The sequence below is a fragment of the Photobacterium kagoshimensis genome (assembly GCF_050337045.1).
Lineage (GTDB): Bacteria > Pseudomonadota > Gammaproteobacteria > Enterobacterales > Vibrionaceae > Photobacterium > Photobacterium kagoshimensis.
Map to the genome: position 1 here is coordinate 1 of NZ_JAKJSO010000015.1, position 115343 is coordinate 115343.

Annotated in this window: 101 protein-coding genes, 1 pseudogene and 1 riboswitch (1 of these 103 running past the window's edge); of the genes and pseudogenes, 50 read left to right on the plus strand and 52 right to left on the minus strand. The window is 42.3% G+C overall.

The genetic code is table 11. The features are described from left to right. The 5 genes and pseudogenes from L4C35_RS13495 to gcvH all read right to left on the minus strand — a co-directional run. Positions 1 to 402: pseudogene (locus L4C35_RS13495) on the minus strand (hypothetical protein); the annotation flags it as partial. A gap of 8 nt (positions 403 to 410) precedes the next feature. Further along, on the minus strand, positions 411 to 1316 hold the full coding sequence (locus tag L4C35_RS13500; protein ID WP_428463368.1) for a hypothetical protein: 906 nt from the start codon (positions 1314 to 1316) through the stop codon (positions 411 to 413). A gap of 23 nt (positions 1317 to 1339) precedes the next feature. Continuing rightward, the gene (locus tag L4C35_RS13505) at positions 1340 to 2245 is read right to left on the minus strand and encodes a hypothetical protein (protein ID WP_428463369.1); all 906 of its coding nucleotides are present in this window, start codon (positions 2243 to 2245) and stop codon (positions 1340 to 1342) included. 320 nt (positions 2246 to 2565) lie between these two features. After that, entirely contained in the window at positions 2566 to 5445 is a 2880-nt protein-coding gene (gene gcvP / locus L4C35_RS13510; protein ID WP_428463370.1) for an aminomethyl-transferring glycine dehydrogenase, read from the minus strand. 167 nt (positions 5446 to 5612) lie between these two features. Continuing rightward, a complete protein-coding gene (gene gcvH / locus L4C35_RS13515) occupies positions 5613 to 5990 on the minus strand; it encodes a glycine cleavage system protein GcvH (protein ID WP_428463371.1) in 378 nt (125 codons plus the stop codon). 532 nt (positions 5991 to 6522) lie between these two features. Here gcvH and L4C35_RS13520 point away from each other — a divergent pair. Further along, positions 6523 to 7149, plus strand: a complete 627-nt coding sequence (locus tag L4C35_RS13520) for a helix-turn-helix domain-containing protein (RefSeq protein ID WP_428463372.1) — start codon at positions 6523 to 6525, stop codon at positions 7147 to 7149. A 298-nt stretch (positions 7150 to 7447) separates the two neighbouring features. Here L4C35_RS13520 and L4C35_RS13525 read toward each other — a convergent pair whose 3' ends face one another. Further along, on the minus strand, positions 7448 to 7678 hold the full coding sequence (locus L4C35_RS13525; RefSeq protein ID WP_428463373.1) for a hypothetical protein: 231 nt from the start codon (positions 7676 to 7678) through the stop codon (positions 7448 to 7450). Between L4C35_RS13525 and gcvT the strand changes: the two genes are divergently transcribed. Beyond that, the gene (gene gcvT / locus L4C35_RS13530) at positions 7670 to 8788 is read left to right on the plus strand and encodes a glycine cleavage system aminomethyltransferase GcvT (protein WP_428463374.1); all 1119 of its coding nucleotides are present in this window, start codon (positions 7670 to 7672) and stop codon (positions 8786 to 8788) included. The two genes, L4C35_RS13525 and gcvT, sit on opposite strands and share 9 nt — an antisense overlap. 288 nt (positions 8789 to 9076) lie before the next feature. On the opposite strand, the gene L4C35_RS13535 is transcribed toward gcvT, so the two are convergent. After that, complete coding sequence (locus tag L4C35_RS13535) at positions 9077 to 9238, minus strand: hypothetical protein (RefSeq protein ID WP_428463375.1); 162 nt, start codon at positions 9236 to 9238, stop codon at positions 9077 to 9079. Between the two features lie 685 nt (positions 9239 to 9923). Next, positions 9924 to 10229, minus strand: coding sequence for a hypothetical protein (locus tag L4C35_RS13540; RefSeq protein WP_428463376.1), 306 nt, complete (start codon positions 10227 to 10229; stop codon positions 9924 to 9926). 293 nt (positions 10230 to 10522) lie between these two features. On the opposite strand from L4C35_RS13540, the gene L4C35_RS13545 reads away from it, so the two are divergent. After that, a complete protein-coding gene (locus L4C35_RS13545; RefSeq protein ID WP_428463377.1) occupies positions 10523 to 12028 on the plus strand; it encodes an META domain-containing protein in 1506 nt (501 codons plus the stop codon). A gap of 176 nt (positions 12029 to 12204) precedes the next feature. Here the strand turns inward: L4C35_RS13545 and L4C35_RS13550 are convergent, their stop codons facing one another. Next, entirely contained in the window at positions 12205 to 12540 is a 336-nt protein-coding gene (locus tag L4C35_RS13550; RefSeq protein ID WP_428463378.1) for a hypothetical protein, read from the minus strand. A gap of 223 nt (positions 12541 to 12763) precedes the next feature. Here L4C35_RS13550 and L4C35_RS13555 point away from each other — a divergent pair, with 223 nt between their 5' ends. Beyond that, positions 12764 to 14851 carry a TonB-dependent siderophore receptor gene (locus L4C35_RS13555; protein WP_428463379.1) on the plus strand — a complete coding sequence of 696 codons (2088 nt, stop codon included), beginning with the start codon at positions 12764 to 12766 and terminating at the stop codon, positions 14849 to 14851. Between the two features lie 121 nt (positions 14852 to 14972). Here the strand turns inward: L4C35_RS13555 and L4C35_RS13560 are convergent, their stop codons facing one another. Beyond that, positions 14973 to 15818, minus strand: coding sequence for an enoyl-CoA hydratase/isomerase family protein (locus L4C35_RS13560; protein WP_428463380.1), 846 nt, complete (start codon positions 15816 to 15818; stop codon positions 14973 to 14975). Positions 15819 to 16047: 229 nt separating this feature from the next. Further along, entirely contained in the window at positions 16048 to 16770 is a 723-nt protein-coding gene (locus L4C35_RS13565) for an SDR family oxidoreductase (RefSeq protein WP_428463381.1), read from the minus strand. Between the two features lie 229 nt (positions 16771 to 16999). Here L4C35_RS13565 and L4C35_RS13570 point away from each other — a divergent pair, with 229 nt between their 5' ends. Next, positions 17000 to 17827, plus strand: coding sequence for a LysR family transcriptional regulator (locus L4C35_RS13570; RefSeq protein WP_428463382.1), 828 nt, complete (start codon positions 17000 to 17002; stop codon positions 17825 to 17827). Between the two features lie 397 nt (positions 17828 to 18224). Here the strand turns inward: L4C35_RS13570 and L4C35_RS13575 are convergent, their stop codons facing one another. After that, positions 18225 to 18485, minus strand: coding sequence for a Rho-binding antiterminator (locus L4C35_RS13575; RefSeq protein WP_048897676.1), 261 nt, complete (start codon positions 18483 to 18485; stop codon positions 18225 to 18227). Between the two features lie 237 nt (positions 18486 to 18722). Next, complete coding sequence (locus L4C35_RS13580; protein WP_428463383.1) at positions 18723 to 19505, minus strand: nucleotidyltransferase family protein; 783 nt, start codon at positions 19503 to 19505, stop codon at positions 18723 to 18725. A gap of 432 nt (positions 19506 to 19937) precedes the next feature. Between L4C35_RS13580 and L4C35_RS13585 the strand changes: the two genes are divergently transcribed. Continuing rightward, positions 19938 to 20270 carry a hypothetical protein gene (locus L4C35_RS13585; protein WP_428463384.1) on the plus strand — a complete coding sequence of 111 codons (333 nt, stop codon included), beginning with the start codon at positions 19938 to 19940 and terminating at the stop codon, positions 20268 to 20270. Positions 20271 to 20323: 53 nt separating this feature from the next. Here the strand turns inward: L4C35_RS13585 and L4C35_RS13590 are convergent, their stop codons facing one another. Then, positions 20324 to 20716: a DUF2750 domain-containing protein gene (locus tag L4C35_RS13590; protein WP_428463385.1), complete on the minus strand. Its 393-nt coding sequence runs from the start codon at positions 20714 to 20716 to the stop codon at positions 20324 to 20326. Between the two features lie 166 nt (positions 20717 to 20882). Next, a complete protein-coding gene (locus L4C35_RS13595; protein WP_428463386.1) occupies positions 20883 to 21902 on the minus strand; it encodes a transporter in 1020 nt (339 codons plus the stop codon). A 371-nt stretch (positions 21903 to 22273) separates the two neighbouring features. Between L4C35_RS13595 and L4C35_RS13600 the strand changes: the two genes are divergently transcribed. From L4C35_RS13600 to L4C35_RS13625, 6 genes are all read left to right on the plus strand, one after another. Beyond that, complete coding sequence (locus L4C35_RS13600) at positions 22274 to 23044, plus strand: hypothetical protein (protein ID WP_428463387.1); 771 nt, start codon at positions 22274 to 22276, stop codon at positions 23042 to 23044. Positions 23045 to 23119: 75 nt separating this feature from the next. After that, the gene (locus L4C35_RS13605; protein ID WP_048897681.1) at positions 23120 to 23452 is read left to right on the plus strand and encodes a hypothetical protein; all 333 of its coding nucleotides are present in this window, start codon (positions 23120 to 23122) and stop codon (positions 23450 to 23452) included. Between the two features lie 200 nt (positions 23453 to 23652). Then, positions 23653 to 24327 (plus strand): hypothetical protein, encoded by a 675-nt coding sequence (locus L4C35_RS13610; RefSeq protein ID WP_428463388.1) that lies wholly within the window; start codon positions 23653 to 23655, stop codon positions 24325 to 24327. Between the two features lie 86 nt (positions 24328 to 24413). Further along, on the plus strand, positions 24414 to 25088 hold the full coding sequence (locus L4C35_RS13615) for a C39 family peptidase (RefSeq protein ID WP_428463389.1): 675 nt from the start codon (positions 24414 to 24416) through the stop codon (positions 25086 to 25088). An 8-nt stretch (positions 25089 to 25096) separates the two neighbouring features. Beyond that, entirely contained in the window at positions 25097 to 25621 is a 525-nt protein-coding gene (locus L4C35_RS13620) for a hypothetical protein (protein ID WP_428463390.1), read from the plus strand. A 291-nt stretch (positions 25622 to 25912) separates the two neighbouring features. Next, positions 25913 to 27265: a sigma-54-dependent transcriptional regulator gene (locus tag L4C35_RS13625; RefSeq protein WP_428463391.1), complete on the plus strand. Its 1353-nt coding sequence runs from the start codon at positions 25913 to 25915 to the stop codon at positions 27263 to 27265. Positions 27266 to 27332: 67 nt separating this feature from the next. Here the strand turns inward: L4C35_RS13625 and L4C35_RS13630 are convergent, their stop codons facing one another. Then, positions 27333 to 28472, minus strand: coding sequence for a trypsin-like serine protease (locus L4C35_RS13630; protein WP_428463392.1), 1140 nt, complete (start codon positions 28470 to 28472; stop codon positions 27333 to 27335). Positions 28473 to 28717: 245 nt separating this feature from the next. On the opposite strand from L4C35_RS13630, the gene L4C35_RS13635 reads away from it, so the two are divergent. Further along, positions 28718 to 29542 (plus strand): DUF5718 family protein, encoded by an 825-nt coding sequence (locus L4C35_RS13635; RefSeq protein WP_428463393.1) that lies wholly within the window; start codon positions 28718 to 28720, stop codon positions 29540 to 29542. Between the two features lie 117 nt (positions 29543 to 29659). On the opposite strand, the gene L4C35_RS13640 is transcribed toward L4C35_RS13635, so the two are convergent. Further along, positions 29660 to 30697, minus strand: a complete 1038-nt coding sequence (locus L4C35_RS13640; RefSeq protein ID WP_428463394.1) for a lipid A deacylase LpxR family protein — start codon at positions 30695 to 30697, stop codon at positions 29660 to 29662. A 185-nt stretch (positions 30698 to 30882) separates the two neighbouring features. On the opposite strand from L4C35_RS13640, the gene L4C35_RS13645 reads away from it, so the two are divergent. Next, the gene (locus L4C35_RS13645) at positions 30883 to 31734 is read left to right on the plus strand and encodes a sulfurtransferase (RefSeq protein WP_428463395.1); all 852 of its coding nucleotides are present in this window, start codon (positions 30883 to 30885) and stop codon (positions 31732 to 31734) included. Positions 31735 to 31873: 139 nt separating this feature from the next. Here L4C35_RS13645 and L4C35_RS13650 read toward each other — a convergent pair whose 3' ends face one another. After that, positions 31874 to 32701, minus strand: coding sequence for a phosphate ABC transporter substrate-binding protein (locus L4C35_RS13650; protein WP_428463396.1), 828 nt, complete (start codon positions 32699 to 32701; stop codon positions 31874 to 31876). A gap of 494 nt (positions 32702 to 33195) precedes the next feature. Between L4C35_RS13650 and L4C35_RS13655 the strand changes: the two genes are divergently transcribed. Next, positions 33196 to 33363 carry a hypothetical protein gene (locus L4C35_RS13655; protein ID WP_428463397.1) on the plus strand — a complete coding sequence of 56 codons (168 nt, stop codon included), beginning with the start codon at positions 33196 to 33198 and terminating at the stop codon, positions 33361 to 33363. 52 nt (positions 33364 to 33415) lie between these two features. On the opposite strand, the gene L4C35_RS13660 is transcribed toward L4C35_RS13655, so the two are convergent. Further along, entirely contained in the window at positions 33416 to 34297 is an 882-nt protein-coding gene (locus tag L4C35_RS13660; RefSeq protein WP_428463398.1) for a GGDEF domain-containing protein, read from the minus strand. A 425-nt stretch (positions 34298 to 34722) separates the two neighbouring features. Between L4C35_RS13660 and L4C35_RS13665 the strand changes: the two genes are divergently transcribed. Both L4C35_RS13665 and viaA read left to right on the plus strand, forming a co-directional pair. Next, positions 34723 to 36372: an ATPase RavA domain-containing protein gene (locus tag L4C35_RS13665; RefSeq protein WP_428463399.1), complete on the plus strand. Its 1650-nt coding sequence runs from the start codon at positions 34723 to 34725 to the stop codon at positions 36370 to 36372. A gap of 41 nt (positions 36373 to 36413) precedes the next feature. Further along, on the plus strand, positions 36414 to 37862 hold the full coding sequence (gene viaA / locus L4C35_RS13670) for an ATPase RavA stimulator ViaA (protein ID WP_428463400.1): 1449 nt from the start codon (positions 36414 to 36416) through the stop codon (positions 37860 to 37862). A gap of 66 nt (positions 37863 to 37928) precedes the next feature. Here viaA and L4C35_RS13675 read toward each other — a convergent pair whose 3' ends face one another. Beyond that, a complete protein-coding gene (locus L4C35_RS13675; protein ID WP_428463401.1) occupies positions 37929 to 39029 on the minus strand; it encodes a substrate-binding periplasmic protein in 1101 nt (366 codons plus the stop codon). A gap of 239 nt (positions 39030 to 39268) precedes the next feature. On the opposite strand from L4C35_RS13675, the gene L4C35_RS13680 reads away from it, so the two are divergent. Beyond that, the gene (locus tag L4C35_RS13680) at positions 39269 to 40765 is read left to right on the plus strand and encodes an NfeD family protein (protein ID WP_428463402.1); all 1497 of its coding nucleotides are present in this window, start codon (positions 39269 to 39271) and stop codon (positions 40763 to 40765) included. Positions 40766 to 40769: 4 nt separating this feature from the next. Next, positions 40770 to 41585 carry a slipin family protein gene (locus tag L4C35_RS13685; RefSeq protein ID WP_428463403.1) on the plus strand — a complete coding sequence of 272 codons (816 nt, stop codon included), beginning with the start codon at positions 40770 to 40772 and terminating at the stop codon, positions 41583 to 41585. A gap of 92 nt (positions 41586 to 41677) precedes the next feature. On the opposite strand, the gene pelG is transcribed toward L4C35_RS13685, so the two are convergent. Genes pelG through L4C35_RS13720 form a run of 7 tightly spaced genes read right to left on the minus strand, consistent with a single transcriptional unit; the run spans position 41678 to position 53707 of the window. Continuing rightward, positions 41678 to 43051 carry an exopolysaccharide Pel transporter PelG gene (pelG, locus tag L4C35_RS13690; protein WP_428463404.1) on the minus strand — a complete coding sequence of 458 codons (1374 nt, stop codon included), beginning with the start codon at positions 43049 to 43051 and terminating at the stop codon, positions 41678 to 41680. Then, positions 43032 to 44552, minus strand: a complete 1521-nt coding sequence (gene pelF, locus L4C35_RS13695; protein WP_428463405.1) for a GT4 family glycosyltransferase PelF — start codon at positions 44550 to 44552, stop codon at positions 43032 to 43034. The genes pelG and pelF overlap by 20 nt, the downstream gene beginning before the upstream one ends. Continuing rightward, positions 44549 to 45517: a tetratricopeptide repeat protein gene (locus tag L4C35_RS13700; RefSeq protein ID WP_428463406.1), complete on the minus strand. Its 969-nt coding sequence runs from the start codon at positions 45515 to 45517 to the stop codon at positions 44549 to 44551. The genes pelF and L4C35_RS13700 overlap by 4 nt, the downstream gene beginning before the upstream one ends. After that, positions 45480 to 46823, minus strand: a complete 1344-nt coding sequence (locus L4C35_RS13705) for a PelD GGDEF domain-containing protein (protein WP_428463407.1) — start codon at positions 46821 to 46823, stop codon at positions 45480 to 45482. The genes L4C35_RS13700 and L4C35_RS13705 overlap by 38 nt, the downstream gene beginning before the upstream one ends. Before the next feature lie 50 nt (positions 46824 to 46873). Beyond that, positions 46874 to 47395 carry a hypothetical protein gene (locus L4C35_RS13710; protein ID WP_428463408.1) on the minus strand — a complete coding sequence of 174 codons (522 nt, stop codon included), beginning with the start codon at positions 47393 to 47395 and terminating at the stop codon, positions 46874 to 46876. 14 nt (positions 47396 to 47409) lie between these two features. Further along, positions 47410 to 50934 carry a tetratricopeptide repeat protein gene (locus L4C35_RS13715; protein ID WP_428463409.1) on the minus strand — a complete coding sequence of 1175 codons (3525 nt, stop codon included), beginning with the start codon at positions 50932 to 50934 and terminating at the stop codon, positions 47410 to 47412. 46 nt (positions 50935 to 50980) lie between these two features. Beyond that, the gene (locus L4C35_RS13720) at positions 50981 to 53707 is read right to left on the minus strand and encodes a bifunctional glycoside hydrolase/polysaccharide deacetylase family protein (RefSeq protein ID WP_428463410.1); all 2727 of its coding nucleotides are present in this window, start codon (positions 53705 to 53707) and stop codon (positions 50981 to 50983) included. 268 nt (positions 53708 to 53975) lie between these two features. On the opposite strand from L4C35_RS13720, the gene rlmF reads away from it, so the two are divergent. Continuing rightward, the gene (gene rlmF, locus L4C35_RS13725; RefSeq protein ID WP_428463411.1) at positions 53976 to 54980 is read left to right on the plus strand and encodes a 23S rRNA (adenine(1618)-N(6))-methyltransferase RlmF; all 1005 of its coding nucleotides are present in this window, start codon (positions 53976 to 53978) and stop codon (positions 54978 to 54980) included. A gap of 93 nt (positions 54981 to 55073) precedes the next feature. Here the strand turns inward: rlmF and L4C35_RS13730 are convergent, their stop codons facing one another. Further along, a complete protein-coding gene (locus L4C35_RS13730; protein WP_428463412.1) occupies positions 55074 to 55520 on the minus strand; it encodes an exoribonuclease R in 447 nt (148 codons plus the stop codon). Between the two features lie 231 nt (positions 55521 to 55751). Between L4C35_RS13730 and mrcB the strand changes: the two genes are divergently transcribed. After that, positions 55752 to 58157, plus strand: a complete 2406-nt coding sequence (mrcB, locus tag L4C35_RS13735) for a penicillin-binding protein 1B (protein WP_428463413.1) — start codon at positions 55752 to 55754, stop codon at positions 58155 to 58157. 154 nt (positions 58158 to 58311) lie between these two features. Here the strand turns inward: mrcB and tenA are convergent, their stop codons facing one another. The 6 genes from tenA to L4C35_RS13765 all read right to left on the minus strand — a co-directional run bounded on the left by tenA (position 58312) and on the right by L4C35_RS13765 (position 63596). Beyond that, entirely contained in the window at positions 58312 to 58977 is a 666-nt protein-coding gene (gene tenA, locus L4C35_RS13740) for a thiaminase II (protein ID WP_428463414.1), read from the minus strand. Between the two features lie 102 nt (positions 58978 to 59079). Next, positions 59080 to 60060: an ABC transporter substrate-binding protein gene (locus L4C35_RS13745; protein ID WP_428463415.1), complete on the minus strand. Its 981-nt coding sequence runs from the start codon at positions 60058 to 60060 to the stop codon at positions 59080 to 59082. A 76-nt stretch (positions 60061 to 60136) separates the two neighbouring features. Beyond that, the gene (locus tag L4C35_RS13750) at positions 60137 to 60955 is read right to left on the minus strand and encodes an ABC transporter permease (protein ID WP_428463416.1); all 819 of its coding nucleotides are present in this window, start codon (positions 60953 to 60955) and stop codon (positions 60137 to 60139) included. Beyond that, positions 60948 to 61730, minus strand: a complete 783-nt coding sequence (locus L4C35_RS13755; protein ID WP_428463687.1) for an ABC transporter ATP-binding protein — start codon at positions 61728 to 61730, stop codon at positions 60948 to 60950. The genes L4C35_RS13750 and L4C35_RS13755 overlap by 8 nt, the downstream gene beginning before the upstream one ends. A gap of 26 nt (positions 61731 to 61756) precedes the next feature. Further along, positions 61757 to 62587 (minus strand): bifunctional hydroxymethylpyrimidine kinase/phosphomethylpyrimidine kinase, encoded by an 831-nt coding sequence (gene thiD / locus L4C35_RS13760; RefSeq protein ID WP_428463417.1) that lies wholly within the window; start codon positions 62585 to 62587, stop codon positions 61757 to 61759. A 68-nt stretch (positions 62588 to 62655) separates the two neighbouring features. Continuing rightward, a riboswitch (TPP riboswitch) is annotated at positions 62656 to 62767 on the minus strand. Between the two features lie 253 nt (positions 62768 to 63020). Further along, positions 63021 to 63596, minus strand: a complete 576-nt coding sequence (locus L4C35_RS13765) for a PhnA domain-containing protein (protein ID WP_048897709.1) — start codon at positions 63594 to 63596, stop codon at positions 63021 to 63023. 237 nt (positions 63597 to 63833) lie between these two features. Here L4C35_RS13765 and L4C35_RS13770 point away from each other — a divergent pair, with 237 nt between their 5' ends. Next, a complete protein-coding gene (locus L4C35_RS13770) occupies positions 63834 to 64301 on the plus strand; it encodes a hypothetical protein (protein WP_428463418.1) in 468 nt (155 codons plus the stop codon). Positions 64302 to 64515: 214 nt separating this feature from the next. Then, positions 64516 to 65745: a trypsin-like serine protease gene (locus L4C35_RS13775; protein WP_428463419.1), complete on the plus strand. Its 1230-nt coding sequence runs from the start codon at positions 64516 to 64518 to the stop codon at positions 65743 to 65745. A gap of 302 nt (positions 65746 to 66047) precedes the next feature. Here L4C35_RS13775 and L4C35_RS13780 read toward each other — a convergent pair whose 3' ends face one another. The 6 genes from L4C35_RS13780 to L4C35_RS13805 form a co-directional block, all read right to left on the minus strand. Beyond that, on the minus strand, positions 66048 to 67331 hold the full coding sequence (locus L4C35_RS13780) for a cytosine deaminase (RefSeq protein ID WP_428463420.1): 1284 nt from the start codon (positions 67329 to 67331) through the stop codon (positions 66048 to 66050). 11 nt (positions 67332 to 67342) lie between these two features. After that, positions 67343 to 68584 (minus strand): cytosine permease, encoded by a 1242-nt coding sequence (gene codB / locus L4C35_RS13785; protein WP_428463421.1) that lies wholly within the window; start codon positions 68582 to 68584, stop codon positions 67343 to 67345. Between the two features lie 996 nt (positions 68585 to 69580). Then, entirely contained in the window at positions 69581 to 71020 is a 1440-nt protein-coding gene (locus tag L4C35_RS13790; RefSeq protein WP_428463422.1) for an FUSC family protein, read from the minus strand. Between the two features lie 11 nt (positions 71021 to 71031). Continuing rightward, positions 71032 to 71907: an HlyD family secretion protein gene (locus L4C35_RS13795; protein ID WP_428463423.1), complete on the minus strand. Its 876-nt coding sequence runs from the start codon at positions 71905 to 71907 to the stop codon at positions 71032 to 71034. Positions 71908 to 71919: 12 nt separating this feature from the next. Continuing rightward, positions 71920 to 72126, minus strand: a complete 207-nt coding sequence (locus tag L4C35_RS13800; RefSeq protein ID WP_428463424.1) for a DUF1656 domain-containing protein — start codon at positions 72124 to 72126, stop codon at positions 71920 to 71922. A 121-nt stretch (positions 72127 to 72247) separates the two neighbouring features. After that, on the minus strand, positions 72248 to 73135 hold the full coding sequence (locus L4C35_RS13805; protein WP_428463425.1) for a LysR family transcriptional regulator: 888 nt from the start codon (positions 73133 to 73135) through the stop codon (positions 72248 to 72250). Between the two features lie 117 nt (positions 73136 to 73252). Between L4C35_RS13805 and L4C35_RS13810 the strand changes: the two genes are divergently transcribed. The 3 genes from L4C35_RS13810 (at position 73253) to L4C35_RS13820 (ending at position 75598) form a co-directional block, all read left to right on the plus strand. Next, on the plus strand, positions 73253 to 73720 hold the full coding sequence (locus tag L4C35_RS13810) for a GNAT family N-acetyltransferase (RefSeq protein WP_428463426.1): 468 nt from the start codon (positions 73253 to 73255) through the stop codon (positions 73718 to 73720). Positions 73721 to 74374: 654 nt separating this feature from the next. Beyond that, positions 74375 to 74905: a GNAT family N-acetyltransferase gene (locus L4C35_RS13815; RefSeq protein ID WP_428463427.1), complete on the plus strand. Its 531-nt coding sequence runs from the start codon at positions 74375 to 74377 to the stop codon at positions 74903 to 74905. A gap of 180 nt (positions 74906 to 75085) precedes the next feature. Continuing rightward, a complete protein-coding gene (locus L4C35_RS13820) occupies positions 75086 to 75598 on the plus strand; it encodes a 2TM domain-containing protein (RefSeq protein ID WP_428463428.1) in 513 nt (170 codons plus the stop codon). Positions 75599 to 75664: 66 nt separating this feature from the next. Here the strand turns inward: L4C35_RS13820 and L4C35_RS13825 are convergent, their stop codons facing one another. From L4C35_RS13825 to L4C35_RS13840, 4 genes are all read right to left on the minus strand, one after another. Continuing rightward, the gene (locus L4C35_RS13825) at positions 75665 to 76132 is read right to left on the minus strand and encodes an ASCH domain-containing protein (protein WP_428463429.1); all 468 of its coding nucleotides are present in this window, start codon (positions 76130 to 76132) and stop codon (positions 75665 to 75667) included. Positions 76133 to 76262: 130 nt separating this feature from the next. Next, entirely contained in the window at positions 76263 to 76520 is a 258-nt protein-coding gene (locus tag L4C35_RS13830; RefSeq protein ID WP_428463430.1) for a hypothetical protein, read from the minus strand. A 439-nt stretch (positions 76521 to 76959) separates the two neighbouring features. Next, on the minus strand, positions 76960 to 79668 hold the full coding sequence (gene ygjK, locus L4C35_RS13835; protein ID WP_428463431.1) for an alpha-glucosidase: 2709 nt from the start codon (positions 79666 to 79668) through the stop codon (positions 76960 to 76962). 131 nt (positions 79669 to 79799) lie between these two features. Continuing rightward, a complete protein-coding gene (locus L4C35_RS13840; protein ID WP_428463432.1) occupies positions 79800 to 80570 on the minus strand; it encodes a transcriptional regulator in 771 nt (256 codons plus the stop codon). Positions 80571 to 81274: 704 nt separating this feature from the next. Between L4C35_RS13840 and L4C35_RS13845 the strand changes: the two genes are divergently transcribed. Further along, positions 81275 to 81727: a DUF302 domain-containing protein gene (locus L4C35_RS13845; RefSeq protein ID WP_428463433.1), complete on the plus strand. Its 453-nt coding sequence runs from the start codon at positions 81275 to 81277 to the stop codon at positions 81725 to 81727. On the opposite strand, the gene melR is transcribed toward L4C35_RS13845, so the two are convergent. Further along, on the minus strand, positions 81728 to 82720 hold the full coding sequence (gene melR, locus L4C35_RS13850) for a transcriptional regulator MelR (RefSeq protein WP_428463434.1): 993 nt from the start codon (positions 82718 to 82720) through the stop codon (positions 81728 to 81730). Between the two features lie 330 nt (positions 82721 to 83050). Between melR and L4C35_RS13855 the strand changes: the two genes are divergently transcribed. Continuing rightward, positions 83051 to 84403 (plus strand): alpha-glucosidase/alpha-galactosidase, encoded by a 1353-nt coding sequence (locus L4C35_RS13855; RefSeq protein ID WP_428463435.1) that lies wholly within the window; start codon positions 83051 to 83053, stop codon positions 84401 to 84403. Between the two features lie 141 nt (positions 84404 to 84544). After that, on the plus strand, positions 84545 to 85966 hold the full coding sequence (gene melB, locus L4C35_RS13860) for a melibiose:sodium transporter MelB (protein WP_428463436.1): 1422 nt from the start codon (positions 84545 to 84547) through the stop codon (positions 85964 to 85966). Between the two features lie 8 nt (positions 85967 to 85974). Here melB and L4C35_RS13865 read toward each other — a convergent pair whose 3' ends face one another. Next, positions 85975 to 86886: a LysR family transcriptional regulator gene (locus L4C35_RS13865; protein ID WP_428463437.1), complete on the minus strand. Its 912-nt coding sequence runs from the start codon at positions 86884 to 86886 to the stop codon at positions 85975 to 85977. 158 nt (positions 86887 to 87044) lie between these two features. Here L4C35_RS13865 and L4C35_RS13870 point away from each other — a divergent pair, with 158 nt between their 5' ends. The 6 genes from L4C35_RS13870 to L4C35_RS13895 all read left to right on the plus strand — a co-directional run bounded on the left by L4C35_RS13870 (position 87045) and on the right by L4C35_RS13895 (position 94418). Then, a complete protein-coding gene (locus L4C35_RS13870; protein WP_428463438.1) occupies positions 87045 to 87446 on the plus strand; it encodes a RidA family protein in 402 nt (133 codons plus the stop codon). A gap of 89 nt (positions 87447 to 87535) precedes the next feature. Continuing rightward, the gene (locus L4C35_RS13875; protein WP_428463688.1) at positions 87536 to 88996 is read left to right on the plus strand and encodes an aldehyde dehydrogenase family protein; all 1461 of its coding nucleotides are present in this window, start codon (positions 87536 to 87538) and stop codon (positions 88994 to 88996) included. 104 nt (positions 88997 to 89100) lie between these two features. After that, on the plus strand, positions 89101 to 90090 hold the full coding sequence (locus L4C35_RS13880; protein ID WP_428463439.1) for a membrane dipeptidase: 990 nt from the start codon (positions 89101 to 89103) through the stop codon (positions 90088 to 90090). A gap of 132 nt (positions 90091 to 90222) precedes the next feature. Beyond that, positions 90223 to 91815, plus strand: coding sequence for a BCCT family transporter (locus tag L4C35_RS13885; protein ID WP_428463440.1), 1593 nt, complete (start codon positions 90223 to 90225; stop codon positions 91813 to 91815). A 135-nt stretch (positions 91816 to 91950) separates the two neighbouring features. Further along, positions 91951 to 93690, plus strand: coding sequence for a hypothetical protein (locus tag L4C35_RS13890; protein WP_428463441.1), 1740 nt, complete (start codon positions 91951 to 91953; stop codon positions 93688 to 93690). Further along, a complete protein-coding gene (locus tag L4C35_RS13895; protein ID WP_428463442.1) occupies positions 93690 to 94418 on the plus strand; it encodes a DUF3726 domain-containing protein in 729 nt (242 codons plus the stop codon). Before L4C35_RS13890 ends, L4C35_RS13895 begins: the two co-directional genes overlap by 1 nt. A 63-nt stretch (positions 94419 to 94481) precedes the next feature. On the opposite strand, the gene L4C35_RS13900 is transcribed toward L4C35_RS13895, so the two are convergent. From L4C35_RS13900 to L4C35_RS13910, 3 genes are all read right to left on the minus strand, one after another. Next, on the minus strand, positions 94482 to 94721 hold the full coding sequence (locus tag L4C35_RS13900; protein WP_428463443.1) for an RNA recognition motif domain-containing protein: 240 nt from the start codon (positions 94719 to 94721) through the stop codon (positions 94482 to 94484). A gap of 174 nt (positions 94722 to 94895) precedes the next feature. Continuing rightward, complete coding sequence (locus tag L4C35_RS13905; RefSeq protein WP_428463444.1) at positions 94896 to 95375, minus strand: hypothetical protein; 480 nt, start codon at positions 95373 to 95375, stop codon at positions 94896 to 94898. 225 nt (positions 95376 to 95600) lie between these two features. Beyond that, on the minus strand, positions 95601 to 96608 hold the full coding sequence (locus L4C35_RS13910; RefSeq protein WP_428463445.1) for a helix-turn-helix domain-containing protein: 1008 nt from the start codon (positions 96606 to 96608) through the stop codon (positions 95601 to 95603). Between the two features lie 251 nt (positions 96609 to 96859). Between L4C35_RS13910 and L4C35_RS13915 the strand changes: the two genes are divergently transcribed. Genes L4C35_RS13915 through L4C35_RS13930 form a run of 4 tightly spaced genes read left to right on the plus strand, consistent with a single transcriptional unit; the run spans position 96860 to position 100868 of the window. Continuing rightward, entirely contained in the window at positions 96860 to 98005 is a 1146-nt protein-coding gene (locus tag L4C35_RS13915) for an HlyD family secretion protein (protein WP_428463446.1), read from the plus strand. Then, positions 97995 to 99038, plus strand: coding sequence for a DUF2955 domain-containing protein (locus L4C35_RS13920; RefSeq protein WP_428463447.1), 1044 nt, complete (start codon positions 97995 to 97997; stop codon positions 99036 to 99038). Before L4C35_RS13915 ends, L4C35_RS13920 begins: the two co-directional genes overlap by 11 nt. Before the next feature lie 31 nt (positions 99039 to 99069). Beyond that, positions 99070 to 100179, plus strand: a complete 1110-nt coding sequence (locus tag L4C35_RS13925; RefSeq protein ID WP_428463448.1) for an AI-2E family transporter — start codon at positions 99070 to 99072, stop codon at positions 100177 to 100179. After that, positions 100179 to 100868: a potassium channel family protein gene (locus L4C35_RS13930; protein ID WP_428463689.1), complete on the plus strand. Its 690-nt coding sequence runs from the start codon at positions 100179 to 100181 to the stop codon at positions 100866 to 100868. The genes L4C35_RS13925 and L4C35_RS13930 overlap by 1 nt, the downstream gene beginning before the upstream one ends. 110 nt (positions 100869 to 100978) lie before the next feature. On the opposite strand, the gene L4C35_RS13935 is transcribed toward L4C35_RS13930, so the two are convergent. Next, positions 100979 to 102988, minus strand: coding sequence for an FAD-dependent oxidoreductase (locus L4C35_RS13935; protein WP_428463449.1), 2010 nt, complete (start codon positions 102986 to 102988; stop codon positions 100979 to 100981). Between the two features lie 453 nt (positions 102989 to 103441). On the opposite strand from L4C35_RS13935, the gene hypF reads away from it, so the two are divergent. The 10 genes from hypF to L4C35_RS13985 all read left to right on the plus strand — a co-directional run bounded on the left by hypF (position 103442) and on the right by L4C35_RS13985 (position 113936). Then, positions 103442 to 106012 carry a carbamoyltransferase HypF gene (gene hypF, locus L4C35_RS13940; protein ID WP_428463450.1) on the plus strand — a complete coding sequence of 857 codons (2571 nt, stop codon included), beginning with the start codon at positions 103442 to 103444 and terminating at the stop codon, positions 106010 to 106012. A 67-nt stretch (positions 106013 to 106079) separates the two neighbouring features. Continuing rightward, the gene (locus L4C35_RS13945) at positions 106080 to 106337 is read left to right on the plus strand and encodes a HypC/HybG/HupF family hydrogenase formation chaperone (RefSeq protein WP_428463451.1); all 258 of its coding nucleotides are present in this window, start codon (positions 106080 to 106082) and stop codon (positions 106335 to 106337) included. Further along, the gene (hypD, locus tag L4C35_RS13950) at positions 106334 to 107518 is read left to right on the plus strand and encodes a hydrogenase formation protein HypD (RefSeq protein ID WP_428463452.1); all 1185 of its coding nucleotides are present in this window, start codon (positions 106334 to 106336) and stop codon (positions 107516 to 107518) included. The genes L4C35_RS13945 and hypD overlap by 4 nt, the downstream gene beginning before the upstream one ends. Next, positions 107515 to 108507 (plus strand): hydrogenase expression/formation protein HypE, encoded by a 993-nt coding sequence (gene hypE / locus L4C35_RS13955; protein WP_428463453.1) that lies wholly within the window; start codon positions 107515 to 107517, stop codon positions 108505 to 108507. Before hypD ends, hypE begins: the two co-directional genes overlap by 4 nt. A gap of 232 nt (positions 108508 to 108739) precedes the next feature. Then, complete coding sequence (locus L4C35_RS13960) at positions 108740 to 109138, plus strand: TerB family tellurite resistance protein (RefSeq protein WP_062687735.1); 399 nt, start codon at positions 108740 to 108742, stop codon at positions 109136 to 109138. Then, on the plus strand, positions 109135 to 109431 hold the full coding sequence (locus L4C35_RS13965) for a YkgJ family cysteine cluster protein (RefSeq protein WP_428463454.1): 297 nt from the start codon (positions 109135 to 109137) through the stop codon (positions 109429 to 109431). Before L4C35_RS13960 ends, L4C35_RS13965 begins: the two co-directional genes overlap by 4 nt. Then, a complete protein-coding gene (locus L4C35_RS13970) occupies positions 109421 to 110233 on the plus strand; it encodes a GTPase (protein ID WP_428463455.1) in 813 nt (270 codons plus the stop codon). Before L4C35_RS13965 ends, L4C35_RS13970 begins: the two co-directional genes overlap by 11 nt. Before the next feature lie 31 nt (positions 110234 to 110264). Then, positions 110265 to 110690: a hypothetical protein gene (locus tag L4C35_RS13975; protein ID WP_428463456.1), complete on the plus strand. Its 426-nt coding sequence runs from the start codon at positions 110265 to 110267 to the stop codon at positions 110688 to 110690. Further along, positions 110690 to 112405, plus strand: coding sequence for a dynamin family protein (locus tag L4C35_RS13980; RefSeq protein ID WP_428463457.1), 1716 nt, complete (start codon positions 110690 to 110692; stop codon positions 112403 to 112405). Before L4C35_RS13975 ends, L4C35_RS13980 begins: the two co-directional genes overlap by 1 nt. Continuing rightward, complete coding sequence (locus L4C35_RS13985; RefSeq protein ID WP_428463458.1) at positions 112398 to 113936, plus strand: GTPase; 1539 nt, start codon at positions 112398 to 112400, stop codon at positions 113934 to 113936. The genes L4C35_RS13980 and L4C35_RS13985 overlap by 8 nt, the downstream gene beginning before the upstream one ends. A 251-nt stretch (positions 113937 to 114187) precedes the next feature. Here L4C35_RS13985 and L4C35_RS13990 read toward each other — a convergent pair whose 3' ends face one another. Next, positions 114188 to 114829: a hypothetical protein gene (locus tag L4C35_RS13990; RefSeq protein WP_428463459.1), complete on the minus strand. Its 642-nt coding sequence runs from the start codon at positions 114827 to 114829 to the stop codon at positions 114188 to 114190. Between the two features lie 80 nt (positions 114830 to 114909). On the opposite strand from L4C35_RS13990, the gene L4C35_RS13995 reads away from it, so the two are divergent. Further along, positions 114910 to 115053: a hypothetical protein gene (locus tag L4C35_RS13995; protein ID WP_189337969.1), complete on the plus strand. Its 144-nt coding sequence runs from the start codon at positions 114910 to 114912 to the stop codon at positions 115051 to 115053. Positions 115054 to 115132: 79 nt separating this feature from the next. Here the strand turns inward: L4C35_RS13995 and L4C35_RS14000 are convergent, their stop codons facing one another. After that, positions 115133 to 115343, minus strand: the final stretch of a protein-coding gene (locus L4C35_RS14000) for a TIR domain-containing protein (protein WP_094959021.1). 212 nt of this gene lie beyond the right edge of the window; 211 of the gene's 423 nt are visible here — the last part of the coding sequence; its start codon lies off the right edge, out of view; its stop codon occupies positions 115133 to 115135.

Below are 115343 nucleotides of genomic sequence, written 5' to 3' on the forward strand. Positions count from 1 at the left end.
GTAGTATTTTACTGCGATGTGATCGTTATTAAATCTATAAAAGTAAAGCAATTCAGCAAATGTTGACCAAGCAGTAAATCCTGCCATAAGGGAGAAAGTTAGCGATATAAAGAACTCAAAATCCCATGCAGGTATTATGTTCCCCCAGTTTTCTTTAAAAAAACCGCCCATTCCATACATTAATGTAAATATTATAAATCCAGCTATTTCACGTATATATTTATGTGGGCCATAGTATGGAGCATCCCAATTGAGCTTGTTATTTGAGGATGCTACTTCATTAAATTGTGAATCGAGTAATTCATCAATTACGTCAACTGTAGGGTTTGTTTTCACTGTTTCGATAAAGTCATCAGTGAGTTGATAGCTGAAAAAGTTAGGCTTCATAGTCTCTTTATTCACAATAGTTATCACACTTCTTCAGTAAATACATCGTGTGTCATTTCTAGGGTTTCTTTATTTATGGTGACACGGTTAAGCGGGGTGCCTAATTCTCTGGATTTTTTGTGTAGGTTTACGCTAGACTCATCATCTTCTGATTCATAGTATTCGACGTCATAGCCCACCTTTTTATTAATTAAGTTAATTATGTCGCTCATCTTTTCATGGTCATAGAGATATAAGCTAATACTTGATGTTTTTTCATACACATATATGTATTCGTTATCACACCTTGCTACTTGTTTTTTTATGAATAATTCAAGTTCATTCTCCTTATTTATTTTATGAATATAAAGAATTGAGTTGTATGGTATTATCTGGTAAATCTTCCTTCGTTTTATATTTGTTAGGTTAAAGCTTATTAATGCAAAACCACCTGCACCAATAAAAATAATCGGCCCGAAAAATAGCGCAAGAAAAATACAAGTAATTGACCCTAACCACCCAACTAGCCTCGCAGCTTTGAAAGAAAAATCGGGTTCGTTTTTATAACTTTTTACTGCAATAAAGTTATCATTAAACCGATAGAAGTAAAGGAATTCAGCAAATGTTGACCAAGCAACATATCCAGCCATAAGGGCAGGGATAAGAGATATAAAATACATTCCGTCCAATGATGGGATAACATTACCCCAATCTTCTTTTAAAAAACCACCTATTCCATACATAAATAAAAAACCAAATATTCCAGCCATTTCTCGCAAGTATCTGAAAGGACCATAGTTTGGAGCATCCCAATTGATCTTGTTATTTGAGGATGCAACCTCGTTAAATTGTGAATCGTATAATTCGTAAATTGCGTCAACTGTAGGGGTGGTTTTAACTGTTTCGATAAAGTCATCAGTGAGTTGATAGCTGAAAAAGTTAGGTTTCATGGTCTCTTTATTCACAATAATTATCACACTTCTTCAGTAAATACATCGTGTGTCATTTCTAGGGTTTCTTTATTTATGGTGACACGGTTAAGCGGGGTGCCTAATTCTCTGGATTTTTTGTGTAGGTTTACGCTAGACTCGTCATCTTCTGATTCATAGTATTCGACGTCATAACCCACCTTTTTATTAATTAAGTTAATTACTTCATCCATCTTTTCATGGTCATAGAGGTATAAGCTAACACTTGATGTTTTTTCATAAATATATATGTATTCGTTATCACATCTTGATACTTGTTCTTTTATTACTAATTCAAGTTCATTCTCCTTATTTATTTTTTGAATATAAAGAATTGAATTGTAGGGTATTATAAAATAATTATTTATTCGTTTTATATTTATCAAGTAAAAGCTCGTTAGTGCAAACCCGCCTGCACCAATAAAAATAGTAGGCCCGAAAAATAGCGCAAGAATAATGCAGGTGATTGATCCCACCCACCCAATTATTTTTGCGGCTTTGAAAACAAAGTCTGGTTCATTTCTATAGTATTTTACTGCGATGTRATCGTTATTAAATCTATAAAAGTAAAGCAATTCAGCAAATGTTGACCAAGCAGTAAATCCTGCCATAAGGGAGAAAGTTAGCGATAGAAAGAACTCAAAATCCCATGCCGGTATTATGTTCCCCCAATTTTCTTTAAAAAAACCGCCCATTCCATACATAAATCCAAAGATTAGAAGTCCAGCCATTTCTCGCAAGTATCTGAAAGGACCATAGTATGGAGCATCCCAATTGAGCTTGTTATTTGAGGATGCTACTTCATTAAATTGTGAATCGAGTAATTCATCAATTACGTCAACTGTCGGGTTTGTTTTTACTGTTTCGATAAAGTCATCAGTGAGTTGATAGCTGAAAAAATTTGGTTTCATTTGTTATCGTGCTTTATGGGTTTATTTATGAATCATCACTTTAATTTACTGTTTGTAAATAATTAAATAAATTTCTACTATGCTAGTGTGTGCTGTGGTTGTTTTCATCCGTTTTCTTAGACGACAGGGCAGACAACAATAAAATAGTTGTAACGATGTAATTGATAATTCTATTAAGTGGGTTTATTTGGGAGTTTGACTGATAAAGATTGAAGGTAATATTGATGGTGATGATATCAAAAAGAAAAAGGCGAATCATACGATTCGCCTTTTATTGTTGAGTTTAGTTAATGTCTAAGGTTTAACCTTAATATTGACTATTAATCCTCAATATAACTCTCGATACTTGGGCAAGAGCAAATTAGGTTACGGTCACCAAATACGTTATCAACACGGTTTACTGTCGGCCAGTATTTCGCATCTTTAGTTTGAGCTGATGGGTAACATGCTACTTCACGGCTGTATGGGTGTGCCCATTCTTGCTCTAGCAGATCCACTTGGGTATGAGGTGCATTTACCAGTGGATTATCTTCAAGTGGCCATTCACCTTCTTGTACACGAGCAATTTCTTGACGGATAGCAATCATCGCATCACAGAAGCGATCAAGTTCAGCTAAATCTTCTGATTCAGTTGGCTCAATCATCAAGGTTCCCGCAACAGGAAACGACATGGTTGGCGCGTGGAAACCAAAGTCCATCAGGCGTTTCGCCACATCTTCTTCAGAAATACCCGACGCTTCTTTGATTGGGCGAATATCGATAATACATTCGTGCGCGATTCGGCCTTCAGTACCACGGTAAAGAACAGGGTAGTGTGGGCGTAAACGCTCCATCACGTAGTTTGCGTTAAGGATAGCCAGCTTAGTGGCTTCAGTTAGCCCTTGTTCGCCCATCATTGCAATGTATGCGTAAGAAATTGGCAGGATGGATGCAGAGCCCATGTTGGCCGCAGAAACCGCATATTGCTGCTGATCATTTTCAGCATGCTCAACGTGACCCGGAATGAAAGGTGCTAGGTGAGATTTCACACCAATAGGACCCATACCAGGGCCGCCGCCACCGTGAGGAATACAGAAGGTTTTGTGCAGGTTAAGGTGCGATACATCTGAACCGATAAAGCCAGGATTCGTTAGACCAACCTGTGCATTCATGTTCGCCCCATCAAGGTAAACCTGACCGCCCGCTTCATGTACTAGGTCACACACTTCACGCACCGCTTCTTCGTACACGCCATGCGTAGAAGGGTAGGTGATCATGATGCAAGATAGGTTTTCGCGGTGTTTTTCAATCTTCGCTTTTAAGTCTTCAACATCGATGTTGCCTTGGTCGTCACAACCGACAACAACAATTTTCATTGAAACCATCGCCGCCGATGCTGGGTTAGTACCGTGCGCAGAGCTTGGGATCAAACAGATGTTACGGTGGCTGTCACCATTGGCTTGGTGGTAACGCTGGATCGCGATAAGGCCTGCGTACTCACCTTGTGCACCAGAGTTAGGCTGTAGCGAGAAGGCATCGTAGCCTGTTACTTCACACAGCATTTTAGACAAGTTAGTGGCGAGTTCATCGTAACCTTTGGTTTGGTCTGCTGGTGCGAATGGGTGTAGTGCACCAAATTCAGGCCAAGTCACAGGGATCATCTCGGCGGCTGCGTTGAGCTTCATGGTGCAGCTGCCTAGCGGGATCATACCGTGGGTCAGTGAGTAGTCTTTGTTTTCTAGTTTTTTCATGTAACGCATCATTTGCGTTTCACTGTGGTAGCTATTGAAAACAGGGTGCGTTAAGTATTCGCTAGTACGACGACAGCTTTCAGGAATAGCCGCATATTCGTCAGCTGCAATGTCAGCCGTGAACATGGATGCTTTTAATGCATTGCCTGTCAAAATGTGAAGTAGTTCTTCAACATCTGCCACTTTGGTGGTTTCATCAAGGCTAACACCTAGCTGAGCATCGGCTTTACGAAGGTTAATGCCTGCATCGAGTGCTTTTTGGTAAAGTTCGTTGGTTTTCTTGCCCGTGTTTAGCGTTAGGGTGTCGAAGAAGCTTTCGTGTGCGAGTTCGATGCCTGAATTACGTAAACCAGCAGCAAGAATTGCCGTTAAGTGGTGTACTCGACGGCCGATTTTACGTAGGCCTTCTGGTCCATGGTAAAGGGCATAGAAAGCCGCCATGTTAGCCAGTAGCGCTTGTGCTGTACAAATGTTTGATGTCGCTTTTTCACGGCGGATATGCTGCTCACGCGTTTGCATCGCCATACGCAGTGATTGGTTACCTTTGGCATCTTTTGATACGCCAATAACACGACCCGGCATCGTACGTTTGTGCTTGTCTTTAGTAGACATAAAGCCAGCATGCGGGCCACCAAAGCCCATAGGTACACCAAAACGTTGTGCGCTACCCACAACCACGTCAGCGCCCATTTCTCCTGGCGCTTTCAGAATGGTGAGGGATAGTAAATCAGCCGCTACAGTGACCAGTGTTTTCTTCGCGTGTGCTTTTTCAATGATGTCGGTAAGATCTGTGATTTCACCCGTTGTACCAGGGTATTGCAGCAGCGCACCAAATACATCGTGGTTATCAAGTTCTTCTGCGCTGCCTGTGATAATTTCAAAGCCAATGAATTCAGCACGCGTACGAACAACATCGACGGTTTGTGGGTGAATGTCATTTGAGACAAAGAAGGCTTGGCTTTTGTTTTTACCTGCACGCTGACAAAGGGTCATGGCCTCAGCGGCTGCGGTTGCTTCATCAAGTAACGAAGCATTGGCGAGTTCCATGCCTGTTAAGTCCATGATCATTTGTTGATAGTTCAACAGTGATTCAAGACGACCTTGAGAGATCTCTGGTTGGTAAGGCGTGTAAGCCGTATACCAACCTGGGTTTTCAAGCACATTTCGCAGAATAACGTTTGGCGTAAGTGTATTGTAATAACCCTGACCGATAAAACTCCTGTTGATGATGTTTTTACTTGCGATTTTTTTTAGTGAAGCAAGCATATCTGCTTCGCTTTGAGGCAAGTCAAGCTGCATTGGCTCTGGTAAACGAATGTCAGCTGGGACAGTTTGTTCGATCAGCTTTTCAACGCTTTCAACGCCAATGGTTTCAAGCATGATTTTTTGCTGTGCTGAGTCTGGGCCATTGTGACGACCAGCAAAATCGTTGTCGTCACTGAGTGCATGTAGCAGAGTCATATCGGTCATGGTTCTTTCCTGAACAGTTGCTACCAGTATCGTGAGCTGATACTGGCTGGATAATCTTAAATTAATACCTGAGTTACACCGCGGAAATACAGCTCAGTGTGTTATTTACGAGCAGTATTTGCTGTGTGTTGGTATAAAAACGGCTTTCCGAAGAAAGCCGATACGCATTAATCTTCGATAGTCTCTAGGTATTTCGCACCGTCGATAAGCTTAGCAAGCTCTTCAACGTCTTCAATTTTGATTTTTGCAATCCAACCGCCTTCGTACGGTTCTTCGTTGACGAGCTCTGGGCTGTCTTCTAGCTCTTCGTTGATCTCAACGATTTCGCCAGTCACTGGTGCGTAAATGTCAGAAGCCGCTTTTACAGATTCAACAAGCGAGAAGGTTTCACCTGCTTCTGTTGAGTCGCCAACGTCAGGAAGATCCACGAATACCACATCACCGAGTAGGCCTTGAGCATGGCTAGAAATCCCCATAGTAATCGTGCCATCACCGTTGTCGCGTACCCACTCATGGCTTTCAGTGAACTTCAGTGTATTTTCCATGTATAACTCCTTGCGCAATGTATCCGTTTTCAATGTTTGTATCAGCGTGATGGTACTCACGATGACATAATTTTTTTAGGGTGTTGAGAATAGCTTAAAAGCACCTAACAAGTGCGTAACATACAACGCTATAGAGAGGTTATCAAACGAAAATTTCCAATAGTGTATTATTGGCCACTTTAATCTTGGTTACAAATAGCAAACGTTTGCGCTTGTGGTGTGGTTTGATTATGATTTAGGCGATTAAAACAGGGTTATCGCCGAATTAAACGAGTAAGTATTTAGTGTTCAAATGGATGTGCAAGGCTGATTTACAAGGCTTAGCAGCTGATACCTTTTTTACTTAGTTGATAAGTATTGAGTGGGTGTATGAAAAGAAAAAGCATGTTAAGTCAATTTAATTGGGCGAGTTTCCAATAGGAAACTTTGTAGTAATTCTGTTAGTGAAGTCATAGTTTTTATTGCTTAAAGTGGTTTAGTTTTATGCTCACTGTGACAGAATAAAACCAGTTTACCGCCAAGGAGGGGCGTAATGAGTGAGGATACTCAGCAAGATATTTACCCATCAATGATGGTTGCCCGAGAGCGTGAATCGACCAAGATTGAGCCTTTACAGCTGGGTAAGCGATTAAAAGAAATTCGAATGTCGCACGGTTTGACATTAGAAGAAGCCAGTAAAAGAACGGGATTAGCGCGTTCAACACTTTCTAAAATTGAAAACGAACAAATTTCACCAACTTTTCAAGCGATGCAAAAGTTGGCAGGTGGCTTAAATGTTGATATGCCTCAGCTTTTTGCGCCTCCTCGTCAAACAAGAACAACGGGGCGACGTGACGTTACGCTGGCAGAACAAGGTAAACCACACCCAACGTCGACATACGAACATGAATTACTAGCAACCCAGTTAACCAATAAAAAAATGATGCCATTTAAGTCGCAAGTGCGTGCTCGGCATTTTAGTGATTACCCTGACTGGATTCGTCACGATGGGGAAGAGTTCTTGTTAGTTTTAAATGGTGAAATTACATTTTTCTCTGAATTTTATGAGCCAGTCAATTTAACCGAAGGTGATTCAGTCTATTACGATGCCAATATGGGGCATATGCTGATTTCAGTGAGTGAGAAGGATGCCAACATCTTATGGGTGACGGCATCCTAGTGATATTTATAGTTATCACTGAATGTAATTACAGAGATGATCATTACGCTTTATTTCATCAAAGAAAGATGAGAAATGCAGAAGCAGTAGGCCGATATTTCATTCGAGTTCAATCTTGATATTAATTTCGTTTATGCTTGTTTTTCTGCTTAATAATCCAATGTTTTTACTGATAACAGAACAGTAAAATGGTTATCAACTAGAGGCCATCGCTGAGTTGGTTGTTCTTAACAATTTCGCAAAGGTGGATGTTAAAATCTTGCTGTTGATCGGTGTTTGTGTGCTTAAGATCACGTCTTTATTTTCCTAAAGGTTGCGCCATACGAAAGACAAACTCAATTTCATCTGGTTTGAATGCAATATCTGGATTGGAATGAAGCAATATTAAAGGGTGCTTTTGTTTAGCCCCGTAACGCATGACCTTACGACGATAAAGTAAGGCGGTAGTGTGATGAGTGGCATAGTCACCTTCGCATAATGTAATGGATAACACGGCCGTACGGCCTACGGAGAAAGAAAAATGTCTCAAGATCTTCTGGTGACACCGCTACACGCTCTTCATATTGAAATGGGCGCAAAAATGGTACCGTTTGCAGGGTATGACATGCCTGTACAGTACGCTCTTGGTGTACGTAAAGAGCATTTACATTGCCGTGAGCATGCGGGGTTATTTGATGTATCGCACATGGGACAAGTTCGTCTTCATGGCGCTGATGCTGCGAAAGCTATCGAAGCATTAGTACCGGTAGATATTATTGACCTGCCTGAGGGTAAGCAACGCTATGCTTTCTTTACTAATGAACAAGGTGGCATCTTAGATGATTTGATGGTCACTAACTTTGGTGATCACTTGTTTGTTGTTGTTAATGCGGCGTGCAAAGAGCAAGATATCGCACACATTCAAGCGCATCTTCCAGCTGATGTTGAGTTGGAGATTATCGAAGATCGTGCATTACTTGCTTTGCAAGGGCCAAAAGCTGCCAATGTGTTGGCGCGTTTAAATCCAGCGGTGAGTGACATGGTATTCATGGATGCGACGAAGATCGATCTATTGGGTGTTGAGTGTTACGTAAGCCGCTCTGGCTATACTGGCGAAGACGGTTATGAAATTTCAGTGCCAAATGACAAAGCAGAAGCATTGGCTCGTGAGTTGCTTGCGTTTAGCGAGGTCGAGTGGATAGGCTTGGGTGCGCGTGATTCATTGCGTCTTGAGTGTGGTCTGTGTTTGTACGGTCACGATATTGATACAACCACTACACCTGTTGAAGCGAGCTTATTATGGGGCATTAGCAAAGCGCGTCGTGCAGACGGTGAGCGTGCGGGCGGTTTCCCTGGTGCAGATTTGGTTCTTGAGCAAATCAAAACCAAAGATGTTGCTCGTAAGCGCGTTGGTTTGTTAGGCCAGTCGAAAGCGCCGGTACGTGAAGGCAGCAAGCTATTTGATGCGGCCGATAACGAGATTGGTATTGTTACTAGTGGTACATTCGGCCCTTCAAAAGGAGCGCCTGTAGCAATGGCATATGTGAAAACAGATTGCGCTGTGATTGGTACTGAAATTTTTGCAGAAGTACGTGGCAAGAAACTGCCAATGACAGTTGAAAAAATGCCATTTGTACCACAACGTTATTACCGTGGCTAAATTATAGGTTCACTGAATATGAAGTAACTAAAAGGGGTGTTTATCACCTCTTTTTTTGTGTTCATTCGTAATGAAGACCTAGTAAGGTTATAACTATTTTTAGGCTAATTGAAAAACTAATTATTAGGGTTAAATATAACGAGCAAAGTAGCGTGAATAATGATGGAAGATTTAATGAAAGGATAAACAAATAGGCTATGTGACATTTAATTCGTTAGAATAGAGTGAATACGATAGTGATTAACGCGACGGTATGCACTCTATTAATAATGACACATAGCACTGAGTTTAATGTGAAGCATTTTTGTACGCCGACTTAAACATAAGTTGAAAACCATCTTGTGTTAAATCTTTCGCGCTGATCCCGGCTTCTTTTAGGCGACGGTAACATTCACCGAGCGCTGCAATCGTTGCTTCTTGCTGTTGTGCTTTTAGTTGTCTTCTGTTCATTTTATGATACCTAACTGTTATCTGTAATAAGTTAAAGTTACATTATGGGTCATAATTGACCTCTTTCCATGAATGAAAGCTGAATGAAGTACATTATTCATCCATGAGGACAAATTCATTTCAAAAGGCTATATGGCTCAGACATAGATTAGTTATTAAGTAAAAACTCAATGTCAACGAAGTGTCAGGTTTTTATCCACCCAAAGAATGAAAATGAAAATCAAAATAAATTGATGTCAAATCTTTTGTTCATGGATTTATTTTATTAGATACTTCTGAGTGTTACTTATTCTTGGCTTTGCTTATCTACATCATGTTTCAAAAGTAAAAATGCGTCACTATGCAAATAACAATTTTTATGCGTTATGGTGATTATGCTCTAAATAAAATAATGATTTAAAATGTCTTTTGTTTGATTATTGCGACTAAGTTACGATTAGTTGCGCTCGGAGAGTTTGCACTTCAAATGCATAAATATAGTGAATGGCAGTGCGCAAATTTTGGTTTTTGTTTGTTCAACATCAACCAATCTGCGTTGGTGCTCGAGAAAGTAATAGAAAAAAATATTTTTTATTTATGAAATTTACACGACGAAATCGCAGTTAGGATGAGTGGGACTTATCTTTGAATGTGTGGCTACTGTGGAATTATCCGCGCCTGACGTACAGACGCGGTTTTTTAAGTGTTATTTATCACGCTGTATGTAGGTGACCTTGCTGAGAGATTGGCCGCTAGTGTCGTCTGTAGCCGTGAATTTTACAGTTTGAGAACGTATTTGCGGAAGTGAAACAAATACGCGTCCATATTCATCTGTTTTGGTACTCCCTAAGCCATTAATATTGGTGGTAACTGTCGCTCCTTCGACTCCTTTACCATTTTCGCTGACCGTTATCCACGCGCCATCATTAACTGATGACACATTCATACGATATTCAGCTGCAGCGGCAAACGACATGGCTAACCCTGCCATAAGTAGACTAGCTCGGATCATTTTCATAGTTACCTCGTCTTCTCGTTATACACGGAATCTTATTAATTGTGGCAGTAAAATCCTCATATAGCAGGTCATAACTATTCAATTTTAGAATGTTTAATCTTAATTTTGTTTGTGGGGTCTATGCTTATGGTGCAACCCACCTATAAAGTTTTAATGAGTAGAGCTCTTTTGTATTAATTGACTCTAAGAGGCGCTAATATCGGGTTATTTCACTGTTTATACATATCAGATATGAATGATATTTGAATAAATGATTTATGTTGTTTTGCTTTGATTTAGGAGTGATCATGAAGCGCCTGACTTGTTTACCGTTAATACTGGTTACGAATATTGCTTTTGCTAGCGATGTAAAACCAAGCTTTGAATGCACTAAAGCTTCCGGAGAAGTCGAGAACTTAATTTGTCACGATCAGGCATTAGCAACGCTTGATCTGCAAATGGACGATTTATATAAGCAGGTTCTGCCTGTTATCTCTGAGCAGGCGTTGGCGACTTTTAAAGCCTCTCAGCGTGGCTGGATAAAAGGCCGTAACGACTGCTGGAAATCGGATGATGTTTATCAATGTGTGAAAAATAGCTATGCATTGCAAACTGAAACCTTGGCAGAGAAGGGAGGATTGCTCGTAAATGACACCCCGACTTATTACCAGTGTACTGGCGGAGTACACCCAGCGCTTTCCGTACGCTTCTACCAAGTCGACAATCAAGCAAAAGCGATACTCCACTATGGGCTAGATAATGAATTGTTAGATGCAACCGTAAGTGCCAGTGGCGCTAAGTACATCAATGATAGTGCTAGCTTTTGGTCACATAAACAAACCGCAAGTGTGCAAGTTGAACGGGATAACCTGAGTTGCAATTTAGTTACTGAAAAACCTAGTCCAATGATCTCTGCACTTGATATTTCGAATTTACAGCAGGCTGAAATTATAGGGGTGGGCGAGGGGAATGAACCTAAACGACTATGGCGTGGTATATGGGGAGAAGACTGGCAGAATTCAAGTACTTCAAATGTCGATGACGGTTATTACAAAGTGTCGCTAACCTTTGCAGGGGATCTCGTGGCTTATGGCAGTGTGATGAACAATCAAAAAGTTCAAGCTGCTGTGATCACCGACTTTCAAACAAGTGGGTCAGGACGTTTTTCGTACCTATCACTATTCGATGAGCACTTTGATGCGCAAGGCTATGGCGAAGCGAACAATGTTGCAACTGCGCTTATTGGCGATCGTGTTCAAGTTATCGATCTCTATGTTGAGCCACCATATATTGTTGTGAAATCTATTCAGGCGGGTGAACAAGATCCTATGTGTTGTGCTGGCGATCTTGTGACGCAATTTTGGCAATACCAGAACGGAAAGTTAGTACAGGATGACAGTAAGCTGCAACGTAGCCGCATTAGTCTGGATGTAATCGCAGGGAAAGCCTGGCATTTGGTGGAGAAAGGGCCATTACCTGCGTCTAAAACGACCCTTTCGGCGAGTACTTTGAAGTTTGAGGAGGGGCAGTTTGTTGGTTCGACAGGCTGTAACAACTACTCTAGTAAAGTACAAAGCTCAGAAGGCAAAACAGAGATAAAACTCGCCACCATTGCTACCACGCGTAAGGCATGCCGAAGTGACGAAAGTCGACAACAAGAAAAAAAGTTCCTTACTGCGTTAGCTAAGGTGGAACGCTATGGTTTTTATGCGGGTCAACTCCATTTGTTTTTGGATGATACTGAAGGAGCTGACGTCATGGTTTTTGATCTTATAGAAGATAAAACTGTAAGTGAAGATCTGGATAGACCATAACTTTGAATGGATAGCTATGAAGATAGCTTGGGTTCAATATGCTCTTGTCTAAAATCGCCTTAGTGTGCATTCACAATAGGGCGACTTTTTTGTTTTGGTAGTGACATAGCCTTAATACTTGAGGCTATAAAGTTACAGCTCAAAGCGCTGAATGTGTAATAACGAGAAGATAAGCACTAGGCTATTGGCGGACACTTACACTTGCATGGAATATTAATATCTTGCCCACTGATTGTTATTGCTGGCTGTTTTTCTTGTCTTAATACAACGTTGTAGTTCACTTCAGGCGGGGTGAATTCATACTCCATATAGCTATTGAGCTTACCGCCTTCAACACGTTCACCATCCCAGCTCACTACTTCCACCGTTATTTCCGCTGCAGTCTGTTCTGACAACACTTCACACAAAACCGTCTGATCGCAGGTGCCTGCGCAAGTAAAGTCGATACTGTTCGCGAATAATGGTGCTGATAATAAACCAGAAATAACCACGGGAAGGGTCAAATAGCGCATGTTAGTACCTTTTGTATATTGATGATGTAAATGTTTGTCTATTTAAGAAACTTATTGTGAATCATTACTTTGCAAAGAATGTAAATAAGTTGAATTCTGAATAACCTCAATGTGGTTTTACGTTACACCAAATGTTATAACGTAACAAGCTTTGACGTATTGCTAATTGTTTGCATTTACGTTCAGCAATAAAAACACAACGCTAAATGGATATTGGGAAAACATGTTTACGATTAAAACATCGGTAGTGTTAGTCGCTGCGGCACTCGCTCCTTTTTCTGCATACGCTCATCAAGGACAAGAATTTGAAGATAAAATGACTGTCTTTGGGACGCAACATGGTTATCAAGCTGACAATGTATCAGCAATGAAAATGGAAATGAGCCCACTTGATACGCCGGGAGCGATCTCCGTTTATGATGAAACGCTTATCGAAGAGCAGGGGGCAACATCGCTTGGTGATGTATTGAAAAATGATGCGAGTATCTCGGCGGGTAACACACGTCGTAATCGTGAGCGTTTTTATATGCGAGGTTTTGAACTAGAGCCAGATCAAAGCTACTTACGTGATGGGCAATTCCACTTAGCTAACTATGCTTTGCCGCTAGAGTTGTACGAGCGTGTTGAAGTACTAAAAGGTCCATCATCGCTGCTTTACGGCAAATCGACTCCAGCTGGAATGATCAACTTAGTAACGAAGCAAGCGCAGAGTGATTTTCATCTGAACTTTAGCCAAGAGCTTGGTGCTTATAACCATACTAAAACAACACTGGATGTTGGTGGGGCATTGAATAGTGATGAAACACTCCGTGCGCGTTTAATTGGCTCAACAGCGAAAAAAGAGAGTTACCGTCGTCATAAAGATGGTTCAGCACTTGAAAGTGAGCGTATGGTAGGTGCTTTGATCTTTGAAGCCGATCTTGGTGACCGCGGTACGGTTCGCCTGAACTACGACCGAACGAAAGATGATGGTCACATTGATATGGGATCAGCCTTTTTCGAGAATGGCGATATTATAGGTAGTAAAAGTCTTGTTTGGGATATGCCTTGGGCAAAGCGTCATAGTACGGTTGAAAATTACGGTGTGAATCTTGATTTTGAACTGTCGCAAGACTGGATGCTAAACACAGGATATAACCGTCAGAATGTTGATCGCCGTACTATTGAAAGTAATTGGGGTAAAATTTACAACGAAGGCTCTGCAAAAGCGAATTATGATCCGATCAGCCAAACATGGGATGTCATGGCGCGTGACACCTTTGATACTTATCGGGTTGATACGGCATATTTGGATTTTAAAGGCCATGTAGATTTGTCTGGCATGGCTCACCAACTCTTGATTGGAGCCAGCTATGTCGATTATAAAAAAACAGATCAGCAGCATAAGAAAGGTTCTATTGGCAAGTTAAGCAAAAACGATAACGTGATCATTAATAAGCCGAGTGATCTTGATTATCGAAAAGGTAGCAAAAAGTCGTTTGAGCGTGAAAGCTTAGGTGTCTACGTGCAAGATTTCGTTGAAATTAATGAACAATGGCATGCTCTGGTTGGGGTGCGGTTTGATCAAGAAAAGACCAAAGATGAAACGCACAATAATGTGTTGCCTAAATTTGCAGTGATTTACCACCCATCTGATGATTCTTCAGTGTATGCAACTTACTCGCAAAGCTTTGAGCCAAAAGATCCCGTTGCTGCTAAATATAAAAATGCAGGCGAAAAGCTGGATGCTGAACGAGGAGAATTGTACGAGTTAGGTGCAAAGAAAACGCTCTTTGAAGGTTTAATGCTGGTATCAGGCGCGTTATTTAATATAGAGAAGAACAACCTTGTTTACGATGATCGAAGCACGAATACCATGCATCAAGATGGTAAGGTTCGTCACCGTGGTATCGAACTAGCAACTGATGGCCAAGTGACAGATAGCCTATCGTTATCATCAAGCTTGATGTGGTTAGATGCCCGTTATCTTGATCATCCACGCTTTGAAGGCAAACGTGCGAAGGATGCACCGAAATTTGCGATGGGCGCTTGGGCAAATTACCAAATTGATGAGAAGAACAACTTTCACCTAGGTGCGCGTTACGAAGGGCAGAAGTACGGTGATCCGTATGAGAAGTTCTCTAAGCCCGCATATACACTTGTTGATCTTGGCTATACCCATCGCATAGCACTTAGTGATGATCTTGATGGTTTAGTACGAGTGAATGTCAATAACCTCTTCAATGAAGAGTATTTACGAGGCGGATGTAACCATAATGCGATGTATGGTGATGAGCGTACTGTAAAAGCAACATTCCAGATTAATTTATAACTATCATGACACAAATATGGCCTGCACAAGTAGGCCATATTTAAAGTTAACAACGACTGACTATAAGTGAATGCCAAGCGTTGGTTTAAAGGGATATCTGGTAATAAACATCTCTTTTCGATTAAATGAATCGCGCCCATAGCGGCCGTAACGCCCAAAGCATGCAGAAAGTGATTGAGGGTGCATATTTCTTCTTGTTGAAGAAGAAGCGAGCTTGAGCTTTTAAAAAAGCAGCGCTCATAAAAGCATCCGCAAGATCGATAGATTCTTGGATATTGGCTGCTTGAAGTGCTTTGAGTGAACTTCCTGCCAAGAACTGGCGAGCTTCTTTATTTATAACCCAATCTTGTGCAATACGGTTTGCTTCTTCCATTAACAGAGCTTGTGGCACAACCTTTTGTACTAACCCTACTGTTAGGGCTTCTTCTGCTGTTGGCTTCCAGCCTTCTTTACCTAACATACGTTGGCAATTCTCCTCACCGAGTAAACGAGGGAAGTGGTAGCTTGAACACCCTTCTGGCGTAATACCTAATGCTGAGAAAGGCGTTGAAAATGTTGCGTTATCAGCTGCCACAATACAGTTTGCTAGGGTAGCGGAGGTAACACTGGCTCCGATTGCTGGGCCATTAATGGCAACAAGTAAAGGCTTTTCACAGTTTAGAAACACTTCAAAAAGTCGTTGGTTATTCTTAACGATCAATTCATGTAATGCCTTAGGTGGCATGACTTTTAATGTGCCCGCTAAATTAACGCCTGCAGAATAGTACTTCCCCACACCTGTGAGAATAATCGCTTTTACATTCTCGTTGGTATTGGCCAGCGAGAAGGCTTCTTTGAGTGACTCCATCATATCCATTGTCCACCCGTTTAGCTTATTAGGGCGGTTCATCGTAATGGTGAGTATATTATTTTCTATACTCGTAAGAAGGTGATTAGCTGCGATATCTGAAAGCGTTAGGGTAGTCACTATGATACTTCCTGTTGAAAAATCACATTAAATAAGACTACGACAGGGTTTTTGTTATCACTAATAATCATGATTATATCGAAGAGAGGATCACATAAAATATCTTATCTTGGTTGGAAGTGTGATTAATATCTATCTCATTAATGTTTATTTTCTGAAGCAGAACAGAAAAAGCCACCTCACTATTCGTAAGGTGGCTTGGTCTATTGATAAGTTATCAGTCAGAAACTTAAGGCTGTTGACGAGTCGCAGCTAGTACGATTTCACGGATACATACGTTTTGTGGTTGGTTGTATGCATAGCTGATAGCATTCGCAATATCTTGTGGTGCCAGAATGCCGCCCATGTCTTGTTTCCAATCTTCGTAGCCCGCTTTGATTTCTTCGCTAGTTGTGTGGCTAAGTAGCTCAGTTTCAACAGCACCCGGTGCAATTGTGATCACGCGTACGTCTTCGCTTGCCACTTCTTCACGAATGTTTTCGCTCATAGCATGTACGGCAAATTTTGTTCCACAGTACGCGGCATGGCTTGGGAATGTTTTACGGCCAGCAACAGAACTGATGTTGATGATAGTGCCGCCTTTACGTGCCTTCATATCGGCAAGTACACAATGAATACCGTTCATTAAGCCTAGAATGTTGACGTTAACCATATTTTGCCATTCTAGTGGACTTTGCTCATGCACTAGACCAAGTAGCATGACGCCAGCATTGTTAATTAAGCAGTCTACTTTGCCAAATTGTGCTTCAGCTTCTTCGATAGCTGCTTTAAAGCTAGCCACATCAGTAACATCAACTTTGCGGCATAGGGTGTCTGGCAGATTCAAAGCTTCTAAGCGTTCAACGCGGCGTGCTAATAATAAAAGAGCGTATCCTTGCTCTGAAAGGTGACGTGCGGTTGCTTCACCAATACCTGAACTTGCACCTGTGATAACAACTAGTGGCTTAGACATAAGATACTCTCTCTAAAAATTATTTTATAACATGAGGTTACGCAACATAAATGGAATAGCTTGCTGCGTTCTGGTGGCTAATATAAGCCTAGGAGATGAAATTGAAAAATATCAATTACTAAGGGTTATGATAAGTAAAAACTATGGATAGATAATTTGAAGCGCGTAACCATAAGTGTTATTTATCATGCAGTGTATTTTTAAGATGAATGAATATTAGGAACTGGGTATGGATTTACGGTTATTGCGTTTTTTTGTTGCCGTGTATGAAGAGCAAAACATCACCGCAGCGGCAAACCGATGCTACGTTTCGCAACCTTCTATTTCAAATGCCGTAAAGCAGCTGGAAGAAGAGCTAGGAGTAACCTTATTTGAGCGCCATAAGAAAGGGGTAACACTGACTGAAGAGTCACATCATCTATATCCTAAAGCCGTACAGTTAATGAACGAGATTCATGCTTTACCTGATCTTTTTACTCAGCGTAAACAAACAACACCGATTAAAATAGCGAACTTTCCAGATTTAAGTCAGACCGAATTGGCTCGGGTAATGGCTAAGTTAAGCGAAAACTGCCCTGAATTACGTTTAGAGTTGGTTGATGCCAACGATCCATATGCTGATTGCGCGATTACGTTAGATATATTGAAGGCTGAAGATGAGATTTTCTTACCGCTTTGGGAAGAGGATTACGTGCTTTGTATGTTACCTGATCACCCTCTGGCACAGCTTGATGAAGTGAAACCGAGTGATTTGCATCAGTATGATTTTATTGAATGCCCACCGTGTGAAGCGCACCAGCAAACCATCAGCTTATTAGCCTGTGATGGTTTGTCATTAAATTTACTCGCTAGGGCTGAACATAAAATGCAAGTGATGCACTTGGTACAAGCAGGAATAGGTATTTCTTTTTTACCAACAGGGGTATTGGAGCAATCGAAGCAGTTGATAACTGTACCTTTGGTTGGGCCTAGAATGTTCCGCCGATTAGGATTGACGTACGCAGCAAGCAAGGCCAATAGCCAAGCATTAAATGCGGTGATAAGAGCATTACGATAAAGGCTATAAATATTTAGAGAATCGCGAGTAACCATTATTGTTTTTTGGGTTTGTCATTTTGATTCTATGGTTTTTTTAGCCAGTAGGATGAATATGTTTAAGAGGATAAAAATGAATAGCCAAAACACACCCGTAGTAATGAGACGTGCTGGGAAAAATAGGTAAGTGTCAGTCTTCCCAAAATAAGAAACGTAATTCAAGGGGAAACCGATAACCTTATGCGGTGTAAAGTATTGATAGAGTTGTGAATAGAGCATCGCAATAGCCATTATGACGTTAGTGGCGACTGTAAAAATTGAAGACATAGAAATCTGTTCGCTCATCAATTTGGTTTTATAGTGTACACACTTATGAGCGATAAACAAAAGCACGCAAATACGTGCTTTTGGCAACTAAATTAGAGGTTTACTTCACCAAAGATAGCATTGGCTGATTTTGAGTACATCTTACGTATCTGATCTAGCCTGATCTTTAGGTATTGGTATTGCGTTTTACATACTAGCCATTCTGATTTATCAGGGTGGGTTTCTGTTGTTATGCATTCACCTTCGATAATGCTTTGATCGCGTAGTTTAAGCGTCACTTGGTAGTGATATAAACAAGCAATTTCAAAACAATCATGTAATGCACAGTCGATAGGTTTATAAGTATGTGACATATTATTTCCTAACGCTGTTATCGCTATGTGTACATCACGAAAGGGTTTCTTATGTGATGACCATGCTATTTCCTGTTTCTAGCTAGGTATAACTAGAAATGACGGTACTAATAGGATAGTCAATAGATAAGGGGTTGTCTCAAAAATGGGAACGAAACGATGACTTAACGGGAGAGTAAGTTAATCAAAAGGCCGTCGAAACGGCCTTTAGTGGGAGGTGTCATTGTTGCTTTCAGTTTAGATAGCAATTGTTTCTGGCTGTAAATATTGCTGCCATGCATCTTGATACAGTTCTTGTGATTCAGAGCGAAGTTGCTTGATTTGTGCAAGTTCAAATTCTGATAATTCACGGTCTTGTTCTAGACCTTTACGCTCAATCTTCTGAATTTTCTCGTATATTTCATGTTCTGCACCATTTTTAATGTCTGAAATACCTTTCAGGTGCAATTGAACTTCTGCAATGATGTTGGTTTCTGGTAACTGCACCAACATTTTTAAATCACGGTAACCAGAAGCTGTAGGCTTTTTAAACCTGTTTTTTACTGCAACAACTGTTACTTCTTTATTCATTAATTCAAACGCTTGCACCAAGCTTGGAATATCGTCGGCAACGATAGAGCCACGGGCTAAGTCGGTAATGCGACTTACGTCACCCTGAAGTTCTGTCGCCACTTTTTGTTGAGCGCGAGCTTTTGATTTAACGCCAGGGATAATCGCCTGAGTTTGAGTGACTAAGCTAATTTCTTTGATTAGCGAGTCAAGTTCAGTTTGAGCATGGATAGCTGCATTGTAAAGCGTACCAAACTCAGAATAAGGTTGAGTGATTGCTGGCTCTTGCCAACTTTCAATGCTGTAAAGACCACTCAGGCTGCGCTGAAACGATTTTTTACTCTGAACCGTTTCTTTGGAAGAAGGCTCGAAGTCTGTGTCAGTAAAATGAGGCAGCGGTGCAGCAACAGAGCCACGGCCAACAACACATAAAAGAACACAACAAGCACGAATAACAGATTTAATATCCATTCAACAACTCCAGTGATAGCTTAGGTGACAGCAGCTAACTGTCACGTAAACAATCTACAACTTACATAAAACGGTGTTTCCAGCATCATCTTCACAATGATGAAGGGTAAAAGGCATAGTATGTTGTTAGGTTGTCTTCTTGTTTGTCTCTTTGTTTACGGTTGCTATCTTAGCAAAGCTAACTGAACTCAAAATGAATATTAGCCGCTCATACAGCATATATATGGGAGATTTGAGCCATTACAAGGGTGATTTAATGGCTTTCTTCGATAAATAAGCAGAAAGTGTGACATGCTCTACAAACTGGAGGTGTTGTGGTTAGATGAAAGCGAGTTCAAGCCATAAGGCGAGTCGTAATAGGGATTACTTCATCACTTCTGGATAAAATCGGTTACACTGCGTATGAAACACTTGTTCATAAGGTAGGGTATTTTGCAGCAAGAATTATTGATTATTTTAGTCGTGATTTGGTTAGGGCTTTCGGTAGGTAGCATGTTGCTTTTTCAGCGCGGAAAAGATGCAGCACGCAAACGTAAGCTATGGCCTAAATACACTATTTTTAGTAACACCGTTTTGGCTGTGTTCATTGTTTACATGCAACCGCCATTGCCGATGATGATTGGCTTGCTGGTTTTTATGGTGCCTTTAACATTGTTGACTATTCGCTCTACCAAGTTTTGCGATGCATGCGGTAACGCGAGCCGTTCTCCTTTTTTTATGAAGCCTCCCGTGTCGTGTAGTCATTGTAAGAAGCCATTACAATAAGTGATGCTACAAATCAGCTGATAGAAAAAGGGGCTCCAGAGCCCCTTTAACGATTATTTAGCTTTACGAGCTTGTTGTTTTAGCTCGAAATCAAACTCATCAGGGAAAATCACAAGCCCTTCTTCATCCTGATTTGGGAAAATAGCAACGGCAAGTTCATCATCTTCAAGGCCGTGGCTCCAACGACTGTGCCACTTATTTAATGAAATAGACTCAGCTTTACAGTGATCCCAGTCACCTGTTGCCCAAGATTCAGCAAATTCTTTATTTGGCCATACTGGCACACAGTCTTCATCTTCACTGTTTAGCATCACACAACCGTGTTCATCGGTTAGGATCCAAATTTCGCGGTTTGCAACGACTTCTTTGATCAGATACTGGTAGCGCTTCTCTGCATCATACTGGTTGATGTTGTCGATTTGAGTTTGATCTAATGGGGTTGCCATGAATATTCCTGATACGGGACAGATAATTGGCTATAGGATAGTGCAATTTCGTACCAGAGTTAAGCGAAACTCGGCATAAGGAAGAAGAGAGGATATGTTGATAGTACGTATTAGCTGAAAGGAGAGAAAGCAGCGCGCCTAAAATGGTGGATAGGCACGCTTGTCTCTATTTTAATGTAATTGGAATACGCAATGATAACTGGAAGTCAGGCGCATCGGCCGTTAACCCTGCGGTTGCACCGATGTTGATAGTCGTATCGCGGCTGATGGCGTAGTTAGCACCGAACGAGAGTGAATCTAATTGCAGTAATTTTGCATTGTCTGGTGTAGCACCATTGATTTTCGACTTCAAAATAGTTTTATGGCTAAGCCCCATACTGAATGAGAACTTGGGATTAACGGCAAAACCCATACCGGCACTAAATGAAATCGTGTCGCCTAAATCAATGGTTTGGGTACCGCTATCTGTATCAACATCGTCTTCTATATTCCAGATATAGCTGGTACTTGCATAAATTACAGCAGGGTCGATCGGTAAGATCATAGTGATCCCAGGCTCTATACTGGCAAACCCTGATCCTGTGGGTAAACTTTCAAATTCATTGGTTTTTGGATCGATGTTGACATCGTAAGGTGATTTCCCCGTTGTACTTTTAAAACGTAGGCTACCAATCCAATAAGGAGCGGTGTTCATGTTAAATTGATACTTAAAAGCTGCTTCAATGTCACCCAAACCACTACCATCAAGATCAATGAGCTCATTATTATTGGCTCCAGTTTGTGCTTTACGCTTTGAAATTGAATCGGCTCGATAAACTAGCGGTATACGTGTCTCTACTTCAAAACGGTTGGTGATACCGTAACGTCCCGTAAAACCAACAGTCAGCGTCGTTCTATCGACATCACTGGCTTCAATTAAGCCAACAATTAATGATGGAAGGACGGTATAGCCTACAACTGACACAGAGTTTGATGAGTTCTGTGTGTACGAAAATGACGTGTCTAAGACAAAAGAACCCCGTGGCGTTAATACACCTGGCTGCTCAAAAATATCAGCAACGGTTTGAACTCTTTTTGGCTTTTCTTCTTTATCGCCGGTTTGATCTGCTGAGGGTTCCTCGGCAAAAACAGCACTAGAACAAAGTGTTAGTAGCGCTACTAAGCTTTTATATTTGAATGTATTCAAAACTTCCTCACTTTAACGCAAATTAATCCCAAAAAGGTCGGAGAGTTATACGTCTTTGACCATAAAAAAAGAGTAGTAGAATGAGACATAACGTCTAATGAGACGTCTCATTTAATGTCTTAATCCTGAGATGCTTATAAGACCCTCTCAGAATTGATAATTTGCTTCGCAATTAATATTAATTAGCTATGTTGGAACTGAGAACTGTCAATTTAAATAAACGTAAAGTTAAGCCACTGTTTATTTAAGGGAAAATAAACTTATTAAAATTAATACAGTTCAAAACTTGGTGATGACTAGATTTAATGTATCTCGCAGAAATATTGCGAGTTAATAGAAAAATAACAAGACAACATATTTGGAGTAATACCATGCGTAAAACAAATCTCGCACTATTAGTAGCAGTACTTGTTAGTTCGCCGTTAGCTCTAGCGGATGGTCACCAAGGTGGATATGACGACAGTGGTAGCGATGGTGGTTATCAAGGTGGTGGTGATTATGATGACGGTTATGGTGGTGGCCCAGTAGCAGCTGGTGATGTCACAAATAAAAATGACGTAGGTAATGAAATTTACACTATCGATAACAGTGGTAATTACGATAAAACAGTAACGTACACTTCTTCGCATGATAAAGATCTTTCGGTGAATGATTCATTTAATTACGACGCACATTATGATGCAAAACATACTGTTGATCATTCTTACACAGTGAAAGATAGCTATAACCAAGACAACGATGCGTTATTAATGCACAACATTGATAACGACCGTAGTCACCGTTATACCGACAACAGCGATAACAGTAAGCACTGGGAAGATAATAGCACTCATGATTACAGCCAAGATTGGCATATCGATATGGATACCAATCACTTTGTATCTAAAGCTGAACTTGATGGTTCTGTGGCACAGAGCTCAGTGAAGTACGGCGGTGGTTGTTGTGACAGTGGTTACGGTGAACGCGGTGGTCGTTATGGCAGTGGTGGTAGCGGCGGTGGTATGAGTGAAGTTATGGTGACGCAATCAAACGAAATGAACAATTCATTTGCTGGCGCATCGGGTATAAACATGGCAGGTCAAAATGCGGGTAATAACTCGTTGGTTCAACAAAGTGCTAGTACCAATGCCATTTTATACTAGTTAACACTTAACTTCGGCCGGTAACAAACAAGCTGAGAGTTGCTGGTAAATAAGAGTAACTCTCAGGAGGATGTTATGAAATATTTAACGCTGATTGCTGCTGTTTTATTATCTAGTGGGGCAGTTGCAGATGAGTTGGATATTCTAACAAGCTCTGACATGATTTCTGATGATTTAATGGGTCAATCTCGTGGGACAAATTACGAGATTCAAATTGATAATATGCAGGCTCATTCAGAGATGGACGGCGATGTTGCAGGTAATAGTGCTTACCATAATACCACAGGTGATAATATTATTGATTCAGGCTCTTTTGCCGATTCGTCTGGGGTTTTTAGTGTAGTGCAAAATACGGGCAATAATGTATTGATTCAAAATGCAACCGTAGTAAACCTGACATTGAAGTAACCTGTTAGTTTATCTATGTGCTGGCATGAAGCTGTGCCAGCCCGTTTACTCAACATTTATTGAGTTGCGCCTTTCGCAGGGACTAACAACATTACTTCGGTCATTTATTAATGACTACAGATAATAAGCTGAAATAACTCAGCGCTTAGATGTGATGTAAATAATAAAAACAATGCACACAACATATTTGGAGTAATATCATGCGTAAAACTAATATCGCACTAGTAGTAGCAGTAGTAATGGCATCTCCATTTGCTTTGGCAGATGAGGATAATACCCAAAATGCAAATAATGTTGATGTATTAGTTCAAGATTCTTTTAATAAAGATGCGACCTATGATTTCGACAAATCTAAATCAGAATACGTGGATGTTGATGGTTCAGGCAATGTAGATGTAGACAAGTCTTACACAGCAGAATATAGCAAATCAAAAGAAATTGATTACAGCGGTAACCAAGATAACGATCTACTTTATATGTCAGATATCGGTAACGACGAGAGTGTTGTAAAAACTGACAATAGTGATAATTCTCAGATGTACTATGACAATAGCCAGTGGGATGCATCAAAAGCAGTAGATATTGATATCGATATCGATCATTACTTGGCTGAAAGCAAGCTAGAAGGTGACGTGATGGGCGCATCTGTAACCTATGGTGGCGCTTGCTGTAGTGAACATGGTGACAAAGGTTACCGTGGTCGTGGTGGTAGCAGTGAAGGTAGTGATTCAGTCGTAAAAGTTGAGCAGATGAACTCAATGAATGACTCCTTCGGTGGTGCATCAGGTATAAGCATCGCTGGTCAAAACGTTGGTAATAATTCATTAGTGCAACAAACAACAAGTACCAATGCAGCGTTGGTTGGCTCACAATAAGATCGAGAAAGGGCCTAGAAGTAGGCCCTTCTTTTCATTATTTCACTGACACAATCGGTGTACTGTAAATCTTGGGTGTTGTTGTTATGAATAAATCGATAGCGATATTATTAGGCATAACCACCAGTTTTTCTGTTTTAGCGCTAGACTACTTTCCAAGTCGAGGAGGGTATAACGTTAAAGTGAAAAGCTACCAAGAGCAGTTGTTTGGTGATGTGCATCGTCAGCAATATGATTTTAGTTGCGGATCAGCCGCGGTTGCTTCATTAATGACGTTTCACTACGACATTGAGATTAATGAAAGTGAAGTGTTTGATTTTATGTTCAAACATGGTGATAAAGAAAAAATAGAGAAGCAAGGGTTTTCTTTATTAGATATGAAAAAGTACATCAATTCAATAGGCTTAGAAGCTAACGGTTATAAGCTACCTCTGGAAAAAATAAAGAAACTCGGTATTCCTGCAATTACCATAATAAATTTTGATGGGTATATGCACTTTGTTGTAATAAAAGGCATTAACACAAAGCAAGTTATTCTTGGTGATCCATCAAGAGGTACTGTTGTTATGGAAATCAAAGAGTTTGAAGAATATTACAAAGGGCTAGTTTTACTGGTTAAAAGCCATATTGATGTTGCTAGAAATGGTTTTATAAAAAAAGAAAATTATAGTGTTTATGCGTCATCGCCGACAGCAGAGGCGGTTTCGCGCGATTCGCTTGCAACCTTTAGCATTACCTTGCCAGGAGCAAACGATTATTAGAGGCTAGTATGAAAAAGTTATCCCGATTATCCATAATATCTGCGATTGGTGGTGTGGCTTTTGTTGCCCATGCCTCGATCGGATTTCTATCCTTAGATGAGAAAAAGCATAATCTTGTCACCATGAGTGAACAAGAAATGGCAACGGTCAGAGGTGGTTTTATATCAATAAATAACACATTGATAAATATAGGGTTAACCATCTCAACAGCATTAAATGGTAGCAAGGTTTACACCTCTCAAATTGCCAACTTGACCATTGATAATGGGGTGTTAACAACAGCAGGTATCAATGAGGTTACAGACCCCATAACAGTGGTTCAAAACGATAATCCAGGAACAGGGGGAAATACGGTAAGCCCAACGTTAAGTCTACAAGATGGGAGTATTGCGAATATTATTCAAAATACTGTCGATGGTGCAAATATTCGTATTCAAACCGAGCTTAATATTGAAGCTGATGTAGAAGGGTTCTTACGAGAACAAGGGAATATAAATCGTTTGGAAAACGCGATATTAAGTCATAGTTACTAGATAGGCTATTTAGTCGAAAAAGAAGGTATAGTACTTGGTACTATACCTTTTTTGTTGTGTTTTTTTGTCATTAACGATTGTTTGTAATTACTTTTTAAGCTTTCGTGTAATAATATAAATGTTATTAAGTTCTTGAAAAAGAAATGAACTTATCTTAAATGACATTATGTATATGTTATTTTTGAACTCTTTGAGACGTTTCTTATATCTGATACCCTGCAAACTTATCATTTCTCACCTATATTTTTAAGACATTATAAAAAATGCACATTGAAATAGAAGGTGACTTCGATGGTGGCTCAATGTCAAAATAAATCTTTTAATGGTCGCTTAGTTGCAATTGGATGTAACTATGAACCTTGGATTGCGCTTTTAGAACAATCAGGCTGGAAAACACACTGTTGTTACGACCTCCGAACGGCTGACTCAATCTTGGATGAGTACAGTCCATGTATTTGTATTGTTGATTTAAGCAATAATGATTTTAGCTTGAATAGCATTGCTTTGAGGGCAAATAAAACCAAACACGTAAAATGGATTGCAGTTATTAAAAAAGAGCAGCTGCAAACAGATGCGATATGCCAATTTATTAATAACTTCTGCGTCGATTATTTTTCAGTGCCGATTCCGAGTAACCATTTACTTGAAACAGTAGGGCACCAACTTGGGATGCTGGAGATTGAAGCCAGTTCTTGGGTGGAAATTACCTCACAGCATGATATGGGCTTATTTGGTGAATCTAAGTCGATAAAACAACTTCGTGATATGGTGCGTAGGGTTGCTTCTACAGATGTAAATGTATTCTTAACGGGAGAAAACGGTACGGGCAAGGAATTGATTGCTAAGTCAATTCACAATTTATCTAAGCGTAAAAATGCGTCTTTCGTTACCGTAAACTGTGGATCTTTATCCAAAGATGATGAGAAAGTGGCATTTTTAAGAACTTCAACATCTGAGTTGCAAGATGATGGTGAACTTCGGGCTACTGGCACTATCTTGCTCGATAACGTTGAAGAGCTATCGAAAGAACTTCAAGACGAACTATTGAATTACCTACAAGCTCCGGCGAACGATACTCTAGAAGATGACTCACATTGCGATATACGTATTGTGGCTTCATCAAGCTCAGATCTTGAAAATGCGGTATTAAATGGTGAGTTTAGTAAGGAGCTGTTTTACCGCCTTAATGTGTTCCATATAAAAGTGCCAACACTACGTGAACGTGGTTCGGATATTTTTATGCTGGCTGAAAAGTTCTTAGCCAAGTTTGCTACGGAATATAGCACCATGGCATCAACCTTTTCTGAAGACTCAAAACAGCTACTGCTACGCTACAGTTGGCCTGGCAATGTGCGTGAGCTGATAAACCAAGTTAAGCGAGCGGCATTGTTGGCAGAGGGTAATGAAGTAAGAGCTGAGCATTTTGATTTACCGAGCAAAGCGAACTTAAAGCAGAGCTTGCGTAACATTAAAGATGAAGCTGAAAAAGATGTTTTAGTGGCAGTGCTAGAAACACACCGTGGTCAAGTGGCATCGGCAGCAAAAGACCTAGGGGTGTCGCGTGCCACTATGTATCGCTTGTTGAACAAGCACAACATAGTGCCTGATGTGAGGCACTACAATAGCAGTTTTATGCGTGATTAAATTTGCTGCTATTTAGATTAATATGTAAAAATCCAGCCTATTGGCTGGATTTTTTTACTTGCTACGCTTACTTGTTACGGCGAAGCCAGCCGAATAGACCTAAGGCGACTAGGCTGAACAGTGGTACTGAACCACCACCGCTAGACTCTGAATCTGGCTTTTTAGGTTCTTTGGGTGGAGTATCTTTCACTACCTTGAACGGGTCATACTTATAGCTAGCCATAGGAAGCGAGTCTAAATTAAGACCTGTTTTAGTTTCGATCCATTGGCGGTAGTAGGAAACTTGCGTATATAAGCCATCCCCATCCGTTAGTCCATCATTTTTGGCACTACATAATGGGCCATTACTGGTTGCACCAACCAAGCGTAAACCTTTATCTGCATCATTTACATTAGCCGGGTTTTGCCAGATCAAGGGACCGCCTGAATCACCACGGCATACGTCTTTTTTCACCGATGCACGGTTTGAGTCAGCACAGACAAAGTAATCACCTTTATATGGAGAACTATCACATTGGCTATCAGGAATACCTGCAAGTTTAACAACTTGAAGTGTATCTGATGTTTTGTTTTGCGTACCTAGGTGTCCCCAACCAGAAGCAATAAGTGTTGCTTGAGAATCCTGACCTTTGACGTAAGTATTGCCAAATTGTTGGTCAGCTTGTGTTTGCTCTGCTGTTGCAAGGTTAGGTTGATTAAAGCTGGCAATTTTAATGGCTTTACCACCAAGATCGTATAGCGACGCCTTCACACGGATCAGTGCAATATCGTTATCAAATCGTGTTGCTTGAATTTGAGGGTCGTAATCTTTATGGGTAATGACTTCCTCAATTTTTGTAGCTTTACTCGCATCTAGGTAGCCACCATAAATATGAGGGTTAGTGGTGCCTGCGAAAATGTAGTCACCTTTTTGCAGCATGACTTTACGACTGCCAAGCTCAATTTTGAACGTACAGTGCGCAGCGGTAACGATCCAGTGTTCAGAAATGATCGAGCCGCCACACATAGTGCCGCTTGACTGGCCGAACACTAACACTTGCCACGGTAGTAAATCTTGAACGGCAGTTTCACCATTCATGACTCGTGGTAGCACTGATGGCTGAAACGATTGATCCAACGATGGGGCGGTAACTGTGGCCTGTGATGCAAAGGTAGCTGTAGCACCCAGCAAGCATAACGTTGCGATAATGGTTTTTGTCTTTTTCATTTGTCACCTTAATGTACGGTGTTTTTATACTATAGGTGCAATATACAGCATTTTAGTGCTATTGGTATGGGGCGTTAATTAAATGTGATGATCATCACCAATAGTAATGATTATTAATTAGAATATAAGTCGCTTGTGGCTGTTACCTGATCGAAAACAAATTAGCGATGACTAGTTATCGAATCTGGTTCTGTTGCTCGTTAATATAGAAGGGTATTTCTTATTATGAAGTTAGGTTTGAAGTTATGGCATTTAGAAATGTAATTGGGTTTGGTGTAGCAGGTAATTTTGCTGGGCATTTAGAGCAGGCAGGCGAAGCGAAAGATTTTTTAGCCGTAGAGGTGAAAGAAGCGATTCAGCCTAAAGCCATTTTTCCATTTTATGTTCCATCAAAGCAAGCAGGCTTTCTGTCTACTTACCCTTTATCGTCAAATACTATTGTGCCACCTAATGATGCCGATAATTTACAAATTGAGCCTGAAGTTGCACTTTTGTGTGATATCGAATATCAGGGTACGCAAGTGATTGGTTTGAAACCGATAAAGTTTGCGGCATATAACGACTGTTCGATTCGTAAGCCTAACGCTAAGAAGATCAGTGAAAAGAAAAACTGGGGTGCTGACACCAAAGGTATTGCTGCTGAGTTGTTTGATCTTGACCATTTAGCAGAAGGCGGTGTGCTAGATGATTATCGCATTGCGAGCTTCCATAAGCGTGGTGATAAAACTGAGCGTTATGGCGAGGATAGCCCTGTAATTGGTTACAGTTACTTTCATCAGCAACTTCTTGATTGGATTATTGATCGTATGAACAACCAGCAAGATGTTGGCCCAACAGAAAATATAGCGCAATTGCTATCGCACGCGGATTACCCATCTCAAGCGTTAATTAGTATAGGTGCAACGCGTTATACAGAGTATGGAGAAACACACTTTTTGCAGTCGGGCGACACCAGTATAGTCGTGGTTTATGATGGTAAACAGTATCAGGAAGATGAAATTGCCCAAATGGCGAAAGCGAACAAATTTGCTAAAAGTGGCTTGTCGGCGCTTGTTCAGCATGTAGCTTAAACGTCACTTTTTGCAGTTTAGCTCTGCTTACTAAAGGTATAGGTGTCATACCTTTTTTAGGCAGAGCGAGTCTGATTATAATCAGCAAGAACGATCAGTTACTTAGGTAGGTTGGTATTAATAGCGGTAAAAGATTTTAAATGCGCCATAAGGACTAATCTCTTGGCTGTCTTCCTCAAAGCTTTTTGTATCAGCTGCCATACTCAAACTGATCCCCCAATTTGAACGATAGAATACAACGCCAGCGATGAGGCTAGCTTGCCAATGTTGCAAGGTAACATCATCCACTTCGATGGGTTTGTCGCCCTCAAGGGTTATATCGTTGAATCGGTATCGACCTTCAAGACCAGTATACAAAAAATAACCTGAATGACTGGAAGAGAGTAAGCCAACATCCGTGATTTGATTAGGTGTAAAGCCAATAGAGCCAAAGGTTTCTGATAGTTGGTTTCCCCAACGTATCACACTCCCAAAGGCTGCTTCACTCCGATAGTTACCTGCATCTAACCTGCCCACCGCGCTCCATTCCCATTGCTTGTCATTGAAGGAAGAGAAACGATTGACGAGTCGATGTCCTTCATAATTAGCATTAGCAACGAGCTCATTTTCAATTTGATAAGCCCAGCCCTTCGGTTCTTTCGATGGGGTAATGCTATGAACGAACTTTTGCGCACTTTCTGCTAGCGCGTTTGGGCCAACAGTTCCTAGTCGTAAGGTGAACTTGTCAGCTTGATTGGCTGTGTATTGGAATATGCCCGTATCTAGGAAGAGTAAGCCAGCATATGGGCGCTCATTAGGTTGTGGTTTTTCTATCGTGATGTCACTCGGGGTCCACATTTGCTGGCCAAGTTTAATACGCCAACCTTGCCAAGCGCGGTTGTTTAACGGTAACCAGTTAGCTAGGGTAGCAATAGGAAAAGGTGCATTGTTAGCCAATTCTGATGTGACGGCTGAACTATAGTTGAGGAAAATGCCATTGGTATAGTTTTGATCATTTTGAACTATGCCGTCATTTTCCATTGAAAATGAAATACTACTAAAAGTATGTGGCGTTGTTGTATTGGCGGCGTGTACGTTTACCACTAATGCACTGGTGAAGAGTGTAGTCATAGCGATAATGGGAAAGCCAATTGTGGCTTTCTTGTATATTCTCATCGACTGCCTTATTGATAAATCACATACATGCATAAAACAAAACTTATACGATATGCTATTTTAAAACACTGACGAACCAGTCAAATTTACGATTTAGACTTAAATTAATCAGCATAAATGATGAGATCATTGATGGACTGGTATTACATCAAACCGGATAGTGTGAAGAGATAAAAGGAACCATTGTGGATATACCATCATCAGTTATTTCGGCTCAATGGCTTAACCAGCATATTGATCACCCATCAATAACCGTCTTGGATGCCAGCTGGTTTATGCCAGGATCAGGACGCTTCCCTCAACAAGAGTGGGCTGCTAAACGTATACCTGACTCACTTTTTTTTGACTTTGATAACAAGATAAAATCACATGAGTCACCGTTACCACACATGTTACCTACAGCTGAAGGCTTCGCATATGAAGTATCTAAGCTTGGCATTAGTAACGATAGCACCATAATTATTTACGATACGATAGGGTTATTTTCATCACCAAGAGCGTGGTGGATGTTCAAAGCCATGGGACATCACAATGTTGCAGTACTTGATGGTGGCTTACCTGCATGGCTAGCGGCTGGTGGTGAGATAGAAACACATACACCTCACGGTAATATAGCCCCTTCTTCTTATATAGCGAGTCGCCAGCCTAACTGGATAGCAAGTGCTCAAGACGTTAGTAAGCAACTGACTAATGAGGCGGTAACGATTGTTGATGCGAGACCTGCTGAACGATTTGCAGGTAAGCAAATTGAACCTCGAGCAGGAGTTCGTAGCGGACACATGCCTAATGCTAAGAATTTGCCTTTTGCTAAAGTGGTTTTTGATGGCAAGTTAGCGGATAAGTCTAGGTTAAATAAATACTTTGATGAGTTAGCACCAACTGAGCAGCAATATATATTTAGTTGTGGTTCGGGGATCACGGCGTGCATTCTTGCGCTGGCTGCAGAGCAGACGGGACGGAAGCACATCGCGGTTTATGATGGCTCATGGACTGAGTGGGGGAGTAACGAACAATATCCAGTTGTTAAAGAAGAGTAAAGCTCATTCCTTTTCAATCAGAGAGAATAAAACAGGCTTGATCTAGGTTTATGATTAATGTGGTATCACATCAAAATCAACGCGATGAAGCCTGTTTAACCTAAAGTATTAAGCCCGTATCGGCTTGGTATACATTAGGTTATTCTATTTTCGAGGCAAGATAGCCTTGCTCATCAATAATAGACTGTCCTTGAGGAGACACGATGTAATCGACAAAACTTTTCGCTGCTTTATCTGTTGTTAACGCTGTGTCTTTATATAGCATTAAGAAAGGTCGCGAAATTTGATATTCACCCGACTCGAGGTTCTCAAGGGTGGGTGATACACCTTCAAAATCAAGTGCTTTTATTGAATCATCGATTGAGCCCAAAGAGACATAACCAATAGCATGCTGATTACCCGAAACTAAGCTCTTAACCATACCATTTGTATTTACAACAATCGCTTGTGGATTGATGTCGGAAACACGAACTCCTTTGATATCTTTGGTTAATTCCATGAAATCTTCAAAAGAAAAGCGAGAACCCGATGCGTTTTCACGGCTAACAACTGCAATCTTACGATCTGGCCCATTCACTTGGTTCCAGTTAGTAATTTCACCATGGTAAATTTGAGATATTTGTTCTTTTGTTAGGTTTTTAATCGAATTGTTTTTGTTCACGACTAAAGCAATGCCATCATGCGCAAAAGTGACACTATTAAGCTTGGTTTGAATTTCATCTTCGGTTAAGTAACGAGAACTCATACCGAGTCGTGCTACTCCTTTTTGAACCGCAGTAATACCCGCAGACGACCCTATCCCTTGAACGGCAATCTGATTGTCATTTTTATCTGCTGAGTAGGTTTCAGCTAACACTTCAACAATATGACTTGCTGAAGTAGAACCTGACACAGTCAGGGTTTCTGCTTGTGCGTTGAATGTCAAGCCAATGCATAGTGCTAGCAGAGTAGTAGCCCGTGGGAACATAGACTTTCTCCATATTGAAATAATTTGCGACATCTTATTACGGAGATATGACATTTATGTGAAAACCAACATGAGTATGTGCAAGTGCGATAAAAGAGTATCCATATAGATCGGCAGTGGATGCATTAAGTACGTATGGCTAGCACTTTTTGTGCTTTATGGGAACTAAGTGGAGAGGGAAGGTAAGAGTAGATATTTATAAATATCAGACTTTGCTTCAAATAATGCAGATTACAATTGACAAATTTATCGATGCAAGAAGAAATCCGCTGCGAACATTGATACACACCGCATTTTGCTATGCCCACTGTTGCACTTGGTGTCTAAATGGAGATATATATGATGATAGATGCATTTGATCGAGCTGAAATTATACCCTGAAGGGTGCTTGCGCTGACTTGGTATTGGTAGTGGGGATAAAACGCTTGGTTCGGAGAAATGTATGGAATGCCATGATTTGGTGAGTAAAGTTAAGGAATAGGGTAGGGCAGACTATGGAAACAGTCGAATTTGTCGAATTACTATCAAAAATTGAATCCTTGAATGATGAGCAACTAAAGGTGTTATATCTACAATCTAAGTACGCGTATAATCAGCATAAAATATTGGATGTGAATCAAATTGTTAGCCAAGAAGAGCTAGAATTATTGTTGCAGCATTAAAGCATCAGTAAACGTGAGCGCTGGAAATTGTATGTATTTCTCATCGCGCTTTTTAGTGCGAGCCCAGTACAGTGTGTTTATTCTTTTCTGCTTTCTTTTTGTACATTTCTTTATCGGCATGAGCCAAGATGCTATCTGGATCAGATAGATTGCCAGCATGATAAGGCACAATACCGATACTCAGATCAATATCGAAGTTTTGTCGCATCATTTTTGTCGATTGGTATAAAAGCTCAACCCATTGATGGGTTGCTTCATTATTATCTGTCGGTAAGAGTACGACAAACTCATCCCCGCCAATGCGGTAAATATTGCTGCCTTCTGGACTGGTTGTGCGGAGCATAACTGCAATCTCAATCAGTAATTCATCCCCACGTTTGTGGCCAAATCGGTCGTTCACCTTTTTGAAGTTATCAATATCAATATAAGCTAATACGCCACGCTGAAGTTGAATAGCAATAGTGTCGAAACGACGGAATAGCGCTCGTCGATTTTCTAACTGAGTGAGACTGTCTTGAAATGCGTGTTTACTGAGTTCTTCTTCTAAATGGTGAGCTTTCTCGATTTGTGCATTTAAACTCGCGATCAGTTTTTGGCGTTGTTGGAGCATTTTAATAAAGCAAAGGCACATAAGGAAAACACCGATGTGCATAAAAACGTCGTCTGAATTATCAATTAACCAGTGATCGTTAAGTTCTGGCACTTCATCAAGCAAGTCTGCAATCACACCAATCGAATAAGTACCGAAAGCCAGCATTAGCCAGCCTTTCATCTCACGCCCAAAATCCTCTTTTAATAGCATAATGATAAGCACTAGCGTCATTATTGACGTCATGACTTCAAGCATGCCGCTTGATGGGACGAAAGCTGAAAACAGAACGCCGATACAAATGACGACAGTTAATCGTGCTGGGAGTTGAGATACTTTGTTCATATGCATCGGCTTACTTTATAAAATTGATATTATCTTCGCAAAGTTAATAAAGCGGAACAAGCCTACTATTTAATAATGCTGATAAACGCTATACGAATCTTTTTTGACACGAACAAAGTTGCATTTTATGAGTTAAAATTGACTCTTAAGCTGTTTAATTAAAAAGTGTTTTTGAAGGAAGGTAGTTTTAGTAAACGGCAAAATAAGCGGTAAATACTAAGTGTGACTTTACTCTCAGAATTGGAAACATAGATTTCAGACTACATTGTACAACAAGGGTTTGGTATATAGGTATGTAACAAAATATTTCCATTTACAATGCTGTAACATTTGGTGTTTATGTCTATTCTTGAAATGACTAGGAATTGTTGTGCATTACTGCGAACAGTTTACGCACAAGGACATAACAATAGAGGTCGGACAATATGTTAACAATGGCTAGAACAACACAGCCCAATGGTGCTTTGGTATCAGAGCGGATTCAGAAGCTCATCAAAGCATTATCTAATGGGGTCTATGAAAGAGAAGAAACCATTAAGCTCTGCCTACTTGCAGCATTGGCCGGTGAAAGTGCTTTTTTGCTAGGCCCCCCTGGTATAGCAAAGAGCCTTATCGCTAAGCGTCTTATTCAAGCATTCGATAATAGCCGTTTTTTTGATTACCTGATGACCCGTTTTTCAACGCCTGAAGAGGTGTTTGGCCCCCTTTCTATTCAGGAATTAAAAGATAACGGCAAATACGTGCGCCTTGTTGATGGCTATTTGCCAACGGCAGAAGTGGTCTTTCTTGATGAAATTTGGAAAGCCGGCCCTGCCATCTTGAATACGTTGTTGACTGTTGTAAACGAACGTACTTTTAAAAATGGTCAGGAAATTTTGCCTGTTCCAATGCGTTTGCTGATCACGGCTTCAAACGAATTGCCCGATGAAGACAGTGGATTAGAAGCGCTTTACGACCGAATGTTAGTACGCGTATTCGTTAACCGTATTCAAGAGAAACAAAACTTTAAAGCCATGTTGATGGGGGAGAGCACGATTCAAGAAGTTGACCCTGCCCTGACGATTAAAGATGAAGAATATCAACAGTGGCAAGCGCACCTTGAAAATGTCGAGCTAGATGAAACGATTTTTGAAAAGATTTATCAGCTGAAAAGCATGATTGAAGAAAGAGTAGACTCAGGTGAGGGGCTGGCTGAAGACAGTGAGTTATATATTTCAGATCGTCGTTGGAAGAAGTCAGTGCGCTTATTAAAAGCGAGTGCTTTCTTCAATGGCCGAGGTGAGATTAACCCGTTGGATCTGTTGTTACTGCAAGACTGTTTATGGCATAGCCCTGAATCACGCCATGTGGTGCGTAATATTATCCGTGATTTTGCTACTCAAAAGGCTTTCAACCAAGAAGCTTCCCAAGCGGATGCCAATGAAGCGCAAGCGCTTCTTGATGGTATTAATAAAGAAGTAGCTGACACATTAAGCATGTCGTTTTCGCGCGAAACCATGATGCGAAAAGAGTGGTTTAAGTATGATTTCTCAGGCGCTAAACGCTATACGGTCAACCATAATCCGCGCATGATTAAATTGGTGATGCTGCAACAAAATCCATCGGTGTCCGAACAAGAGAAAGGGGATGGTCGCTGGGTATACGTTGATGGTGATGAGTTTGAAAAGAAAATCAAAACGGGCCAGTGTGATATCTATGGTTTTGTGAATAAGAATACCAACCTTTGTCGACTACAGTTTGAAGTGGACGCTAATTTACAGTTAGTGATTAAAGATATCGCTAACAGAGCCGTGCTAGTGGGTATAGCGGGCTCTCGTGGTATTAGCGCAACTCAGAAAGCGAATTGGCAAAAAGAACTTGATCGAGCATCAGAGAAGGTCGTTGATGCTGAGCATAATATTAAAAAGTCACGTAGCTCTTTCCATGGTGCATTACCGCATAACTTCGTTGAATCAGAACTGCCTGAGTTGATTGAAAATAGCATAGCAATGGCATCAGATTCAGTGACTGAGCTAAAACGCCTAGTTGAGAAAGGTGCGTTTCGTATTGCCCACCTTTCAGACTACTTTGCATAAATCAGCATATCAGTTGGTACGAGTAACGAGGATCCTGACTTATGCCAGTATCAGAAAGTATTAATCTTGCAATGATGGTGGCTGAATCAGGCATCGTTGATTCTGCCATTCATGAGCTATTGATGCGCCCGCAATTAATCATGGCGGCAGAAGCTAATCCCGGTATTAAAACCGCCATGAAAAACCAGATCATCAAGTGGCGTGGTCAGGTACAGCAACGCATTACTAAAGTTAGTGTCGAAGATCGCTTTAAACAAGAAATAGCACTTTATGAACAAGCCATTAATTGGAATGAAGAGTATTTTATTAGCCAAGCAGATAGCATAGTAAAGCAGCTAGAAGGGCACTCTACGTTTTACTTTAAAGCCAAATCGCTGGTTACTAAAGAGCATGCTAAGCACAACCCTATGTTCCAGAGCTATTTCTGTAGTCAGTGGTATCAGCATTTAACAGAAACGCTTAAACAAGCTCAGCTCGATGAGTTAGAACAGCATAAAGAGCAGTTGCTTGCTGATTTATATCAACGTATCGAAACCATGCAGCAAATGGAGCAAGTGAGCGATGCGGGTGACGAAACAAAAGTTGGTCGCTTATGGGATATGGCAAAAGCCAAGCTAACCCGTACTGATGTCGAATCGATGAAATCGGTCGCTCGTTTTCTTAAACGTAATGATGGTTTGAAAGAGATCGCTGAAAAACTAGGTCGCATGGCCAGCGAAATTGATGACCCTAATAAGGAAAGGGTACGTTCAGAAGATATTCGTATGGTGGAAGAGCGTAGCGATAATGTTTCTGACGATATTGTCGGTGTGCACGAAAGTGATGACTTATCAAAGTTATTGCCGAATGAAACCATGTTTTTGGCATATCCTGAGTTGGAAGTGGTGTTTTATAAGCACTTAGTTGATAAGCGCCTAATGAACTACCGTGTTCAAGGGACACAGCGCAAACTACGCAAAGTGAAAGCCTATAAACGCCAGAGTAAGCAAGTGGAGCAAGACAAAGGCCCATTTATTGTTTGTATTGATGCATCGGGTTCTATGTCGGGCTATCCTGAGCAATGTGCTAAGGCCTTGGCTTATGGTTTGATGCAAATTGCGTTGGCTGAAGATCGTGATTGCTTCGTGATCATGTTTTCGACTCAACAAATTACTTACGAACTCACTAAGCAAGATGGCCTGAGTGAAGTGCTAAATTTCTTGTCTTATTCATTTCATGGCGGTACGGATCTGTCACCAGTCTTAGATCAGTCGATTGATTTGATGTGTGGTGAAAAGTACAAGAATGCAGATTTAGTTGTGCTGTCTGATTTTATTGCGCCATCACAGCCAGAAGAAATGTTACGTCGAATTGATAAATTGAAAGCAAGCAGGAATCGCTTTCATGCTGTAACACTGTCGAAGTACGGTAACCCTGCCTTGATGGATATATTTGACCATTGTTGGTCTTATCATCCATCGAAGTTCAGCCGTTTAATGAAATGGCGCTAAATTAACGTTTTGCTAAACGCTAAAAAATCGGCTTGTTAGCCGATTTTTTGTTGTAACTAAGTGCTACTATTCTGCAAAATATTTACTCAGTGCTTGCTTCCATTCTGGACTTTTTCGTACTTTTAATAGCGCGCGGTTAAGTACTTCTTCATAAGGGCTGTTATCGCCAATCGCAAAGCCGTAATTTTGTTTTTCAAACTGGTAAGGCAGTACAGAAAGGTCAGTATATTTACCATCTTCCTTGGATTTTTTTATCAGGTATTTTAAGACAGCATCATCGGCAACAATTGCGTCAACTTCTTGTTTGTCTAGTGCGGTGAGCATTTGTTCTGTCGATTCATAGGTTCTATGGACAATACTGTGATTGGTTAGATATATCGAGGAAGTTGAGGCAAGCTTGGCACCAACGTTTAGATTGGCTAAATCATTCGGGCTTTTAATGTCACTGCTCAATAATCCTAACGTAAAAGTACTGGCCAGTATTGCGGTAATACTGGCAATAAAAAGCGTCGTCGTAATGGCCAGTAGCACGGTAATAAAGCGGCCTGTTAATGTTTTGAATTCGTAATAATTAAAAGGACCTTTGGTAATAAAGAGTAGCCCTAATAAGAATCCTTCCAATAACCGCGCCGCGCGTGACGGCATTGAGTACAATTTATCATTTACTTTGTGCTCTAGCAGATAATATATTCCCCCCACGAAGGCGGCAGCAGCGAAAATAACCACTAAAATAAATAATAGTTTTTTGTTGGTAATGATATTTAACAGTGTCGTTAGATGCCCTTGCTCTTTTACGGCTATTGCGAGTGATGTTTCGTAGAAAGAATGTGTGAAATCTAGGATGAGCTCACGTTCTTCAGTGATTGAGATGCAGGATACCGCAATATCGACGTTACCAGTGCTTACATCATCAAGCAGCTCTTTTAATTCATGGCTAGATATTTCGAAATTCACATCAAGACTTTCTGCCATTTTTTGCCACAGAAATATACTTAGCCCACTATAGGTTCCATTTTCATCCGTCATTACAAACGGAGGGCAGTCGTAGCTACCAACTTTAACCGTCTGCGTGTTGGCATATGCAGAGCTAATCATCGCGCCAATTAAAACTAAAAATATGGCTAATGTGATGATATATGTGGCCAATCGCTGGTATTCACCCTTCATTGTCACCTCCGTTCAATCTCGTAAGTATAAAAGTGATTCTGATCAATGACTGACGTAACAGTGAGACGATAAAGACGAATGTTAATAGCGAGACTTAGGGGCTAGTCTATCCTTACTATTAATATTGTTAACATAAGCCGCGTAAATACAATACGAATAAAAAGGGCGAGGCAAGAGCTCCATTGATGAACAGAGATTCTCCCTTCGTGTTTGTTCTTGTGGCTGAGTAGGAGCATAAGATGAAACGGTTGTTGTTATGTTTTTGGATCGTTTTACTCTGGGTACCATCTTTTACTTATGCAGATGATGTGTGGGTTATTGAAATTAAAGGGGGGATCGGCCCTGCAATAAGTGATTATGTTTCACGAGAAATTGTATTGGCCCAAGAGCAGCAAGCAAAATTTATCGTATTGAAAATGGATACCCCTGGAGGCCTTGATACTTCAATGCGAGAAATCATTCAAGCTATTACCATTTCACCTATTCCTATTGCAACATGGGTCGGCCCAGCAGGATCTCGTGCTGCGAGTGCAGGAACATACATACTGCTTGCAAGTCATATTGCTTCAATGGCACCAGGGACGAATTTAGGCGCCGCGACGCCTGTTTCGCTAGGCGGGCCGCAGCGCGATAAAGATTCTGACAGTAATAACCCGTTTGCACCTAAACAAGAACAACCTGATGAGGCTTCTCGTTCCCAACCCGCACCTTCCTCAGAACAATCACCATCGGACAGCTCAGATCAAACAGACAAAACAACAGGTACAAATAAGGATGAATCTGAAGCCGCGGGTAAGCCTGAGCAAACCGATAACGCACCTGGAGAGGGTGATAAAATTGCCGCAAAAACAGCGATGGAAAAGAAGGTGATGAATGATGCAGCGGCTTATATTCAAAGTTTAGCCAAGTTGCATGGTCGTAACGAAGTATGGGCGGAAAAAGCGGTTACGGAAGCAGCGAGCCTAGATGCGGAAAGTGCTCTAGCGAAAAATGTCATTGATTTTATCGCACCTAATCTTGACCAATTGATTGCTAAAGCGAATGGGCGAACTGTGATTGTGAATGGAGTTCAAAGCGACATAGCCCTCTCTAATGTTGCATACATTGAACGTGAACAAGACTGGCGATTTAAATTACTCACTGTCATTACCAACCCCAATGTTGCTTATATCTTGATGTTGATTGGGATATACGGCTTATTGCTTGAATTTTATAATCCAGGGGTAGGGTTACCTGGTGTACTTGGTGGTATTTGCCTCATTTTAGCTATGTATTCGCTGCAACTGCTACCTGTTAGCTATGCAGGGCTAGGTTTGTTGTTACTGGGTATTGCACTCATGATTGCAGAAACCTTTAGCCCGAGTTTCGGTATTTTAGGGTTAGGGGGGATTGTTGCTTTTGTGTTGGGTTCTGTCATGTTGATGGATACCGAAACCCCCGGATTTCAAATCGCTGTTCCGCTTATTGTGGGGTTAACCGTTGTTTCTGCACTGTTTTTCTTTGTCATTATTGCATTACTGCTCAAAGTACGTCGTCGCCCAGTAACAACGGGCGTGCAACTTATCCAAGGGCAGATTGCCACCGTGATCTGTGGTTTTCCTGGCGAAGGGAAAGTCATGGTTGATGGTGAGATCTGGCAAGCTCGTTCTAATATGCAATACCAACAGGGAGACCATGTTGTGGTGACAAACATTTCAGGTCTATGGCTTGATGTAGAAAGCATTAAGAAGGAATAAGATCATGTTTACCTATTCGTTAGCGACCATCATAGTGCTGGTAGTTGCCCTGATCGCCAGCATGTTTAAAGTTCTACGTGAATACGAGCGTGCAGTGGTGTTTTTGCTCGGACGATTTTATGAAGTAAAAGGTCCTGGTTTGATCATTATTGTGCCAGTGATCCAACAAATGGTGAGAGTGGATTTACGGACAATTGTATTGGATGTACCGACTCAGGATTTGATCACTCGGGATAACGTCTCTGTTAAAGTGAATGCCGTGGTTTATTACCGAGTGGTTGACCCCAAAATGGCCATTAACAATGTCGAAAATTACCATGAGGCAACCAGTCAGTTATCACAAACGACCTTACGTTCAGTGTTAGGGCAGCATGAGCTTGATGAATTGTTATCGGCACGAGACGAATTGAATAATGATTTACAAGGGATCCTCGATCAACACACAGATAACTGGGGGATCAAGATTGCCAATGTTGAAATAAAGCATGTGGATTTAGATGACAGTATGGTGAGAGCGTTAGCACGCCAAGCTGAGGCTGAACGTTCTCGTCGTGCTAAAGTTATTCACGCTACAGGTGAGTTAGAGGCGTCGGCAAAGTTGAGTGAGGCAGCTAAAGTGCTTAATCAATCCCCGAATGCTGTTCAGCTTCGTTATATGCAAACCTTGACGGAAATTGCGAATGATCGCACCTCTACCATTATTTTCCCTATGCCCATTGATTTGGTTGATAAGTTCTCATCACGGCTAGATGTGAGTGCATTATCTGGTGGCAACAAGCCCTCTAAACCGAGCCAGCCTAGTGATAGTGGTGATAACTAACAACTGGTTTGAATTAAACGGTAAAAGTAACAGCACCATGATTGTTGTATGTATCAATCATGGTGCTGATTTATTGAGTGGAACTGTATTGTTTAAGATCGTTGCAGCATGAAGGTTTGGTATTCCAAATCGTTAAACTGTTTATCCAGCATGACCAAACCAATGATGGTGGTAAGTAGCATGGTGACAGCAAAACCATAGCCATAGAAAACAGGGCCAAGTTCTATACTGATATGGGCAAATATGTAGTTACCCACCGCCATGAAAACCGTTAGGGCAAGTGCCGAGTAGCGTTTATCAAGGTAGTACATCACGTTAAGAATTGACATGACCAATACCTGCAAACTTACCCCCACTAAGTCGACATACAGTAAGTGAAGATAGGAGAGGTCAATGTTTAGCGCGACCAAAATATCTTCAGCCCACAGTAGCAATAGGGCGAGGGTCATGCCTTGCACTTTAAATATTTCATAAATACTCTGACGACACGCAAGTACCATACGGTCTTTTAGTAGGTAAATAGACTGTAGCGTTGCCCCTTCTCGGACTGAATCATAAAATTTTAAACACGCATCAGCAAAATCCGTTTCCATCCTCAGCATAAATACAGCCATACCGGGAACAATCGCCAGATAAGCGATGAAGATGGGTAAATCGTAGATATATGACGCGCGAAATAAATCGATAACTTGGTGGGAGGTCTCTTCCCTAAACCAAAAGACAAACTTATCTAGCCATACGCCAAGGTTGTAGAAAAAACCGCACAGTATTAGCGAGAAGAAGGTTTTCTTCGGATCTAAAAACTCAAACGAGACCAGTTGATTGGCGGGGTAGTCACGAATAACGTGGTAGAGGAAGGCAAACGTGAGTAATGCTTGGCATGAGGTAAAAATAAGCATCAAACCCAGCAAGCCATCTGAGGTATAAACAAAACTTAACCCGACCATTAAACCATAGCTGATCATCATGGTGATGAAGATACGGTAATACTCTTTCATCCCACTTAAGAAGATCAAGATTAACCACTGATTACAGAGCAGTACGAGCGAGGTGAAGATGGTGACTTTGACCGCCGGCTCTATATGATCAGAAAAAGCCATGATCCCGCCGCCAATGAATGCAGCAAGTACACTGGTGACAAGCATTGAGCCTAATAGGTTAGGGACAATTCTGTGTTCTTGTTTAGCAAAAATAAGATCCGAGATAAAACGGGTCAGCAATAGCTGGAATAGGCCACTAATGATGAGCGAGCCAGCCATTAGATAAGTGACCAATACTAAGAACTGAACGATGACGTAAGTGGGAAACACCCAACCGACACTGAGAATACCAATCGCAAGCAAGGCGAGAATAGACAATACCCAAGGCCCTGAGCTGATTAAGCCCGCGAGACCGTATGCTTCTAGCATTGAAAGGATGGTGTTCTTTTTTAGAATCTTCCTTAATTCAAACCCGATTCCCGCCATCAATGGCCTCCTGATAGAGTTTTCGGTACGAGTCGTACATCATTTTTTCATCGTAATAGCGTACGACACGAGCTTTCCCTATATCGCCTGCTTTACGCCATTGTTCTGCATCACCCAGCACTCGAGTAATCGCGTTAGCGCCATCAATCGGACTCGCAATGGGAATAATTTCACCGCAAGATCCAAGTGCAGCATCGTCACCTGCTGCGCCATCGATTATTTCACGGCAAGCACCTACCTCGGTTGCTATGCAAGGAATGCCTGCGGCCATGGCTTCAAGTAAAACCAATGGCTGTGCTTCACTAATAGAAGTCAGCATCATGACGCCAAGTTGAGGCATCATTTCTGCAACATTCTGGCTGCCTAACATTTTCACATTGTTTTCTAGCCCTAAGCTTTCAATTAAAAGTTCGCACTCATGAACATAATCGGTGTCTTCTTCTGTTGGGCCAATAATCCAACCTTCAACATCTGGCAGGGTTTCGACGGCCCCTCGAATAGTACGGATAAAGGTTTTGATGTCTTTAATCGGTACAACACGACCCACAAGGCCAACAACCATAGGCGGTGTTTCAGGGCGTAGCTTATAAGCTTCCCCAAATCGGGTTGTGTTGATTCCATTTACGATCACTTGAGTTCGACTATCGGGCGCACCATCTTTGTGTTGGCGTTGGCGGTTTCCCTCAAACAATGAGACGATTTTATTGGCCTGATGATAAGCCGTCAGGCCTAGTTGTTCAAAGAAGCGGATCCATGTTTTACGGGTTAAATCCATGCCCTTATGCATGCTGATATCAATAAGTTTATGGCGATCTTTGATCCAAGTTGCCTGCGCTAAATCGATTTTACGCTCTTTGGTATAGATGCCATGCTCGGTTAACAAGTATGGATTGTCAGTTCGCTTCTGACAGAGAGCGCCAAGAAAGCCCGCATAGCCAGTAGAGACGCTATGAAAAACTTTTGCATCGGGTAAATTTTGCGATATCTGCGATAAGATAAACAAGGGCTGATAGATGTTGCGATAAGTCCAAAAGTAATCAACAAAAGATTGGTGTTCAGCCGATGCCATATATCTATCGGTTAGTACATCCCAAGAAGCTTCGCTGTAGAGGAAGTCACTGAGCGTTAGTTGGTTATTTTTACCTAAAAAGTCGGAGACATCTTTCAGTAACTCTTCAGGGATCGGTGCATCGTTTTTATCAAAAAAGGATAAGAATTTTCCCCATGCATCGAAGAGCTTGCTGTTTCCTCTGCGTGCTTTGGGTTTCAAATTACCGTTATTAGCAAGCAGGTAGTGGACTTCAAACCCGACCACATTATCGGGAAAGTCATAAGCGGGTTTATCGTAAAAATCAGGGTGCCCACCTAAGAAAATCAAATGGAAATTGAACTCAGGTAAGCCACTGATAATTTGATGAACCCAACTCGATACGCCGCCTCGAACATACGGGTATGTCCCTTCGAGTAGTAGGCATATGTCGATGTCATTATCTTTATTCATGCCCAATATTCCTTTATTTGGCTGAGTTTTTCACCTTTTTGCTCGGGGAAGTAACTTATGTAATATTTGGCGGTTTCGTAATCGCCAGCCTCATAAGCCGCTTCAGCAAGGTAAGGTGCAACTTGCTTGACCCTCAAGCCTCCATCCATAGCTTGGGTTAAATATTGAAGTGCCTCTTTGGGACGTTGCTGCTCCAGCATGACTCGCCCTAGCAGCAAGTAGCTTGATGCATTCGATGAAATATTATTGGTGAGCGTGAGGTAGTGCTCTGCTTGATCTAAGTAGTGTTTGCGTAAAGCGCCTTCAGCAATGCCTAAGTAACATAGCTCCCAATATTGCTGGGCAATTTCATAAGCTTTACTGGCTTGTTCTTTATATTGGAACTGGCTCTTGAAAAGAGATATCGCCTCATTTATTTGAGATTCGATGGTTTCTAATGATGCATAAGCCAATAAGCGTACATCATCGGACAGATCTTTTAGTGCAAGCTGTAATAACGGTACGGCCTGGGGTTTGGGTAAATGACGAATCGCGCTTACCGCCAATAAACGTCGTTCAGGATCGTCGTTATGAAGCAATATCTCCCTTAGGGCTCCTGCACCAAATTGGGTGCTAGATAAGTCGCCAGGGCTTTGCGGTAGTGGTGCTTCTTCGCATTCTTGCCAGGTGATTAGGCTCTGTCTTCTCGGAATATATAATGCGACGAGCAAAGATGAAGCGGTACCTATCATGCCAACGAGAGGCAAGAAAAAATTGAACAAAAACAAAAAGCTTACAGAGCTTATTACCGGTGTTTTGTATTTATTAGGCAGCAAAATCCAACAGAGCAGGGTAAAGCTGGCACATGCCATTGCATGGCTTGAGATAAACCCAAGCCAATGCATCTGCGTCATATCTTTATTGAGCAGAGTGTAAAAGCCGATTGTTTCAAACGCGAGGGTCTGAAGGAATAGCCAAGCTTTCATCATAAGCTCCTAGTTCATCCATGAAGGCCGTGATCTCTGCATTGTCCGTGTCTAAAGAGAGTGGCCCGAGGATATCAATATCGCTGATAGCCTCTCCTATGGTGTTTTCCAGTAAATCGGTGACACGAGAAATGTATTGCTGGCTGTCGTATGTTGTTGTAAGGGGGAGTAAGACCACTAATACTGGCTTGTTCGAAAGTGACTTACATTTCCAGTAGACGTCAGCCCCTCGGCGGTAGTTGATCACGCTGTTTAATACATTGGCATGTTTCCCTGAGCTATCAACAAAGGCCACCATATTACTATCAGCGCCGTAATGGCGTTTATTGTATTTAGCCCGTGCCATGTAGTTTAAGAAGAGATTGCTCTGGTTGGCTTTCAGTATTGGGGTCAGTAAAGCATCACTGAGTAAGTCTGCAGCATGGTTCGCGACAAGTGAGAGTAGTGCTACATTAGCTGGTGTTAGCATGAAGAATTTTGCATTTTCCGCTAAAGCAACAGCTTGTAAATTACCCATAGTATCGAGTAGAGGAATGCAGAGTTGGTAACGGGATTTATGTACCTCATTTTCACCTAGGGTTGCCGGCGACAGTAACTTTTTGGATTCGAGCATATCTTGCAGCATAGGGTCTTTAATGATGAGCTGATGGTGATCCCCTATGATTGCCTGAGGTTGTTTCTCTATTTTGTTGTTAGTCACTTTATAAAGGCCTGCCACTTGTAATCCGCCTATTTCAGCAAGGAGGTTGAGCAGTGGATGCCCGATGTTTTCAATCCGCTTGTCAGCATGCGCGGAAGCAATTTTTTGTAAGGTATTGATACTGGCACGTAGGCTGATTGTTTGGCCCGCAGTTCGCTGTTCTAACTGATCGTGTGAGACTTTAAGCAGGTGATAGTTTTTGGTGAAGCTATCAAGCTTTTGGCTCATGTATTGATGATCGAGGATATGACGTTGATTGATATTGTGCCAATAATCTCGAAATTCACCTGCAATCATCGCTGTTAAAATTGTCCCAACAGCCAATGAGAAGGGGTAAAATTCAAGCACATTGGTGATCCGCATTGCTGTGGCTAAACCAGCGGTTGTGATTAGGGCACATATAAACCCTTTGGCAAACCCATAGCGAAGCGAGATCAAAAGGGGGCCAAAAATAGGCCAGAAAAAGTTATGATCTGTTGAGGTAGGGGCTAACGAATCTGACTTCATCCAAATAAAGATTGCCAGCAGTGCAATCACGGCGGTTTCCAGCCATGCAAAGCCATCTTCTTTAAAGCCAATAATGAAGCGGTGCCATAGTTTATTCATAAGCCTACTCGCAGAATCTATTTCTTTTTGAATCCACAATCGTTGTCATGCTATTTGAGTTTCTCAATATTGATCCCATCTAGCAGTTCATCGATCACTATATGCCCTGTGCCGCTAACACTTTCACGCCCCCAACCACCACGAGAGCCCGTTGCACGCCACAGTGTTGCTTTACTTCTTGCCGATTTAATCTCTAGCGTGATCCCAACTGCAGGCTCACCATCTAACCCGCTTTTATAGTGCCACTCTTCCACAGAGCCTGTAATTATGTAATCGACAGGTTGTGATGCTAACCACGCTTGTGCTTGTTTTCGTTTAGCTGAATCATCAATAATCACGGCGAGATCATTTGTGTTTAGCTCAGGATATATAGTGGCACGGATCCCTTTGGCGTAAAGCTGAGCATTGAGAATCTTCTCTGCTTTTTCTGCCGCCATTGGTGTATTCGAGTGGTTTGCCATAGGCATAATGGCCCAATTACTGTTTGCTGAAAATAACGGGCTATCTGGCACTTGATAGCTAGAACAGGCGCTTAACCCTGCAATTGAAGCGGCAAGTAAGATGCGTTTCATCTGACTTCTCCCTATTAGAAACTGTAGTAATAGCCAAAAGCTACTTTTAGCGACTCATCGCCATTTCGGTCTTGGCTTTGCCAATCAACACCCATGTAGAGTTCGTCATTGCCTATAATTCGCCAGCCGAGGCCAGCGCTTAGCGTCATATCAATTTGTTGTGCTTCTACGTTATAGCCAACTGAATTATCAAGCCAATAACGCGGTGACGGTACGGTCGCTCCAGGTACACCTGGCTCCCCATGCCATAAACGATGGCCAATCGATAATCGCTGATAACGTTCTGCAATAAAATCATTGGGTGTAAGCGGGCGGGGGCCTTGTTGCCACGTATTGACACCTTTCATAGGGCTAGAGCTGTGGTTGACCTGCTGCATGCTAAATTCGCTATAAACTTGCCATGCTGGGTCATTAAAGAAAAATTGTTCACTAGCGCGGATATTCATGTCCCAACCGCGGCCGATATCATCACCAAAACGCGTTGATAAATCATGAAGGCTGACTTGCATTGCTAGGTTTTCACGTGCTGTAGGTTGATAGTTCAGGTTGATACCAAGAACATTATCTTGCCCAGCAAGGGTCATTAATTGACTGGCCTCGAGATGATTGTTAATGCCTAATTTAATCCCACCAGACCAATAGCTTTTTAATTGGGTGCTAAATTCGGCTAATACACCTAGGCGTTGATCGCCAACACCCTGAGCGATATCTGCTTTAACAGCCCATGTGCTCTCATTTTGTTGCCAGTAAAAACCACCTCTTACTCGGAATTCATCATCAATGGGCGTTTTACCTAACAGCTCAGGGGTATCTGCTTGCTGGTAATCACTGCCTAGGCGGTAATAGCCGTTGTAGTGCGGCGCATAATAGTCAAGACTGAAGCGATTAATGTCCCATTGCGTGATGGCTGTGTGTTGGGCACGAACGCTGTGTGTTTTATTCGGGTGTTGATTGACATGATTCTTACGTAGTTGCTTTTCGGCCACTTCATCAGCGAGTGCGCCAATTTCCTGCTGCGCTTGTTGCCATGCTTGTTGGTGCCTACCAACGGCCTGTAGCGCGTAGTTTTTATCAGCAATGGGCAAGGTCAATGATTCAGTGAGGAGCTTTTCCATTGCTTCACGATCATGCTTCTCTATCGCAAAAGAGAGTTGCTGCCAATCCGGTAGTTGGTATTGGCTGAGCGCGGTTTTTTCGTGCCAATAAAGTGCAACATCAGGACGCCCTTGAGCAAGATAGTATTGGATTAACTCGGCGACATTATTGTTGCTTGGCTGAGCGAGCGTATTGGCTTCGACTAATTTAAGGGCTGTTTTGTCATCAACAAATAAAGCGATTAAGGCGCGGTGTGAAATGTCACCATCGGGTAGCTCAAGTAAAGATGTTGCCATATTTTTAGCGACGTACTGGCGTAATTGATATGCGCGATCGTATTGCTCGCGTAATTCAAGTAGTGACGCATAATTGAGTAATAAGGCTGCATCGGGGTGATCTGTGGCTTGTATTTGACGGCGATACCATAAGTCAGCTTCATCATTTCGACCAAGTTGTTGAGCACTTGCGGCAAACACAGACCAGAAATCAGCATTATTCGCCAGTGGTAGGCGATAACTCTCATAAAGGGTACGCAGCTTGTCTTGATCATTAGTGGCAATTAACCACCACATATAGCCATTGATTGCGGGCTGAAAGCCTGCATTCGTTGAGATAGCTTGCTGATAAAACTGGTGAGCTTTGGTAATTTGGCCTTGTTCGGCGGCAAGTTGAGCTCGGTAATAAGCGATTTCTGCTGTATGTGCCAAATTAGGGTCTTTATTAGCCAGAGCAAAAAGAGCAGCCGTTTTCGCTGAGTCTTTACTTCCATTGCTAGATCTAATCGCTAATAGTAAGAATTCACTATTGCCTGATTCTTGGTATAGACGGGTGAGTTCGTCGACATCATCCGCAGTAAAGGGGGCATGTAGTTGAATGTAACGATAAACATCGATATTAGCGGTAGAGCGTTGCATCAAATATTGCTGACTTCGCTGGGCCAGTTGTTTGTCACTACTGTCCCAGGCTAGTGCTGCAACCATCTTAAGGTAATCGTCATCGGCGACTTGCCAATCTGACGGTTCGGTTAATACCTGTAATGCAAGCTCTGGTTGATTGAGATAAATGTAGGCGTTGGCGAAGCGCATTGCTTCTGTGGTCGTCGGTTGGCGTAAACGTTTTAGTACATTTCGTTGCTGAATCACTTGCGTATGATCACTGTTATAAGAATACAGACGTGATTGATGGCTGATTAAAGCACTGTCATAAGGTCGCTTCGCAGAGAGTGATTTGACACTGCGCAGTGCAGCAGGTGTACCTTTGGCTTTTTCTAATGCATTTAACCACGCATCGTATTCGCTAGCTTTTAGCTTATTTGAATAGGCAAGTGCATTAAAGAAGGTACCTTCGTGATAGATATCACCCAGTGCTTTAGCTTCTTCAATACCTGCTCGTACTTGTGCTTCACTTGCGCCTTTTTTCAGTATGATCAAACTGGTTTTAAAGGCGTTAGGGATATCGCCCTGCCAGCGGTAAACTTTGTGTAATTTATCTAACGAATCAGGCGTAGGGTTTTGGTTAGTCGCCTGTGTTAATAAATCAGCGGCTAATGGTAAATTTCCCATTGCTATGGCTATATCAGCTGTATCCACTTGTAATTGCGGTGAAGGCGCTAACGTTAACAGTTGTTGTGACTTATTCATCGCAAGCTCGAGTTCACCTGCGGCTTTAGCATGTTCAATCACCAGCATTAAATATTGAGGCTGATTAGCCAGCGTGCCTTGATAGCTGTTAAAAAATTCAAGGTTAGCGGCTGCGTTGTTTGAGCTTTGGTTAAGTTTGATCAACGACGCAAGGGAATCGAGGCTTTGGTATTCAATAAAAGCTTCACGTTGTAGCTTGGCTGCGTTTTCATAATCTGACGTTTGCAATGCTAATTCAATAAGCTCTTTATAGCTTGTTTCGCCACTTTGAAGGTGGGGAGATAAAAATTTAAAGGCATAGTGTGGCATAGCCAGTGAAATCGCGGCATCAGCAAACTTTCTAGCCATGGTTGCTTCTGGGATGTAATCAATACTAGAGAAAAAGGTCGCAATTTCAGCACTGGCCGTTTGCTTTTCCTTAGGGGCATCTGAATAAGACTGCTGTAATAGAATATCTAAATATAAGCTGTGGCTGTGCCAATCACGTCGGTTGTCTGAATACAAAAGGATAGGAGACAGCGACTGTAATGCATCATCAGCCAGACCTAATTCATACTGGTTTTGGGCTTGCATGAACATAATGGTTCGATTTTGCGGCTCATGGCTTTCTAGCTCATTAAGAAAAGCGAGCGACACTTCAGGTGATGTAGAGCGAGAGATCAGTTTGACCAACATGGTTTTGGTTGGTGCAACAAGCCATAACGCCCAAAGTGATGTGAGCGTTAATATAACCAGCGACAACCGATTGACCAGTCGTATTCTTGGTGGTTTTTTGTTTGTTTTTTCTGACTCAAGCTTTTTCATATCAATAGAATTCAATCCTTCTACGGTGAAGGTAAAAAGGCTAAGGCTACATGTCGTTGCAGGTTAGTGAACCTTGAAAAACACCGATGTTGTTTGATTGATAACGTACCGTATTGGAGCGTAATTGTGTTTTGGTTAGTGCTTGATTGGTGCGTAGATTACACTTGCTGATATTGGCGAATTCGACTTCGAACGGTATATGGCTGTTAAACGCCCAATAAAGGGTATTTCCTTTTTTTAACCATTTGGTCAGTTGAGCATTTGCACTGTGAAGCCTTGGGGATTTTGGTTGTACTTTTGAGAACTGAAGCTGCGTACGCGCTTTATTCAGTACTAAATAGTTGCCATCAGGCCCTTGATTCCAGCCTGCTAATTCAGATAGTGGTGTGACAGGGTAACCGAGGATGTAAGGCGCTCGGATACTTTTTATACCCGTTGATGTGATTTGCCATTTTCCATCCAAGGTTTTGGCTAACCCAGTTTCATACAGAGTGCGGGCTCGTTCTGCGTATTCACTTAAATATAAAGGGGTAGTTTTTTGCTTTATTGCCCAGTCATAGACATTGGTTAAACCTTTAAGTGAGGCAGGATAAGCGCCAGAGTACATGTGGTAGTAGATTGAAATGGTTTTTAATCGGCGTGGTTCACCCAGTAATTTAAACGTTTCAACGGCGCGGCCATAACCATCATGATGCTCAGTCCATAAGTTAGTGTATAAATTTTCGTTAAGTACGGGCGCGTAAACATGAACCGCCGATGGATACCAAGTGATGGTTGGAGAGACTTGAGTGAAATTATCATTGCCTCTTACAACATAAGTATTACCGCCATTTACGTTGAGTAAGTTAGCCCTTTCGGCGATAGCTAAAATATCTTCTTTTGGATCAGCTTTACCCGACCATAAAACCAGTCGTGCTTTTTTATCCTTAGGGGCTAAATTTTTGTTGATATAGTTAATTGTACCAATTATTTCTTTTTCATAATCAACGGTATAACCAGGAATCGGCAGGTTTTCACCGTACGCGCTAGAGTCTACACTTTTATCGAAGTCCCAGAAAAAGGGGTGGCTAAAGGTATGAGAGGCAATTTCTACATGTGGTAACTTGAATATTTTCCGAGCTATCGCTTCTAGTTGCGGGCTTTCTTTTGGGTATAAGCCGCGTTTACTTACTTCACCTTCAATAACAGAGACCGTCTGGGGGAAAGTATATTTTTTAAAGACATGTTTAAGTAGCACCTCTGCGGTATAGGGCTTGCCTGGAAACCATCCTTTAGACGGGAAACCATCGCCATCGACATGGCTGGTTAGAATGCGGCGACCAGACTCCGTGGTCGTATCAGCTGCTGGGATCGGTGGGAGCTGTAAGATTTTATCAACAAGGCGAAATGGATCAATTTGCCATACCTCTGTCTCGTTTGCCAAGCTGGCAACTGGGAGTGGGTTTAAAATTGCGCCTCCCCAGCCAGCTTTGAAAAAGAGTGTAGACGTGTTTTTTCCCTGATCTTCAATCGTTATTAATGGCGTGATCGTATTTTGATCTATAGTGATTTTAGCTTGTGTTTCAAACTGACTAAAACGCAATGGGTAACGATTTCTAAGCCAAGCATGGCCAATTTTTAACGTAATTTTCCCACTTAAATCACCACTATTTTGAATGCCAAGCCGAGCTAACAGTGCATTATCAGTAGGAAGTTGATTGATAAATAAAACAGGTGTTTTAAATATAATGGTATCAAGCCATTGGGATAGCGCAGGTATGCGCTGGAAAGAAGCTTGCTCTAGCCAGATATAAACTGCAGCGTAACGGCTTATGTCTACTTGAGAAAAGTTGAAGTTATTTACATCTTGGCAGTCAGGTACATAGCCCTTGTATTCAATCGGCATCGCCATCATACGGTGACACTGTGAGCTGTTCATCGCGCCATATTGACTGTCGTAAAAGCCCAGGACTCGTTTAGCGATAGGCTGGATGGAACTGGTGCCAAATTCATACAAAAGTCCATCGCTGATATAAGGTGTATAACCTTCATCGATTAAGCGCTGTGCTGCTGCTTTTTGGCGCGCACGTTCAGAGGCGGGGATATAGTCGATTGCGATAGCTTCGATACCTCGTGCTTTGACTTCGGCTAACTTTCCTGCAAGCCAAGTACGATTCTTTTCACTGACTTTATGATAGGTCTGGTCGACGGGATGGTAGCTATCGTAAAGCGATTCAGCTGCAACAGCATAAATAGGCGCTTCAATTTGTGGGATAACTTCAAAACCACGGTTAAGGATTAACTTAGGTTGCGTTGGAAGCTGGTGGAAACTATCTATTATTTGAGTCAGCGCCTGTTGCTGAGCTGTTTGCTCTTGTTTTGAATCTGCAAATAGGTAGTAACTATCCAAGGTGTCGAGAAAGAGGCCATCAAAGCCTCTATCGGTCATCTTTTTTGCCTCAGTGAGTAAATGTTTTTGCCAAGCGGAGCTGGAAAGTGTCATTGCATGGCTTTGCCAGTTTTCATTTCTTGTCGGTGATGCATTGGCAAGTGTGTGAGGCAGTATTTTACCATCGTATTCCCCTACGCTTAGGTAAGCGAAAACAAGTGAACCTGCGGTATGTAGCGTTTGTATTTGTTTATCGGTAATGAGGTTGGCATTAACAACTACACGGTCATAGTTGATTAATTCACGCACCGAATCGACATCGTTATAGTAAAAAACGATTGATGGGGGAGTTTTCGCGAATACATTGAACGTAATGCTAATCAGCAATAATAGCGTCAATCGCATAGCAACAATCCTTTTGCGTGAAATGACATTTTTAGGCACATTCACCATGCCTCACAGTTATGATAGTAAGCCCAGCCTGATGAATTTGCTATGTATTTGTTAAAATCTTTATCGCAATGTAGTTGAAACGTGTTGGATCTAACACAATGATTTTAAGTTTGCAGGTCCAATTCCTTGTTAATAATTGAATCAAGCTCCCCATATGATCATGACAAGGTTACAATAGCGGTTATAAATGGCTTTGTGCCGACAGTTATTGGTAAGTGGAATGACACAAAAGAAAAAACAGGTAACAAAACCGAGTAAAGGATTGCACCCAAGAAACCCGCATCGTGCGCGTTATGATTTTCCTGCTCTCATCCAATCTAGCCCAGAATTGGCTCCTTTTGTTGCAGAAAACCGCTTTGGTGATCTCTCTGTCGACTTTTCTAACCCTTTGGCTGTGAAAGTGTTGAATAAAGCGTTATTGCGTCAGTTTTATCAGGTTGATTATTGGGATATTCCTGCTGGATTCTTATGCCCACCTATTCCTGGGCGTGCGGATTATCTTCATTACATCGCAGATTTATTAGCTAAATCAAATGATGGAGAGATCCCGCAAGGTCGCTTTATCACGGGGTTAGATGTTGGTGTTGGCGCGAACTGTGTTTACCCAATCGTTGGGCACCGTGTATATGGCTGGCGATTTGTAGGCGCAGATGTTGACCCTTTGTCGATTAAATCGGCCAAGTTTATCGTGAGTAGTAACAAGGCATTGAAAAATGGTGTGAAATTACGTTTGCAAAAAAATGCAGATCATATTTTCACCAACATGATTCAAGATGAAGATCTTTTTGATTTCACCTTATGTAACCCTCCGTTTCATGCATCAGAGGCTGAAGCGCTGGCGGGGAGCGAGCGAAAAGTACGTAACTTAGCAGCGAACTCGGCGAAAAAAGGTGGAAAAGCGGTAACGCCATCAAATAAAGCATCAAGATCACTTAACTTTGGTGGTCAAAAGGCTGAACTCTGGTGCGAGGGTGGTGAAGCGGCTTTCATTCAACGAATGATCAAGCAAAGCACACAGTGTGCTGAACAGGTTTTTTGGTTTACTACGCTAGTGTCGAAAAAAGATAATCTCCCTGCAATTTACCAACAGCTCAAAGTGGTAAATGCAGCGGATGTTCAGACCATTGAAATGGCACAAGGCCAGAAAATTACCCGTGTAGTTGCTTGGACTTTCTTAGATAAAGAACAACAGCAAGCGTGGCGTGAAGAGCGCTGGCTAAAGTAATCGCTTTGCTTACCCATTAATGATTAAAAAAGCGGCCTTGGCCGCTTTTTGTATTTTTGTCGTATACACCCTGTAAATACGTTAGCAATGCAATTATGCTTTATCGCTTAGGTTTGCGTAAGCGTGCAGTAATTCAGTGAGTACAGAAACCCAACCAAATGCATTTTCTGGTGCATTTTTTAAGATTTTCTCTACTTCTTCGCAGTGCTGTTCAAGTGTTACGGCCTCTTCTAAATTAAATGACAAAGCGTAGAAGTGCCATAGCAATAGGCGAGTCATGCGTTCAGTGTTTTGATGCGCATTCTCAGAGGCTTCAAATGCACCCTTCACTTCACCCAGTGCGATAGCTGTCATACGAAGCATGGCATCGAATTGTGCCGATTTTAGGCGGTCTTCGCTGTCGATTTCTTCTTGATCGAACGTGAACAACTCTTCCATCATCTCTTCTGGCACCATGCGGCTGAGTACACGCATACTGAATTCTTCCAGTTCGTGTCGTGGCATAGTAACAAGGCATTCAAATGTGTAATCGCGTTCCATAATACTTCTCCGAAGTGTCAACTTATCCAGACGGGACTGCGTGATAAAAAAGAGCGGGCGCGTATTCTGAGTGATTTTAGGCTTAATTACTACTGCTGTTTTATCAATAGATGGTGGGATTTAGGGGGTTACTGAATAATTTGAGCGGTGTAATCCTGACAATAAGATGACATCGTTTGCAAGCTGCTTTCATATAGTCGCTGTTTTTTGTGACCTATTCAGCGTATTCCTATGTCAGACCGCCAGTCATCCTCCGAGCCTCATAAAGCATCGCCTTCTTTTAGTGACAAGTCTTCTGACATCTCACATCCCGAAGGGGAGGTGTCTGAGAGCCCAAAAGATCCTAAGTTCATTCGGGGAGCCGGTAAGCGCAAGCGTATTATGTATGGTTTGCTAGCGGTGGGGCTGATTGTGCTCACAGCGATGGCGTTGCTAGGTTTTAGATTGCAACAAGTGGTGAGTGACAAGTTCACGGGGCAGTTGTGGCAGTTACCCTCGGTTGTGTATGCCCGTGAGCTGGTTTTACAGCCTGGTGCTAAAGTGCGTTACGAAGAAGTCCTTAATGAATTAAAGCAACTGAAGTATCAGCAAGTTCATGCTCCAAGTCGCTCCGGTGAGTATAAATCCTCGCGATTGAAGCTTGAGTTTGTCCGTCGTCCCTTTACGTTTAAAGAAGGAAAAGAAGACGAGCGACATGTAGTGGTGGAGTTCGATTACAGTTCCGTTAAACGTATTTCTGAGTGGATTGAACGCGGTGGTAAGAAAGAACTCAAGCAATTAGGCATTATTAGAATTGAGCCTAAAATGCTTGGGATGTTGGAGTCGCAAACAACAGAGCAACGGATTTATCTACCCAAAGATCAAATGCCTACTGCGCTAATTGATGCATTGATAACGACAGAAGATCGCGACTTTTATCAGCATGATGGCGTCTCGATTGTGGCTATTGGTCGTGCATTTGTTGCGAATATAAAAGCAGGGCGAACGGTGCAAGGGGGTAGTACCTTAACGCAGCAGTTGGCGAAAAACTTGTTTTTATCGAGTGAGCGCAGTTTATGGCGCAAGATCAAAGAGGCCTATATGGCGCTGATCATCGATCATAACTACGATAAAGACCAAATTCTCGATGCTTACTTAAATCAGGTTTACCTAGCGCAAAGTGGTAAGCAAGCCATTCACGGTTTTGCTATGGGGGCACGTTTCTATTTTGGCCGACCACTGTCTGAACTTCGTGTTGATCAGCAGGCCTTGCTGGTGGGGTTAGTCAAAGGGCCGTCTTATTATAATCCTTGGCGTTATCCTGAGCGTGCCACTGCGCGCCGTAATTTAGTGCTACGTATGATGCACGATAGCCAAATGATAGATAGTGCCAGCTATGAGCGAGCGATCCAGCGTCCATTAGATGTGCAAGAAAAAGGGCAGCTCTCTCGTCGACAACCTGCGTATTTTGATCAGCTACGCCGTGAACTGACTGAAGAAGTCGGCGATAAGTTTGAATCGGGTAAAGGGCTACGATTATTTACAACGCTTGACCCTTTGTCGCAAGAAAAAGCAGAAGAAGCTGTACGCGCTACTATGCCTAAACTGGCTAAAAAAGCGGGCGCTAATATAGAGAATGCTATCGTTATTGCCGATAGGAACACTGGTGAAGTTCGCGCTATGGTTGGCGGTAGTAAACCTGGCTATGCGGGGTTTAATCGTGCTATTGATGCGAAACGTCAAATTGGCTCTGTGGTAAAACCTGCGATTTATTTAGCAGCTTTATCGCAACCAGAGCGGTTTTCACTGGCAACCAGCCTAGAAGATAAACCACTGAAGTTAACAGGAGAGCGTGGTGAAATTTGGTCACCGCGAAATTATGATCGTCAGTACCGTGGTGCGGTGCCACTCTATCTGGCGTTGGCTAAGTCTTATAATATTCCAACGGTAAATTTGGGTATGGCCGTTGGCCTTGACGGCGTGATTGATACCATGGCGAAGTTGGGTGTCGATCGTAAGGAAATTCCGCCACTGCCTTCAATGTTATTAGGTGCGTTCACATTGACGCCGTTTGAAGTGACACAAATGTACCAGACCATCGCGAGTGGTGGGCGTAAAGCACAGTTGAAAGCCTTGAGTGCCGTGGTTACCAATGAAGGGGAAGTATTGTTTCAACAGTTACCTGTTGCGTCACAAGTTGTACCTGAGCAAGCGGCTTGGTTGACCATGTACGGCCTGCAAAAAGCGGTGACAGAAGGCACGGCACGCTATCTTAATGGCCAATTACCCTCATCGCGCTTAGCGGGTAAGACGGGGACATCAGATAAAGGACGTGACAGTTGGTATGTGGGCATTGATGGGCGTGAAGTCGTCACAGTATGGATGGGTAAAGACGATAATTCCAACTCTAATCTAACCGGGTCATCTGGCGCATTGCGTTTATATACCGACTATATATTACGCCGCGATCCTGAGCCGCTTGTTCAGCAACAGCCTTCTGGGATCTCGACCTTTGACTATCAACGCAATCAAAATGGTACCTATAGTCAGCGTTGTTTAGGGCAAGACCATTTTCCTGCTTGGGATCCAAACGGCACTTTGAAAGTGACGTGTGTGAAAAAAGTGCAGCGTTTCTTCCAGAATTTATTTGATTGGTAAACCTTGGATATCGACACGCCCTGTCTGTAAATTGCTCAGTAATAGATAGCGGGTCATAAGTCGCTTGGAGATACACGGATAGAATAAGAAAGCCGCGGTGTATGCTAACACCGCGGCTTTTTAGTGAGTTAATGGGATGGGGGTATGAAGCGAACTAACTGGCTGCATTCAAGCCTTGTTGCCAAAACGCCACTTCCATACGCGTCGCGGTTTTAAAAATCTCGCACAAACGCTGACCACGGCGGCTGTTTAACTCGACTTCTGCCAGCATATTGTTCAGACGCGTTATGGTTTTTTTCGCGCCTTGTTGAAAGTCTTCACTACCGTACATCTCGATCCAACTGGCATACGCATTCCCTTCGATTTTTGTTGCTGGCGACTGGATAAGCTGCTCACCAATAACGGCATAACCAATGGCACAAGGCGCAAGAGCAACATAAAGATCGAGTAAATCACCCGCCATACCTGTATCAAGTACGTAACGGGTATAAGCAACAGTCCCGAAATCTTCAAGTTCGGCTTCCATGTCCGATTCTGTTAAGCCCCATTGACCGCAATACGTCACGTGATGTTGAATTTCAGTCTCCAACAACGCTGAGAGGCTCGGCAGTGGTTCGCGCATATCAGCTAATGTCGGCGCTTTGTACACGGCCAGAGCATAAGCGCGTGCATAATGTTTTAAAAACAGAAAATCTTGCTTTAAGTAATGCAAATAAGCCGCTGCGTTTAAGGTGCCGTTAGCAAGCTCTTGAACAAAGCGATGTTGGGTGTAGTCCGTCCAATCTTGTTGGCAAGCGGCAATAAGATCCTGATAGTTCATGGTTGTCCTTTGTACCTGCTTAACTCAATAAGCAGGTAAATTTAAAAAGTGATTTGTTATGAGTGCTGGAGTAATGCGAGGTGTACAAGCACTAATATTGAGTTATAGAGTTGGAACATAATCTTGTGCTTTAGGGGCATGAGGGATAATTTTGTGCTTAAACATGAACTGTGCGAAATTGTTGTAACGAACAGGATCAATCGCAGCAGGACGCAGTGCGAACCTTGGTAGGGTGTCTTGCCATGCTCGGCGGTTTAATTCGTTGTTTAGCGTGTCTGGTGCATAGGCCGTGAACTCTTTCCACGCTTGGTCTGGATGATTTACGATATACTGTGTTGCCAGTTCAATCGCGGTGTTGAATTTCTTTAACGCGTCAGCGTCATAGCTGTTTTTATTCGCGACAACAACAAGCTCATCGTATGAAGGCACGCCATGTTCTTCTGGGAAGAAGGCCTTCGCTTGGTAACCTTCGAGTGCTAATTGATTCGTTTCAAAGTTACGCAAGCCACCCCAGATTGCATCGACTTTGCCAGATGCTAACGATGATGAAAGTGCCCAACCAACATTAATGATTTGTACGTCGTCAAATGCGACGCCTTCACTTTGAAGCATAGTGCCTATGGTCGCCTCTTCGTTACCCGCAATCGCAATACCAATTTTTTTGCCTTTTAAATCAGCAAGTGTCTTGATGTTGCCATTATCCAGTGTCATCAGCGTATTGAGTGGTGTGGCGATGAGTGTTGCAGAGCGAATAAGCGGCAAGCCAGCAGCCACGTCGGTTGTTAGGCTTGTCTGATATGAAATAGCCATATCAATTTTACCCGCAGCAACCAGTTTAGCTGGCACGCTAGGATCGGCAGGTTCTTGGATCTTAATGGTCAAACCTTGATCGCTAAAGAGGCCTCTTTCTTGGGCAATCACTATAGGGCCGTGGTTAGGGTTAACAAACCAATCTAGCATTAAGGTCATTTCTTTGTTTGTTGTCTCAGCTGCTGAAACTGCTGTGCTGGCGATGGTCGTAATGGCTAAGCCTAGTGCGAAAGCATACTTAGTAACTTTTTGTTGTGTGAACCAATTTTTCATATTGAGCCTTTATCGTAATCGTTATCTAGGAAGTAACTTATCTGGGTAAATACGCGTTAAAATTCAGGACACACAATCAATGAGTGTGATCCGTGTTTTGCCAAGGGATAAGACGTTTAAGTGCTTTATCCGCAAAAAAATAGAGCGCAATTGAGAATGACGCGAGAATGAATAGCGCGGCGAACATTTCGTCGATTAGCATACGCGCGTTAGCTTGCAGCATTAGGTAGCCTAAGCCTTCACTAGAGCCAACCCACTCGCCAACAACCGCACCGATAGGAGCCACAACCACTGCGACTCGAATACCCGATGCTAAAGCTGGTAAAGCAGCAGGCAGACGAATGTGACGTAACAATTGCCATTTATTGGCACTCATTGTTTTAGCCAGATCTAAATAGCCTGTTGGCGTATGACGTAATCCGTCGAAGCAGCAGGTGGTAACAGGGAAGAAAATGATGAGCGCAGCCATGACGATTTTGGACGCAATGCCATAGCCCAGCCAAAGCATCAATATAGGGGCAATGGCAAAGACAGGAATGGCTTGGCTGGCGATTAAAATAGGTAATAACCAACGTCTTAGCGGATCAAACAATAGCATCTGCAATGCAAACATTAGCCCCATAGAAAGCCCAAGTAACAGCCCTAATAAGACTTCAGATGCGGTGACAGATGCGTGATAAAACAAGACGTCATAGCGTTGAAGCAGTTTTTCAAACACAGCCATTGGCGTTGGTAGAATAAAGCTTGGCAACTTAAATAAAACAATGGCTAACTGCCATAACCCGAGGATGATAGCAGTGCTGATCAACAGGCGGATCACAGGGTGTGATCCCGTATTTGACCATGATTGTGTTCGTTGAGTTGCCTGCAAAGCAAGCTGAGGGTGATTAGCCATAATCTTGCTCCAAGCGTGTGATGATGTCTTGTTGATGTTGCGCGAGCTCTGCAGTGTAATCCCGTGGGGCTTGCCCTTGTGGCGTCGGAAGTGAAACCATCGCCGCAGGTGAACCTGACATGAGTAGGATTTGCTCACCAAGTCGCAATGCCTCTTGCGGATCATGGGTGATTAACAAGACGGTTTTATCTTTTAACAAGGTAGCGGCAAGTGTTTGTAATTTATGACGTGTCACGGCATCTAATGCCGAAAAAGGCTCATCCATTAACACGATAGGCTTGTCTTGCAACAGCGTACGAGCAAGTGCAACACGTTGTCGCATACCGCCCGATAAGCTTTCGGGACGGGTATGGATATGATCACCAAGGCCCACATGGTTAAGTAATTCGCGTGCGCGATCTTGGCTATTTTCTGCGGATTGTTTTGGGTTAAAGCGAGAGCTTAAACAAACGTTCTCAAGTACAGATAACCAAGGTAATAGAAGGTCTTGCTGCGCCATGTATGCCACACGCCCCTCAATAGGTTGATGGTCAGAGGCGGTTAATGAACCCTGCCAATCTGCTTGCTCGTCCAATAAGCCCGCCAATAAACGCAAAAGCGATGTTTTACCGCAACCACTCTTGCCTAAAATACAACTCCACTGGCCCTTTGGTAGCGTGAGGTTGAGTTGTGAAAAAAGTGTCTGTTCACTGCTGTGGTAGCGAAGTTCGCACTGCGTCAGCGTTACGGTTACACCCGCATGCTGTGCTGTGGGTTGAATCTTGGTTTGAATCATAGCGCTCATAGCTCTGCCCGTATCGATTATGCGGTTGGATCAAAATGACCCGCAAAGAAGTGATGAACAGGGCCGTGACCAGAGCCAATGTTTAATGAATCAGCATGGGATATAGCGTGTGAAATATAGCCTTTTGCGTGAGTGACTGCTGTGACTAAATCATGGCCTTGAGCAAGGTAAGAGGCGATGGCCGCGGAAAGGGTACAACCCGTGCCATGGGTATTGTTGGTCTGAATACGTTGAGTGCTAAAGCGGAACACATCATCGGCGGTAATAAGTAGATCGGTACTGGTTTCGCTTTGCTCTAGATGGCCGCCTTTTAACAATACGGTTCTGGTATTGAGCTGGCGTAGATCTTCGATTAACGCATCCATGTCAGCGTCTGACTGAGGAACATCGCAGCCGAGTAATGCCGCCGCTTCAGGTAGGTTAGGTGTAATGGTATCGGCTAAGGGAAGTAGGGTGTCTTTTAGCGACGAGATGGCATCTTGCTGGAGTAATAAGTCACCGCTAGTAGCGACCATGACAGGATCAATCACCACATGTTTAGGTTGATACTGTTTTAGTTTTTTGGCAACCATCGCGATGATCTTAGTATCGCTTAACATGCCAATTTTAACGGCTTTTACGTCTAAATCGGAGAAGATCGCATCAAGTTGCTGTTCAATGAACTCTGGTGAGATAGCTAAGATACCGCTGACACCGAGTGTGTTTTGTGCTGTCAACGCCGTGATAGCGGAACACGCGTAACCACCAGTGGCAGAGATTGCTTTTATGTCGGCTTGAATGCCTGCGCCGCCGCCACTGTCTGAGCCAGCGATAGTTAAAGTGATTGGTGTTTTAGATGGCGTTACCATAATTTATCCCTAAAAATAGATGTAGGGATAACAGGTGCCAATAGACCGATCTTGAGTGATCGCAATAGGGGACACAGCTGTTAGTTCCCTACGCCAGTGTTAACTGGATCAGGTTCAACGGGTCCCGCATTTGGTATAAATACCTTGCAGTCTCAGCCTAAGGCTCCCCGACTAACTTTCAATAACACACTGAAAATATCAATATGTTTAGCATTTTGTATGGCAGGGATTATAACGTAATCACGTAGATCATCTACCCTTATTCGAGATAATTTAACATTTAGTCATTAAGTGAAGAGAGAAAAATTCTTAGATAAAGTGGGATGAGGCAGGAATATGATGGCTAAATGGAAAGGTGAAGGATAAGTTTACAAATGATGAATAGCAAAAAGGCGCTAACTTAGCGCCCTTTTGAGTAATGTATTCGACTGAATTACATTTTTTTACAGTAAGCTGCGATAAGTACCATAGTCGTACCTGCTGCTTTACCGCTGATGTGTAGTGGGTTGTCGTTTAAACGAATGCCACGAACAGCAGTACCTTGTTTAACTACAAGGCTAGAACCTTTAACTGGAAGGTCTTTAATCACAGTAACGTTATCGCCAGCTTGTAGTGGTGTGCCGTTAACGTCAACAGTTTGGATTGATTCAAGCTCTTCAAGTGCGATGCCTTTTTCAGCCCATTCAACCATGTCTTCTTCCATGTACATCATGTCTTTAAGGTCTTGAGCCCAAGATTCTGATGCCGCAAGACGGTTAAGCATGCGGTAAGCCATGATTTGAACAGCTGGAGTTTGGCTCCACATGCTGTCGTTAAGACAACGCCAGTGGTTAGCTTCAACTGTATCTGCATCTTCGATTTGTCCACGACAAGTATCACAAACCATTACACAACAACCAGCAGTTTGATCCGGTGATGCTGGCACTTCATAAACACTTAGGTTGCTGTCTGAAGAACAAAGCTCACACTTAGATTCGCTGCGTTGTTTTAGAATATTTTCAATAGTCATTAGAAATTGTCCGTAGATTTTGTGAGGCCGTATTATGCCACCATTTAGTGAATTTGGAAGGCAAATGGGCATATATCACACAATTATATTGTAGCGACATACGGTTTAGTACAGCAGAAATAGCTCAAAAGTAAAAAAACGCAATTAATTATAGTTACAGCTATAAAGAAAAAGCATAATTAGCCGATGTTTAATAGCATGCAAACAACATAATTAGAACATACACAAAGGATGATCATGAAAAAGGCCATTGTACTTATTAGCTTAGTAGCCCTATTTGGCTGCACAGAAGAAGAAATCAAAGACACACTGTCAGGAAAAACCAAAGTTTTTGCGGTCGAGAGCATAAATGTTGAAGGTGTTACTGGCTTAGATGATGGTACTTATTCGGTTACAGATGACCATTTTAAGAATATTTTACCCGACGTGTTTCCGAATGGCACAAAGAGTGATTTAGATAACTACGGGATTGGTACTCATGGATCTTCATGTGCGAAGATCGATACCACAACACCTGTGTGTTTTGAAGATGGAAAAAGCTGTACACCATCTGAGATGAAGCAATTGAACCTGAAGGTTTACAAAATTAATATTACTGATATCAAGTCTGCCTATGAGAATGCGAAATTTTTCCCAACATTGGCGACACAATTAGGTATTGAAGGCCTAAACCAGATTGATATTGAAGAAGTTAATTGTCCATAGCTTAATGCTTCTTGATAACTAACAGAGCAGACCGCACTTCTTAGGTGCGGTTTTTTTTGGAAAATTTCGGCAAATACGGTTCTTCTTGGTTATAGGTTGCGGTTCTTTCATTTGTTTTAATGATGCATCTCGAAAAGACGAATAGCAGTGGTTGGGTGGTGTACACAATGTGATTAGATCCCGCTATTAAAAGGATGTTAGTAGTGAGAAAAGCATGTTTCAGAAAACAATTTGCTTCGCAGTTGGGCTAGGAATAGCGAGTCTATCTTTACCTTTATGCGCACAAGAATTTAATATTGCGCCTCGGATCATTGATGGTGACATCGCCACGCTTGCAGATAATCCATGGATGGCCTCACTAAGGCTTAGTGTTAGCAATGAACACCCGATGTGTGGTGGTACAATTATCGCTCGTAATTGGGTATTAACAGCTGCGCATTGTGTTGTTCACCCGAAAACAAATGGTGCTATTGAATCAGATTTTTTTGTACTTAAACCCTATCAAATCAGTATTACCGTAGGTGAAGCAACATTATCAAATGCACAAATCGATGATTATTATTCAGTATCCCATGTTGTGGTTCACCCGAAATACACGCGTTTACCCAAAATTGTAAACAGCTTACAGCCTGATGGATCTGTTGAGTCGGATGTGAAATCACTCGCATTAGACAGTGATATCGCTTTACTGCGTGTTAATCGTTCTTTCCCTATTGCGTTAACGCCTATCACACTGGCTAATCCCCAAATAGCGACAGATTTTGATCGTGCGTTAGGAGAAGCATGGGATGAAGGGAAACGGCCTGCAAACCTGACTGTCACAGGCTGGGGAGCAACCGCAATTGATGGTAGCGGTGATTCAGCCGCAGACACATTGCAAACGGCCAACGTCGCTTATTTACCTATGAACATTTGTTTTGAGCGGTTAGAAAGTGGTGATGATGATCCATCGATCGTTGATAGCCCGTTTAACCTCACTAAAATTTGTTCACTCCCATCAAAAATTAGCACTCCCCCTGTAGAAGAGACTGAAGATTTGCCACCTTATGGTCCCGATGTCTGTAAAGGGGACAGTGGTGGCCCTGTAACGGTTAAAGATTCTCAGGATAAGGTTATTCAATTAGGGATCATGAGTGGTGTACCCGGTGGTTCGCCCTTGTGTGGCTCTATCAATCGACCTGCTTTTTATACCCGAATGGGAACATATTATAATTGGGTACAGGGATATTTGAATAACGGCGCGCCAAGTGACCCTGTCACACCGCCAGATTTTATTAAAGATGACCCGAACAACCCAGACGGAAATAAGAAATGTAATTCTAATGCCGAAGGGGTTTCACCGAACAATTGTAACTTTATCGAGCATGAGGGTGGCGGCTCAGTGCCTTGGTATATCGGATTACTGCTAGGGGCGGTTGCATTTGTGAGGCGAAGAAAGCGTTAATACCAATCTGGGTAAGTAAATGTTCAGGTGATTGCGCAGGAAAAAACACTGAGAACAAGGCGTAGATTGCAGATAGCTAGTTGTTCTATCTACAAAATCTATAACGCAGTTATCATTGATTTTAACCAGCAAGAACGATCAGTTACTTAGTTAGATTGGTATAAATCATAAGATTGTCGAGAGAGTCGAGAGAATCGACAACAAGAGAAGACTAAAATAGGGTAGATAAAAAGCCACTGACAGTGAATGTACAGTGGCTTTTCGCGTTCATTAACGATCAATAAATCAATCGTTATAAATGGTTATCGACGGAAAGTAATCGCTTCTTTTTCATCTAATGTAATGTGGGTTGTTGCTGGTTGTGTTTCAGCAATCACCTTACCACCACGAATAGAGAAGCGAACGGGTACTTGGCGGCGAACGGCATCGAAACCATTTTCAGCTGGCAAGATAAGTAAATTAGCGGCTTTGCCTTGCTCGATACCGTACTCAGATAGAATATTTAAAGTACGAGCCGATTTCACACTGATTAAATCTAATGATTGATTAATCTGATCGTAGCCCATTACCTGACACACATGCAGCCCCATATGCAGAACTTGTAGCATGTTTGCTGTGCCTAATGGATACCAAGGGTCGAAAACATCATCATGACCAAAGCAGACATTAATATCAGCCGCAAGCATCTCTTTTACGCGCGTAATACCACGACGTTTCGGGTAGTCATCAAAGCGGCCTTGCAGGTGAATGTTCACCAATGGGTTGGCAACAAAGTTGATGCCAGACATCTTTAGCAAACGGAATAAGCGAGACGCATAAGCACCATTGTATGAATGCATTGCCGTTGTATGGCTTGCTGTTACGCGATCGCCCATTTCGTATTTGTGTGCTAGAGCAGCAAGGGTTTCCACAAAACGCGATTGTTCATCATCAATTTCATCACAATGTACATCAATTAAGCGGTCGTATTTGCGCGCTAATTCGAAAGCAAAGTGCAGAGACTCAATGCCGTATTCTCGGGTAAATTCGAAATGTGGAATAGCGCCAACAACGTCAGCACCCAGTTTTACCGCTTCTTCAAGCAGTTCTTTACCATTCGGGTACGACAAGATACCTTCTTGTGGGAATGCCACTATCTGGATATCAACCCATTCCTTCATTTCTTCTTTTACTTCCAACATGGCTTTTAGCGCAATCAGTGTTGGGTCAGAAACATCGACATGGGTACGCACATGTTGAACACCGTTAGCGATCTGCCATTTTAGCGTTTGTTTGGCGCGTGTTTTTACATCTTCTACCGAAAGCAGGGCTTTACGCTCAGACCAGCGCTCAATACCTTCAAAAAGCGTACCTGAAATATTCCAGCTTGGTTCACCCGCGGTTTGGGTTGTATCAAGGTGAACATGAGGTTCACAGAAAGGCGGCATAGCCATGCCACCTTCACCATCAAGCACATTGCCTTCAAATGCAATCGCTTCATCAGCTGGTGCAATCTTAGAAAACTGACCGTTCTCAATGAGGATTTGATGCAGGCCTTCCTTGCCTTGGATTGTAACGTTTTTAATGAGCATTTCTGACTGTTGCATCGCCATATACCTTATGCGTTAGCTTGAACAGAGTGATCGTGACGGTTTAAAAGCGGGTTCAGCACTAAGTAACTTAATGCGCCACCTAATACAGCGTTGATTGGGACAACGCCAGGTAGGAAGTGGCCTGCTGCGACACCGATAGCAACACCAATGATGGCTGCCCAGTTAACCGTAGTAAATTCTGCATTTGCGAAATCTTTGTAACGATGACGGTTTTTCAAGAAATCCGCAATAATAATGCCGCCAATTGGTGGAATTGCTGCCGATAGGAAGGTTAACCAACCAACAAAGTTATTGTAGAGCCATAGCGCACATAAAGTACCGACAATACCGTTAATCATAGAGAGGTACTTACTTGGAATGCCTGTGACGTTAGAGAAGCCAAGACCAGAGGCATACAGCGCGTTATCGTTGGTTGTCCAAATGTTTAAACCCAGCACGATAATCGCAGGAATCAATAAGCCTTGTGCAATCATCACTTCTGAAATATCTGCCTGACCTGTTGCGGCACCACCTGCGGCACCAAAGATAAACATTAAAGAGTTACCGATGAAGAAAGCAATCATGGTGATAAACACTGCGGCTTTGGGTTTTTTACCAAATCGAACGAAGTCGGCGGTGAGTGTACCTGCTGAAATGAATGAACCAACGACGAGTGCCAGTGCGGTAGAGAATTCGATAGGGTCTTTTGGCGTGATGGCTTTTAAGCCCTCAAGGCCACCTAAACTGCCAACGGCTTCGATAACAGAGTAACCGCCTAGTAATGCAATGGCTGGGACTGCGATTGCAGAAAGGATCATTAACGCGGCAATACCGAAGTACACAGTGACTGTCATTAATAAACCGGAGACGGCGATAAGGATGTTGGTATCGATGCCTGTCGCTTTATGCACTGGGATAGCAAACATTGCCACGCCAACACCAAACCAACCAACTTGAGTACCGCTAAGAAGAAGAGAGGGAAGCCAAGAGCCTTTAGAACCAAAAGAGAATCGAGCGAGAAGGTGAGTAGAGAGGCCAGTAGAAGAGCCGATGTAACCAAGAAAGGAAGTATAGATACCGAGGATTAAATTACCAATAAGAACAGCGAGGAGAAAATCATCATAAGTTAACCCGGTTCCCAATGTCCCACCTGTCCACATACTGGCAGAAAAGAACGTTAACCCTAACATCACCATCGTTAGTGATAGCACCCCTTTTCGCGCCGATTGCGGTACGGGACCTAAGCTATAGTTATTGTCGCCAGCCATTTTACACCTCTACAAAAATTGTCGCCGAATAAAAATATTGTTGTCATATTCTAGGTAAACGGCGCGTATTCTATGGATATAAATGAACTTATCAAGTGCTTTTTTGGTTATTTATTTTATTACATGATGGCTTTGCTTTTAATTACTTTTATTTCAGTGCTTTATGTTTTTATGTTTTGTTTTTAATTGTCTGTAGAAACGTTTGCTATTGATTTGTTTGGTTTGATGCAAACGATTTTCATCAGTGTGATTGGCTGTAATGGTTAAATGTGGTGGGTAAGTGAAAGTAAAAAGATGAATGTACTTTAAATGCAATCGATAACATATGTCTTCGACTAGAGTGGGGGCGTTTCGGTGTGCAATATTTTGCATTAACACAGTGATACTAATTATTCTGTGTGAAAGGGGAAAACGAATGAGCAAAAGACAAGCCAATAGTGCTATTTCACTGTGTGAGTTCAGTGTGATCGGTTCGGTTTCTTATTGTTAAAAATGGAAATGTGTTTTCCATTTTTGGAATGATGAAAAATAGAAATATTTCTGTATACAAGCTTTAATCATAAAGATGAACAGGCTGTTATTGCTTGTATAAATAAGGAACTAACGCCACTTTTATCTCATTAAATCAGTAGGTTAACGTGAGGGGTTCCTAGCGTGGATAACGAAGCTAGGCTGTGAGCAAAGTTAATCACAGATCTTCCGTTATCCACAGAAGCTGTGAATAACTCTGTGGGAAATGCTCACAGGCTAGAAATCATGCCGCATCTGGTAAAGTCAATACTCTAGCTTGAGAGAAATAAGCGAAAAATAGCTTGTTTTGATTTAGTTCAATTCCTGAAAAAAGAGCTAAAAATAAAATCACTTTTGGCGTTGTTCGTGCTAAAGAGTCGGCGGGCTGCACTTTGGTACAAGCTGATTTCTTTATATAAATCTACGACCTATTTAAGGGGTTTTCATCGTTTTCCACTTGGCCTTAGGTGTATCCCAAGGCTATGCTTAGCCGTTTTTTTTATTTTGAGGACTTGAGAATAAGCCTGTATAAAAACGAATAACAGCCATACAGATCATGACATTTACCAGCATTAGCAAAGGTGTTTCTATGCCATAGCTGGGCGTGGCTTGTAATGCGCTCATGGTTAAAACAACCAGTAGATTCCCGCCCAGCACTTTTTGTATGCCTAGGCTAGGTGATTCGCACAATTTCCAAATGATAATAAAGTTAATCCCATAAAAGCCCGCTAACTGCCACAGCTCGGTAAAGCTGGGCATGATGAAGGTGTATTGCAATAGGATGACAGCCCCCCAGCCAAGCGTTCCCCAAAAAGCTTGCTTAACGATGCTATCCGGCATGGTCACAATGACGTTGGCAAAAACGGATGCTAGCATGGGAAATATTGCCCCACCAGGCAATGGAATAAAGATCCATAGAGCGAAACAAGTCAGCAATATACACACAGCTTTTAACGCATTACGTAGCCGTGCCTTTGTTGCTTGAGTGAGTATTGGTTGTTCAATTGGCTTGCTCAAGCGTGGCGAACTGATTGCAAGCGGTACTTTTAATTCAACAGCATGCTCTTGCATGAAGAGGCGTAGCCTTTTATGGCTGTTTCTATCGTTTGCTATTGCTTTATCCAGTAGAGGTAGCACTGTGGCTAATGTGCATAATGCTTTTTCAACATCAGCCGCATTGTTGCCTTCAAACGCTTCCTTTTGTTGATCTAAATAATCAACATGAGCTTGTACGCGCTGACAGACACCCACCAAAAAACGCCATTGCTTGTGTTGATGTTGTAGTTGATGACTACCCGTTAAAGGGAGGGACAGCAGTTCTTGCAACTTATATATTTGGGTTTGCACATTATCGTTAATCGTTAGATCTAGGCTCTCATTATTGAGTAAGGCGCTGTAACTGGTATTAAGCTTGGTTACTACCTGCTTCAGGGTGGAAAAGAAATGACTTTCTGTCTCTTGAGGCCAGACTAAGCGAAAAACAATCGAGTATACGACAACACCCAATAAGGTTTCTTGAATACGCAACGCAGCAATATTAAAAGTATTGGTGCTATCAAAACCGCCAATCGAGGCAATAATGGCACAGACTACGAAAGCGATGGTAAACATATAGCCGTAGCGCTGATTACTCGCCATAAACACACAATATGCTAAAAATAGTGTATAGAAGCTAATAAAAAGCAGTGGGTCTTGTGAGAAGCATCCAATAAGAAAGATTGCGTAGCCCATACCTAATAACGTACCAAGTACTCGGTTTTGCCCTTTACGAAAGGCATGGCCGTAAGTTTCATTAGCTGCCATCGCGATGATACTAATAACCGACCAGTATGGCTTATCCCACTGCAACCAAAGCGCAAGGCAAATGGCTAGAACCACAGAAAGTGCAACTTTTATGGCATTTTTTGTCGACGGGCTAATATGCATGGCGACCTCGCTTATTCTGTTGTTTTATCTTTTATTATTTTGATTGATGCTGTCATCCCCACTCGAAGTTGTAGGGCTTGAGGCATGTTTTTAAGGTGAACTTTTACAGGAATGCGTTGGGCTAAACGGATCCATTGAAAATTTGGATTCACGTTGGGTAGCAAAGCATTGCCTGTACTACCATCTTGCTTAGCAATACCATAGCCAATGCTTGTGATTTCACCGTCAAGTGGGAGGTTATCGTTCATCATTAAAGTAACTAAAGCCGTATCTTTAGGTTTTACATTTTGCAGATCGGTTTCTTTAAAAAAACCTTCAACCCAAAAACTATTTTGATCGATCAAAGCAACAACAGGGGTGTTAGCTACAACTTGTGACCCTACACGGTGACTTAGGTTTGTTATATAGCCATCTGTCGGTGCGGTGATTTTTGTATAGTTCAAATTTAACTGAGCTTCATCAATAAGAGCCTCTGCGGCAAATACATTGGCTTGAGCTATTTCTACCGCATTGTGCAGGTTATTTAAGGTCAATGTTGGGAGTGCCCCAGGTGTTCGTCTGACTAAATTCAGTGAGCGATGCTCCTCATTTTTTGCTTTATTTAGCAGAGCCAGTGATTGTTTGTGGCTGGCAATCGCTTTTTTAAGATTGTTCTTATATACACTGTCATCAATTTCAAATAACACATCTCCTTTCTTAACCTGTGCATTATCTTCAATATTCATTTTTATTATTTGTCCTGTTACACGAGGGGTTATTTGAATAACGTATGCGCGAATTTGTCCATCGCGAGTCCAAGGGTTTTGAGTGTAAGTGAGGTATTGCGAATAGAGGATCACCGAAGCTGTCACCATTAAAGTAAAGGTGACGAAGTAACGTTTTAGCATTAAATAATTCTCTTAAAAAATCGGGATGTATTTATTGAGGGCGTTTACAATAATGACCATTAAGCACAGCTCTGCAATAATAGGAAAAGCAATTAAACGGTACAGTCCGAGCTTTCCGCCAATAAAAAAGACAAAGCTAGCTAGCGCATAAGCGACGACGACAACTAATAAAAGTGGCGGAATATACAGTTCACCTAATGCAATTTCATGCGGCATCATAACGAGGGCCACCTTTGGATGATAATTGAAAGGTGTGTAAGGATAGAGCGAGAAGCTTGATACGGGTAATCGCATTTGATGGATCAGATCCATCAAATGGAGAAGGGATGAGATCACGTGATTACTGGGTGTATTGCGAAATCGTAGCGATAATGTTTTCTTTTACTTTAGTGATCTGCTTTGAATGGGGGCACCAGAGGGCTAGTGGGATCCTTAAATCGTCTTTTAGTTGCTCTGATGGCAGTTTGAGCAAGTGTTCACTGATGTATTCAGACTGAATGATTTTGGTTGGCAGTAGTGACCAACCGAGCCCTTGCTCAACAAACTTCACAATTAAAGACAGCTGCTCGATAACTTCGTAGTTCGGTGAGAGAATCACCTTTTCACCCATTTCATCATCGATTAATGATTTTAAAACAAACTGACGGCTTGTTTTTAATGCTCCGTATTGCTCTGTGAGTGGCATCGCTGAAATAGGGTGGCTTTTACCAACAAAGGGAGCAAAAGCAATATGATTAAGAAGGATATAATCGATACTGTTAATCAGCGTACTTTGGTGAACATTCACCATGCCAAAATGGATTGAACCATCTTGGATTCCTCTCTTTATTTCGGGTTTAGTGCGAACGAGAAAGTTAACTCGCATGGATGGAAAGGCTTTTGCGAGATTGACGCGAATATCCGTCAGGACTTTATTTGGTAAAAAGCTGCAATACGCAATAGTAATAGACTCAAGCCCACCATAAGAGAGGCTTAATGCGACGCGATCAAAAGTGCGTGCTTGTTCAATGGCTTGTTTTGCATAGCGATACAAAAGTTCACCGTCTTCGGTTGGCTTGACCGAACGACCAATACGTTCGAAGACTTTGATGGCGAGCTGATCTTCTAAATTAGAGATTACTTGACCAATTGTGGTGCGGTGCTTGTTAAGCTTAGTTGCGGCTTTGCTGAAAGATGCTTGTTCGTAGACGGTAACGAAAGCATTAAGTTGCTCTAGGCTGAAATTCATGTAACGACTGGCTGAGTAATGAGTATCCCTAACTGTAGCACTGTATGTCTTTGGTGTATAAAAGACTTTGTTAGAAGGGATTTTACTAGAAAAAACTTTGATGATTAAAGAGGCGTTATGAGGATAACTATCCGGCCTTATGTCTGTGCGGATGCACAAGCCCTGTGGCAGCTGTTTTTTGATACGGTAAAAGAAGTAAATTCTCGTGACTATTCGCAAGCACAAGTTAAGGCATGGGCGCCAGCTAACTTCGACTTTAACGTTTGGCAACAGCGTATGGCAGGTATTCAACCTTTTGTTGCTGAAATTGATGGGGTGATTGTCGGTTATACTGATCTACAAGCATCTGGTTTGATTGACCATTTTTTTTGTCATCATCAATATCAAGGAAAAGGGGTTGGTAGAGCGCTAATGCAACATGTACTCAATAGCGCCAAAGCAAAAGCGATTCCCCGTTTGTATTCAGAAGTGAGCATTACGGCAAGGCCTTTTTATGAACATTACGGTTTTTTTGTCGTACGAGAGCAAACAATTACAGTACGAGGACAAAAAATGAATAACTTCATTCTAGAGAAATGGCTTTAAGCTGAGCACGATTCGTTCTATTTTCATACAGCGAATCTTAGATCTTTAATTATTCACTGCTAATATGAATCTATGCTCGCATTAGAGCAAAACATCTATTATATTATTCGTTCGTCTTTCTGGATTTGTAATTCTCATTACTTATATTACGCAGTAGATACCTAAAAATAAGTATTTATATTTTAGGTGTATGCCCATATGTATCTATTAACGAGATATTATAAAAAATAAAATCTATTAAAGAATATGTTTTTATGAAGTTCACTGTTTTAAAACATTCACTTTTTGTCGCAATGCATCTTATGATTGCTTATTCGACAACGTTTTTTGCTACTATCATTATGATTTTTACTGAAGACTGGAACAATCCATGGAGTCACGACACTCATGAGTTAATTTCAGATGTCATTTTGTGTGTTTTACTTGTTTACGGCAGTATTATAGCCTATTGGCACATCGTTAAACCGATATTGAAGTGGAAGTCTGTGAGACGTATTTCGATTGGTGAATAATATCTGTCACTAATCTAATACCTGCAGCGCATTATATATATCGCTATCTGTTAATAAGTTTAAATAAACTGTCTTTCGCTGTAAACGTATTTTCATGGTATAAAGAACAGGTCCTCGAACAAAAAAATACAGGAGAAAATAAATGGAATTAGTTTCACCTTCATATGAGTTTGAAACCGCTTTTTTTGAATTTTATGATGACTTTTTAGCTAATGACCACAGCAATGCAGAGCACTATTTAGCGGGTAAACAAGACTTCACTTCATATGTTCAGCGACTTCTTGATGAAGCAAATGGCGTGAATTTACCCGAGGGTTATGTGCCTTGTAACCACTATTGGTTAGTTAATGATAACAAAGCGATGCTTGGTGCTATTCGTGTTCGTCATCATATAGACAGTGATTTCCTTGCCCTCGAAGCAGGCCATATTGGTTACGATGTGGCACCGTCATTTCGTCACCAGGGTCATGGTAAAACAATGCTGAGACTTGTGCTCCCCAAAGCCAAGGCACTCGGCATTCATACCGCCCTTATCACGGCAGATGAAGATAACCTTGCATCGCGTAAAGTCATTGAAAGTAATGGCGGTCAGTTCGATAAAATCGTTATAGGTAAGGTCTTCCCCAATCCAATTGCCCGATACTGGGTGAACTGTAGAGATTTCCCTATTTAATTTTGTAAACAAGCTCGCATTGTGTGTTTCTTTCCTTTGTCCTGTGTTGAATAAATTGCATAGTAGTCTAGAGCTAATCTATTGATATATTTGAAGTGTCATGTTCATGTCGTGTTGGTGACGTTACCTTAATTGGCTCTATAGCGTAATGTTGACTTAAACAGCAGAAGGGAATCAGTGATGATAGTCAGAAAGTTAAGGTTACAGCGTGGTTGGTCGCAAGACCATTTGTCTCAAATCAGCGGCTTGAGTGTAAGAACTATTCAGCGCATTGAGCGAGGACATAATGCTGGTCTTGAATCCTTGAAAGCGCTTGCTGCTGTCTTTGACGTTCAAGTAACGGATTTACAAAAGGAGCCAGCCATGAATGAATCAAACAGCAATAATTCTGATATTCCAAATGCAGACACGCATCGTGAGGCAATGATTTCAGATGAAGAAAATAAGGTATTAGCGCAGGTTAGGGAGATTAAAGGTTTTTACTCTCATTTAATCACGTATGTGCTTGTGATTAGCATGTTGTTTGTAATTAACTTTATTACTGATTCCAGTTATATCTGGGCATGGTGGCCTGCAATGGGGTGGGGGATTGGTATAATTTCTCATGCATTGAGTGCTTTTGAAATTATGAACTTCTTCGGGGCTGATTGGGAGAAGAAGCAAGTAGAAAAGCGTTTAGGCCGTAAACTGTAATCGAATATAAAAGAAATAGAGCTAGTATCTAGCTCTATTTCTTCATTAGGATAAATGATGAGTGTTTTATCGAGGGTAAACTTTTTTAAATCGCTCTAGCACAAGTTCAGACTCTTCATGAAAGAGAGTTCCTATTTGTTGCGCATATTTAGTAAAGAAATCAATATGAGCCTGACGCCACCATTCGTAGCTACCATCACCTTCGCCTTCTAATTCTGCAAACTCACGTGTGACTTGGTTAAAAGGACTGGTGGAAACGTTGGTTAGTTTGACGATACATACAGGCTCTTCAGCCCAGTTCAGCACTAGGGTTAAGTTACCAACTTGAGGTAGTGGCTCATTATCAATATCGTAGCCTGCTTTTAAGCTGCATGATGCGCGTTTAATGTCCGCATTAATTAAACGTGCGCATTCATTAGCATTGTACTCATCGGCGCAAAAATACTCGGCAATAATTTGCGGGATTGCAGCATGCTCGCTTGGTGTTAATTGTGCTAAATATGCATCTAGCATTGCTTGTTGATTTGGTGTCATGATCTTCCTTGATATGAGGGACTTAGAATGAATGCTTGTTAGCTTCTATTGATTTAAGTTCAGCTCTTTCGTAACGTATTGGTCATAATTTATCATTTGTTCTGTATGATATCCCTATGTAGGTTTGCCGTTAACGGCTCAATCGACGATAAATTTTACAGCCGATCGCATAGCCAATCGCGAAAAGTGTAATAAACAACATGGCAGAAATGAAATAAGCAAGGTATTGGGAAATACCTAAGCCCCACACTAAGCTAAAAACTAACCCTTGGAATGCTTCAAATGGCCACTCGATAGCTGGAAAATGCGAGTCTCCAGCCAGCAATAAAATAAGACTAAAAACTGGGACTAAGCCACCAAACACGCCACTTGCTATCATTCTATTCATGTATATTTGACCACTTAAAAGAGATGTTCAGTTGCCATTTTGGTTTTATCTCTTTGTGTTTTCAAGCCCTATATACTTAATACCAAATTGGTCAATTATTAAATCAATTGATATAGCGTTTTACGAGGGAAAGCTGTATAGAAAAGCCCCTGAACGGGGCTTGATTGAAGGGATATATTTTAGTGAATGGTTACTATTGCTTAAATTTAAAAGCCCCTACATGGCGGTCTAACGTTTGAGCAAGTTCAGCTAGTTTTTGACTCGAGAGTTCGAGTTCTTGGCTAGCGGTAAGCCCAACTTTTACGGAGCTATCGACTGTATCTATAAAGAAAAGCCGACACAGAATGAATCAGCGTCGGCTTTGGTTATGTATCATTTAGCTCGTTAGGTTAGGGGGGAACTAACGAACCGTGATAGTCAATTGTTTGTATGTAGATGCTTATTTGGTAAAGAAGCCGTTATACATCATGTATAAGTGAGCCGCAGACCAAGAGAAGTTCGATGCGCCTTGCACTGCCCCCGTTTCTGGGTTGTAGTTTTCGCGAATGGGCATATTGCCTGTCATGCCTTCTGCGTTATTAAATAGCTCGTTGGCCATCGTAATTGCTTCTTGCTTGTAACCGTAGTTATCCATGGCACGGAAGCCAAAGTACACTTGGTCTAACCATACACGACCACGCCAATACACATCTTTGCCATAAGCGGGGTTAGTTTGTGATGCGGTTGGTAAAGGCACGCCGGTATTTTGGAATTTATCAGGTGTATTGAATTCGTCTTGATCGCGCATCACCGCGATGACTTTATCCGCGTGATCTTGCGTAGCCGCGCCATTAAAGAGAGGCGACCAACCCTCAGGGCCACGACCTCGAGCAACAATAGGTTCACCGGCACAACCATTGGCTAATGGGGCAGGGGTTGTGCCATCAGCTGCAACATTGAGGTGAATGTCGTAGAAAAAGCCAGTACTTTCATCAAACATACATTGGTTAATGTAGGTTTTAATTTTACTTGCGCCATCTAAGAACTCTTGTGCTCGGTCTTTACCTGCAACACCATCAGAAACTAACCCCGCCATTTCAGCAAGGTATTTGTTGTCTGAGTACATGTAAGAGGCCTGATCGACAGACTCTTGCAGCATAGAGAAGCCAAGTAATTGACCCGCTGGATCGTTGTTATTTGCGCGGTTTTCAGCAAAACGGACTTCCCAGTCTTTCTTCGCCAGTTTCAGTTTTGCTAAGTTAGCCGCATCTTTATTGGTGTAATCCCATGCGCCATTGGTTAGCGCCATGCTGTTATCAAAATCATGTGCAGTGGCTGCATAGCGACCTAGTTGATCGACATTCATGTCAGGGTTGTTGATATCTTCAGCTTGTTTGTTCATGTCGTGAATATTGTAGATAAAGCCAAAGCGAGCCGCGTTATCCATGCCAGATTCCCAACCAGCAGCTTCTTGCGCACCGACTTCAAGGTTCATGTAATCAACGTGATCCAGAATCTTATTATACGAAGTCATGCCTTTTACTTGGTAGTGATCGCCGTCTTTTTTAATGATGTCTTCAGCAGGGATAATGGTCGTGAAGTTAGGATCTTTGGTCTCAACCCATACGTACATCACACCTTCAGGAGTGTTGTGCGCAGGATCAACCGCAGCGCCGTACTCAGGCACACCGTTTTGGTTGTGATCGCGATTTGATAGCCACCAATCGTGGTATGCCACCAATTTCGGGTAGATTTCGTCAATGAAAGCTTGTGCATCTTGTTGGCGGCCAAAGTCATTCGCCAGTGCATGGTACACTTCCATGACAGACCAAGCCGCGAGTGATGGTTTAGTATTACGTTCGTTCCAGTTTTCAGAGCCTGCACCGCCGCGTGATGTTGGTTTAGTGTAGGTCAGAACGTCAAGCAAGTAACCTTTATCTTGTGGGCGAATTGTATCATTAGCTTGGACTTGTTCTTGGAAAACTGTGCGGATGTTATCCATCGCTACATCGGGGTTGAAGTGCGCCATCGCATACGCTTGTTTCCATGAATCCCACGGCCAGGTTAAGTTGCCAGAGAACCAGCGCGCAGTAACAGACGGTGTCACTGTTGCTTGTTTAATATCACCAGCGGCTGAGCGCCAGTTACCATTCAAGGTCATCATGGCTTTTACTGCGACACGTGCTTGTTCAGGTGTTGCATCTTTATTGGTTAAGCCATTCGCTAAATAGCCATCCCAACGTTTTTTAGAGGCATTCATGTAGGAGGTAGGTGTGGCCAACACATCTTGTAGTTTTACGATTTCAGATGCGACTTCGTTGGCATTGTGTAAGTTCGAGTAGGCCGAATAGAAGGCGGTTGTTTTCTTAGCTGAAACTTGCGTCTCTGAGAAAGAAGTAAATGAAGTTTCGTTGGCGATAGTGCGTGTTTTTAATGAGCGCGTAATACGGAATTCGGCGTCAGCATCACTACGAATTGCCCAGTTGTTTTTCATATCACCGAAATTGATTTTGATGCCGTTATCAATTGCAGAAATTTGGCGTTTGTATTCTGGGTAGTATTCAGCAACTGTCTTATTTTCATAGCTTTCACCAGAACGTGCGTATTTAACTAACTCACCATCCCATTCTAATGAAAGATCCATGTCATTATCAGTTAAGTTGGTGATTTTTGTTTCAACTAACGAAGAGCGATTAGTGACAAAGCGTAGAACCATTTGAACATGAATGTCGTCCAATTCTAATACTTGAACTAATGCACCAGGAATAGAGTAAACCTTCGCTTTCGCATTCGACAGGTTATAGGTTGTTCCCGTGTTTTTATCGGTAATGGTGAGTTTGTCGAACGTTTCGCCAGACATGAAGTGCGCATATTCTTGCGTCACCTGCATAATGCCACCAAAGCTACCGTAACCGGCGGCATCCTCTGGTAGCAAGTGGCCATGCCATGCACCATTATCGATCAATGCATTGTATTTAAGGTTCGAGTAAACATCGTAATCGCGCAGGTGAGTAGGGTTGCCTGTACGATCTATGACGTTGGTAAATTCAGACGTAGGTGCAACTGGCAAAGTGAAGCCGCTACCGCCATTATTATCGTCATTAGAATTACAGCCAGATAGTAAGATTGAAGCCCCGATTACAATAGCAAGTGTGCTTTTATTAAACATACTATTTTCCTATTATTTACGTTATATTATTTTTTTTGCTTAGTTAAATAAGCAAATTTTAAGTGTGAGAATCCATCCTGAGTTAATAGGATTCTCTTTTTTTTTAAATTTAATTTTTTAAATTGTTATTTTTATTGTAATTCTTTTGCGAATGAAATCGCTTTGAGTAATTCACCATCCACATTTGGGATAGTATCAGATAAAAAGATCTGATTACCTGGTGTAAATGTCATAAGTACATTTTTTAGTGTTCTATTAGTTTCACCAGTTTTATTTTGAACATCAAATTCAATGAGTTTGTTATATACCTCCGTGGCGAGTTTTTCTTCTTGCTCTTCAGTTATAGCAATTCTCCCTATGCAAATAGGAGGGCGAATTTTATGGCTGAATGATTCTTTTCGAAATCTTTCGGCAAACAAGGTATCGAGCTTTGAACCTTCCTCAAAAATAAATCGTCCTTTATCTTTGAATTGAAACTGGTGTTCACCTTTAAGGACGATATAGTCCATCATCTCTAACGCTCTTAGATAGAGGGTTATAGAAGTTGAACTGAGCGTATATTTTTGGGTGATTTCCTCTAGTGTCCATTCATTTCGACGAAGCAAATACAAAAAATCGAAAAGGAAAGGAAACTGATGGAAAATTTCACTGTTTACATCTGTTATAAATTGTTCATTTTCATGTTGTAACTGCCTACCTCGCTTTGATAATTCAACGAGATCTGTGTCTAAGTGGCTTGCATAGAGTAATATTTTATCAAGCCCTAAAGCCGTATTGTGTAGTTGCCTTTTAATCGTCGAAAGCGGTATCCCTGTTCCTATAGATAAATCTGCGTAACAAATGCCTTTTTCTTTGATTTTTTCTCTTAACGCAGCGAGCAAATACGTTGCGGAATTATTCATTTAATAATGCCTGTTTTTAATCCACTTATATCCATGGGGTTTATACAAGATATTCCTATTCTTGTGATCTTGATTCAGTAAATGATTTTAGTTTTTAATAATTGATGAGAATATATCCAGTTCATAGCCAATTAGATTGCTTTTAATTTTAGTTTTGTTAATTGATTGCATTAATTAGTTTCTGTATCTATAGCTCTCATTCTTTTCGGGTGTGAGTATAGTTGTTTTGAACTGTTTTATTAAGAGAGATGCACTTTAAATATAAAAAATTAACGCTGAGTTATAAATATGAAATTTTGAGTGTCAAGAATTTGAACTTAGGAAAAGAGTAATGCATAACATCACATAAGTAACAATGAAGGGTGGATTTTAAAAGTAACTTGTATTCGTAAAAGGAATGTTAATGTCATCGTGATAATACGTTAATGATGGTTTTATATTATTGAATCAAAGTCATATTATATTGGTATTGAATAATATGGTAGTTACTTTTAATTAATTATTAATAATAACACTGTTGAGTAGCTGCCTAAAATAGCATGTAGCGTTATATTATGCTTCATAAAACAATGAGTTAGTAAATTAAAAAGCACACAGCTTTTAATATTCGTGACATGCGATGGCTTTGTTTGTTTATTAAGCGGTTCACTTCTATGCTTTCACCATTCTCTAATACTAACCATTTGTCGTTTGGAGGGTTAAAAATGAAAAAGCGTCTTATTGGGGGAATGCTTGTTTTGCTTGTGAGTGCTGGCGTAAATGCTGACAGTGGGCTGATAACACTTAAAAGTGCTTATAGCGTCAATGAAACGGTGGTTAGGCTTGAAAAAGCGGTACAAGAAAAGGGCCTGACGATTTTTGCGCGTATTGATCACGCTAAAAATGCGGAAACTATTGGTGTTAGCTTGCGGCCTACCCAACTAGTAATGTTTGGTAACCCCAAAGTTGGTTCACCGCTTATGGTTTGTAGCCAAGGGATTGCGATTGATCTACCCCAGAAAATCGTGGTTAGCGAAGATGAAAATCAGCAAGTTTGGCTAACTTATAATGACCCTTACTACTTGGTAAAACGTCATGATATTCAAGGCTGTGATCCTGTTATTAAAAAAGTAAGTAAAGCTTTAGCTAACTTTGCACAAGCAGCGGCACAGCTTTAGTTATGGTCGTACAACCTGTTCACCATCAGAGATATTTGTGTCTATTAGGTGGGGGCTACTTTCCTTAAGGGTCCAGCGGTGGTCATTACGGCTGAGCTTGCGGTACTGGGTCGGTGTCACCCCAAGGTAGCTTTGGAAAGTTTGATAAAAACGGCTGCTGGAATTAAAACCCACGGTTAGGGTTATATCTAATATTGTTCGCTCGGTATCACTCAGTAGGGCGCGAGCATGGTTAATGCGCATCGCGGTGATATATTGCTTAATGGTTAATTGCATCATGCGTTGGAAAATCCCCATAGCATAATTGGCATGCAATCCAACGTGATCGGCAATTTGCTTAACTGTTAGCGGTGTATCATGATGAGTAGCAATATATTCAAGCATTTGACTAACATAGAACTGCGAATGCTTGGAAACACCATTTTGAGTTGGTTTGTCTTTGCGGCTGGCGAGCATCTGCGACCAACCCGTAAGGCATAAACGCTTGAGCATCAGACTTATTTCATCGGCGGCCAATTGCTGACGACTTTCAGCGTTATGCGCCATTTCATATTCCCACCGCTTAAGTTCAAACTCACTCACCAATGAAGCGTCATTCGAATGTAAAACGGCGCCATGTGTTATCTGATTTACAAACTCTCTATTAAGTGGCCACGATAAAAAGTGGTGAATTGGGATGTTGATGATCCCCATATTATGACAGTTTCCAGGGTTGGTTAGTCGATGAGGGACTGATGCCCAAAATAGTCCAATATGACCATCTTTTAGTACAATAGGGCTGCCATTAATGATGTACTCCACATCGCCCCCGAATGGGATGTTCACTTCAACTTGCCCATGCCAATGGTACCCCGGCATATCATGTGGCTGTCTCAATTCAATATCGATCTTCTCATACGAAGAGTAAAGCGATAGCGGACTGATAGAAACACTTTCAGGCATATCGTTGTCTTGTGTTGTTACAAACAATACGTCTTTTTTGGGCGGTTTCATGTCAGGTCCTTAGGAAATAGCATATATGGCTGTTCTATCAGAGTATTTCATTTGATTCAGGATGTTTGTCACAGAGTGAATATTTCTCTTAAGTATAAATTCCGATATGAGATCGGGGTTACAATCTTTGGCTTTGTATCGGTTTGGTATCCGAAAAGCTCACCAAAATGCACCTTTTTATCCTGTTTTCTCATATTTTATTTCTGGTGGAGGAAAATATGAGAAAACGGGATAGCGATATCATTTACCGAGACGAAAAGTACCAGCGAAGGCGTGTAATGTTTCATCATCACATTACGATAGTTACTGAGATTGAAGGATAGAAATCGAATGAATACGCCAAAGATCACTTTCATTGGAGCTGGCTCAACTATTTTCGTTAAGAATATTCTTGGCGATGTTTTCCATAAGCCTGCGCTGAAACACGCACGAATTGCTTTGATGGATATTGATGAAACTCGCTTAGAAGAGTCTCATATTGTTGTCAGTAAGTTGATGGAATCAGCGGGTGCTGAGGGGACGATTACTTGTCACCTTAATCAAAAAGAAGCGTTGCAAGATGCCGACTTTGTCGTAGTGGCCTTTCAAATTGGCGGATTCGAGCCCTGTACGGTGACCGACTTTGAAGTGTGTAAGCGTCATGGTTTAGAGCAAACTATCGCCGATACATTAGGCCCTGGCGGTATTATGCGCTCGCTGCGTACCATTCCACACCTATGGCAGATCTGTGAAGACATGACGGAAATCTGTCCAGAGGCAACCATGCTGAATTACGTTAACCCTATGGCGATGAATACCTGGGCTATGTATGACAAGTATCCGAATATTAAGCAAGTGGGTCTTTGTCACTCTGTACAGGGAACGGCAGAGGAACTTGCGCGTGACTTAGAGATAGACTATCGCGATCTACGCTTTACCTGTGCGGGTATCAACCACATGGCTTATTACCTCACGCTGGAGCACAAAAATGAGCAGGGCGAGTATGTCGATATTTCCCCTGACTTGTTAGCTGCTTTCGAAAGTGGAAAAGCACCTAAGCCAGGCATTTATCACAATGGCCGCTGTACCAACTTGGTACGTTATGAAATGTTCAAAAAGCTGGGCTATTTCGTGACTGAATCATCGGAGCACTTTGCAGAATACACACCGTACTTTATTAAGCCTAACCGCCCAGATTTGATTGAACGTTATAAAGTGCCGCTAGATGAGTACCCTAAACGCTGCGTCGAGCAAATTGCAGCTTGGAAGCAAGACTTAGAAGCATTTAAAAATGCCGATCGTATTGATGTAAAAGAATCACACGAATATGCCAGCACTATTATGAATGCGATTTGGACAGGCACACCAAGTGTTATTTACGGCAATGTGAAAAACGAAGGACTTATCGACAATTTACCACACGGTTGCTGTGTTGAAGTGGCATGTCTAGTCGATGCTAACGGTATTCAGCCAACCAAAGTTGGTACGCTACCTAATCATTTAGCAGCGCTGATGCAGACCAACATCAATGTTCAAACCTTACTGACAGAAGCTATTCTGACCGAAAACAAAGATCGTATCTACCATGCTGCAATGTTAGACCCGCATACTTCAGCTGTATTAGGGCTCGAAGAAATCTATGCACTCGTTGATGATTTGATTGCTGCGCATGAAGGTTGGTTACCTGCTTGGGTCCATAAATAACCCGATAATCACTCGATCAAAATAATAACGACTTATCACAATCAATACTTTCAAAATTAACGTGAATTAAATGGAATGATGCCTTTTTATACTCAGGCTAGGATGGCCTGAGTATAAAACAAAAAGGCTAAAGGAGCTGCAATGAGTGTTTCAATGAACACCAAATTAAGCTACGGCTTTGGTGCTTTTGGTAAAGATTTCGCCATTACCATCGTTTATATGTACCTCATGTTTTACTATACCGACGTTGTGGGCATTTCAGCTGGCGTAGTTGGTACAATTTTCTTAGTCGCTCGTATTTGGGATGCTGTAAACGATCCAATTATGGGCTGGGTGGTTAATAACACCCGAACGCGCTGGGGGAAATTTAAGCCTTGGATTTTAATTGGCACAATTACGAATTCTATTGTGCTGTATATGCTGTTTACTGCCCACTATTTTGAAGGCCCGTGGCTAATCGCTTACGCTGCTGTGACCTACATTTTATGGGGCATGACTTATACCTTAATGGACATCCCATTTTGGTCATTAGTGCCAACGCTAACTCTGGATAAACGTGAGCGTGAAGAGTTAGTTCCTTACCCTCGCTTCTTTGCAAGCCTTGCATGGATTGTGACAGCGGCGATTGCCATGCCGATGATTAATTACCTTGGTGGTGATGATAAAGGTTTTGGCTTTCAGATGTTCAGTCTAATGCTGATTGTGTGCTTTGCGATTTCAACCTTTATTACGCTTCGTAATGTAAAAGAGCGTTATTCAACCGATAAACTCGATAGCGGAAAAGTCGAAGAGAAAGTGTCATTGAAAAAAATGGTGTCACTTATCTATAAAAACAGCCAGTTAAGCTGCGTGTTGTGCATGGCACTATCCTATAACCTTGCCACCAACATTATTATGGCGTTTGCGGTTTACTACTTTACCTATGTAGTTGGTAATGAAGAGCTGTTCCCGTACTACATGGCATACGCTGGTATCGCGAACCTTATCACCTTAGTGTTATTCCCTAAACTTGCGAAAATTTTCTCACGCCGCATGTTATGGGCGGGTGCCTCTGGCTTTCCAATCTTAGGAAGTTTGGTGCTGATTTATATCGGCCTATATGATCAACAGAGCGTATTGCTGATTTCCACCGCAGGTATTTTACTGCAAATTGGTACGGCATTATTCTGGGTGTTGAACGTTATTATGGTGGCCGACACAGTAGATTATGGTGAATATAAGCTAGGTGTACGCTGTGAAAGTATCGCATTCTCGGTACAAACCTTAGTGGTTAAAGCTGGCTCTGCCTTCGCTGCTTTCTTTATCGGTATTGCGTTAACAGCAGTGAACTATATTCCTAATGTTGAGCAAAGCCCTGATACGATTTTTGGTATGCAATGTATTATGATTGGTCTGCCAAGCTTCTTCTTTGCTATCGCTCTGATCATCTACTTCCGCTTTTATAAGCTAAATGGAGCGTACCACCAAAAGGTACAAGATCATCTCACAGAGAAATATGATCATCTAATAGCGGATGATGGAGAGGCCCCTCAAACCTCGGGTAAGCCAGCTCCCGCTGTATAACGTGTTTATCAAGCCTCTTCTTCTAGGGGCTTATCTTCCAGCAATGAATAACTCAAATACTCAATGCACAAGTCGTGAAAAGCCTGTGCTTGAGGTGAAATAGTGCGGTCTTTCAATCGGAAAATACCAATCTGGCGCTTAAGAGGGGGATCGATCAGTGGGATCCAAACCAAGCGAGTTTCGTTAGTAGGGAAGGCTAGCTTAGGTAGCGTTGTGATGCCAATACCGAGCTCTAATACCGAAAATAGCGAGGTTATATTTTCAACTGAGTAGATCGCCTGCTCACTCAAAGTCCGTGCAGGGGTGGGATCCAATAGCTTACATGTCCCGTTGCGAATGAACGGCAGTTGTAGCAATGTTTTCCATTCAATCCCTTCAGGTTGCTGTGCGATTGGGTTATCACGCAAACAGACTACACCGATAGGATCCGAAATCAGTGAGGTAAATTCGATAGCATCTTCTTCAAGCTGAGAACAATTTCCCAGCGCTAAATCCACGTCACCAGAGAGCAGCCTTTCTTCAACCCCCGTGGCATTATCATCAATTAAGCTGACTTCAACATTGGGGTATTTTTCACAAAAAGCACCGAGCACACTGGGTATCAGTTTGGCAGCAACAGAAGGGACACTGGCTATACGAACGCGTCCTTGTTGCCCTGCGGCGGCCGCACGTAGGTCATTATTCAATGTACTGTAAACATTCAGAAACTGGATAACCTTGGGTAAGCAAATTTCCCCAAAGGGCGTCAGTGTGGACTTGTTACCAGCTTCAAAAAGTGATTGCCCCAAAATTTTTTCTAGCTCTTTTATTGATGTAGAAAGCGCGGCTTGTGATCGATTTGCTCGATGAGAAGCCGCCCGAAACCCACCTTCTTCAACCACTAATACAAAATGTTTCAATTGTTGGAGCTTTATACTCATAGAGGATGACTCCTTGTGAGCCCTTTATTTACCTTACTTCCCGCAAGGTGATAAGTTTTTATTATCACTTGTACAAAATTTACCGTTAGATTTATCAAGTGTCAAAGGGCAATATTTAACCATTACGAAACATTGTTGTTACATGGTTGAATTGAAACATGAATGATCATAATCAAAAACACTCAGTAAAGACTTCTCTGTTTGCTTCAAAAGCCCCATTGGAATGGGCAATTATCAACAATGGCACCTTGTATACTGCGCAGATACCTATCGATCAGACTGGGGCCGTTGTTGAAGGGGGCATTGAAGCTCAAACTCGCCAAATCTTTAGTAACCTGATTCATACTTTGGAATGCGCAGGAGAATCATTAGATTCCGTATTGCAAGTGATGATTTATGTCACCGATCGTGAATATCTCAAAACCGTTAACAGTATTTATGCCGAGCATTTCAATGCGCCTTATCCCAATCGAGCAGCCATTGTTGTGGCAGGGCTTGCGCGTGAAGAAATGCTGGTGGAATTTGTGGTGTATGCGGCAGCGACTGATCCTACAGCGTGACGGTGTAATCCAAACTCAACAACGTAATGAAGGCTGCCAGATTCAGATGCAGCCGTTGTTTATCAAGTATTAGGTACAAGGACAGAATGATGACTCAATTACAGAATGTTCAACCAGAAACCTCACTATATATTGCAGGTGAATGGCAATCAGGGATCAGCACGCTTGCTAACATTAACCCGTCAGATATTAGTGAAAACCTCGGTGATTATGCGCAAGCAAGTGAAGCGCAAGTTCAGCAAGCAATCGCGGCCGCAAAACAGGCTCAGCCAGAATGGGAAAAAACACCGATTGAACGTAAGCAAGCCGTGCTTCAAGCCATTGGTGACGAATTAATTGCACGTTGTGATGAATTAGGTACCTTGCTGGCGAGAGAAGAAGGTAAGCCGTTTGCTGAAGGGCGTGGTGAAATTTACCGCGCAGGGCAGTTCTTCCAGTATTTTGCCGCAGAAGTGTTACGCCAAATTGGTGACAACGCCGAGTCCGTTCGCCCTGGTGTGTCGGTTGAAGTGACACGTGAAGCGGTCGGTGTGGTCGCGATTATTTCACCATGGAACTTCCCAACAGCGACAGCCGCTTGGAAAATTGCACCGGCATTAGCTTTTGGTAATAGCGTTATATGGAAGCCAGCTAACCTTACTCCAGCAAGCGCCGTTGCACTAACTGAAATTGTTCACCGTCAAGGCTTACCTGCGGGCACGTTTAACTTGGTGCTAGGCAGTGGCTCGCAAGTCGGTAATACCCTTATCAACTCAAAAAACATTAACGGTGTCAGCTTTACAGGATCCGTTGATACTGGCCGCAAAGTTGCCGCGGCAACAGCCCCTAATTTTGTTCGTTGCCAGCTTGAAATGGGCAGTAAAAATGCCTTGGTGATTGCTGATGATGCCGATATTCAGACCGCGGTAGAAGCCACAATTGCGGGTTCATTTTCAGGCGCAGGTCAAAAGTGCACGGCTTCATCTCGCTTAGTGGTAATGGATAGCATTCATGATGCCTATGTAGAAGCCTTGATTAAACGCATGGGTGAACTAAAAGTCGGACATGCGTTAGAAGAGGGCGTATTTATGGGCCCAGTCGTGGATGGCAATCAACTTGAATCTAACTTCGCTTGGATTGATAAAGCACGCCAAAGTGGGGCAGAGCTAGCTTGTGGTGGCGAGCGCTTAAGCTTGCAGCATCAAGGTTACTACATGTCGCCAACCTTATTTTTGAATACTCAAAATAGCTGGGAAGTCAATCAAGAAGAGGTGTTTGCTCCTATGGCCTGTGTGATCCGCGTGGCGGATTTAGAAGAGGCGATAGCGACAACCAATGATACTCGCTTTGGTTTAACGGGGGGCATTATTACCCAAAGCTTACGCACCAGTGCCATGTTCAAACAACAGGCGCAAACAGGCTGTGTGATGGTGAACTTACCAACGGCAGGTACGGATTACCATGTGCCGTTTGGTGGCCGTAAAGAGTCGAGTTTTGGTCCGCGCGAGCAAGGCCAATATGCGAAAGAGTTCTACACCGTGGTGAAAACGGCTTATCAGCGTCCTTATTAAGTGTTGCGATACAAGGGAATGACTTATTCAAACGGTCTGAGAATAGGTAAGTGCTGAACTGAACTTGCCTATTTACCGAGTTAAACATCGTTTAAGGAGCAACTATGTATCAACAACGAATTGTGATTGATGGTTTGCAGTACTGCAATTGGGACAGAGAGTATTTTCAAACCCTGCAAGCCAGCGGTATTACGGCCGTGCATGCCACTGTGGTGTATCACGAAAATGCCCGCGAAACGTTGACCCGCTTTGCTGAGTGGAATTTACGATTTGAGCAAAACGCCGACTTAATCATGCCCATTCATTCAATGGCAGATGTTGAGCAAGCGAAAGCAACAGGCAAAGTTGGGGTATTTCTTGGTGCGCAAAACTGTTCACCTATCGATGACGAAATAGGCTTGATTGAAGTCATGCGCCAGCAAGGTTTGCTGATTATGCAGCTGACCTATAACAACCAAAGTCTGCTGGCGACGGGCTGTTATGAAAAGCATGACACAGGCGTTACCCGTTTCGGCAAACAAGCGATCCAAGAGATGAACCGCGTCGGCATGATTATCGACATGTCACACAGCGCAGAACGCTCAACACTTGAAGCGATAGATTTATCGTCGCGTCCTATCTGTATTAGCCATGCAAACCCAACGTTTGCCCATGATGCTCTGCGTAATAAATCGAATAACGTTATCAAAGCCTTAACTGCTCGCGGTGGCTTAATTGGCTTTAGTTTGTATCCGTTTCATTTGCCTAATGGCAGCCAATGCACCTTGGATGACTTCTGCCAAATGGTAGCAACAACCGCTGATATGGTGGGGATAGAGTACCTAGGTATCGGTAGTGATCTATGTTTAAACCAGCCCCAAACAGTTTTGCAATGGATGCGAAACGGTCGTTGGTCGAAAACGATGGACTATGGTGAAGGCTCAGCAAGCAACGCAGGTTGGCCTGATGCTCTGCCATGGTTCTGCGGTAGTGCAGGAATGGAGAACATATACAACGGACTTATCCAGTATGGATTCAGCGAAGCGGAGGCAGGGAAAGTATTGGGCGAGAACTGGTTCACTTTCTTAGCTGAGGGGCTAGAACCGAGTGCGTAATGCTTTGATGGGGTTTATCAAAGCATAAATATAAAACACATAGCTCAACTACAAAGCAATAGAGCGAGTGTTATACATACCTCTTGTAGCCACTGAATGGCTGGTTGCTACAAAAACCTCTGGAGTCAGAGTATGTCTGATTTAAGCAATCGCATGAACGCGAGTAGTAATAAAATTGCAAGTGAACACACTCGAAAGAACACCACAAAATCGACATCAGAAAAATTAGGGTTAGATAATCCAGCATTTTGGTATAGCGGCGGCTTTATCGCACTCTTTGTCGCGATTGCTGTGTTAGATGCAGATCTATTATCCATCCTCGTTAACACAGGCTTTGCATGGTCGGTGAAAATATTTGGTCCATATTGGCAAATGCTACTCCTTCTGACTTTTCTTATTGGTCTTGGCTTGGCTGCAGGGCGAACAGGTAAAGTCATTTTAGGTGGCCTTGCCGAACCTGAAATTGATGGTTTTCGCTGGATGGCGATTATCTTTTGTACGTTACTCGCAGGAGGTGGGGTCTTTTGGGCCGCAGCTGAACCTATCGCACATTTCGTCACCCCACCGCCTCTTTATGGCCCACAAGAAAACCCACAGCAAGGTGCAGTTAATGCGTTATCACAGTCATTTATGCATTGGGGGTTCCTTGCTTGGGCGATTGTCGGCAGTTTAACGTCCATTGTAGTGATGCACCTTCATTACGATAAAGGATTACCGCTTAAACCACGCACCTTGCTATATCCAGTGTTAGGCGAACGCGCCCTCAACGGCAACACAGGCGCGATCATAGATGCATGCTGTATTATCGCCGTAGCGGCAGGCACCATTGGACCTATCGGCTTCCTTGGCCTTCAAGTGAGCTATGCACTTAATGTGCTGTTTGATATACCCGATGGATTTACTACTCAGCTCATCATCATTTTATTTGCGATTGCACTTTATACCTTATCGGCTTTGAGCGGTTTAAACCGAGGTATGCAAATGCTGAGCCGTTACAACGTTATTTTGGCGATGGCATTAATGATTTATGTGCTTGTCTTTGGCCCAACAAACTTTATCTTCAATGGCTACATTCAAGGTGTAGGTAGCATGTTAGATAACTTTATTCCCATGGCAACCTACCGTGGTGATGAAGGTTGGTTAAGCTGGTGGACCGTGTTTTTTTGGGGCTGGTTCCTTGGCTATGGCCCTATGATGGCTATCTTTATTGCCCGTATCTCACGTGGTCGCACCATACGTCAAATCATCACAACCATCAGTATTATTGCACCTTTTGTCACCTGCTTTTGGTTCACCATTGTGGGTGGCTCTGGTTTGGCGTTTGAAATTGCAGACCCTGGCAGTGTGAGTAAAGCGTTTGAAGGCTTTAACTTACCTGGTGCGTTACTGGCGGTGACGCAACAGCTCCCATTGCCCATGCTGACGTCTATTTTATTCCTGATTTTGACCACGATTTTCATTGTGACCACGGGTGACTCCATGACCTATACCATCAGCGTGGTCGTGAGTGGCGAAACGGAGCCTAACCCCGTTATAAGAGCATTTTGGGGAGTGATGATGGGGGTTACAGCCTTAATACTGATTTCCCTCGGCTCTGGCGGTATTTCGGCGCTGCAATCCTTCATTGTTATCACGGCAGTCCCCGTTTCATTAATCTTGCTGCCATCGCTCTGGAACGCACCAAAGATCGCAATGAAAATGGCAAAAGCACAAGGCATTAATTAATAAGCGCGTGCATGGCTGGCATGCACGCATTTCATTGAACTGGTGAGAATACATCAGTCATGACAATAAACAGGGCAGGGGTTCTTGCCCTAACTCACACGTTGAACACTCTACAACTACATGGTGGTGAGCAATATGGATGCACATCGTTCTACTAACACTACAGCGTCAATGCGAAGCGCAGACGTGGTTATGGCGCCTGAAAGACTAGGGGCTATGCACCAAAACCGAATCAGTTTTGTTAGAACAATGATTCGGAAAATGGCGCAGCAGCAATGGCAAGTGACTAAGCATGAGTGGCAGTTATGCCCACAAGGTTTTGGCTATGTGATTTACAAGCTCAAAACACCCAATCACATTTATCATTTGGTCGTGTTTTGTGATCAAATTGCCGATGATGAACGCAACGATAGGGTTATTGCGGAAAAGTGGGACGTTACCTTTGCCTTAATTAAAGGCGATGTCGATGTGACCTTATTAGAACGGTTAAGGGCCAATGTACCGCTGCAAGAAGCGGGGCGTAACCCCAATACCGTTTTAGTGTTAGCACGTGCGAATAAAAGTGTGCGCGTGTTTAAGCATATTGTGAGTCACCTTGCGGCAGGAAAACAACCAGATCCAGCGGCATTGGCAGAAGTGGGTTATCTACTGCGTACAACCGCTGTGTACGGAAATGGCAAGTTTGGTATTGCTGACTTTAAGTTGCTGGAAAACAACCCTGATTTTAATCAGTCGTTCAGTGCTCAGATGTGTGCGGTGTATTTACTGCGTGAATTCAGTTTAGATTGGGTCAATTACCTAGCGAAACAACAAGGCGGTGATCAAGCCATAGCCTTACACCGTGAGTTGCAACGTTACTTAGGAGTAGGAAATGCCACTGGGTTAGGAATGGCCCCTTACTTGATCAATCACCCGTGTATTGTTGATCAGTGGATGACAACCCGAGAAGCGGCATTGGCTGATGTTTTAGCTTATCCGTCAGAGCCTGCTAAGTGCATCTATTTGCGAAGGTTATTACAAAAGGCCATTTTACATTTAGAGCAAGTTATCACGATTAACGATTATCAAAAGCAACTGAATGCAGCGGCTGTCGCTGAATTGACAGCGTTTGATAATAACCTCGATGCCATTATTGCGCTCAGCCAAACTTGGCGTGAAGTTGTAGAGCAATCATTATCTATAGGGCTTGAAGGGCAAGAGATTCTACTCTCGTGCTTGATGGAACTCTATCCTGAGCGTGTCGACCCTTATCAAGATCAAATGAATTGCGATGAAACGCTTTCTTTACCTAGTGGTAAGCAAATCCAAGACTTGATTACCACGTTAGAGCAGCATTATCGCTGGGCGATAGACACCGACTTTACGCAAAGTGAAAATACCTATTGGTTTTGGTATCGCTCACAAGATAAAGAAGAACCAAGGTTAGGGGTTCGAGGACAAGAAGCTGGTGAAGAAAGAGAGCTACCGTTAGATATTGGTCGCCAAGTTTATCGGTTATATCAGGCCTTAATCACGCAATCCCCTGAGCAATCCTTAGCGGAATTTTTGGTACATCAACCACAGTTTCGTGCCATTGCTCGCCGAGTGTGGACATTAGGGAATAGAGCGATGGGCGATATACAAATGAATGTATTACATCAATCATCGCTGCCGATGCATTTACTGCGCTGCAAACTCGCGGTTTTCGGTGCCACCAAGTTTGATCCGAGATCAGATCGCTGGGTACGGGTGACTTTCTTTCAAGGTGCACCATTGCTAGATGAATTAGCAAGTAATAATTACCAAGAACAATGGTTATTCCCGTTATTGCCAAGCCAATACGAACTCTCTGAATCATGCCTATCACATCAACCAGATGACGGAGGAAAGTGCTGATGATCGTCTCTCACAATGAATTAGTTGCGGTGGTAAATAAAGCCTTTCTGGGCATGCGTCGAGCATGTGGCGAGGGCGATGTCATTGCGACTATGGTTGCCGATTTACAGATGGTTGGGTTACACGGCGTACATCACTTTAATAACGCCAGTGCTTATATGGGACTGGAAGTTGATAGCCCAGTCGATATCTTCCTACTTGATGAAAATACCATTGAAGTGGATTTGCACAGCTGTAGCCTAGCTTGCCATTTACCTGCAGTAATGGATTACGCCATTGAGAAAATGATCGGCGGCAGTGTGCTGACCATAGAGCTGAAGAACTGCCACAACCGCTGGTTAGCCTATAGCGAGTTAGTGAAATTGGCCGCAAAAGGCATTGCCTGTACCGCTAAGTGGGAGAACGGCAGCAGCCCAAGACATACCTTGTACGTCCTAAATCGTGGTTGTATTGCGCCTGAACTGTTTCTATCAGACGTTGATCTTCTATCTAACACCGTTCACGACATGACAATCAAATTATCTATTCAAGATTTTGATGTGCTGAAAGTGTCTGAAGGTTATAACACGCATATTGAAGCCAAAGCGTTTTTAGGGGCGCAGGAAAGTGCATGGCATGATGGCATTTATGTGGATGATGCAGAGTGGGATACGTTAAAGGCGACTGCTACAGCTATTTTGGTTGAGAACAGTGAACAATCGGCACGAGGTGCTGGAGGGCTAGCGTAAGCGACAGAAAGCCAGCACAAAGGTTGCTGGCTTCTTGATATAAAAGGAAAGGCTTAGTGCCTATTACCCTTCAGCACGCTTAACGCGAATTTTATTCTTAGCAACACTTGTCATGTGCAAGCTAGTCAGTGCTGCTTTTGCTTCATCTTCGTTAGGCATTTCAACAAATGCAAAGCCTTTAGAGTGACCCGTCTCTTGGTCTAGCACTAAGGTGCATTCAGCAACAGAACCGTGAGCTGAAAAAAGTACACGAAGTTCGTGCTCAGTTGTTGCGCGCGCAAGGTTGCGAACTAAAAGTTTCATAATTAACCATATTTGGTATGAGAATAACCCCTAGATTGTCGCAGTTAAGCTGCAACAAACCAAGCGAATAAATCATTCTATGACAACTTATACCAACCAAGCCAAGTAACTGAGCGTTTTTGCTGGTTAAACCCTCAGGTTGGTATTGGCATCGACGGTTGGAGAGATCTAGCTCTAGTTGGAATCAGTATTTGCTTGTGATTTATCTTGATTGCTTAACGCAAAGTAAATCTTTGAAATCACGACCTCTGAAATCAAGATGGTAAACACAACAGCAAAGAAAGCGATCACACCGTTCCACGGGCCACTAAAATTCACTTTATCACCAAAGAGAATATTGATGGCTTCGAGCATAATGAATTTACTGCCCACTAAAATAACGTAGGTACTTAACCCACGATATACTTTAGGGGCTGTGCCTGTCTTAGTTTTGAAGTAATTAGCCACTTTATGCTCGGCGCTAATCGATAACTTTAAAAGTAGTTGAAGTAATATTGCAGCAGCAAATGAAATAGTAAAAGACTCTATGTTGACATAATCCCAATACTCATCAAAAAAATTAAGTACGGTTAAATCGACTAATACCGCAAGCGTGTAACCTACGAATAAACGTTGAGGCGTGTTGAAACCATATTCTTTTACAATTGAACTCATGCTTAATACCTATACTTAATATGCGTATTTTAGGTGGCTCACTTTGCCTAAATACCAGATTAATTGAAAGGCTATTGGTTATTTGAAATTTATGGTGGCGTAAAATGGTAAATTTAAGCTGGACTCATTCAATAGCTAGTTATGATAGTAGCTAATAGTTAATCAGCATTAAGTGCAAGAATAAGACGATATAATTAACTACCTGAAATGATGAGGAAAGCGCAGTTATTCTTCTATGCCTAATAATGTTTTTTTATACGATTTTGGTGCTAGTCCTGTAATTTTTTTAAACGCCCGTGAGTAATGGGAAAGGTTTTTATACCCCAATTGGTTAGCGATATGGGTGAGTGAGTAACCTTGTTCCATTAAATCACAAGAGGCTGATAGCAGCAGACTTTCTTTGATTTGGCGAAAGGTGGTTTTTTCTTCTTTTAAGCGCCGCTGTAGCGTGCGTGATGACATTTTAAGTAGGCGAGCGGCTTGGTCGATGGTGAGGGAATGCTCTTTTACGTAGGGGAGTAACGCTGTAAAAACATTATCACTAAAACTACTATGCCATTCGATCAGATCTTTTTTTCGGCTGACACTTGAGGGACAAAGTTGCAGGGGAGTGTTAAGCACTTCATGATCAATTAAAATCGCGGTTTTATCATGTCCGACGAACAACTGGGTGTGTAGGCCAATCGCAGACTCGACAGCCTCGGTGCTAACGTGTTGAATTTTAACTTGAGCTGGATGCCAGTCGGTTTTTGTTAATGCGTTAATTAATTCAATGGTATAAAGAATTGCAAACACTTCTCCCCAAATAAAATAGGGTGAGTCTTCATAATCTGCCCCGCGACAAAACCAAAATCGGCCATGTGCTTCTTCAACTGCTATTTGGCTACCCGGTGAATCAGATGAAAAGATCGTACTTGCTTGAATGAGAGCGTCGCGTACTGTTTCAGCACTATCAAACTGGCCTAAAATAGATGGAATAATGTGTTCACGAAAAGCCAGTCGAAGCAAATGACTAAAATTGTTGCCATCCACTTGATGAGATAACAGGTAGATCAAGTGCTTTACGGGTTCCACAGGTAGGTAATCTTGCGCATTGCTGAGCAGATCTGGTGGTAATCCTGATCCTTTTAGTAATTTATGTGCATTGATACCACTTGCTGCAAATATTTCTACTAATATTCGGGTGTACTCAGTGCGTATCATTGGCAAGGTGTTGGATGACTTAACAGACAATGCTTGTTTCTTCCCTTTTTATTCTACAATAATTTAAATGGCGCAAAATGGTAAGCTTTATCGCTTGGCTCAGTATATATTTCTTTTGCTATGATAATACAATCCCTAGTGATTATTGAAGGGCGAAAATATAGCAAACAGTGTTTAAAGTAAGAGAAGTTATCTTACTTATGAGACCTCAAAGCACTTGAATTATTATTACTGAGGTTAAGCTAGCATCATCTCCAATAAAGCATTCAGTAGGAAAGGTTATGTCAGATAACTCTGAAATAGAAAATGAAAACCTTGTTGAAAATCAAGATGAAAAGGAAAACAACGAGGTTAAAACACCCGCTAAAACGAACAAAATTCGTAAAATTACTAACTGCTTGTTACTTATTGCAGCTTCGATGCTCGCGTTTAGCATTATTTCAGACCGTATTATTCCCTTTACTGATAATGCGCGTGTTAAAGGTTATGTTGTGCCGATCAAGCCTGAAGTTTCAGGCCAAGTGTTGGATATTTTGGTTCAGCCAAATCAGCCTGTTTCTGAGGGCGATATTTTAGTTAAGCTGAACCCAACAGACTACGAAATTGCGGTAAAACAGGCAGAACAAGATTTAGAAATTGCAGGCCAAAATGTCGGGGCGCAAACGGCAGCGATAGCTGCGTCACAGGCGCGTGTTACGACAGCCGTTGTAGAACTAGAAAACAGTAAGCTACAAACTAATCGAGTACTCGCGATGGCAAAACGAGGCGTGGTATCACAGTCCGATGGCGATCAGGCGCGTGCTGATTTAGCCACAGCACGAGCGAATGTGGTGAATGCCAAAGCAGATTTGGAAAAAGCTAAGCAGCAATTAGGGGCGAAAGGGCAAGATAACAGCCAAATTAAAGCCGCGCTATTGGCACTAGAGCAGGCGCAAATTAACCTCGAACGTACCACAATCAAAGCACCAACCGCTGGTGGCGTGTCTAATTTCAGTCTATCGGAAGGTTTTTACGCTTCAACAGGGCAAGCTTTGATGACCTTTGTCTCGACCGAAAGCATTTGGGTAGAAGCTTATTTTCGAGAAAACAGCTTAGGCAATATTAAAGCGGGTGATGAAGTTGAAGTCGCGTTGGATTTTGCGCCGGGTAAGGTGATCAAAGGCAAGGTCACCAGTGTTGACTGGGGGGTCGATTGGGGCCAAAACGATCAAGCGGGTAAGCTCGCCCAAGCGAACAATCAAACCGGTTGGTTACGACAGACTCAAATGCTGCCGATTTCGATTGAATTCAACCATCAAGAGGTGAGTGGATTATTGCGCATTGGTGGGCAAGCTGATGTTGTTGTTTATAGTGGCGATAACCCTATATTCAATACCATAGGTAAGCTTTGGATCCGCTTCGTGAGCTTTATGTCTTATGTCCGATAATCCACAAGCTGACTCAGCGATCACACCTGATCCTCTTGAGGATGTTCGCGTACAGACCAAGATTATTCGCTATACCGTTGGGGTTGGGCTGGCGGTATTTTTAGCGGCGCTGATCGACTGGCCGCTGGCCTTTGTTGCACCAGTTTTTGTAGCTAAGTTTCTGGTTGATAAGCCTGAGCTAAATAAAGAAACCTTGTATGAGTTAACCATCGCCATGGTGGCGACAATCGTACTTGGCTTGCTGCTATCAAATGGTATTACCCAATACCCACTGCCCTTATTAATTTTGGTCGGCTTAATGATGCTGTGGGGCTATTTTTTATTTACAGACCCTAAGTGGAATCTGTTTGCCACCATTTTGATCATAGCGGTGTTAATGCTGCCATTTATGGCCATTTCGAACCCGGGGATCTCGGTTTTTCTGGCGGTGGGGTTAGCCAGTTCAGGTGTTGTCGCTGTGATTATTTTTGCTCTTGTACATATCTATTTCCCTGAGCCGCCATCGACGTTTGAAGGGTATCAAGCTTCACCGTTAACAAGAGAACAGCGCTGGCATGCTGCGTTTCGCGCCATGATTATCTCTTTTCCTGTGGTGTGTTTCTTTTTCATATTTCAAATATCTCAAGCACTGCTGACCATGATGTTCATTGCTCTACTATCATTGATGATTACAGGGGAGAAGTCAGTCAAGTTAAGCGCTTTTTTGATTATCACCAACACCATCGGTGGCTTCTTGGCGATAGGCGTATTTATGGTGCTTTCGTTTGTGCCGAATATTCTATTTTATACTTTGTTTATTTCATTAGTTGCAATCGTGATGGCGACTCAAATCTACACTAAACCTGAAAAAGCCCCGATTTTTGCAACAGCGTTTAGTACGGTTTTAGTCTTACTTGGCAGTACCTTGATGAGTTCGAGTGAAATAGACAGCAACATGTTTATACGGATCTTTCAGCTATTCATGATAGGTATTTACATGATTGCGGCGTCATTTTTTCTAGAAACGAGAAACTGGAAATTTTTGAAAATTTAACTTTTGCTGTATTCAACACCAAGGAATACCTATGAAGCATGAAAGTGAGTTTACGAAACAAGTCATTGATGTATCAATAAAAATAGCAGCTATCGCCATTCTTGTTTATTGGTGTTTCTCGATTCTACGGCCATTCATCATGTTGGTGGTGTGGGGCGGAATTATTGCCACGGCACTGTATCCTATAGTGACGTGGGCCCATGGTAAATACGGCATTAGTAAGAGCAAATCGAGTGGGGGATTAGCTTTTATCGGGGTGTTGCTGTTGTTGCTACCACTGATTGCGCTCTCGACAGGCCTTTATACCAGTGGCGCCGATTTGGTAAGTGGCATTCAAGAAGGGACGATGGCTATCCCCAAACCTTCACCCAGCATACAAGAGTGGCCGCTCATTGGTGAGAAAGCTTATGCGTTTGGGTTACAGGCATCGTCAAACTTAGAAAGTGTTTTTGCCAATTATGGTGAAGAAGTGAAAGCCGTGGTCGCTAAGTTGGCTTCTGTAATAGGCTCGCTAGGTGGTGGTTTCATCCAATTCATTATTTCGACTATTATTGCCGGTGTTTTTATGGCGAATGCCGATAAATGTGAGCGTGCATTTGTGTTAGTTGCCCGTCGCTTAACGGGTGATCACGGTGATGATTTAACCCAATTATCAAAAGTAACAGTGCGAAGCGTGGTTCAAGGTGTAATTGGTGTCGCAGTCATTCAATCCATAATGACTGGGATCGGGGTCGCCTTTGCTGGCGTACCTGCAGTGGGATTTTGGATGCTGTTAGTCTTGTTGGTGGCAATTATTCAACTCCCCCCAATCATCGCATTATTACCTGCGATTATTTACGTGTTTAGTGTTGATACTACTACCACGGCAGTTCTCTTCTTGATCTGGTGTATTTTGGTGAGCGGCAGTGATGCGATTCTAAAACCTATGTTATTAAGTCGAGGATCGGATATCCCTATGTTGGTTATCTTACTCGGCGCATTAGGTGGCATGGCGATGTCGGGTATTGTCGGCTTGTTTGTTGGCGCTGTGGTACTTAGCTTAACCTACCAGTTATTCACTGTGTGGTTAGACAGCGAATCGGTGGAAGAGGGTGAAGCAAAGGCAGTCAAAGAGACACAAGATGAAAGCGGTCAGCTATGATGAAGAAAGTCTCAAAAGACGATAACTTTTACTTTCTGCTGGCTGCCTTGTTGGGGCTGTTGTTTATCAGTGCTTTTATGCAGCAGCTCTTTGCTGGCGGCCAGAAGACCATTTTGGCCTTAATCATTATTTGTTTGGGTGTCTCGATAGCTGGGGTACATAGAGAAAAAGTGTTTTACCGAAATTGGTATGGCTTCTTGCTTTTTTTAGCGGCGATATCGGGCACTTTTACGTTTTTGGAAACGATAGACCTTTCATTGGTGACCTTAATTGCATTGCTCTTTTTCTTGCTCTCGCATACTTTCACCGCACTCAAGCAAGTGATGATCACCGATTATGTCAGTGGTAACCAGATTGTTGGCTCAATCTGTGTGTATTTATTACTGGGTTTATCATGGTCATTTATCTACCTGATCCAATTAGAGTTATTTCCAACGGCTTTTAACGGTATCGAGTATAAACCTTGGGTAGATAACTTATTTGAAGCGGTATATTTTAGTTTTATCACCCTGACAACGGTTGGGTATGGCGATATTTCACCAGCCTTGCCTATTCCAAGATTTTTCGTGTTTATTGAATCGATTTTAGGGGGCTTTTATTTGGCTATCATGGTGGCGAGTTTAGTGAGTAGTCGCTTGAGTCAAAGTGATCACAGCCAAAAAGATAACGGTCAAAATGATCAGAATTAAAGTCATGGCGCTCTAATGAGAGCCATTAAGCAAAAAGTGGCTCACGCATGCCTGCCTCAAGACTATGATGCAGGCACGAGTGCTCATTAGTTATGTCGCTAACCTTGGTGTTATAGCCAACTCTTTATCGGTCGTTGCTGCTTTTTAACGGAAAGCTCTGCGTTATCAAGGTTATATTTAGAGGCACAATCACGAAGGGCACATTGATTACGACTGTGACAGCCGCATTCTAGGCAGCGTTCTGCTTCAGTGATGGCGGCTTGGTGACTCATTCCTTTTTCAACTTCTTCAAAGCTTCCTTGGCGCTGTTCAAGCGTCATTTCAGGCACAGTAACCCGTAAGATATGCTGCATTGCATCTGAAAATTTCACCTCTTTTTGCTCTGCGGTTTTGCCTTTAGACAGCATACGCATCACTTCAGTCACATTGGTTAAATGTTTCGAGTTTACGAACTGCATTTTTGAATCATTTTTAAAGGTAAAGGGTTTGTGTGGTAGACGATCAAGTTGCCCATCTAAATAATAGGCAATAGCATCTGCTGCTCGGCGGCCATCTGCTACTGCTTCAATCGCAGTCGCTGGCCCGCGGCGGAAATCACCGATACCGAAGATATTACGAATACCGCTGTACATGTTATTTTCATCGCAATCTATGGTGTTCCAGCGAGTAAGCGGGATGGCTATCTCTTCATTGTCCAGCAGGCTCAAATCAGGTGCTTGCGATACTGCTGCAATCACGGTATCAAACTCTTGAGTAATGTATTCCCCTGTCGGTTCTGGTCGGCAGCGCCCTGACGAGTCGGGTTTACCCAGCGCCATGATCTCTAACTTAACCTGACTGACCCAATTGTTGTTATTGGTATCATCAGTATCAGTATCAGTATCAGTATCAGTATCAGTATCAGTATCAGTAGCAGCAATATTCTCAACAGGGTTGGTCAGGAAGCTAAACTTCACGCCTTCTTTTTCTGCTTCATCCACTTCATAGGCTTCTGCTGGCATTTCTGCGCGGGTACGTCGATAAATTAAGGTGGTCTCAGCACCTGCACGAACTGCGGTACGTGCGCAGTCAATCGCAGTATTACCGCCACCAATCACCGCGACTTTCTTACCTGTTATGCATTTTTGCTCGGTAACAAAATCTTTGAGGTAATCGACACCTAGGTAACAACCTTCTAAGTCACTGCCGGGGTAGGTCATGCCCACGGCTTTGGATGCACCAACCGCCATACAAACGGCATCGTACTCTTCGCTGAGTGCCGTCAGGCTTAGGTTTTCACCAATTTTACAGTTGGTTTTGATCTCCATACCGTTACGACACATTAACTCAATTTCTTTATCTAAAATCGCTTTGGGTAAACGGTATTCAGGAATGCCATAACGTAGCCAACCACCAGTAAGCGGCATAGCCTCAAAAACAGTGACGTTGTAACCTTCATTGCTCAGGTAATACCCACAGGTTAACCCGCCTGGGCCGCTGCCTATAATCGCAACCGACTTATCTTTACTTGGCTTTCTCGGCGGTACATAAGACTCTAATGCGACAAGATCGATATCGGCAGTGTGTCGTTTTAATTGACGGATCGCGAGTGGCTCATCGATTAACCGACGACGGCAACCGGCTTCACAAAACGTAGGGCAGACTCTACCGATAGACAGTGGCATAGGTAGGGTTTGCTTAATGACTTCGATCGCTTTTTGATGGTCGCCATTAGCGATATGGCGTAAATAAGACTGAATATCGACCCCTGCTGGACATGCGGTTTGGCAAGGGGCTTCGCAATATTCCTTGGTATCTTCAGACAGTAGTTGAATCAGAATTTTTTTTCTGTGCGTTGAAAGTGCATCCGATTCAGTGATCACAGACATGCCATCGTATGGTGTTGTCTTGCACGCTTTTTTTAAGCCACTACCTTCGATCTCCACTTCGCAGAGTTCACAATGTGAGTGTGTGATGCCTTTGCTGGCGTTTGAATCATTACTGGAGTCGATACAAGGTTCAAGGTGGTTATCGACAGTGCAAAGGGTAGGGATGTCGATGCCATGGTGTTTCGCGATAGTGAGTAGGGTGTGATTGTTATCAACCTCAAGCAACTTCCCATTTATAGTAATGGTGATCATTATTACCTCGGTATTGTCTTGTTTTAGCCCTATAAATTTGAATTATTAGCTTTATTAACCTAAGAGACTAGATCAATATTTGGTCAGTAAACTTGGCCTTGCTCGTGTTTTAATGACCGCATCGCGAATTAAGTACCGAAATAACAAGAGGTTGTATAGCTGATCACGTTTTAAGCGTGCTTCATCTCGAATAACTTGCACTTCGAGGGCTAACTAATCGCGCTATTTTACGTTTGTATGTTGTTGAAACTTGTTTGTTATTTTTGATTCAAATCAATGTGATAGTCGAATTGTGGCTGAGTTTAGGCCAAAAGTAACCCCAAGCCATTTAATGTGAACTTAGTCTAATTATTATTCACTCAATTACTTATCATACAAATATGTGTGCGTGTCGTTTGGGCGTTTATTTGTCTAACGTAAATGGTTTTAGTGCTTGGAATAAGTTGGTGGAGCATGGAGCAAGTTCGACAGTTAATTCATATTACTGGGATAGTGCAGGGTGTTGGTTTTCGACCTTTTATCTACAAACTGGCCAAGCAATATCAACTTAGTGGTTATGTGCTTAACAATGGTAATGGCGTTAGTATTGAGGTTGAAGGCGAGGAGCGGCAGGTAACGGCTTTTTATAATGACATCACTTTGCAAGCACCACCGCTAAGTCGCATTGATAGTATTACCGCCCAAGTGATTGCTGTTGCTGATGCGCTAACCTTTATTTCTGACAGTGCCTCGCCTGAACATACCCCCAACTTTATTATTACCGAAAGTGACAGCAGCCAAAGCGCCACAGTGTGTGTGTCGCCAGACCAAGGTATTTGCCCTGCTTGCCTTGATGATATTAACGATCCCACCAATCGCCACTATCGCTACCCTTTCACCAACTGTACCCACTGCGGCCCACGCTATACGCTAATCAAACGACTGCCTTATGATCGTAAGCAAACTTCAATGGCGGCTTTTGCTATGTGCCCTGATTGCGAAGCGGCCTATACCAACCCTGAAGATCGCCGTTACCATGCGCAACCTGTTAGCTGTCCTAAATGCGGCCCTTGGGTCAGTTTTTATGATCTAGAAAGCAAGAAAGATCAACCCGAACCTGTTGCCGAACATTACGCAGCGATAGAAGCCACAGCTAACGCTTTGAAAGCGGGTAAAATCATTGCGGTCAAAGGCTTAGGTGGTTTCCACTTAATGTGTGATGCCACTAATCAGCAAGCAGTCGCCCAGCTTAGATCCCGCAAACAACGCCAACGCAAACCGCTGGCGGTGATGATGAAAGATACACACCAAGCCCAAGGTTATGTAGAAGGAAGCCCGCAAGAGTGGGCGCTATTAGGATCTCAGCAGCGGCCTATTACCTTATTTCGTAAAAAAGCATCGAGCTCAGATTACGTAAGTGATTCAGATCTTACTATGACGGCTCGGGCTAGGGCTGATATCACCGATATTGCTGATAATGTCGCGCCCAATATTCCTTATCTTGGGGTGATGTTGGCTTACACACCGCTACATTACTTGTTATTCGATTTAGTCGATGTGCCTTTAGTGGCGACCAGCGCCAATATTTCAGGCTTTCCCATTATTGCTAACAGTGATGATATTTTCAGGCAGTTGGGGCATGTGGTGGATGGCGTACTCGATCACAACCGTGAAATCGTCCATTGCTGCGATGATAGCTTGGTCCAGATTGCAGGCGGCAGACGTCAAACACTCCGCTTAGCCCGTGGTTATGCCCCATATACTTTTTCGCTACCGCATAAGTTAACGCACCCTGTGCTGGCTGTGGGTGGACAGCAAAAAGTGACCTTTGGTTTAGGGTTTGCCGAGCAAGGGATCATCAGCCCACATGTCGGTGATATGTTTGGCTTGGACATGCAACAGCACTATCAACAAATGCTCGATGGCTTTACTCAGATTTATCACGTTAAGCCACAAACGATAGTGTGCGACAAGCACCCAAACTATATGACCACTGAATGGGCGCAGGACTATGTTAAAGGCTATGTTCAAGATAATGCTCAAGGTAATGTTCAGGAAAATGGCCAAGAAGTGGTTCAAGAAAATAGCCCCGACAGTAGCTATGCTAGCAACCCCGACACTAGTTATGAGAAGCCAACTCAATTACTCCAGCTGCAACACCACCACGCCCATATTGTTGCCGTTATGGCTGAACACCAACTGCGAGAAACAGTATTAGGTTTTGCTTTTGACGGCACAGGCTTGGGCGATGACCACCAAATTTGGGGTGGGGAAGTGTTACTGGCAGACCATCAAACGGCTAAGCGCCTTTATCATCTAAAACCTTTCCGCCTAATCGGTGGCGAGCGAGCAATTAAAGAGCCCGCGCGGATCTTGCTGGGCTTACTGCTGGAGTATTACTCATTCGAGCAGATAAAAGCATTCCAGTTAGAAGCCTTTGCCAATACGCCTAACAGTAAACTCGATAACTTATACCGACTCTGGTTAACTAAACAAAGTTCACCTTATACCACTTCGATGGGGCGCTTAGTCGACGCGTTTGCCAGCTTACTCGGCCTTGTTGAACAGGTTGATTTTGAGGGCGAATGCGGAATGCGATTAGAAGCGCTGGCTTTACAAGCTGATGCCGATAAGGGCGCAGAAGCATCGTTTATTCCTGCGTTTGTTGTTGAAAATGACGTTATTGATCCGCAACCCCTACTTGCGAGTGTGATCGATAGTTTAGCCACTAGTGCTTTCCAGCCTGTTTGCTCTGATTTAACTACTGGTCCCTCTGTTTCTTCTACTCAGCGAGACTTGGCGGTGAAGCAAAACGCAGCGAACCAATTTTTTACCGCGCTGGTCGAGATGATCAGCTCCATTAGCGCCAAACACCCTGAGTATCCAGTCGTGGTTTCGGGTGGGGTTTTCCAAAATCGTGTGCTGATGGACAGGCTCGATGCCCGCTTTACATCTGAGGCTCGTTCGTTTCTCACCAGCGAAATCATTCCACTAAATGATGGTGGGATCGCGATGGGACAGCTTTGGCATGGATTATGGCAATAAGACACAGGCTTATAGGCATTCTGTCATTAATAAAAAGAATATTACCAACTTGGAAGAGAGATAAATTATGTGTTTGTGTATTCCCTCGCAGATAGTGGAAATCCACCCAGAGGACAGTACGGTCACGGTCGATACTTTGGGCGTCCGACGTAGAATAAGTACTCATTTAATCGAAGAGCCATTGAGCATGGGGGATTACTTATTGATCCACGTTGGCTTTGCTATCAGCAAAATCAACGAACAAGAAGCATTAAAAAGCCTAGAAGAATACCGCTTATTATTGGCTGAAATGGGTGAAGAAGAAGCGAGAGCATTGTTTATATGATTGAACTTAAAGATCTCTCCCAAGGCTTTCGTAACCCCGAGTTAATGCAGTCGCTTTCTCAACGTATTCATCAACTTTCTGCTCAATTAAGCGAACCGATTAAAATCATGGAAGTGTGCGGTGGCCATACCCACACCATCATGAAATACGGCTTAAATCAGTTGTTACCCCGTAACATTGAGTTTATCCACGGTCCCGGCTGTCCTGTTTGTATCATGCCGAAAGAGCGGATCGATCATGCGATTGAGCTGGCGATGTTACCCGAGGTTATTCTGGTAACCTTGGGCGATATGATCCGCGTACCTGGCTCGAAAGGTACCTTGGCGCAATGTCGTGCTAAAGGGGGCGATGTTCGTCCTGTTTATGATCCGCTCGATGCCCTTGAAATCGCCAAGCAGAACCCAGATCGCAAGGTGGTGTTCTTTGCGATTGGCTTTGAAACCACCACACCAATGACTGCTGTGTTATTGGAGCTGGCAGAAAAGCAAAATGTCGCCAACCTCTATTTTCATATTAACCATGTGTTAGTGCCACCAGCGGTTGATGCCGTAATGGCAGACGGCGCCGCTAGAGTCACCGCCTTTATTGGCCCTTCGCATGTTAGTGCCATTACCGGTTCTGATATTTATCAGCCGATTGTCGATTGTTACCACACACCCGTTGTGGTGAGCGGCTTTGAACCTGTCGATGTAATGCAGTCGATCTTGATGATAGTGGAGCAGAAAGTACAAGGTATCGCCAAGCTAGAAGTGCAATACACCCGTGTTGTCACAGCCAAAGGCAACCAAGCAGCACAGCAGAAAGTGGCGAGTATGTTCACCTTGCGCCCGCATTTTCGCTGGCGTGGCCTTGGCGACATTCCATTGTCATCTTTGGTGTTGTCGGAACAATATCGTCATCGTGATGCAGAAATTGTGTTTGCCGATGCCTTGTCGGAGCAGGCGATAGAAGATCACAAAGCTTGTCAGTGTGCCGACATTTTACGCGGGTTAGCAAAACCGAATCAGTGTCGTGTGTTTGGCCGAGGCTGTACCCCAACCAAGCCAATGGGAAGCTGCATGGTCAGTTCGGAAGGGGCGTGCAATGCCTATTACCGCTATGCGGGCTTGGCGTTTGACCTTGATTTGAATAAAGAAGCTTCGATACACAGAGCTAAGACAGAAAAGGAGATCACAGCATGAGAACCGTTCAACTAAGCCATGGTGGTGGTGGTCAGGAAATGAATAAACTGATCAGTGATCTGTTTTTCCACCATTTTCAAAACGAGATACTGCTGAAAGCTGAAGATGCCGCGGTATTGCAGCTTGAAGGGCCGATTGCGTTCACGTCAGATAGCTTTACCGTCTCACCGTTGTTTTTTGCTGGTGGCGACATAGGTAAGTTGGCAATTGCAGGCACAGTGAATGACTTAGCCATGGTCGGCGCACAGCCGCAATACCTGAGTTGTAGCTTCATCATCGAAGAAGGTTTTGAGTACCACAAGCTAGAAACCATAGTGAAAAGCATGAAAGCGGAACTAGAAAAATCGGGTGCACAAATCGTGTGTGGCGATACCAAAGTCGTGCCTCGCGGTGCGGCTGATGGCGTGTTCATTAACACCACAGGCGTTGGCACGGTTAAATACCCCAATATTTCGGTGAGTCAGCTGCAGGCGGGCGATGCCATTTTAGTCTCTCGCGACATTGGTTGTCATGGTAGCTGTATTTTAATGGCTCGTGATGAACTGCGCCTAGAGTCTGATCTGGTAAGTGATTGTGCGACTTTGTGGCCTGTGGTTGAACGCCTGATTGAGTCTGGGGTTTCCCTTCATGCCATGCGCGATGCGACTCGCGGTGGTTTATCGGCTGTTTTGAATGAATGGTGTGAAGGCTCCAAAATCCAAATTGATGTCGAAGAAGAGAAAATCCCTGTTGCCGATGCTGTGCAAGGCTTGTGCGAGTTATACGGTTTTGAACCCTACGATTTAGCCAACGAAGGCACCATGATCTTGGCTGTTCCCGCGAAAGATGTTCCTGCCGCTTTAGACGTGTTACGCCTATTCTCACCAAACGCTGAACAGATAGGCACCGTGGTTGAAGCACAGCAGCACAAAGTGATTATGCACAATCCGTGGGGTGGGCGACGTTACCTCGAATTACCGCAAGGCGAGCTGTTACCGCGTATTTGTTAGTGCCAGTAATCGGTAAATTGTACTTGTTTAGAGGTAGGCAGAGCCTATTGACTCGTTAAATAATCTCAGCAACTGCAAGTAGGCTTAAAGCTATTAGGGAAGCAAGGCATTTTATTGCCTCTAAAACTAAGGTTGAGAGTTCACGAGCAGAATGCGAAGTTATTTTCGTCTAATATCATGCCGTTATAGTTTAAATCCAAATCAAAATTTTCAAATGACATGGAGTCGATACATGTTTTTAAATCGTTTATCAATGGCAGAGAAAGAGGCTTTCTTGGCTTTAGCACATCATATCGCTCATGCTGATAATGATTTCTCAGTGGACGAAGAAGTGCTGATTGCTAAATACTGCATGGAAATGCAGATGGATGACATTGAATATGATGAAGCCAATTTCAATTTGTTTAGTATCTTGGATACTTTTGAGCAAGACAGCCATCAAAAAATCGTGCTGTTAGAGTTAATGGCCCTGGTTTATGCCGATGGTGTTATAGCAAAAGAAGAGCAACATACGATTGATGCCATTATCGAACATTTCGAGCTAAACCCTAACCTTGCGATTATCTATCGTGAGTGGTCGAAAAACATCCTTTCATTGTTCACTCAAGGCGAGGCCTTGATTCACATATGAGTTTCCCTTGCACTCGTTGTGGCTTGTGTTGCCAAAAAATTAAAGGTATCGCTGAACTTGAAGAATTTCATTCAGGCGATGGTAAATGCAAACACTATTCGAAAAGTAAGGGCTGTTTGATTTATCAAAAGCGCCCGTTGGTATGCAGAATAGACGAAGGCTATGAAAAACTATTTTCTCAGTTGGTTGGCTTAAAAGAGTATTACCAAAAGAACGCTGAAGTCTGTAATTCTCTGCAACAAGAGCAAGATTATCCACCACGCTATAGAGTGAACCTAGATAATGGACATTAACGCATTATTACATTTTCTGCCCCAAGAAGAGCAGAATCTTAACCGCTTAGCATTTATTAAAAATAATTCGTCTAAGCCTCGTGTTGCCGTATTTGGTAAGTATAACCACGGTAAAAGTACGTTGCTTAATGCCTTAATAGGCGAAGAATATTTTAAGGTCGCAGATAAGCGCGAGACGGTAGAAAACCGAGAGCTCGAACAAGACAAAGTGATTTGGATTGACACTCCAGGGCTTGATGCCGATGTCAATCGTCAAGATGATGCGAAAGCAATCAAAGGGGCATTTGAGGTTGCTGATTACTTGTTTTTGGTTCATCAAGCACAAGCTGGTGAATTAGATAAATATGAATTAGATGTGTTTTTAAAGTTGGCGCGACAAGATAAAAACTATAGCCAAAAGATGTTCCTTATCATCACTCAAGTAGATCAAAAATCACCAGATGATGTAGCAATAGTTGAGAGAAAAATTCGTGAGCAATTAATGCAATTTATAGATCTTCAACAGCTTGAAGTCATCAAGGTCTCAGCTCAGCGCTATTTACGTGGTATTCAAGAGGATAAGTCAATCTTCTGTGAAAGGAGCAATATAAATGAATTATTTACCCTTACTGGTAAGTTAGTTGAACAGATAGATGCTGCGCGCGAGAAAGAACTTAAGCGTCTGAAATCCAAAATTCTACTAGAACTTCGCTCTAAAACTAAATGGACTGCTGCTGAACTAATGAGTAAACGCGCTAAAGCGATGAAAGAAAAAGCAGCACTACAGCGCGATATTAAAACATTATCCCAAGCTTTGGTATAGCCAAGCAATTGTAAAAAGATAGGAGATTATTATGGCTATTCCTTGGATAGTAGGTGGAATTATTGCAGCTGGTGTTGCTGCCATTGTTGCAAGTGATGATAGTAGTAGCTCTAGCTCTTCTAGTTCTTCTAGCTCTGGTGATTTCGAACGTGAACGCGAGCGTGTAAGACTTGATAATGAACGTAAAAAAGAAGCAGCAGCTAAGCTGGCAAAAGAGCAACGCATAGCATCAGAAAATAAAGCTAAAGCACAACGTTTTATCACTAAACACAATTTGACTTTAACGCCAGAAGAGTTGATCCGTGCCAACAAGCAAGACAATCAACTGAGCTTACAAGCAATGAATAATTACAACAATAAAGCCAGCGTGCGTGATCGTAATCGTGAGATAGAGCTACTCGAACAAGAGCTAGAAGGTTTAGAGATTGTCGAGAAAGAGTTGCTAAGGACGCTGTAATGGATGATGTAAAAACAACCCAGGACAATCCGTTTTTAGCTGCCCTTAGTGAATTTAGAGTGGGCATTAACGACGTATCGAACAAAGAAGATCAGCTGAACAATATCAAATCGCAATTAGTTGAAAAACTGACGCAGGCTGAAAAGTTCAATGATGAAACGATCAACGATAAGCATGCTTTATATCAGCTAGCAAATGAAATTAAGCTGTCAGTTAATACCAAAGTTAAACAATGGGATAAGAAGTTAAGCGATGCATCCCCAATGCGAGCTCTGAGTGAGCAATTTTCTGATCGAGTTATCTTGCTTGTGTTTGGTAAGGTCAATGCGGGTAAAAGCTCGTTCAGTAACTATATCGCTGACTTATTCAATCCAAGTGAAGTAAAACGCTTTTTCTTTGATAAGGGGGAGGTGAAGTACTTTGAAGGTCAGTTTGCCGAAGGTGTTACCGAGACGACAGCGCAAATTCAAGGTGTAGAGCTTGGCTCAAACTTAGTGTTGTTGGATTCACCAGGTTTACACTCTATTGTTAATGAAAATGGCGATCTAACCCGCCGTTATACCGACAGCGCAGACGCTGTTCTGTGGTTAACATCATCGAGTTCTCCTGGTCAGGTACAAGAATTAGAAGATCTAAAACTTGAGCTTGAAAAGAAAAAGCCACTGCAACCTGTGCTTACTAAAAGCGACAAGATGGAAGAAGATTGGTGTGATGAAGCTGATGACTTGGTGCAAACACTATTCAATAAAACAGCAGAAGTGCGTAAAGCACAAGAAGATGATGTATTTAGCCGAGTGAAAGACTTAGGTGAGGTTGAAAAGCTAAAAACAGCAGTCTCAGTCTCAGTTCATGCTTATAAAAAGCAGCATGAACAAAACCCTAATGCCCTCGAAGAAAGTGGCTTAACCGAATTGTTCAAGCGCTTAGCCAATATTGTTGATGAGGCAAATGTTTATAAGGTAAGTAAAGCTCAGCAGCAGATGGTTAACTTCTTAAATGGCGAAGTATTAAAACCAATGGATCAAGACATCTTACCAAAAGTTTTAGAGCTACAAACTAGTCTACAAGAGATGACGGAAAATCTTCGCTTTAAGCAGAATAATTTGTCTTCACAAATCCTAGATAACGTGCTTTGTGAAGTGCCATTGATTGTTGATAAGCACATGGGTAGTCGAGATAAAAAAGCACTAGAACATGACGTTAACAAACTGATTGAAAAAGAAATTAGTGAAACGCTACGACATGAGTTAAGAGACGTTGTTAAAGATATTAAAAAGGTGTCGAGTGACCTCTCTGGTGCAAACCTAGGTGATTTTAACGACATTACAATTGATATTAAAAAAGTCTCAGGTAAAGCAAAACAAAGTGCCAGTTCTTCAGCTGGTGCTGCTGCGGGTATGGCAATCGGTGGTTTTTTCGGGGGGCCTTTGGGCGCAATGATTGGTGGGGCAATCGGCGGTTATGGTGGTAACAAGGCGGGTGAGATGATTTTCGTTGAAATTACGACTGAAAAACTATCAGTGGGTGTCTCTCCTGATAACGTGATTCAAACGACTTCAGAAGCAATTCGTACTAACTTACCGGCTCAAGTGAAGACGGTATTCGAAGAAGTGAACCGCTCATTTGAACCACTTCAACTTTATGCTGAAAACATTGTTGTAGCCATCAATGAATGTCAACAACAAACCCGAAACTTGAGAGTGCATAATGCGTAATCCATTCATCGATATTAAGCAAAACCTATTAGACTCAAAAGAGAGGGTCATTAACTATCAAGGTAGTGATTTAGCCAATCAAATCCATGATGAGTTAAATAAAAAAGTAGATGATCAAGTATTACAAATCATGCTGTACGGCGCATATAACGCAGGTAAGAGCACATTTGTTAATGCGTTAATTGGTGAAGAGCGTGCAAACGTTGGTGAGGTCCCAACAACGGATAGTGTTGATACATTCGATTGGAATGGCTACCGCCTGCTAGATACCCCTGGGGTAAATGCACCAATTGATCATGAAGAAACAACAATAGCGCAAATCAAACGTACTCATGTAATGGTATTTGTGATCCGTGATGGCGACCAAGATACTAAAGACGTGTATGAGCGTTTATTTAATATGCTTAATCTTGGTAAACACATTTTTATCGTTCTGAACCATCAACTCGCTTCAGAAAAAGATAAGGCAACGGCTCATCAAAAAGTGCTACAGATCTTAATCAAACTCGCTCCTCAATACGGAGTATCAGATGAAATTATTCAACAAATTAAAGTGATACCAATGAACACCCAAACGGCACTTAAAGGCCGTTTGAAGAATGATCATGCAAAATTACTAGAACATTCGGGGTACAGTCACTTTATTGAAACGTTTATTGATTGGTTAAAAGAGCAAGACAGTAAGGATAGTCATCTAGCTGGCCTTAAAAGTACCGTTAAGGAATTGTGGTACAAGCCCGTGATTGAACAGTTATCGAGTCGTGATGACAGTCATCTTGATAGTGAATTAAACATGGCGCGTGATGATAAAACGATGCTTAGTTCTCGTCAGCGTGCGTTAATTTCAGAGTCACGTAATTTTTTAAACCATGAGTTAACGCTAATAAAGTCTGATATCAGCAATGTATTACAAAATAGCAGCAATCAAGCGCAACTGGATAGTGCTATACAGTCTGCGGTTGATCCTATTGGTGACAAGCTAGAGCAGTGGCTAAATGATAAGATTGGTGAAGTAAGCTCATCAATGCGTGTTTCGATTTCACATGAAATGCAGCAAGTCTTATCAGGTAATAGCAACAAATACCTTGATATGGGGGTTGAAGGGCTGGGTAAAATTGCTAATGCAGACAACATTAAAGGTGCATTGTTACAGGGGCGTAAGTTTAAGATCCCAGGCTTAAAAGGTCGCTGGGAAACAACGTTAGGTAAGTGGGCGGGCAAAGCTGCCGTTGTTGTGCAGGTGGTTACAGCACTTTACGATCTATATAAATCAAATAGTGAAGAAAAGGCAGAGAACGAACGTAATCGCAACGCGTCTATCCAATTATATCAAGCTGTAGAAGATATATGCGCAACGGTAAAGCGTGAATATGGCGATATATCAGAGCAAGTTATCACCCAAATGATTGGTTTACGTATTCAAGCGTTGGATGACAAAATCGCTAAACTCACAGCGGAGCAAGGTGGATATCAAAGTGACTATCAAGCACTATTAGATTGCCAAACCGACCTTGAGCAAATTAACTATTAAGAGAGCATCTAGAATCTTACTTTAATTTTCTAGATATAAACGTATGGGGGCAGTATGGACAAAAAAGCATCTCAGTCCTAAAACTCACCCAATCACAACCCTTTGCTGAATCCAGTTTTTAAAGCAAAGGGCTGTGTGACAATTGTTCATTCTATTTGCTCGTCAACAAGGAGCTATAGCACCTGAGTTCTTTACCTTTATTAAGGAGGGGCTATTTTTCAATAATTGTATAAAAGTTATGGCGAAGTAGTTTAATTACTAGATGAACTACATATATTTCCTAGTGAAATTTTTAAATCCGCAAGTTTAGCTTGAACATCTTCTAGTTCGGCACGACAGTTTGTTTCTAAATTGGAAGATTCTTTAAGTGCTGGTAACTGACTATGCCACTTTGCTGTAAATGGTCGTAAATCCTTATCTAGCACCTTAGTTACTAACTGATAATACAGCCTACAATTAAATCCGTGCGTGTGAGCTGTTTGGCGATGAAATGTGAATAATGACGCAAGGCTTGCTAGTGCGGTTTCGATAACTCCTTCTTTTAGCTGCTGTGTAGCAATACGGGTATCAAGCTCAATGAACATATCCCATGCTGCTTGTTTATCAGCATAGGTATATTTACCTTCGGCACGAAATTTATCAAAAAAGTAAGAATGGTAGACTGTGATACGTTCTAGAGAGCGGGTATCTCTCGCGCTAATTACTTTCTTAAAACGCTCATGATGAGCCGTAAGGTCATTTTCATTGGCATTATGGTTGACTTCGTTTTGATAATAATAATCTGAAAATTTCCGTTGATTTAACTGCCTATCGGCAGCAAGTTCACTTTTTAATTCAGAAGCCAATTTATTAAAAATTTCTTGATTAGAAATTTCTTTCCCTGTTTTCAACATACTTTCCCTTATTCCTTCCCTTCAGTACACCCACAATTTCGATTAAATTTAAAATACACAAACAACATAAGGAAAACCCTATGGGTGGCTTTAGTCAAGATTATGAACCAACACAAGATGATTTAGATAATCACAGTAACCAGCTTAATGATAACAATGATGCTTACTGGCAATCACGTGACTATGATGAACGACCAAGTGACTGGGAGAGCAAAGATGAGTAAACATAATGTCCCTAATCTCCCTAGTAAGACGGGGTTGCCATCTGGTAAAGGCCGTGGCAACAATCCTCCCAAAAAGTAATTAACTTACCCACAGAGCTATACGGTTAAGATCCCAAGCGTATAGCTCTAACCGTTGTACACCCTTGGGTGCACCTGAATATGTGTTATCTGGTGTGCGCATGACTAAAATATTATTATCACTGTTGTGCTTTTTAAACTGTTCAATTTCCCACTCAACCCATAATCTACTGTGAGTATCTTTGCCCACAAGTACTAGTAGCTTATGTGAC

Bases quoted from the DNA above. Each gene is read 5' to 3' on its own strand.
- L4C35_RS13500 (WP_428463368.1), bottom strand. From the start codon at position 1,316: ATGAAACCTAACTTTTTCAGCTATCAACTCACTGATGACTTTATCGAA.
- gcvP (WP_428463370.1), bottom strand. From the start codon at position 5,445: ATGACCGATATGACTCTGCTACATGCACTCAGTGACGACAACGATTTT.
- gcvH (WP_428463371.1), bottom strand. From the start codon at position 5,990: ATGGAAAATACACTGAAGTTCACTGAAAGCCATGAGTGGGTACGCGAC.
- L4C35_RS13520 (WP_428463372.1), top strand. From the start codon at position 6,523: ATGAGTGAGGATACTCAGCAAGATATTTACCCATCAATGATGGTTGCC.
- gcvT (WP_428463374.1), top strand. From the start codon at position 7,670: ATGTCTCAAGATCTTCTGGTGACACCGCTACACGCTCTTCATATTGAA.
- L4C35_RS13535 (WP_428463375.1), bottom strand. From the start codon at position 9,238: ATGAACAGAAGACAACTAAAAGCACAACAGCAAGAAGCAACGATTGCA.
- L4C35_RS13540 (WP_428463376.1), bottom strand. From the start codon at position 10,229: ATGATCCGAGCTAGTCTACTTATGGCAGGGTTAGCCATGTCGTTTGCC.
- L4C35_RS13545 (WP_428463377.1), top strand. From the start codon at position 10,523: ATGAAGCGCCTGACTTGTTTACCGTTAATACTGGTTACGAATATTGCT.
- L4C35_RS13550 (WP_428463378.1), bottom strand. From the start codon at position 12,540: ATGCGCTATTTGACCCTTCCCGTGGTTATTTCTGGTTTATTATCAGCA.
- L4C35_RS13555 (WP_428463379.1), top strand. From the start codon at position 12,764: ATGTTTACGATTAAAACATCGGTAGTGTTAGTCGCTGCGGCACTCGCT.
- L4C35_RS13565 (WP_428463381.1), bottom strand. From the start codon at position 16,770: ATGTCTAAGCCACTAGTTGTTATCACAGGTGCAAGTTCAGGTATTGGT.
- L4C35_RS13570 (WP_428463382.1), top strand. From the start codon at position 17,000: ATGGATTTACGGTTATTGCGTTTTTTTGTTGCCGTGTATGAAGAGCAA.
- L4C35_RS13575 (WP_048897676.1), bottom strand. From the start codon at position 18,485: ATGTCACATACTTATAAACCTATCGACTGTGCATTACATGATTGTTTT.
- L4C35_RS13580 (WP_428463383.1), bottom strand. From the start codon at position 19,505: ATGGATATTAAATCTGTTATTCGTGCTTGTTGTGTTCTTTTATGTGTT.
- L4C35_RS13590 (WP_428463385.1), bottom strand. From the start codon at position 20,716: ATGGCAACCCCATTAGATCAAACTCAAATCGACAACATCAACCAGTAT.
- L4C35_RS13600 (WP_428463387.1), top strand. From the start codon at position 22,274: ATGCGTAAAACAAATCTCGCACTATTAGTAGCAGTACTTGTTAGTTCG.
- L4C35_RS13605 (WP_048897681.1), top strand. From the start codon at position 23,120: ATGAAATATTTAACGCTGATTGCTGCTGTTTTATTATCTAGTGGGGCA.
- L4C35_RS13610 (WP_428463388.1), top strand. From the start codon at position 23,653: ATGCGTAAAACTAATATCGCACTAGTAGTAGCAGTAGTAATGGCATCT.
- L4C35_RS13615 (WP_428463389.1), top strand. From the start codon at position 24,414: ATGAATAAATCGATAGCGATATTATTAGGCATAACCACCAGTTTTTCT.
- L4C35_RS13620 (WP_428463390.1), top strand. From the start codon at position 25,097: ATGAAAAAGTTATCCCGATTATCCATAATATCTGCGATTGGTGGTGTG.
- L4C35_RS13625 (WP_428463391.1), top strand. From the start codon at position 25,913: ATGGTGGCTCAATGTCAAAATAAATCTTTTAATGGTCGCTTAGTTGCA.
- L4C35_RS13630 (WP_428463392.1), bottom strand. From the start codon at position 28,472: ATGAAAAAGACAAAAACCATTATCGCAACGTTATGCTTGCTGGGTGCT.
- L4C35_RS13635 (WP_428463393.1), top strand. From the start codon at position 28,718: ATGGCATTTAGAAATGTAATTGGGTTTGGTGTAGCAGGTAATTTTGCT.
- L4C35_RS13640 (WP_428463394.1), bottom strand. From the start codon at position 30,697: ATGAGAATATACAAGAAAGCCACAATTGGCTTTCCCATTATCGCTATG.
- L4C35_RS13650 (WP_428463396.1), bottom strand. From the start codon at position 32,701: ATGTTCCCACGGGCTACTACTCTGCTAGCACTATGCATTGGCTTGACA.
- L4C35_RS13655 (WP_428463397.1), top strand. From the start codon at position 33,196: ATGGAAACAGTCGAATTTGTCGAATTACTATCAAAAATTGAATCCTTG.
- L4C35_RS13660 (WP_428463398.1), bottom strand. From the start codon at position 34,297: ATGAACAAAGTATCTCAACTCCCAGCACGATTAACTGTCGTCATTTGT.
- L4C35_RS13665 (WP_428463399.1), top strand. From the start codon at position 34,723: ATGTTAACAATGGCTAGAACAACACAGCCCAATGGTGCTTTGGTATCA.
- viaA (WP_428463400.1), top strand. From the start codon at position 36,414: ATGCCAGTATCAGAAAGTATTAATCTTGCAATGATGGTGGCTGAATCA.
- L4C35_RS13675 (WP_428463401.1), bottom strand. From the start codon at position 39,029: ATGAAGGGTGAATACCAGCGATTGGCCACATATATCATCACATTAGCC.
- L4C35_RS13680 (WP_428463402.1), top strand. From the start codon at position 39,269: ATGAAACGGTTGTTGTTATGTTTTTGGATCGTTTTACTCTGGGTACCA.
- L4C35_RS13685 (WP_428463403.1), top strand. From the start codon at position 40,770: ATGTTTACCTATTCGTTAGCGACCATCATAGTGCTGGTAGTTGCCCTG.
- pelG (WP_428463404.1), bottom strand. From the start codon at position 43,051: ATGGCGGGAATCGGGTTTGAATTAAGGAAGATTCTAAAAAAGAACACC.
- pelF (WP_428463405.1), bottom strand. From the start codon at position 44,552: ATGAATAAAGATAATGACATCGACATATGCCTACTACTCGAAGGGACA.
- L4C35_RS13700 (WP_428463406.1), bottom strand. From the start codon at position 45,517: ATGAAAGCTTGGCTATTCCTTCAGACCCTCGCGTTTGAAACAATCGGC.
- L4C35_RS13705 (WP_428463407.1), bottom strand. From the start codon at position 46,823: ATGAATAAACTATGGCACCGCTTCATTATTGGCTTTAAAGAAGATGGC.
- L4C35_RS13710 (WP_428463408.1), bottom strand. From the start codon at position 47,395: ATGAAACGCATCTTACTTGCCGCTTCAATTGCAGGGTTAAGCGCCTGT.
- L4C35_RS13715 (WP_428463409.1), bottom strand. From the start codon at position 50,934: ATGAAAAAGCTTGAGTCAGAAAAAACAAACAAAAAACCACCAAGAATA.
- L4C35_RS13720 (WP_428463410.1), bottom strand. From the start codon at position 53,707: ATGCGATTGACGCTATTATTGCTGATTAGCATTACGTTCAATGTATTC.
- rlmF (WP_428463411.1), top strand. From the start codon at position 53,976: ATGACACAAAAGAAAAAACAGGTAACAAAACCGAGTAAAGGATTGCAC.
- L4C35_RS13730 (WP_428463412.1), bottom strand. From the start codon at position 55,520: ATGGAACGCGATTACACATTTGAATGCCTTGTTACTATGCCACGACAC.
- mrcB (WP_428463413.1), top strand. From the start codon at position 55,752: ATGTCAGACCGCCAGTCATCCTCCGAGCCTCATAAAGCATCGCCTTCT.
- tenA (WP_428463414.1), bottom strand. From the start codon at position 58,977: ATGAACTATCAGGATCTTATTGCCGCTTGCCAACAAGATTGGACGGAC.
- L4C35_RS13745 (WP_428463415.1), bottom strand. From the start codon at position 60,060: ATGAAAAATTGGTTCACACAACAAAAAGTTACTAAGTATGCTTTCGCA.
- L4C35_RS13750 (WP_428463416.1), bottom strand. From the start codon at position 60,955: ATGGCTAATCACCCTCAGCTTGCTTTGCAGGCAACTCAACGAACACAA.
- L4C35_RS13755 (WP_428463687.1), bottom strand. From the start codon at position 61,730: ATGATTCAAACCAAGATTCAACCCACAGCACAGCATGCGGGTGTAACC.
- thiD (WP_428463417.1), bottom strand. From the start codon at position 62,587: ATGGTAACGCCATCTAAAACACCAATCACTTTAACTATCGCTGGCTCA.
- L4C35_RS13765 (WP_048897709.1), bottom strand. From the start codon at position 63,596: ATGACTATTGAAAATATTCTAAAACAACGCAGCGAATCTAAGTGTGAG.
- L4C35_RS13770 (WP_428463418.1), top strand. From the start codon at position 63,834: ATGAAAAAGGCCATTGTACTTATTAGCTTAGTAGCCCTATTTGGCTGC.
- L4C35_RS13775 (WP_428463419.1), top strand. From the start codon at position 64,516: ATGTTTCAGAAAACAATTTGCTTCGCAGTTGGGCTAGGAATAGCGAGT.
- L4C35_RS13780 (WP_428463420.1), bottom strand. From the start codon at position 67,331: ATGCAACAGTCAGAAATGCTCATTAAAAACGTTACAATCCAAGGCAAG.
- codB (WP_428463421.1), bottom strand. From the start codon at position 68,584: ATGGCTGGCGACAATAACTATAGCTTAGGTCCCGTACCGCAATCGGCG.
- L4C35_RS13790 (WP_428463422.1), bottom strand. From the start codon at position 71,020: ATGCATATTAGCCCGTCGACAAAAAATGCCATAAAAGTTGCACTTTCT.
- L4C35_RS13795 (WP_428463423.1), bottom strand. From the start codon at position 71,907: ATGCTAAAACGTTACTTCGTCACCTTTACTTTAATGGTGACAGCTTCG.
- L4C35_RS13800 (WP_428463424.1), bottom strand. From the start codon at position 72,126: ATGATGCCGCATGAAATTGCATTAGGTGAACTGTATATTCCGCCACTT.
- L4C35_RS13805 (WP_428463425.1), bottom strand. From the start codon at position 73,135: ATGAATTTCAGCCTAGAGCAACTTAATGCTTTCGTTACCGTCTACGAA.
- L4C35_RS13810 (WP_428463426.1), top strand. From the start codon at position 73,253: ATGAGGATAACTATCCGGCCTTATGTCTGTGCGGATGCACAAGCCCTG.
- L4C35_RS13815 (WP_428463427.1), top strand. From the start codon at position 74,375: ATGGAATTAGTTTCACCTTCATATGAGTTTGAAACCGCTTTTTTTGAA.
- L4C35_RS13820 (WP_428463428.1), top strand. From the start codon at position 75,086: ATGATAGTCAGAAAGTTAAGGTTACAGCGTGGTTGGTCGCAAGACCAT.
- L4C35_RS13825 (WP_428463429.1), bottom strand. From the start codon at position 76,132: ATGACACCAAATCAACAAGCAATGCTAGATGCATATTTAGCACAATTA.
- L4C35_RS13830 (WP_428463430.1), bottom strand. From the start codon at position 76,520: ATGAATAGAATGATAGCAAGTGGCGTGTTTGGTGGCTTAGTCCCAGTT.
- ygjK (WP_428463431.1), bottom strand. From the start codon at position 79,668: ATGTTTAATAAAAGCACACTTGCTATTGTAATCGGGGCTTCAATCTTA.
- L4C35_RS13840 (WP_428463432.1), bottom strand. From the start codon at position 80,570: ATGAATAATTCCGCAACGTATTTGCTCGCTGCGTTAAGAGAAAAAATC.
- L4C35_RS13845 (WP_428463433.1), top strand. From the start codon at position 81,275: ATGAAAAAGCGTCTTATTGGGGGAATGCTTGTTTTGCTTGTGAGTGCT.
- melR (WP_428463434.1), bottom strand. From the start codon at position 82,720: ATGAAACCGCCCAAAAAAGACGTATTGTTTGTAACAACACAAGACAAC.
- L4C35_RS13855 (WP_428463435.1), top strand. From the start codon at position 83,051: ATGAATACGCCAAAGATCACTTTCATTGGAGCTGGCTCAACTATTTTC.
- melB (WP_428463436.1), top strand. From the start codon at position 84,545: ATGAGTGTTTCAATGAACACCAAATTAAGCTACGGCTTTGGTGCTTTT.
- L4C35_RS13865 (WP_428463437.1), bottom strand. From the start codon at position 86,886: ATGAGTATAAAGCTCCAACAATTGAAACATTTTGTATTAGTGGTTGAA.
- L4C35_RS13870 (WP_428463438.1), top strand. From the start codon at position 87,045: ATGAATGATCATAATCAAAAACACTCAGTAAAGACTTCTCTGTTTGCT.
- L4C35_RS13875 (WP_428463688.1), top strand. From the start codon at position 87,536: ATGACTCAATTACAGAATGTTCAACCAGAAACCTCACTATATATTGCA.
- L4C35_RS13880 (WP_428463439.1), top strand. From the start codon at position 89,101: ATGTATCAACAACGAATTGTGATTGATGGTTTGCAGTACTGCAATTGG.
- L4C35_RS13885 (WP_428463440.1), top strand. From the start codon at position 90,223: ATGTCTGATTTAAGCAATCGCATGAACGCGAGTAGTAATAAAATTGCA.
- L4C35_RS13890 (WP_428463441.1), top strand. From the start codon at position 91,951: ATGGATGCACATCGTTCTACTAACACTACAGCGTCAATGCGAAGCGCA.
- L4C35_RS13895 (WP_428463442.1), top strand. From the start codon at position 93,690: ATGATCGTCTCTCACAATGAATTAGTTGCGGTGGTAAATAAAGCCTTT.
- L4C35_RS13900 (WP_428463443.1), bottom strand. From the start codon at position 94,721: ATGAAACTTTTAGTTCGCAACCTTGCGCGCGCAACAACTGAGCACGAA.
- L4C35_RS13905 (WP_428463444.1), bottom strand. From the start codon at position 95,375: ATGAGTTCAATTGTAAAAGAATATGGTTTCAACACGCCTCAACGTTTA.
- L4C35_RS13915 (WP_428463446.1), top strand. From the start codon at position 96,860: ATGTCAGATAACTCTGAAATAGAAAATGAAAACCTTGTTGAAAATCAA.
- L4C35_RS13920 (WP_428463447.1), top strand. From the start codon at position 97,995: ATGTCCGATAATCCACAAGCTGACTCAGCGATCACACCTGATCCTCTT.
- L4C35_RS13925 (WP_428463448.1), top strand. From the start codon at position 99,070: ATGAAGCATGAAAGTGAGTTTACGAAACAAGTCATTGATGTATCAATA.
- L4C35_RS13930 (WP_428463689.1), top strand. From the start codon at position 100,179: ATGAAGAAAGTCTCAAAAGACGATAACTTTTACTTTCTGCTGGCTGCC.
- L4C35_RS13935 (WP_428463449.1), bottom strand. From the start codon at position 102,988: ATGATCACCATTACTATAAATGGGAAGTTGCTTGAGGTTGATAACAAT.
- hypF (WP_428463450.1), top strand. From the start codon at position 103,442: ATGGAGCAAGTTCGACAGTTAATTCATATTACTGGGATAGTGCAGGGT.
- L4C35_RS13945 (WP_428463451.1), top strand. From the start codon at position 106,080: ATGTGTTTGTGTATTCCCTCGCAGATAGTGGAAATCCACCCAGAGGAC.
- hypD (WP_428463452.1), top strand. From the start codon at position 106,334: ATGATTGAACTTAAAGATCTCTCCCAAGGCTTTCGTAACCCCGAGTTA.
- hypE (WP_428463453.1), top strand. From the start codon at position 107,515: ATGAGAACCGTTCAACTAAGCCATGGTGGTGGTGGTCAGGAAATGAAT.
- L4C35_RS13960 (WP_062687735.1), top strand. From the start codon at position 108,740: ATGTTTTTAAATCGTTTATCAATGGCAGAGAAAGAGGCTTTCTTGGCT.
- L4C35_RS13965 (WP_428463454.1), top strand. From the start codon at position 109,135: ATGAGTTTCCCTTGCACTCGTTGTGGCTTGTGTTGCCAAAAAATTAAA.
- L4C35_RS13970 (WP_428463455.1), top strand. From the start codon at position 109,421: ATGGACATTAACGCATTATTACATTTTCTGCCCCAAGAAGAGCAGAAT.
- L4C35_RS13975 (WP_428463456.1), top strand. From the start codon at position 110,265: ATGGCTATTCCTTGGATAGTAGGTGGAATTATTGCAGCTGGTGTTGCT.
- L4C35_RS13980 (WP_428463457.1), top strand. From the start codon at position 110,690: ATGGATGATGTAAAAACAACCCAGGACAATCCGTTTTTAGCTGCCCTT.
- L4C35_RS13985 (WP_428463458.1), top strand. From the start codon at position 112,398: ATGCGTAATCCATTCATCGATATTAAGCAAAACCTATTAGACTCAAAA.
- L4C35_RS13990 (WP_428463459.1), bottom strand. From the start codon at position 114,829: ATGTTGAAAACAGGGAAAGAAATTTCTAATCAAGAAATTTTTAATAAA.
- L4C35_RS13995 (WP_189337969.1), top strand. From the start codon at position 114,910: ATGGGTGGCTTTAGTCAAGATTATGAACCAACACAAGATGATTTAGAT.